Annotated in this window: 93 protein-coding genes and 1 pseudogene; 27 read left to right on the forward strand and 67 right to left on the reverse strand. The window is 57.5% G+C overall.

The genetic code is table 11. The features are described from left to right. Positions 1–100: 100 nt before the first annotated feature. The gene (locus tag ACR0DX_RS17545) at positions 101–802 is read right to left on the reverse strand and encodes a response regulator (RefSeq protein ID WP_480846885.1); all 702 of its coding nucleotides are present in this window, start codon (positions 800–802) and stop codon (positions 101–103) included. Between the two features lie 118 nt (positions 803–920). On the opposite strand from ACR0DX_RS17545, the gene ACR0DX_RS17550 reads away from it, so the two are divergent. The 4 genes from ACR0DX_RS17550 to ACR0DX_RS17565 all read left to right on the forward strand — a co-directional run bounded on the left by ACR0DX_RS17550 (position 921) and on the right by ACR0DX_RS17565 (position 5996). Next, entirely contained in the window at positions 921–2099 is a 1179-nt protein-coding gene (locus ACR0DX_RS17550; protein WP_170724929.1) for a NapC/NirT family cytochrome c, read from the forward strand. Beyond that, positions 2092–2721: a molecular chaperone TorD family protein gene (locus tag ACR0DX_RS17555; RefSeq protein ID WP_170724931.1), complete on the forward strand. Its 630-nt coding sequence runs from the start codon at positions 2092–2094 to the stop codon at positions 2719–2721. The genes ACR0DX_RS17550 and ACR0DX_RS17555 overlap by 8 nt, the downstream gene beginning before the upstream one ends. Positions 2722–2844: 123 nt before the next feature. Continuing rightward, a complete protein-coding gene (gene torA, locus ACR0DX_RS17560; protein ID WP_170724933.1) occupies positions 2845–5304 on the forward strand; it encodes a trimethylamine-N-oxide reductase TorA in 2460 nt (819 codons plus the stop codon). A 167-nt stretch (positions 5305–5471) separates the two neighbouring features. Continuing rightward, a complete protein-coding gene (locus ACR0DX_RS17565; RefSeq protein WP_170356907.1) occupies positions 5472–5996 on the forward strand; it encodes a hypothetical protein in 525 nt (174 codons plus the stop codon). 5 nt (positions 5997–6001) lie between these two features. Here ACR0DX_RS17565 and ACR0DX_RS17570 read toward each other — a convergent pair whose 3' ends face one another. The 5 genes from ACR0DX_RS17570 to ACR0DX_RS17590 form a co-directional block, all read right to left on the reverse strand. Further along, the gene (locus ACR0DX_RS17570; protein WP_480846888.1) at positions 6002–8341 is read right to left on the reverse strand and encodes an ATP-binding protein; all 2340 of its coding nucleotides are present in this window, start codon (positions 8339–8341) and stop codon (positions 6002–6004) included. A gap of 442 nt (positions 8342–8783) precedes the next feature. After that, a complete protein-coding gene (locus ACR0DX_RS17575) occupies positions 8784–9767 on the reverse strand; it encodes an enoyl-CoA hydratase/isomerase family protein (RefSeq protein WP_480846890.1) in 984 nt (327 codons plus the stop codon). 3 nt (positions 9768–9770) lie between these two features. Further along, positions 9771–10544 (reverse strand): enoyl-CoA hydratase-related protein, encoded by a 774-nt coding sequence (locus tag ACR0DX_RS17580; protein WP_209197823.1) that lies wholly within the window; start codon positions 10542–10544, stop codon positions 9771–9773. A 97-nt stretch (positions 10545–10641) separates the two neighbouring features. Next, complete coding sequence (locus tag ACR0DX_RS17585) at positions 10642–11919, reverse strand: CoA transferase (RefSeq protein ID WP_170356903.1); 1278 nt, start codon at positions 11917–11919, stop codon at positions 10642–10644. 23 nt (positions 11920–11942) lie between these two features. Continuing rightward, positions 11943–13442 (reverse strand): CoA-acylating methylmalonate-semialdehyde dehydrogenase, encoded by a 1500-nt coding sequence (locus ACR0DX_RS17590; RefSeq protein ID WP_170356407.1) that lies wholly within the window; start codon positions 13440–13442, stop codon positions 11943–11945. Positions 13443–13535: 93 nt separating this feature from the next. Here ACR0DX_RS17590 and ACR0DX_RS17595 point away from each other — a divergent pair, with 93 nt between their 5' ends. Further along, positions 13536–14453: a LysR family transcriptional regulator gene (locus tag ACR0DX_RS17595; RefSeq protein WP_170356418.1), complete on the forward strand. Its 918-nt coding sequence runs from the start codon at positions 13536–13538 to the stop codon at positions 14451–14453. 115 nt (positions 14454–14568) lie between these two features. Here ACR0DX_RS17595 and ACR0DX_RS17600 read toward each other — a convergent pair whose 3' ends face one another. The 6 genes from ACR0DX_RS17600 to ACR0DX_RS17625 form a co-directional block, all read right to left on the reverse strand. Next, positions 14569–15345, reverse strand: coding sequence for an enoyl-CoA hydratase (locus ACR0DX_RS17600; RefSeq protein WP_170356417.1), 777 nt, complete (start codon positions 15343–15345; stop codon positions 14569–14571). Between the two features lie 41 nt (positions 15346–15386). After that, the gene (locus ACR0DX_RS17605) at positions 15387–16364 is read right to left on the reverse strand and encodes an NAD(P)H-dependent flavin oxidoreductase (RefSeq protein ID WP_170356416.1); all 978 of its coding nucleotides are present in this window, start codon (positions 16362–16364) and stop codon (positions 15387–15389) included. Positions 16365–16578: 214 nt separating this feature from the next. Beyond that, positions 16579–18441 carry an AMP-binding protein gene (locus ACR0DX_RS17610; RefSeq protein WP_170724802.1) on the reverse strand — a complete coding sequence of 621 codons (1863 nt, stop codon included), beginning with the start codon at positions 18439–18441 and terminating at the stop codon, positions 16579–16581. A 163-nt stretch (positions 18442–18604) separates the two neighbouring features. Then, positions 18605–20056: a coniferyl aldehyde dehydrogenase gene (locus ACR0DX_RS17615; RefSeq protein ID WP_170356414.1), complete on the reverse strand. Its 1452-nt coding sequence runs from the start codon at positions 20054–20056 to the stop codon at positions 18605–18607. A 314-nt stretch (positions 20057–20370) separates the two neighbouring features. Next, the gene (locus ACR0DX_RS17620) at positions 20371–21579 is read right to left on the reverse strand and encodes a Hint domain-containing protein (RefSeq protein WP_480846895.1); all 1209 of its coding nucleotides are present in this window, start codon (positions 21577–21579) and stop codon (positions 20371–20373) included. Positions 21580–21928: 349 nt separating this feature from the next. After that, positions 21929–22606 (reverse strand): type 1 glutamine amidotransferase domain-containing protein, encoded by a 678-nt coding sequence (locus ACR0DX_RS17625; RefSeq protein ID WP_170356412.1) that lies wholly within the window; start codon positions 22604–22606, stop codon positions 21929–21931. A gap of 255 nt (positions 22607–22861) precedes the next feature. Between ACR0DX_RS17625 and ACR0DX_RS17630 the strand changes: the two genes are divergently transcribed. Beyond that, positions 22862–23443 carry a TetR/AcrR family transcriptional regulator gene (locus ACR0DX_RS17630; RefSeq protein ID WP_170356411.1) on the forward strand — a complete coding sequence of 194 codons (582 nt, stop codon included), beginning with the start codon at positions 22862–22864 and terminating at the stop codon, positions 23441–23443. An 8-nt stretch (positions 23444–23451) separates the two neighbouring features. On the opposite strand, the gene ACR0DX_RS17635 is transcribed toward ACR0DX_RS17630, so the two are convergent. The 7 genes from ACR0DX_RS17635 to ACR0DX_RS17665 all read right to left on the reverse strand — a co-directional run bounded on the left by ACR0DX_RS17635 (position 23452) and on the right by ACR0DX_RS17665 (position 34646). Next, positions 23452–24123, reverse strand: coding sequence for an NAD-dependent epimerase/dehydratase family protein (locus ACR0DX_RS17635; RefSeq protein ID WP_480846898.1), 672 nt, complete (start codon positions 24121–24123; stop codon positions 23452–23454). Between the two features lie 139 nt (positions 24124–24262). Continuing rightward, positions 24263–26776 (reverse strand): CoA transferase, encoded by a 2514-nt coding sequence (locus tag ACR0DX_RS17640; RefSeq protein ID WP_170724803.1) that lies wholly within the window; start codon positions 26774–26776, stop codon positions 24263–24265. 100 nt (positions 26777–26876) lie between these two features. After that, positions 26877–28532 (reverse strand): GMC family oxidoreductase N-terminal domain-containing protein, encoded by a 1656-nt coding sequence (locus ACR0DX_RS17645; protein ID WP_170356408.1) that lies wholly within the window; start codon positions 28530–28532, stop codon positions 26877–26879. Between the two features lie 16 nt (positions 28533–28548). Continuing rightward, on the reverse strand, positions 28549–30048 hold the full coding sequence (locus tag ACR0DX_RS17650; RefSeq protein ID WP_170356407.1) for a CoA-acylating methylmalonate-semialdehyde dehydrogenase: 1500 nt from the start codon (positions 30046–30048) through the stop codon (positions 28549–28551). 198 nt (positions 30049–30246) lie between these two features. Next, positions 30247–31053 (reverse strand): crotonase/enoyl-CoA hydratase family protein, encoded by an 807-nt coding sequence (locus ACR0DX_RS17655; protein ID WP_170356406.1) that lies wholly within the window; start codon positions 31051–31053, stop codon positions 30247–30249. Positions 31054–31169: 116 nt separating this feature from the next. Next, the gene (locus tag ACR0DX_RS17660; protein WP_170356405.1) at positions 31170–32825 is read right to left on the reverse strand and encodes a BCCT family transporter; all 1656 of its coding nucleotides are present in this window, start codon (positions 32823–32825) and stop codon (positions 31170–31172) included. Between the two features lie 195 nt (positions 32826–33020). Next, a complete protein-coding gene (locus ACR0DX_RS17665) occupies positions 33021–34646 on the reverse strand; it encodes an AMP-binding protein (protein ID WP_170356404.1) in 1626 nt (541 codons plus the stop codon). 286 nt (positions 34647–34932) lie between these two features. Between ACR0DX_RS17665 and ACR0DX_RS17670 the strand changes: the two genes are divergently transcribed. From ACR0DX_RS17670 to ACR0DX_RS17685, 4 genes and pseudogenes are all read left to right on the forward strand, one after another. After that, positions 34933–35823, forward strand: coding sequence for a LysR family transcriptional regulator (locus ACR0DX_RS17670; protein WP_170356403.1), 891 nt, complete (start codon positions 34933–34935; stop codon positions 35821–35823). Between the two features lie 308 nt (positions 35824–36131). Beyond that, positions 36132–37676 (forward strand): annotated as a pseudogene (locus tag ACR0DX_RS17675) (caspase family protein). After that, positions 37646–38347, forward strand: a complete 702-nt coding sequence (locus ACR0DX_RS17680; protein ID WP_170356401.1) for a hypothetical protein — start codon at positions 37646–37648, stop codon at positions 38345–38347. The pseudogene ACR0DX_RS17675 and the gene ACR0DX_RS17680 overlap by 31 nt, the downstream one beginning before the upstream one ends. Before the next feature lie 11 nt (positions 38348–38358). Beyond that, positions 38359–38808, forward strand: a complete 450-nt coding sequence (locus ACR0DX_RS17685) for a hypothetical protein (RefSeq protein ID WP_480846903.1) — start codon at positions 38359–38361, stop codon at positions 38806–38808. On the opposite strand, the gene ACR0DX_RS17690 is transcribed toward ACR0DX_RS17685, so the two are convergent. Then, on the reverse strand, positions 38768–40231 hold the full coding sequence (locus ACR0DX_RS17690; RefSeq protein WP_170356399.1) for a caspase family protein: 1464 nt from the start codon (positions 40229–40231) through the stop codon (positions 38768–38770). The genes ACR0DX_RS17685 and ACR0DX_RS17690 overlap by 41 nt on opposite strands. 150 nt (positions 40232–40381) lie before the next feature. On the opposite strand from ACR0DX_RS17690, the gene ACR0DX_RS17695 reads away from it, so the two are divergent. Beyond that, positions 40382–41437, forward strand: a complete 1056-nt coding sequence (locus tag ACR0DX_RS17695) for an OmpA family protein (protein ID WP_170527726.1) — start codon at positions 40382–40384, stop codon at positions 41435–41437. Between the two features lie 2 nt (positions 41438–41439). On the opposite strand, the gene ACR0DX_RS17700 is transcribed toward ACR0DX_RS17695, so the two are convergent. The 4 genes from ACR0DX_RS17700 to ACR0DX_RS17715 form a co-directional block, all read right to left on the reverse strand. Continuing rightward, a complete protein-coding gene (locus ACR0DX_RS17700) occupies positions 41440–43374 on the reverse strand; it encodes a caspase family protein (RefSeq protein ID WP_170356397.1) in 1935 nt (644 codons plus the stop codon). A gap of 19 nt (positions 43375–43393) precedes the next feature. Then, on the reverse strand, positions 43394–46957 hold the full coding sequence (locus ACR0DX_RS17705) for a two-partner secretion domain-containing protein (RefSeq protein ID WP_480846906.1): 3564 nt from the start codon (positions 46955–46957) through the stop codon (positions 43394–43396). A gap of 13 nt (positions 46958–46970) precedes the next feature. Further along, a complete protein-coding gene (locus ACR0DX_RS17710) occupies positions 46971–48710 on the reverse strand; it encodes a ShlB/FhaC/HecB family hemolysin secretion/activation protein (protein WP_170356395.1) in 1740 nt (579 codons plus the stop codon). A gap of 174 nt (positions 48711–48884) precedes the next feature. Next, complete coding sequence (locus ACR0DX_RS17715) at positions 48885–49640, reverse strand: M15 family metallopeptidase (protein WP_480846908.1); 756 nt, start codon at positions 49638–49640, stop codon at positions 48885–48887. 292 nt (positions 49641–49932) lie between these two features. On the opposite strand from ACR0DX_RS17715, the gene ACR0DX_RS17720 reads away from it, so the two are divergent. Next, on the forward strand, positions 49933–50466 hold the full coding sequence (locus tag ACR0DX_RS17720) for an OmpA family protein (RefSeq protein ID WP_480846910.1): 534 nt from the start codon (positions 49933–49935) through the stop codon (positions 50464–50466). Between the two features lie 36 nt (positions 50467–50502). Then, a complete protein-coding gene (locus ACR0DX_RS17725; RefSeq protein WP_170356392.1) occupies positions 50503–52686 on the forward strand; it encodes a serine/threonine protein kinase in 2184 nt (727 codons plus the stop codon). An 8-nt stretch (positions 52687–52694) separates the two neighbouring features. Here ACR0DX_RS17725 and ACR0DX_RS17730 read toward each other — a convergent pair whose 3' ends face one another. From ACR0DX_RS17730 to tssA, 21 genes are all read right to left on the reverse strand, one after another. Then, positions 52695–53417, reverse strand: a complete 723-nt coding sequence (locus ACR0DX_RS17730; RefSeq protein ID WP_170356391.1) for a PP2C family protein-serine/threonine phosphatase — start codon at positions 53415–53417, stop codon at positions 52695–52697. Next, positions 53414–54100, reverse strand: a complete 687-nt coding sequence (tagF, locus tag ACR0DX_RS17735) for a type VI secretion system-associated protein TagF (protein WP_170356390.1) — start codon at positions 54098–54100, stop codon at positions 53414–53416. The genes ACR0DX_RS17730 and tagF overlap by 4 nt, the downstream gene beginning before the upstream one ends. Then, positions 54100–57672, reverse strand: a complete 3573-nt coding sequence (gene tssM, locus ACR0DX_RS17740) for a type VI secretion system membrane subunit TssM (RefSeq protein WP_170356389.1) — start codon at positions 57670–57672, stop codon at positions 54100–54102. Before tssM ends, tagF begins: the two co-directional genes overlap by 1 nt. Beyond that, positions 57669–59102: a type VI secretion system protein TssL, long form gene (gene icmH, locus ACR0DX_RS17745; RefSeq protein WP_170356388.1), complete on the reverse strand. Its 1434-nt coding sequence runs from the start codon at positions 59100–59102 to the stop codon at positions 57669–57671. The genes tssM and icmH overlap by 4 nt, the downstream gene beginning before the upstream one ends. A gap of 93 nt (positions 59103–59195) precedes the next feature. Further along, positions 59196–60536 (reverse strand): type VI secretion system baseplate subunit TssK, encoded by a 1341-nt coding sequence (gene tssK, locus ACR0DX_RS17750; RefSeq protein WP_170356387.1) that lies wholly within the window; start codon positions 60534–60536, stop codon positions 59196–59198. Between the two features lie 36 nt (positions 60537–60572). Next, entirely contained in the window at positions 60573–62036 is a 1464-nt protein-coding gene (tagH, locus tag ACR0DX_RS17755; RefSeq protein WP_480846914.1) for a type VI secretion system-associated FHA domain protein TagH, read from the reverse strand. A gap of 10 nt (positions 62037–62046) precedes the next feature. Beyond that, positions 62047–62352 (reverse strand): PAAR domain-containing protein, encoded by a 306-nt coding sequence (locus tag ACR0DX_RS17760; RefSeq protein ID WP_170356385.1) that lies wholly within the window; start codon positions 62350–62352, stop codon positions 62047–62049. Positions 62353–62354: 2 nt separating this feature from the next. Next, the gene (locus ACR0DX_RS17765) at positions 62355–62945 is read right to left on the reverse strand and encodes a DUF6931 family protein (RefSeq protein WP_170356384.1); all 591 of its coding nucleotides are present in this window, start codon (positions 62943–62945) and stop codon (positions 62355–62357) included. Positions 62946–62956: 11 nt separating this feature from the next. Next, positions 62957–65086, reverse strand: a complete 2130-nt coding sequence (locus ACR0DX_RS17770) for a type VI secretion system tip protein TssI/VgrG (RefSeq protein WP_170356383.1) — start codon at positions 65084–65086, stop codon at positions 62957–62959. Positions 65087–65120: 34 nt separating this feature from the next. Next, complete coding sequence (gene tssB / locus ACR0DX_RS17775) at positions 65121–68753, reverse strand: type VI secretion system contractile sheath small subunit (protein WP_480846917.1); 3633 nt, start codon at positions 68751–68753, stop codon at positions 65121–65123. Further along, positions 68746–69600 carry an ion transporter gene (locus tag ACR0DX_RS17780; protein WP_170356381.1) on the reverse strand — a complete coding sequence of 285 codons (855 nt, stop codon included), beginning with the start codon at positions 69598–69600 and terminating at the stop codon, positions 68746–68748. The genes tssB (ACR0DX_RS17775) and ACR0DX_RS17780 overlap by 8 nt, the downstream gene beginning before the upstream one ends. Before the next feature lie 67 nt (positions 69601–69667). Then, entirely contained in the window at positions 69668–70903 is a 1236-nt protein-coding gene (locus tag ACR0DX_RS17785; RefSeq protein WP_170356380.1) for a hypothetical protein, read from the reverse strand. A 62-nt stretch (positions 70904–70965) separates the two neighbouring features. Next, positions 70966–73683 carry a type VI secretion system ATPase TssH gene (gene tssH / locus ACR0DX_RS17790; RefSeq protein ID WP_170356422.1) on the reverse strand — a complete coding sequence of 906 codons (2718 nt, stop codon included), beginning with the start codon at positions 73681–73683 and terminating at the stop codon, positions 70966–70968. 5 nt (positions 73684–73688) lie between these two features. Next, positions 73689–74756, reverse strand: coding sequence for a type VI secretion system baseplate subunit TssG (gene tssG, locus ACR0DX_RS17795; RefSeq protein WP_170356379.1), 1068 nt, complete (start codon positions 74754–74756; stop codon positions 73689–73691). Continuing rightward, positions 74720–76597: a type VI secretion system baseplate subunit TssF gene (tssF, locus tag ACR0DX_RS17800; RefSeq protein WP_170724808.1), complete on the reverse strand. Its 1878-nt coding sequence runs from the start codon at positions 76595–76597 to the stop codon at positions 74720–74722. The genes tssG and tssF overlap by 37 nt, the downstream gene beginning before the upstream one ends. Before the next feature lie 4 nt (positions 76598–76601). Beyond that, positions 76602–77096 (reverse strand): type VI secretion system baseplate subunit TssE, encoded by a 495-nt coding sequence (gene tssE / locus ACR0DX_RS17805; protein ID WP_170356377.1) that lies wholly within the window; start codon positions 77094–77096, stop codon positions 76602–76604. Beyond that, complete coding sequence (locus ACR0DX_RS17810) at positions 77089–77910, reverse strand: type VI secretion system accessory protein TagJ (RefSeq protein ID WP_170356376.1); 822 nt, start codon at positions 77908–77910, stop codon at positions 77089–77091. The genes tssE and ACR0DX_RS17810 overlap by 8 nt, the downstream gene beginning before the upstream one ends. A gap of 79 nt (positions 77911–77989) precedes the next feature. After that, positions 77990–78484, reverse strand: a complete 495-nt coding sequence (locus ACR0DX_RS17815; RefSeq protein ID WP_170356375.1) for an Hcp family type VI secretion system effector — start codon at positions 78482–78484, stop codon at positions 77990–77992. A gap of 94 nt (positions 78485–78578) precedes the next feature. Then, on the reverse strand, positions 78579–80075 hold the full coding sequence (tssC, locus tag ACR0DX_RS17820; protein WP_170356374.1) for a type VI secretion system contractile sheath large subunit: 1497 nt from the start codon (positions 80073–80075) through the stop codon (positions 78579–78581). A 3-nt stretch (positions 80076–80078) separates the two neighbouring features. After that, a complete protein-coding gene (tssB, locus tag ACR0DX_RS17825) occupies positions 80079–80594 on the reverse strand; it encodes a type VI secretion system contractile sheath small subunit (protein ID WP_170356373.1) in 516 nt (171 codons plus the stop codon). Positions 80595–80661: 67 nt separating this feature from the next. After that, a complete protein-coding gene (gene tssA / locus ACR0DX_RS17830; protein WP_170356372.1) occupies positions 80662–81708 on the reverse strand; it encodes a type VI secretion system protein TssA in 1047 nt (348 codons plus the stop codon). A 97-nt stretch (positions 81709–81805) separates the two neighbouring features. Here tssA and ACR0DX_RS17835 point away from each other — a divergent pair, with 97 nt between their 5' ends. The 5 genes from ACR0DX_RS17835 to ACR0DX_RS17855 are packed head-to-tail and all read left to right on the forward strand — an operon-like array spanning position 81806 to position 85350. Next, positions 81806–82507, forward strand: coding sequence for a hypothetical protein (locus ACR0DX_RS17835; protein ID WP_480846925.1), 702 nt, complete (start codon positions 81806–81808; stop codon positions 82505–82507). 3 nt (positions 82508–82510) lie between these two features. Then, the gene (locus ACR0DX_RS17840; RefSeq protein WP_170356371.1) at positions 82511–83131 is read left to right on the forward strand and encodes a MotA/TolQ/ExbB proton channel family protein; all 621 of its coding nucleotides are present in this window, start codon (positions 82511–82513) and stop codon (positions 83129–83131) included. 10 nt (positions 83132–83141) lie between these two features. Then, entirely contained in the window at positions 83142–83570 is a 429-nt protein-coding gene (locus tag ACR0DX_RS17845; protein WP_170356370.1) for an ExbD/TolR family protein, read from the forward strand. Further along, positions 83567–83977 (forward strand): ExbD/TolR family protein, encoded by a 411-nt coding sequence (locus ACR0DX_RS17850; protein ID WP_170356369.1) that lies wholly within the window; start codon positions 83567–83569, stop codon positions 83975–83977. The genes ACR0DX_RS17845 and ACR0DX_RS17850 overlap by 4 nt, the downstream gene beginning before the upstream one ends. Further along, positions 83974–85350, forward strand: coding sequence for a DUF4384 domain-containing protein (locus ACR0DX_RS17855; protein ID WP_170356368.1), 1377 nt, complete (start codon positions 83974–83976; stop codon positions 85348–85350). Before ACR0DX_RS17850 ends, ACR0DX_RS17855 begins: the two co-directional genes overlap by 4 nt. 81 nt (positions 85351–85431) lie before the next feature. On the opposite strand, the gene ACR0DX_RS17860 is transcribed toward ACR0DX_RS17855, so the two are convergent. The 9 genes from ACR0DX_RS17860 to ACR0DX_RS17900 all read right to left on the reverse strand — a co-directional run bounded on the left by ACR0DX_RS17860 (position 85432) and on the right by ACR0DX_RS17900 (position 92885). Continuing rightward, complete coding sequence (locus ACR0DX_RS17860) at positions 85432–85800, reverse strand: nitrile hydratase accessory protein (RefSeq protein WP_170356367.1); 369 nt, start codon at positions 85798–85800, stop codon at positions 85432–85434. Continuing rightward, entirely contained in the window at positions 85793–86455 is a 663-nt protein-coding gene (gene nthB / locus ACR0DX_RS17865) for a nitrile hydratase subunit beta (RefSeq protein WP_170356366.1), read from the reverse strand. The genes ACR0DX_RS17860 and nthB overlap by 8 nt, the downstream gene beginning before the upstream one ends. 9 nt (positions 86456–86464) lie before the next feature. After that, entirely contained in the window at positions 86465–87052 is a 588-nt protein-coding gene (gene nthA, locus ACR0DX_RS17870) for a nitrile hydratase subunit alpha (protein WP_170356365.1), read from the reverse strand. 7 nt (positions 87053–87059) lie between these two features. Next, on the reverse strand, positions 87060–87845 hold the full coding sequence (locus ACR0DX_RS17875; protein ID WP_170356364.1) for an ABC transporter permease: 786 nt from the start codon (positions 87843–87845) through the stop codon (positions 87060–87062). Beyond that, the gene (locus ACR0DX_RS17880) at positions 87842–88681 is read right to left on the reverse strand and encodes an ABC transporter permease (protein ID WP_170724812.1); all 840 of its coding nucleotides are present in this window, start codon (positions 88679–88681) and stop codon (positions 87842–87844) included. Before ACR0DX_RS17880 ends, ACR0DX_RS17875 begins: the two co-directional genes overlap by 4 nt. Before the next feature lie 9 nt (positions 88682–88690). Then, positions 88691–89749, reverse strand: a complete 1059-nt coding sequence (locus ACR0DX_RS17885; RefSeq protein WP_170356362.1) for an ABC transporter ATP-binding protein — start codon at positions 89747–89749, stop codon at positions 88691–88693. Between the two features lie 72 nt (positions 89750–89821). Continuing rightward, positions 89822–90898, reverse strand: coding sequence for an extracellular solute-binding protein (locus ACR0DX_RS17890; protein ID WP_170724813.1), 1077 nt, complete (start codon positions 90896–90898; stop codon positions 89822–89824). 22 nt (positions 90899–90920) lie between these two features. Next, a complete protein-coding gene (gene speB / locus ACR0DX_RS17895; protein WP_170356360.1) occupies positions 90921–91883 on the reverse strand; it encodes an agmatinase in 963 nt (320 codons plus the stop codon). Between the two features lie 93 nt (positions 91884–91976). Continuing rightward, a complete protein-coding gene (locus ACR0DX_RS17900; protein WP_170356359.1) occupies positions 91977–92885 on the reverse strand; it encodes a LysR family transcriptional regulator in 909 nt (302 codons plus the stop codon). Positions 92886–93015: 130 nt separating this feature from the next. Here ACR0DX_RS17900 and ACR0DX_RS17905 point away from each other — a divergent pair, with 130 nt between their 5' ends. Together ACR0DX_RS17905 and ACR0DX_RS17910 are read left to right on the forward strand one after the other, a co-directional pair. Then, on the forward strand, positions 93016–93798 hold the full coding sequence (locus ACR0DX_RS17905) for a carbon-nitrogen hydrolase family protein (protein WP_170356358.1): 783 nt from the start codon (positions 93016–93018) through the stop codon (positions 93796–93798). A 15-nt stretch (positions 93799–93813) separates the two neighbouring features. Further along, positions 93814–95472, forward strand: coding sequence for an amidohydrolase (locus ACR0DX_RS17910; RefSeq protein ID WP_170356357.1), 1659 nt, complete (start codon positions 93814–93816; stop codon positions 95470–95472). Positions 95473–95477: 5 nt separating this feature from the next. Here the strand turns inward: ACR0DX_RS17910 and ACR0DX_RS17915 are convergent, their stop codons facing one another. The 5 genes from ACR0DX_RS17915 to ACR0DX_RS17935 are packed head-to-tail and all read right to left on the reverse strand — an operon-like array spanning position 95478 to position 99931. Beyond that, positions 95478–96215, reverse strand: coding sequence for an MBL fold metallo-hydrolase (locus tag ACR0DX_RS17915; protein ID WP_170356356.1), 738 nt, complete (start codon positions 96213–96215; stop codon positions 95478–95480). After that, entirely contained in the window at positions 96215–97264 is a 1050-nt protein-coding gene (locus ACR0DX_RS17920; protein WP_170356355.1) for an ABC transporter ATP-binding protein, read from the reverse strand. The genes ACR0DX_RS17915 and ACR0DX_RS17920 overlap by 1 nt, the downstream gene beginning before the upstream one ends. Continuing rightward, positions 97261–98034: an ABC transporter permease gene (locus ACR0DX_RS17925; RefSeq protein ID WP_170356354.1), complete on the reverse strand. Its 774-nt coding sequence runs from the start codon at positions 98032–98034 to the stop codon at positions 97261–97263. Before ACR0DX_RS17925 ends, ACR0DX_RS17920 begins: the two co-directional genes overlap by 4 nt. Continuing rightward, positions 98031–98876 (reverse strand): ABC transporter permease, encoded by an 846-nt coding sequence (locus ACR0DX_RS17930; protein WP_170356353.1) that lies wholly within the window; start codon positions 98874–98876, stop codon positions 98031–98033. The genes ACR0DX_RS17925 and ACR0DX_RS17930 overlap by 4 nt, the downstream gene beginning before the upstream one ends. A 2-nt stretch (positions 98877–98878) precedes the next feature. Further along, positions 98879–99931: an extracellular solute-binding protein gene (locus tag ACR0DX_RS17935; protein WP_170356352.1), complete on the reverse strand. Its 1053-nt coding sequence runs from the start codon at positions 99929–99931 to the stop codon at positions 98879–98881. 128 nt (positions 99932–100059) lie between these two features. Between ACR0DX_RS17935 and ACR0DX_RS17940 the strand changes: the two genes are divergently transcribed. Both ACR0DX_RS17940 and ACR0DX_RS17945 read left to right on the forward strand, forming a co-directional pair. Beyond that, positions 100060–100683, forward strand: coding sequence for a TetR/AcrR family transcriptional regulator (locus ACR0DX_RS17940; RefSeq protein ID WP_170356351.1), 624 nt, complete (start codon positions 100060–100062; stop codon positions 100681–100683). 144 nt (positions 100684–100827) lie between these two features. Then, positions 100828–101160 carry a YegP family protein gene (locus ACR0DX_RS17945; RefSeq protein ID WP_170356350.1) on the forward strand — a complete coding sequence of 111 codons (333 nt, stop codon included), beginning with the start codon at positions 100828–100830 and terminating at the stop codon, positions 101158–101160. A 155-nt stretch (positions 101161–101315) separates the two neighbouring features. Here ACR0DX_RS17945 and ACR0DX_RS17950 read toward each other — a convergent pair whose 3' ends face one another. After that, a complete protein-coding gene (locus tag ACR0DX_RS17950) occupies positions 101316–102725 on the reverse strand; it encodes an RtcB family protein (protein ID WP_480846934.1) in 1410 nt (469 codons plus the stop codon). Between the two features lie 480 nt (positions 102726–103205). Next, positions 103206–104762 carry an RNA-binding protein gene (locus tag ACR0DX_RS17955; RefSeq protein WP_170356349.1) on the reverse strand — a complete coding sequence of 519 codons (1557 nt, stop codon included), beginning with the start codon at positions 104760–104762 and terminating at the stop codon, positions 103206–103208. A gap of 173 nt (positions 104763–104935) precedes the next feature. On the opposite strand from ACR0DX_RS17955, the gene rtcR reads away from it, so the two are divergent. Continuing rightward, positions 104936–106504: an RNA repair transcriptional activator RtcR gene (gene rtcR / locus ACR0DX_RS17960; protein WP_170356348.1), complete on the forward strand. Its 1569-nt coding sequence runs from the start codon at positions 104936–104938 to the stop codon at positions 106502–106504. 60 nt (positions 106505–106564) lie between these two features. Here rtcR and ACR0DX_RS17965 read toward each other — a convergent pair whose 3' ends face one another. Genes ACR0DX_RS17965 through ACR0DX_RS17975 form a run of 3 tightly spaced genes read right to left on the reverse strand, consistent with a single transcriptional unit; the run spans position 106565 to position 108461 of the window. After that, a complete protein-coding gene (locus ACR0DX_RS17965) occupies positions 106565–106948 on the reverse strand; it encodes a GlcG/HbpS family heme-binding protein (RefSeq protein WP_170356347.1) in 384 nt (127 codons plus the stop codon). A 47-nt stretch (positions 106949–106995) separates the two neighbouring features. Continuing rightward, positions 106996–107448 (reverse strand): MaoC family dehydratase, encoded by a 453-nt coding sequence (locus ACR0DX_RS17970; protein ID WP_170356346.1) that lies wholly within the window; start codon positions 107446–107448, stop codon positions 106996–106998. Then, positions 107445–108461 (reverse strand): aldo/keto reductase, encoded by a 1017-nt coding sequence (locus ACR0DX_RS17975; protein ID WP_170356345.1) that lies wholly within the window; start codon positions 108459–108461, stop codon positions 107445–107447. Before ACR0DX_RS17975 ends, ACR0DX_RS17970 begins: the two co-directional genes overlap by 4 nt. A 158-nt stretch (positions 108462–108619) precedes the next feature. Between ACR0DX_RS17975 and ACR0DX_RS17980 the strand changes: the two genes are divergently transcribed. Genes ACR0DX_RS17980 through ACR0DX_RS17995 form a run of 4 tightly spaced genes read left to right on the forward strand, consistent with a single transcriptional unit; the run spans position 108620 to position 112556 of the window. Beyond that, entirely contained in the window at positions 108620–109765 is a 1146-nt protein-coding gene (locus ACR0DX_RS17980; protein WP_170356344.1) for an acyl-CoA dehydrogenase family protein, read from the forward strand. Continuing rightward, positions 109762–110532, forward strand: coding sequence for a 3-ketoacyl-ACP reductase (locus tag ACR0DX_RS17985; RefSeq protein WP_170356343.1), 771 nt, complete (start codon positions 109762–109764; stop codon positions 110530–110532). The genes ACR0DX_RS17980 and ACR0DX_RS17985 overlap by 4 nt, the downstream gene beginning before the upstream one ends. A gap of 9 nt (positions 110533–110541) precedes the next feature. After that, positions 110542–111690, forward strand: a complete 1149-nt coding sequence (locus ACR0DX_RS17990; protein ID WP_170356342.1) for a dihydrodipicolinate synthase family protein — start codon at positions 110542–110544, stop codon at positions 111688–111690. A gap of 5 nt (positions 111691–111695) precedes the next feature. Continuing rightward, positions 111696–112556 carry a sugar phosphate isomerase/epimerase family protein gene (locus ACR0DX_RS17995; RefSeq protein WP_170356341.1) on the forward strand — a complete coding sequence of 287 codons (861 nt, stop codon included), beginning with the start codon at positions 111696–111698 and terminating at the stop codon, positions 112554–112556. 20 nt (positions 112557–112576) lie between these two features. On the opposite strand, the gene ACR0DX_RS18000 is transcribed toward ACR0DX_RS17995, so the two are convergent. The 3 genes from ACR0DX_RS18000 to ACR0DX_RS18010 are packed head-to-tail and all read right to left on the reverse strand — an operon-like array spanning position 112577 to position 115257. After that, positions 112577–112888 (reverse strand): Dabb family protein, encoded by a 312-nt coding sequence (locus ACR0DX_RS18000; RefSeq protein WP_170356340.1) that lies wholly within the window; start codon positions 112886–112888, stop codon positions 112577–112579. A gap of 24 nt (positions 112889–112912) precedes the next feature. Continuing rightward, complete coding sequence (locus tag ACR0DX_RS18005) at positions 112913–113677, reverse strand: enoyl-CoA hydratase/isomerase family protein (protein ID WP_170356339.1); 765 nt, start codon at positions 113675–113677, stop codon at positions 112913–112915. Beyond that, positions 113677–115257: an acyl CoA:acetate/3-ketoacid CoA transferase gene (locus ACR0DX_RS18010; protein WP_170356338.1), complete on the reverse strand. Its 1581-nt coding sequence runs from the start codon at positions 115255–115257 to the stop codon at positions 113677–113679. The genes ACR0DX_RS18005 and ACR0DX_RS18010 overlap by 1 nt, the downstream gene beginning before the upstream one ends. Between the last annotated feature and the right edge of the window lie 86 nt (positions 115258–115343).

Genomic DNA, 115343 nt, shown 5'->3' on the forward strand with positions numbered 1-115343 from the left:
GCTGGACAAGCTCCTGCCCATGATCGACTGATCCAAAACACATAAAACACAAAAAGGCGCCCAAACGGGCGCCTTTCCGCGTTTCGCGGTAAGCTAATGGCTAAGCCCCCATGAACACGTAACCTACCCCGTGAACGGTCACCAGAATTTCGGGCGCTTTTGAATTCACTTCAATTTTGTTCCGAAGCCGTCCAATTATCACATCTACGGTGCGATCAAAGGGTTGCCAGTCGCGACCTGATAGACAGTCCAGCAACTGATCTCGTTGCAGCACGCGCTTGGGGCGTTGGGCGAGATAGCTGAGCAATTCAAACTCGCCTCGCGTGAGGTGAACGTCTTCTCCATTTGCTGCTGTCAATGTGCGTGCGCCGCGGTCAAGAGTAAGCCCGTTGAACTCGAGCACCTCATCCTGTTCCGAATGAGGCACGGCCGGCATTGCGACCCTATGTAGTATGTTCTTTGTCCGCACCAACAATTCGCGCAGGTTGACGGGTTTGTGCAAATTGTCATCAGCACCAATCTCCAACGCGACGATCCTGTCCACGTCTTCGCCGCGCGCGCTGGCGACAATTACAGGTACATCCGATTCTGCCCGCAATTCACGCAAAAGGGTCAGCCCGTCCTTTCCGGGCAGGCGAATATCCAGGACAACCAGATCAACCACGTGCCGCTTAAGTTCGCGCTCCATTTCGTCGCTGTCGTGGGCACGGACGACTCGGTAGCCTTCGACTTCATAATATCCTGCCATCGCCTCAAGGCTGGTTGGATCATCCTCGACGATCAGGATTTGCTTGGCTTGCATGTTGTCTGGCTCCGCTCGTTTACAAGACGTTTACAAACTTTTACCAACCGTTCAAAGACCCAAAAAACCGTGTTTACAGCCCCCGCCTATGCTGACCGCATTATCGGAGGCGAAACAGATGATTGGACGAATCTGGCGAAAATTCTGGGGCCCTGCAGGTGCCCTGTCTTTTGGCTTCATCATGATCGGCGGCTTTATTGCTGGGGTCATTTTCTGGGGCGGTTTCAACACCGCGATGGAAGCCACAAACGAAATGGAGTTCTGCATCTCGTGTCACGAAATGCGGGACAATGTGTATAAGGAATACAAGGAATCTCCTCACTTTATGAACGCATCCGGCGTGGGTGCGGTCTGTTCTGACTGCCATGTGCCGAAAAAGTGGTTCCCCAAGGTGATCCGCAAAATTCAGGCATCGCAAGAACTTTACGGCCACTTTGTAACGGGCGTTATCGACACACCTGAAAAATTCGAAGCCCACCGGGCCGAGATGGCGCAAAGCGTCTGGGCCACGATGGAGGCCAACGACTCGCTGGAATGTCGCAACTGTCACGCGGTCGAGCATATGGACTTCAAACTGCAAAGCCCCAAAGCGGCCGATCTGATGCAGGCAGGGTTCGAACGGGGTGACACCTGTATCGACTGTCACAAAGGTATCGCACACAAACTGCCCGACCTGTCGCAAGGGTATAAGAAGAAATTCGAAGACCTGACAGCCGAAGCTGCACACGGCGCATCCGGTGACGATCTGTACCCGATCAAAACTGTACCGCTCTATGAAACCGCTGCTGATGCGGCCGCAGGTGAAAACGTCATCGGTCAGGTTCTGGCTGCAACGCATATGCATGTGAAAGATCGCAGCAAGGGCTCACTGAATGTTCAGGTCGAAGGCTGGCAACAGGATGGCGTCGGACAGGTTGTCTATGCTCTGCGCGGTCAGCGGATCTTTGAGGCGACGGTGAAGAAGGCCAAGGTTGACCTGGTTCAGAACCATGGCACCGAAACCGACCCGGATACAGATCTGGTCTGGCACAAGGTCAGCCTGGACGGCTGGGTGGCTGACAAGGATCTGATTTCGGACGTGGACCAGCTGTGGACATATACATCCGAGATGTATTCCGCCAGCTGCGGCACCTGCCACTCGAAACCTGATCCGGGACACTCGTTGGCGAACCAGTGGATTGGCTCTTTGAAAGCGATGAAACGGTTCATCACGCTGGACAAGGAAGAATACCGTATTCTTCAGAAGTACCTCCAGCTGAACGCCAAGGACACAGGCGGAGCGGGTAGCCATGGCTGATCGGTCCGAACCCCTGCCCCGCTGCGCAACCTATCGGTGGTTGGCACAGCTTCTGCTGTGCCCCCTGACCCAGCCCGAACTGCTGGCTTATCGCAGCGACGATGGTCTGAGGTTCCTGGCAGAATGCGCCACCTCTCCCGCGCTGAAGCCTCTGGTGCAGTGGATCACTGACGAGATGGCCGAAGGACAAGACCTGGACGCCCTGCACGATCGGATCGTCCGTGCCTACAGCCGGATCTTCGACATGGGCGGCAAGCACGGGGCTCTGCCTTATGCCTCGATTTACCTCAGTGACAGCGGGCGGCTGTTTCAACAACCCGCCCGCGACATGGCCACCCTTCTGCAAGAGCTGGACATGCGTCTGCCCACCGATCTGAAGGAACCCCCCGACCATCTGGCCGTTCAGCTTCAGGTCATGGCCGAGTTGCTGGACCGCGCCGATCAGGGGGACGACCTGCCACTGACACCGTCAGAGTTCCTGGACCGATACGTCCTGACCTGGCTGCCCCAATTCGCGCATCGCTGTGAGCAGCAGCGCGACCCCGCCCTGATCGCGGAAACCGCCCGCGCCGCTCTGGCGCTTGGTCGGGACGACGCACAGGCGGCCCAAACCGCAGCGTGACCCGACCTGAAGGTCGGATCAGCCACACCGCACAGCGATCCCCTACACCCAAGACGGGGGGCCGCATCAGAAACCCGAAAGGCCAGTCCTTTCGACCCGTTTGACGAAGTAATGGAGGGAAGAATGTCCATTAATACATCCACCAAACTGTCACGTCGCAGTCTGCTGAAAGGGGCCACATCGCTGGGTGTCTTCAGCGCGTTTGCTCCGGCATTGCTGCGTGCAGGTGCTGCCCATGCCGCAACCTCGGGCGAGGTTCTGTCGGGCTCGCACTGGGGTGCGTTCTACGGCACCGTTGAAGACGGCGTCTGGACCAAAATCCGCCCCTGGGAACAAGACCCCCATCCCAGTGAAATGCTCGAAGGCGTCATGGACAGCGTCTATTCGCCTTCGCGCATCAAATACCCGATGGTCCGCAAAGCCTATCTGGAAGGTGGCGCAGGTGCGAACCCCGAAGGCCGCGGCAACGAAGAATTCGTGCGCGTCAGTTGGGATCAGGCGCTGGAACTGGTCACCAATGAACTCAAACGCGTCAGCGACACCTATGGTCCGACCGGCGTTTATGCGGGCTCGTATGGCTGGAAAAGCTCGGGCAAGCTGCATAACTGTCAGAACCTGCTGCGCCGTGCGCTGAACGTGGGCCTGGAAGGCAAGTTCGTAAACAGCTCGGGCGACTATTCGACCGGCGCCAGCCAGATCATCATGCCGCACGTGATGGGCACGCTGGAAGTGTACGAACAGCAGACCGTCTGGCCTGTGCTGATCGAAAGCACCGACGTGTTGGTCTTCTGGGCCGCCGACCCGGTCAAAACCAACCAGATCGGCTGGACCGTGGCCGACCACGACACCTATCCCTACTACGAAGAGTTCCGCAAAACCGGCAAGAAGGTCATCGTCATCGACCCGATCCGCACGGAAACAGCCAAGTTCTTCGATGCCGAGTGGATTCCGATCCGTCCGCATACCGACGTCGCCATGATGCTGGGTATCGCGCATGAGCTGTATGCGCAGGGCCTGCATGACGCCGACTTCCTGGACGAATACACCGCAGGCTTTGAAGACTTCCTGCCCTATCTGACCGGCGAAAGCGACGGCGTTGCCAAGACACCGGAATGGGCTGCGGAAATCTGCGAAGTCCCTGCCGAGCAGATCAAGGAACTGGCTGCCCTCTTCGCCAGCAACCGCACCATGCTGGGTTCGGGCTGGTCGATCCAGCGTCAGCACCACGGCGAACAGTCGCACTGGATGCTGGTCACTCTGGCCTCGATGCTGGGTCAGATTGGTCTGCCGGGCGGCGGCTTTGGCCTCAGCTACCACTATGCCAACGGTGGCGCACCGTCGGCGGACTCGGTTGTTCTGCCGGGTATCTCGGATGGCGGCGCAGCGGTCGAAGGCGCAGCATGGCTGACACAGGCCGGCGCGGCCTCGATCCCGGTCAGCCGGATTGTCGAGATGCTGGAACGTCCGGGCGAAGAGTTCGACTTTAACGGCACCCGCACCACCTTCCCCGAAGTGAAGATGGTCTACTGGACCGGCGGCAACCCGTTCTCGCACCAGCAGGACCGGAACCGTATGGTCGAAGCCTGGCAGAAACTGGAAACGGTTGTTGTGCAGGACTTCCAGTGGACCGCAACCGCGCGCTTTGCCGACATCGTTCTGCCCGCCACCACATCCTACGAGCGCAACGATATCGAGCATATAGGGGACTACTCGCTCAAGGCGATCCTGGGCATGAAGAAGATCGTCGATCCGGTGTTCGAATCCCGCACCGACTTTGACATCTTCACCGAGATTGCCACCCGTCTGGGCGCTGGTGACGCCTTTACCGAAGGCAAGGACGAGATGGGCTGGATCCAAGGCTTCTATGAAGACGCCGCCAAACAAGGTCCGGGGAAAGGCATTGACGTTCCCAGCTTTGACGAGTTCTGGGACGCCGGTGTCGTGGTCTTTGACATCCCCGAAAGCGCCAAACAGTTCGTCCGCTATGCTGACTATCGCGACGACCCACTGCTGGAGCCGTTGGGCACGCCGACCGGTAAGATCGAAATCTTCTCACGCAATATCGAGAAGATGGGTTATGACGACTGTGGTCCGCACCCGACATGGTACGAACCCGAAGAGCGTCTGGGTGGCAACGCGCCTTACCCACTGCATATCGACTCGGCCCACCCGCAATTCCGTCTGCACTCGCAGCTGTGCGGCACGGTCACCCGCGAGAAATACGTGGTTGGCGGACGTGAGCCCTGCATGATCAACACGCAGGACGCCGCCGCCCGTGGCATCGCGGATGGGGATATAGTGCGCGTCTTCAACGATCGCGGTCAGGTTCTGGTGGGGGCCATCGTCTCGGACGATATCCGCCCCGATGTGATCCGCATCTTCGAAGGCGGCTGGTACGATCCGGTCAATGGCGGTGAGCTGGACTCGCTGGATGCATATGGCGACGTCAACTGTCTGACTGTTGGTCGCGGTACATCCAGCCTGGCGCAGGGTAACTGCGGTCACACAGGCATGGCAGAAGTCGAGAAATACACCGGCGAACTGCCCGAGGTGAACGTCTTTACCGCCCCGGCAGAGGGCTGATCCTAGCCTCCCTACTGGCGCGCGCTTTTGGGCGCGCGCCTTTTTCCTTTCAGGTGCCGAAATGTTTAATCTGTACCGACTCCTTATTCTTTCTCCTTATTCTTTGCGCGGCTCTTGGTTTAGCCAAAGCAGCAAAGGCCGACCCCGATCTGCAGTATCTGGATCAGATGGGCGCCATCCACCTAACCCCTTCAACCGATAGCAAGCCCGGCCGGGCTTTTGTTGCGACACTGCTGCAGGTACTGAGCCGTCAGGAAGATTGGGTGCAGGTCCGTATCACCGGCTGGACCCAGGCCGGGGCCGAACGCGTGATCTATGCGGCCCCCGGCATTCGTGTGCTGTCGGCCACCGTACCAAAATCGGCGGTGGGCGATCTGATCCTGACTGACACGCAGGATGACCCCGAAACTGGCCTGACATGGACCCGGACCGAGTTACGCGGGTGGCTACACGACCCCGCGCTGCAATCCGATCTGAACCAGATCTGGGCGCGCGCCGAGCCGCTGTTCGCCAAGCGCTGCACCGCCTGTCATCAACGCCGCATTCCCGATCACTACACCGCGAACCAGTGGACCAGCCACCTTAAGGTGATGGGGCCCCGAACCGGGTTGCCGAAAGAGGACCAGTTTCTGATCCGCACCTATCTGCAGCATCATGCGAAGGACAGCGCTCGACTGACGCAAAACCCATAATCCAGTCAGGCCCCTGCTTTCGGGGCGTTTGACAATTCCTGCACCAGCTCATGCAACGCCTTGGTTGCGCGCAGACTTTCGGTCTCGACCTCATTCAGCTTTTGCTTGATGGACGTTGCATTGTCGGTTTGTTTGCTGCGCTGGTTCAGTTCTTTGGCCAATGCAACCAAGCGAGTGGCACCAACAAACCCTGCGGCTCCGGTCAATAGGTGGGTTAACTCAGCTATGCCTGAGTAGTCGTCCGCAATCAGTGCAGCATTCATTTTGGAAACCAAATCGGGACAGCTTTCAAAAAACCTGTCCGCAACCGCGCACCCCCTCTGCACACCGAGATCGGCAAAGAGCTGCCTTAGATTTGCATCTGCAATCGCGTTTTGAATCGACGCAGTTTCTGATTGTGTGTCGTCAGCAGGAATAGCGCCGGATAAAGCAGCCCCAAGTTCAGCCTTGGTAAATGGTTTCTCCAAAAAACGGCTGATACCCGATTTACGCAGCATATTCAGCCCATCTTGCGGCAAAGCTGCAGTTGCGACGATTACTGGAATGCTATGACCGTAATTCGCACCGACAGACTTGACATGCTGCGCCACATCCAGCCCCGTATGAGAGCCCAATTGAAAATCGGTGATTACAACATCAAAATTCGGATCCTTCAGAACGTCTCTGGCCTGAGCGAAACTGTTGGCTGTAACTACGTGATTTCCTAAGTCGCTCAGATAGCCCTCTATCACAGTGACATTCAACGGGTCGTCTTCGACAACAAGGACTCTACGGCCACTGGGTTTGCTGGAAATCTTTCCCGGTAGCACCCGCATTTCAATCGCAAATGCAAAGATACTGCCGCCTGTGGGATTCGGCAGATATTCCAACCGTCCGCCCAGAAAACTCACCAATCGGTGGCTGATCGCCAGCCCCAACCCGGTCCCAGTATTCAGCCCCAAATTGTCGCACTGCGCGATCTGCGTAAACGGCTCAAAAAGATCGGATACGGCGCTTTCCGGAACTCCGGGACCGGAATCTACAATTTTGAATATCAGGCGTGTTCTATCAGGTGCTCCGCAACCTTCAGCCGTGACGTCGAGAACCACCTCCCCCTCGCCCGCGTATTTGCGCGCATTGGACAACAGATTCAACAAAACCTGCCGCAACTTTTGCATATCCCCGTTCAAGTGTCGCGATACTTCGGGCGCGATCCGCAGCTTGAACTGTGACTGCTCCGAAGGCTGATGCAACCAAACAATCTGCGCAATAGAACTGCAAAGTTCATCAAGATCGAAATCCTGATCCACGCGTTGCAATGCGCCGTTTTCTGCCTTGGACAGACCCAGCACATTTTCTATCAGTGAGGCCAGAACCGTACCCGACGCCCGGATACTGAGTAGCTTGTCGTTGGTAGCCGGAGCCAAGTCTTCTTCCAACAGGCGGGTCAAGCCCAGAATACTGTTGATCGGAGTTCGGATTTCATGGCTGATCGTATTCAGAAACACGGTCTTCGCGCGATCTGCCTCGCGCGCGGCATCTATGGCTTTCAGGTAGTCCGTGATGTCTTGCAGAATAATAACGCGCCCTGCAAATTTCTCGCTGACATCAAGCATTTCCTGAATAGCAACATCGAAAGAGCGGGCGCCGTGTGGGGTATCAAGCACAACAGGTTCCAGCGACGGACCACGGGCGCTCAACAATTTCGCAACGATCTGCGACAAAGCCGCCGACTGAATTTCGGTGTAGTATCCGGCACCGGATTGCATCTGACCTAATAGAAGACGATTGGCCGCGACATTGACATGTGTGGGTTTGTTCTCACTGTCCAACAAGATCGCAGGCTCAGCTATACTCTCGAACACGGTTAGGTATTTGTTCTTTTCGTTACTCAACGATCGGTTAAGCGTCTGAAGTTCTTCTAGCCGATCAGAACTGTTCGTAGCTTGCCATGTCTTGATCAGACCGGTTTCCATTGCATCAAAAAGTTCCAAAATCAGGTTGCGCAGTTCCTCACGCTGATTGTCCGGGTTGGATTTTTCGACCACCAAGTCCAAATAGGCGTTTCGGTACAGCTTCATCAGCCCGACGAAGTCCACTATGTTTATCCCGCGCGCCCGATGTTTGAGCCCCTGTTGCACCCCAAACTCAGAAGCGTGATCCAGCATAGCTTCATGAGGTAGCGTTTTAGAATGAGCGGTTTCAATCAAATCGACCAGAGGTTCACTTAGCCCGATGACCGAAATCCTCCAGGCTTCACGCAGGGTGGATGAGAACTGAGTATAGTCCCTTTTATGCGCATTGTGGATCACCCGATCGGTCAGCCACTCGGTATGGGAATTTATCAGGTTTGAGACTTGCAGCATCACTTATTCCGGCTGTTCTTAGGCTCTGGCCTCATTGTAAATTCAGACACTGCCACGGGTCCATGCGCAGGATAGTCACAGCCCATGAACTCAATCACGCGCCGTGTTTCATATCCAACAAGTAGCCGGCTCGGTGCACATCGTCCGAACCGTGCTGCGGTTCGTTCAGCGCAAGCGCGATCAACCCATCCTGTCCCGGGCCCTGACGCCACAATCGGTCGGGGGATTACTCATGTAACACAAGTAACCGACGAGGATTTACATTCAGATACAGGCATTCTTGCCCGACCTTGACCAGCTCACCTTATTCTGAACGTTTTCCGAAAATCGATCAGCCAAAGCACATCCGGCCAAGCCGTCCGTCACGATCATGTAGTTTAATTCTTTCGAACCTTGGGTCATCACAGCCCTTCGTGTCGTCAGAAGGGCGGTGCCTGTACTTTTAGTTACTCTGTGAATACCAGTTCGGGCTGTGATCCTTGTCGACCAGCACTGCGCGGACACCTTCGATCAGATCAGGGTGGCGTATGGCCATCCGCATAGCTTCGAATTCCTGTTCCAAACATTCGGATAAAGTCAGATGCTTTCCATTGCGCAACAGGTTCAGGGATTCCAGCAAGCTACGCGGAGACGCCTTTCGCAGCGCCTTCAGAGCCGCCTCTTTGCGTTTGCTGGGGCGTTTTTGAAGGCATTCGGCAATGGTGCTCAGCGATGGGGGACTGAAACAGCCGGTCGTATCGGACAACATCAATATACTTGGCTGATTTACGTTCATGACGCACAAATCAGTCAGGATATCGTCGATCGAGTGGTCTGAATGACACAGGGCCTTCATCAGTGCAGGCATAGATTCTGTCGCCGTCATATGGGTCGAAATCCCAAGACCATGCGCATCAAACCCACGAACCGAGGCCCCGGTAAGGCCCATCCAGACACCGCAATGATGCGGCATACGTGACAGGAAATAGCTGCCGCCCACATCGGGAATGAACCCGATTGCGGTTTCCGGCATGGCAAACAGTGCACGCTCGGTCGCGATACGGTAGGCTCCGTGCACCGACAAGCCCATACCGCCGCCCATGCAAATCCCGTCAATCACCGAGATATAAGGTTTGGGAAACCCGGCGATCCGTTCGATCAGGGCGTACTCCTCCCGAAAGAACTGCTCGGCCTTGTCCAGCTGCTCGGCGAGAACCAGCTCGCGCACCCGGCGCATGTCGCCCCCGGCACAAAAGGCCCGGTCGCTGGAGGATGTCAGAACCACGCAGAACACGGCCGGGTCGTCCTGAAACTGGTCCAGGGCCGCGTCTATCTGATGGATCATCTCAAGATTCAGGGCGTTCATCGCCTCGGGGCGGTCCAGGCAGATGATGCCTGAACGCCCTTGTTTTTCAACATTGACCAGTGACATGGCTAGTTCCGCCATGCCTCAGCGGTTGCGGAATACGGGTGCCCGCTTGGCGATAAACGCCGCCATGCCTTCTTTCTGGCCATCGGTCGCGAACGCGGCCTGGAACAGGCGGCGTTCATGCAGCACGCCCGGGGTCAGCCCGGTCTCCAGCGCGTTGTTCACTGCTTCTTTGGCCATAGCCACGGCGGGAGCGTTCAGACCGGCGATCTGATGTGCAGCCTCCAGTGCAGTTTGCAGCAGATCTTCGGTAGGAACCACGCGGGCGACGATACCCGATTCCTTGGCTTCGGCTGCGCCAATTGTCCGCCCGGTCAGGATCAGGTCCATCGCAAAGGCTTTGCCAATCGATTTGGTCAGGCGCTGAGACCCCCCGATTCCCGGCAAAATGCCCAGTTTGATCTCGGGCAGACCAAATTGCGCGTCTTCGCTGGCGATGATGAAATCGCACATCAGCGCCAGTTCGAACCCACCACCCAGCGCAAAGCCGCTGACCGCTGCAATCACCGGTTTCTTGATGAACCGCATCTGATCCCAATCGGCAAAGATGTCGTTTGCCAGCAGGTCCACCAGGTGCTTTTCCGCCATTTCCTCGATATCGGCACCCGCAGCAAAGGCACGGGGGCTGCCGGTGATGACCACGGCACCGATGCGGTCATCGGCGTCAAATTCCTTGAGGGTCTGCATCACCTCGGCGGCCAGTTGCAGGTTCAGCGCGTTCAGGCTTTTGGGCCGGTTCAGCGTGATCAGGCCAACACTTTCGCGACGCTCGACAATGATCTCCTCCAGCGCGATGCGTTCGGATTTGGCTGCGGGTGCGGCTTTCTTGGCGGTGTCGGCGGCTTTGGCCTTGGTCTTGTTGGTCGTCATGAGTTTTCTCCCGGAATCTGATTCAGTTCTTGAGACCAAAATCGGTCCAGTTGGTGCCCTCGGCGGGCGCTTCATCGCTGTGCTTGACCTTGGCCGAGCGGTTCTGATCGTAAGATTCGAAATCCGCCATCTTTTCGGCCAGAATTGCCTCGCGGTGCTGGTTCAGCCCCGGCGCGACCTGCGGCTGGTCAGGGTCCATATCCTTGTAGGCCGACAGCTTGATCGGATTGCCAGCGGTGCGGAACGGCTTTTTGCCCTTACCCTCGACCTGCACGATCATGTTGCGCGACAGCAGTTGCGGATGGTCCAGCAGCTTGTCGATGGTGTTGACCGGGCCGCAGGGCACACCGGCGTCGTTCAGCGCGTCCAGCCAGTGTTCCATCGGCATTTTGGTGGTAACGGCCTCGATCGCCTCAACCATCTTGGGACGGTTGCGCACCCGCAGATCGTTGGATGCAAAATCCGGGTCCATCGCCAGATCAGGCGCGTTCAGCGCATCGGCCATCAGCAGGAACAACTGGTCGTTCCCGGCGGCAATGACAAAGCGTTCGTCCTTGGCCTGAAACGTCTCGAACGGGGCCAGCGAGGGGTGGCAGTCGCCGGTGCGCGTGGGCACGACGCCTTCTACATCATACCGCGCCAGCGCGGTTTCCATCAGCGCTGCCTGACAGTCCAGCATACCGATATCGACCCGCTCGCCCTGTGCGTTCTTGGTACGCTTATACAGCGCCGACAGAATGCCGATCACGCCGAACAAGGCCGCGCCCAGATCGCCAAAGCTGGTGCCGACGCGCGCCGGGCGCTCGCCGGGCCAGCCGGTCAGGCTCATGACGCCGCCCATAGCCTGCACAACCATGTCATAGCCGGGCAAATCGGTCATCGGGCCGGAATGGCCAAAGCCCGAGATTGAGGCATAGATCAGATGCGGATGCGTCTTGGCCAGCCGCTCCGCGCCATAGCCGAGGCGGTCCATCACGCCGGGACGGAAGTTTTCGACCAGAACATCGGATGTATCCAGCAGGCGTTCCAGCAATTCACGGTCGCGGGGCGATTTCACATCCAGAACGATGCTTTCCTTACCCCGGTTGAAGCACATGAAATAGGCGCTTTCGGCGTCGATAAAGGGGGGAAAGGCGCGGGTGTCGTCGCCTGTCCCGAATTTTTCAACCTTGATCACCCGCGCCCCCAGATCGGCCAGCACCATGGTGCAATAAGGCCCCGCCAGCACGCGCGAGAAGTCAAGAACGGTGATCCCCGACAGGGGACCACCTTTCAGTTTTTCGTCTTCGGGTTTTTGCATGGTTCCTCCTCCCAACCAGACAATCAGCGCGCGACGGGCATAGTGAACTCAGCGCCTTTTGAGATGCTTTCAGGCCAGCGCTGCATGATGGACTTCTGCTTGGTGTAGAAGCGGACGCCCTCTTCGCCGTAGGCGTGGGTGTCGCCGAACAGGCTCTTCTTCCAGCCGCCAAAGCCGTGCCAGGCCATCGGCACCGGGATCGGCACGTTCACACCAACCATGCCCACCTGAATCTGACGCCCGAACTCGCGCGCGGCGTTGCCGTCGCGGGTAAAGATGCTGACGCCGTTGCCGAACTCGTGGTCGTTGATCAGCTGCACACCTTCGGCGAAGCTTTCGACGCGGATGCAGGACAGAACCGGGCCAAAGATTTCCTCTTTGTAGATCGTCATGTCCTTGGTCACATTGTCGAACAGCGTGCCGCCCATCCAATAGCCATCCTCGTGACCCTCAACCGTGTAGCCACGGCCATCGACCACCAGATCAGCGCCTTCTTCGACACCTTTGGCAATGTAGCCGGTGATCCGCTCATGCGCCGCTTTGGTGACGATCGGGCCCATCTCGGCGTCCATCTCGACCCCGTTCTTGACCTTCAGCGAGGCCAGACGTTCCGCAATCATCGGCACGATCTTGTCGGCCACGTCGCCCACCAGCGTGGCCACCGAGATCGCCATGCAGCGCTCGCCGGCCGAGCCATAGGCCGCGCCCATCAGCGCATCGACGGCCTTGTCCAGATCGGCGTCGGGCATCACCAGCATGTGGTTCTTGGCCCCACCCAGAGCCTGCACGCGCTTGCCGTGACGGGCGCCGGTCTCGTAGATGTAATTCGCAATCGGGGTCGAGCCGACGAAGGAAATCGCCTGCACGTCGGGGTGCTCCAGCAGCGCGTCCACGGCCACCTTGTCGCCCTGCACCACGTTGAAGACACCATCGGGGAAGCCGGCCTCTTTCATCAGTTCGGCATACATCAGCGACGGCGTCGGATCGGTCGGCGAAGGCTTCAGGACAAACGTGTTGCCCGCCGCAATCGCCACCGGGAACATCCACATCGGCACCATCACCGGGAAGTTGAACGGGGTCACGCCCGCCACCACACCCAACGGCTGGCGCAGGGTCCAGTTGTCGATGCCGGTCGAAACCTGATCAGTGAAATCGCCTTTGAGCAGCTGCGGGATGCCGCAGGCGAACTCGACGATATCGATGCCGCGCTCAACCTCGCCGCGGGCGTCGGTGAAGACCTTGCCATGCTCGGCGGTGATGGCGCGGGCCAGCTCGTCCTTGTGCTCGTTCAGCAGGTTCAGGAACTTGTTCATCAACCGCGCGCGGCGGATCGGAGGCATGTTCGACCACGCCGGAAACGCCGACTTGGCCGCCGCAACCGCCTTGTCCACATCCCCAACCGAGGCCAGATCAACCTGCCCCGTCAGAGCCCCCGTCGCCGGGTTGAACACGTCCTGAGTGTTGGTGCGCGCACCACCATAAACCTCGCCATTGATATAGTGGCCGATTGCAGTCGTCGTCATGGATGCCTCCTCCTTGGGTTGACCTCAATCTGCCAAATCCAAACAAAACAAATCCAATGACTAATCATACCAAGTGATATAAGCAGCGTTAATATGAGACCAATTACCGACATCCGCATTTTGAACGCCTTCGTCGCTGTTGCGCAGGAAGGCAACATATCGCGCGCGGCAAAGCGCCTGCACCTGACCCAACCAGCCGTCAGCCTTCAGCTTAAAAGACTGGCCGAAGACACCGGGTTGGAATTATTTCACCGAACCTCCAAGGGTGTTGAACTGACACGCGACGGTGAAGCGCTTGTGGCCAAGGCCGAGAAGGTTCAGAATGCGATATCCGAATTTGGCCAGACAGCGCGGCGGATCAATGGCAACGTACGTGGGTCCTTGCGCCTGGGAACAATCGTCGACCCCGATTTCATTCGCTTGGGTACGTTTCTGGCTGCGCTGGTGGATGGGTATCCTGATCTGCAGACCAAACTGGTTCACGGGATAAGCGGTGACGTGATCAATCGGCTAATCAACGATCAACTGGATGTCGGCTTTTTTCTTGGGGAATTGGAAGAATTTGAGCCCAAGACCGAAGACCAGACCGGCTCGCTTTTTTATCAGCGAGAACTGACCAAGTTCACTTATCGCGTCATCGCGCCCGCTGGATGGCGAAACCGTATTCAGGGAAAGGACTGGTCCGAATTGGCCACAATGCCTTGGATTGGGACACCCCAAAATTCCGTACATCAACGGCTGCTTACCAGAATTTACGGTGATCTCGACACTCAACCCGAACCGGTTTGCCTTGTCGATCAGGAGCCTTCGATGCTAGCAATGGTTCGGTCCGGCATTGGCCTCAGCCTGTGCCGAGAATCCATTGCACTGGAAGAAATGCAAAACCGAGGGCTGGCCGTCTCAGATCGCGTAAGAATCGAAACCTGTCTGCGGTTTGTGACATTGTCCGCCAAGAAAAAGGACCCGAATGTCGAGGCGGCTTTCGACGCCCTTGACTCGACCTGGAGCTGACCGCTGCATCTTCACGATTACGCGACGACATGTGCAGCCAAAGATAAAGATATCCATGCGGCCGCACACGCCCGAATTGCGGGGATACGTTGCCCGTTCCCCGGCAACGCTTGGCTTATTTGAAGACCGGTTTGCGCTTTTCTACGAACGCCGAGAAAGCTTCACTGAATTCATCGTTTTGCAGCGCTTCTCCAAAGTCTACCAACTCTTCCGTCACCCGGCTCCAAAGGTCGCCGGTCAGAGGGCGACGCAACAGTGCTTTGGTTTTCATAACCGCATTGGGTGGCAGCTCGCCGAGTTCAGCAACAGCCGCGGCCACGGTTGTTTCCAGATCTTCCGGGCTGACGACCCGGCTAACCAGTCCTGTTTCCAACGCTTCCTGCGCCGAGAACATCCGGCCCAGCAAAAGCAACTCGGCAGCTTTAGCCTGCCCCATCAATCGCGGCACGATATAGCTGGAACCAGCTTCGGGCACCAACCCAAGGTTGACGAAGGGCATACGAAACAGAGTTTCTTCGGCCACGTAGATTAGGTCACAATGCATCAACATGGTGGTCCCGACACCAATGGCAACACCCTCGACCTGAGCAACGATCGGCTTGGGAAACTTAATCAGCGCTTCCAGAAAAGCGACGACCGGAGGATGATCGCCGGACGCCGAATTGTGGAAATCGCTCACCATGTTGCCGCTGGTAAAGTCCCCATCCGCGCCCCGCAGCCAGACCACCCGGATGTCCGGATCATTCGCCGCGTTGGTCAGCCCGTCGGCCAAGCCAAGATACATCGCACGGTCGATCGCGTTTTTCTTACCCGGATTCGACATGGTCACACGAAGGGCTGATCCCAGTTTTTCCGTGATCACACCTGGTTGGGTTGCGTTTTCGTCGGTCATTCTGCGCTCCTACCACTGGTTGGTTTCTTATGCCGAGTCTATTAGGCGTTGTTATACCCGGCGAGGCGATTAGCGATGATCTGATCAGCCTCGGACATAATCCGATCCAGCAACTCCTGACAGGATGGGATGTCATTGATCAGGCCCACAACCATGCCGCAGGACCAGGCGCCGATATCCATGTCCCCGTCCTGCATGACACGCGGGTAGACACCCGCCACTTCATCAATGATGTCCTCAAACTGGATGGCATCGCCCTTTGCCTTTTCAGTGGCCAGAATACGTTCGACCGCCGGGTTGGTCAGAACCCGTTCCGTGTTGCGCAGCGGACGCATAACCAGGCGTGTGTCCAACTCGGTCGCGGCGACGATGGCATCTTTGACGTTCTGGTGCACGGGGGCTTCTTTAGTGGCCACAAAGCGGGTGCCCAGATTGATACCCGACGCGCCCATCGCCAGCGAGGCCACCAGCGAACGACCATCCGCCTGACCGCCGGACGCGACAAATGGGATTTCCAGCTCATCTGCAGCGCGAGGCAGCAGGATCATGTTGGGCACGTCATCCTCACCCGGATGTCCGCCGCATTCGAACCCGTCAACCGAGACGGCATCGCAGCCGATTTCCTGCGCTTTCAGCGCATGGCGGACCGAGGTGCATTTGTGGATCACCTTGATCCCGGCATCCTTGAGATACGGCATCACCTGCGACGGGTTGCGCCCTGCAGTTTCAACCACGGTGACGCCACCTTCGATGATCGTCTTGATGATGGCCGGATAGTCCGGCGCATTGACGGTGGGCAAAAAGGTCACGTTCACCGCGATGGGCTTGTCGGTCATGTCCTTGCAGCGCGCGATCTCATTGGCCAGATCGGCGGGTGTTTTCTGTGTCAGCCCAGTGATCGTGCCCAGCCCGCCCGCATTCGAGACAGCGGCAGCCAGTTCGGCAAAGCCCACATAATGCATCCCGCCCTGAAGGATCGGGCGTTCGATGCCAAAGAGTTCGGTGATTTCGGTTTTCATGGCCGCAGCCTCCGTGATGATTCTGGCGCTGGTTTCGGTTTGAGTGCGAGAGAACATGTCGCTGCACACAATAAAAGCGCCTGACAGATGAACGTTGCGTCGAGAATAGGATCGACGAGGGTTTGGGGGGATTTCGGCATCTGTTGCGATCTGGAACAGGCCGAGTTTTGAAAAGGAAAAGGCACCCTGGGATGCCTTTCGCCATAGACTTGGATTATTCGATTTCGACCGTCGCCGAGAACAGATACTCGGCCAACGCATCCCGTACCGTTGTGACATCCGAGCGGTTTTCTTCAGGCAACGTTACAGTCACATGCATACCGCGTGCGCCACCATCAGCGACTTCGATCTGCGCCTCTGGCACCTTGTGTTCATTCTGAATCAGATCGGACACGGCGCGTTTTGCCGCCTCAAGGCGCAGGCTTGGCTTGTAGATTTTGCCCACCGTCGTCAGCGGGACCTCATCCACGATGAAAATCTGTTTCGGCCAGGCCGGGCGTTCGTCAATATGCGCGTGCGCGTGTTCTTGCAGCTCATCCATTGTGACCTCGGCCCCGTCGATCAGCTGCACGAAACACACCGGCAGCTCTCCGGCATAGGCGTCGGGTTTGCCCACGGCGGCGGCGATGGCCACGGCGGGGTGGTCAGTCAGGACGTTTTCGATCATGGCCGGGTCGATATTGTGGCCGCTACGGATGATCAGATCCTTAGACCGGCCCGCGATGTAAATCCGCCCATCCGCGTCTTTGTATCCCAGATCGCCCGAGTTCAGGTATCCGCCCTCGAATACGCCCGCATTCTGGCTCGCGTCGCGATAGCCGGGCGAGACATGCGCGCCCTCGATGGCGATCACGCCGATCTCGTCCACATCGCAGGGATCGCCCAACGCGCCCTCTGCCGTCAGGCGCAGGATATCAACCTGAGAATACGGCAGCGGCCAGCCGACCGAACTGACGGCACCGGCGCCCGACAGCGGATCAATACTGACCAGCCCCGAAGCCTCGGTCATGCCTAGAAGTTCAAACAGGGTCGCGCCTGTCAACTCGCGGAAATGCGCCCCGACCGCAGGGGGCAGCAAGGCCGCCCCGGTCAGACCCGCGCGCACGCGGCTCAGATCGTAATCGTCGGCCGGAACCTGCAGCACCGCACCCAGCGCCGTCGGAACACCGCCGACCAGTGTTACTTTGTGCTGCTCCACCAAACGCCAGAACCCGGACACAATCGCCGGAGTGCGCAAGCCACCGGGCGACATAACGACCAGCTCGACCCCGCGCATGAACGCGCTGAGCCCTGCGGCAATTGTTCCGGCCACGTGGAACAGCGGCAATGTCGCGGTCAACACGTCGTCGGGGCGGTATCCGCACATGGTTGCGCCGCCAAACGCCGCCACCAATTGCCCGCGATGGGTATGGGCCACCAGCTTGGGCACGCCCGTCGTGCCACCCGTATGGAAATAGGCCGCCACATCATCGCCCGAGCGCGCCCCGCCAAAGGTCAGGTGACCCATGGGCTGGCCTTGGATGGCTTCGGCGAAGTCCACCACACCTTCGACCGGCGGCGTCCCCGGAGGCGCGATGCGCACCAGGATCAGGCCGGGAATCTGATCCCGAATTTCCAGCGACTTTTCCCAGATATCCAGCTGCGGATGCGGTCCGAGCGTCACAAGAATTTTCGCCTCGGAGGCGCGCAGCAGGTCAACGATGCTCTCGACCTGCAGCAAAAAATTGATCGGCACCGCGTAACCGGCCGTTTCGGCGCCCCACAGGGTCACGTAGGTCTCGATCAGCGAGGGCAGCATATAGGCAACGCCGGGCGCGGGGCCGCCAAGATCGGCAAACATATTGGCCGCGCCCCGGATCAACCCCAGCAACTGACCATAGGTGACCCGGCGCGCCTGTTCGTCTTCGGCGCCGGTCATCAGCATAGTCAGGGCGGTCTTGTCGGGATAGGCGGCGGCGCTGGCCTCGAACACCTCAAGAATACTGCGTTCGGGCAGGCGTTGATCCAGGGTCAGATCGGTTTCCAGCCGTTTGATATCATCAAGGGTTCGAACGGGTTGATCGCTGAATACAGCCATGTTGTGTGCTCCTCCAAAACACTGCGTTTTGTCAAAAGCGCGGCGGAGCGCCGCTGCCATGTCGCTGGGGCCCGGTTCCCGCCGTTACCAGACAACTCGAACCATCTGCACCTTTGGCTGCGGGAGAAAACCAGTGCAGATGGTCCGGTTCTGAGCGGCGCGTTCAGGGTTTTCTGAAGCGGCGCAGTTGGAAATTGACCAGCAGTTTGAACATCTTGTTGTCCCATGGCGCGCCGACGAACTGGTTGCCGTCCAGCTTACCCTTGCGCACAACGCCTTTGGCTTTCGAGAAGTTGAGGAATCCTTCCTTGCCGTGGTAATGCCCCATCCCCGAAGGGCCAACGCCGCCAAAGGGCATGTCATCAACGGCCACATGGGTGACAACCTCGTTGATGCATACACCGCCCGAGTGGGTTTCATTCAGAATCTTCTCGCCGCGGGCTTTGTCCCAATCGAAGTAGTAAAGCGCCAGCGGGCGATCACGGTCATTCACATAGGCAATCGCGTCGTCCAACGTGTCATAGGGAATGACCGGCAGGATCGGACCAAATATCTCTTCCTGCATCACGCGCATGTCTTCAGTCACATCTGTTACCAGATGCATCGGCAGTTTGCGCGTACCTTCAAAGCTGTCATTCGACGGATTGATCGCTGTGACTGTGGCCCCTTTGGCCTTGGCGTCCTCAATATTCTCTACCAGCCGGTCGCGCTGACGCTCGGTGATGATCGAGGTATAGTCCTTGTTCGCCGCAAGCGTCGGATAACGGTGTGAAAACGCTTTGACGAACGCTGCAACAAAGGCGTCCACCTTGCCACGCGGGACCATCACATAGTCGGGTGACACACAGATCTGACCTGCGTTCAAACCCTTGCCAAACACGACCCGCTTGGCGGCTTCTTCGATTTCAAAGTCATCATGAATGATGACCGGAGACTTGCCCCCCAACTCCAGAGTAACCGGCGTCAAGTTCTCGGCTGCGGCGCGCATTACGATGCGCCCAACTGGGGTCGATCCGGTAAAAACCAAATGGTCGAAAGGCAGTTTGGCAAATTCCGTGGCAACGCTGACATCGCCATTGATCACCACGACCTCTTCTTCGGTAAAATGCTTAGAAATCATCTCGGTCAGTAAGTCAGCGGTATTGGGCGCAAATTCCGACGTCTTGATCATCGCCCGGTTGCCCGCGGCCAGCGCACCCACCAGCGGCGAGAGTCCGAGGAAAACGGGGAAATTCCACGGCACCACGATGCCAACCACTCCCAACGGTTGATAGTGGACCTTGGCATGCGCCCCCATCAGCATCAGCGGCAGATGGCGCTTGGACTGACCCATCAGCTTGCGCAGGTTCTTGCGGTAATATCTGATGCCTTCCAGAATTGGCAGGATTTCAGCCAGCATCGTCTCGGCATGGGCGCGGCCATCGAAGTCCTGATCGACCGCGTCGATGATCTTGTCTTTGAATTCCATCAAACCGGCGTGCAGCCGGCTCAGTCGGTCTACCCGCTGCTCGTAGCTTGGTGCAGGATCGGCTCGGTAAGCTGCCTGCAGCTTGCCGAGTACCGCAGAAAGAGCAGGTCCGACCGGTTCGATTTCAACGACGTTTTGAACAGACATGAGCTTCGTCCTCCGTTAGCATTGCCGAGATCATTTATTGAGTTTGGCCCCGCAAATATTGGGCAAACATCGTAAATCGTTAAGAGTTCGGCAGGACAGATTGTTGTCCGCTCGGGACAAAGTCACCATTAAGACCCGCGCCAGACGATTGTGGGAAATAAGGCATCCACGTCTTCCGCGGCCTCAGTACACGGTGTGCCACACCTCGACTATTTTCGTTTAACAGCCCCTTAGTCGCATCTTTGCGCGGTTCAGGCCTGAGACACTGGCAAGACAATCGGATCGCACCGACGGACGGCCAAAATCCCTAGGTATCAGAGCGTCAAAATAGGTTTTTCGTTCCTACCATGCCGCTCGACAATGCGCTTTTGATGCTGAGCCGATGGAATAGGAAACGCAGGCTGCCAATGACCAATCTCGAGGGACAGTTCCGGAAAGATCGTCAAGATTTCCTCACGTTGAGCAGCGGTCAGTGAAAGCATTGCTTGTGCGCCCGGCAACATCGTCTCGGTCGGTGCGCTTTCGGCAAATATCACCTCATGCCGATCGCAAAGGATATGGAAATAGCTGACCTCTTTTAGGTCGTCGGCCACTTCGATACCGGGCAATTCTGTCAGTCGGAACGCCGGAATCAAGACATCCTGACTCTCAGTTACCCGCTGTGCAATCTTCGATGAGACCTTCATCCGATGCTGTCGCGATACCAAAAGGTCTTTTGCGGGCAAGGCTCGCCCAAGAGCACCAGCCTGGATACGGACCGGCAACAGCTTGGGATTGGCCAAAAGCTCTTCCAGTTTCACGACACGTGAACCTATCCACCGGATCGCTTCGTATTCACCCGAGTCGGTCAGGACCCGATCCCCTACTGAAAGGTCCTTTATCGCTACCTGGCCTTGGTCCGTCGCAATCATCGCGTCGCCTTGAATGCAGACAAAAGTAGCCGTGAGCGTCGCATCCGAAATCTGAGTATCGCCATCAAGAAAATTACCGGAAGTCAGCCCGATGAAAACCGAACGGTCATCAGTAAGGAAGCTGTCTAGCTCCGCCTCAGTGAATGTTCGTGAACCGACCTGTGTCCCGTCAATTGACCAATTCATTGTCCGCGAACTGGCATCCCAGCTGATAAAGTATGAGTGTTCGTTGCCATCATTCAGATCGACCGGCAGCGCATTGTTCGGCGCCGAAATATCACTGGTAGATTGAAAAATGTTTCCGTCTGTGTCGACGATATGGCTATGGTTGTCCGAAGTTTCGTCACCCCCGGTTGCGGCGTTATTTAAAAAGGTGTCGAATTCGATCCCAATACCATCGTCAATTCCCCCAGTGCCGATTTGCCGACCAACCCCACCCAATGCGTTCGCACCGTCAGCGTCGTTGTGAAGCACAACAGCAAACCCGTCTGCACCCGTTAAAGTAGCATTCAATGTGAACGTAAAATCTTCGTTCAAGGAAATCTGCTGATTGTAAAACGCGGAACCAATAGACGGATCACCACCAGGCTCTTCAACAGAACCATCCAGCAAATCCAGATCATCACCCGCGCCCGTGGCGTCCCCGTTCAAGGTACCATTTTCAGTGTTCAAAATGATCGTCGAGGGCATGTGTTTCTCCTCACTGCAGAGCGCTGCGAAAGGCGGCTCTGAGTTTTTAAAACGCAGTTTCTATCGATTACTGCGGCTTGGATAAAATACAAGTTTGAAAAGACACTTACGCTTTACGGTAAGTGAATCGGCGAACCCATGCAACTGACGAAAACGAGATTGGTCAACAGGTGACAAATTGGCGAAAGTCCGGGCGTCATAGAATGACTTAAGAAACAGTCAGACGGAACAAAAGTATCAGGGCCGTCCGAAGGCGGCCCTGAAGAAATGGTCAGCTTACAGCAGCCAACAAAATTGCTGCCGCATCTTCCGATGACGCAGGATTTTGGCCAGTGATCAACAACCCATCTTCGACGACGTGCGGCATCCAATCCTCCCCAGAAGAAAATTTAGCGCCGTTTTCCTTGAGCATATCTTCAACTAAAAAGGGTACGATTTCAGTCAATTCCACAGCAGCTTCTTCAGAATTTGTGAAGCCCGTCACAGTCTTGCCCGCCACCAGCGACAGGCCATCAGGGCCTTTGACGTTTTTCAAGACGCCGGGGGCATGGCAAACCAACGACACAGGTTTACCAGCGCCATGGAAGGCTTCGATCAGGGCAATCGACTTCGCGTCTTCGGCGAGATCCCACAATGGGCCGTGGCCGCCGGGATAGAAGAGCGCGTCATAGTCTTCTGCATTGACGTCCGCCAGCTTTTCAGTCGTCGCCAATTGAACCATTGCCTCTGCATCTGCCTCAAATGCCCGTGTGGCATCTGTCTGGAAACCTTCATCTGCGCTTTTGGGGTCAAGAGGCGGCAATCCGCCCTTGGGAGACGCCAATGTGATCTGAGCTCCTGCGTTTTTGAAAACGTAATAAGGAGCCGCCAGCTCTTCGAGCCAAAACCCGGTTTTCATCCCGGTATCACCGAGTTTGTCATGCGAAGTGAGAACCATCAGGATTTTCATGATTATGATCCATAAATGTTGCTTATATGTGTGTCCGCCCTTCCTTGGCCTGCAGCAACGAGAGGAGTGAGTCGCAACAGGGTAAGGTCGGTGAGCACTTCCACTATCCTTTATTAGACCGGTCGTCTAGTGATAACTTTCTGGCCCCCACCATACTGGCATAGAATATGTTGTAGCCAACTGAGATATTGCGAACAGAGAAGATTGTTATTAGACTGTTCGTCTAGTGAAATCAAATTCGCCTGAAGTAAACACATGAACACACGGTCTAATATCGTTACAGCGGGCCAGACCTTGATCGGCCAAAAAGGTTTCAGCGCCGTAGGGCTTGCCGAAATCCTGAAGTCAGCCGGCGTTCCCAAGGGGTCATTCTATCATTTCTTTGCGTCTAAGGACGCATTCGGCGCCGCCGTATTAGACGATTACTTTGATGCCTATCATGCCGAAATGGACGAGATGTTTGGCATGCAAGGGCTCACACCGGGCGAAAAACTCATGCTGTATTTTGCCAACTGGCGCGAACACCAGAGGCTTAACGACTGTCAGGGCAGATGCCTGGCCGTCAAATTGGGAGCAGAGGTTTCAGACTTCTCAGAGACCATGCGTCATGCGTTAAAGCAAGGAACGGACGGCATTATCTCGCGCCTTGCAAATGTAATCGAAACTGGAAGGGAAGACGGTTCGCTGCGGCCTCCTTCTTCCAGTGAAGAAGCTGCCGCCAATCTGTACGCTCTTTGGGTCGGCGCGAGCATCATGGTCAAAATCTCACGTGAGCAAGACGCCTTCGACGCGGCGCTGATAAACACGCGGCGGATGTTGAAAATGGCTGCGAGCTGACACAGGCCTCATATACTTTCTAGCTTGTCACTGGTGTACACGGTGACTCCGTTCGCGGCGGTATGGGCGATTGTGCCAACTGCCCGCGCGACCTGGCTGGCCTTGATGGGTCGATATTTTTTGAGTGGACCACATAGAAGAAAATTAAAGTGAGGCATAATGCGACCGGCCCATTTTTCTTTGAATCGATGGTCCAAGCGATCACCCAGCAACAAAGATGGTCTAAGTATATCGACAGAAGGATACCCAATCCTGGCGAGGTCACGTTCTGTCTCGCCTTTGACATGTACATAGTAACTGGTAGACCCGATCCTTGCTCCCATTGAAGACACTAAAAGAAACCGCGTGGCCCCCCGTTCGATACGCAATTTGGGCGCAATGCAGTACATAGTCATGGTCGATCTCGCGGAATGCCTCACGACCCCGGCCACTTTCTGAGTTGTTCCAAGGCAAGAAAACACTGTGTCCGCACAAAGGCGCGCGGCGACCGCTTCGATAGAACCCTTGTCCGCCAGAACCTGGACAACCTTGTGTCCTTCGTACCTAATTGGTTTGCGATCGACACAAACAACGCGTTCCCAGCGTTCGTCACGTATTAGCAAGTCGACCAGTGCTCTGCCGACAAGTCCGGTTCCTCCAAAAACAAGAGCAGTCCCAGACATGAACGGAACCTCCAGCATCCATGGTTTGGGTTATGGTTTTCGTTCGATAGACGATCACCGGTCAACCCAAGGAATTTGTGACGCTAAGGAATAACCGAACATAGGCGCGCGAAAGTAAGCGGCACCTTGGGATCAAGATACCGCTTAGGTCTTTTTATTAACTGGGCAGGTATTCCCTGCTCCAGCTCTCGCTGACCGTGCCATCGTTTAACATTCCGTCAATGGCTGCGTCGTCATAGCCCAGCTCCTGCAGAACCGCCCGCGTGGACGCGCCGAATTTCTCGGCCGGGTCCAGCGCATAGACCGTTCCGCGCACAGGGCGGATGGCAAAGGGGTCCAGCTGCGTGACCGTGTGGCCGCTGGGGTGATCTTCGCGCACCGAGAAGGAATAGCTGCCCCGGTCGATCCCCGGCGTGCCATCCGCAGGCCGCGCGTTGTAATAGCGCAGCGACTCGATGTTTTCGCAGATCGTTCCACCCACATCCGCCGCCTGCAGACGTTCCGCCCAGTCGCTGGCGCGAGCCTGATAAAAGGCGTTGGCCAGAAAGGCGTCGCGGTCCTCGGGGGCGACCTCTTCGAACCCTTCCAGACCCTCGACCGAAGCCAGACGGGGCACATCGTGTTCGTAGGCGCTCAGCAGGATGAAACGGTCGGACGAGGTATAGTAAAAGCGGGTCAGCGCGTCATAGCCGTTGAACTCACGGCCCGCCGGTTCGTCAAACAGCCCCCGGCGTTCATGGTCATAGCAATAGGGGATCTGCGCCAGACCGCTGAGCGCCGCCAGCGAGGTGCGCGGACGCCCGACCTGACCGGTTTTAAGCTTTTGGTACAGCGCCGTCGCCACACCAAGCGAGCCGCCAAAGCCGCACATGACGTCAATGGTGCCCACATGCGCGTGTTCCTCGGGCGTCTCCATCGAGCCGCCAAAGCGCAGCATGATGCCTGTGGTGGCCTGCACCAGATCGTCATAGCCCAGATAGTTCGACCGCGGCCCCCGGCGGACGCCGCCAAAGCAATCCATCTTGCAGAAGATCGCATCGGGGTTCATTCTGGCCAGGTTTTCGCGGTCCAGACCCATCGACTGCACCTGCGCGTCGGTCGCATTCCAAACGATGACATCGACGGATTTCACCAGTTTCTCAAAGATCGCGCGACCTTCGGGCGATTTCATATCCGCCAGAACCGAGCGTTTGCCCGAACCATGTGTCAGGCTGAAAATCACCGTGTTCCAGCAGTCATAAAACGGCTTGGCCGGGTCCAGCTTGATCACCTCGGCCCCGAAACGGGCCAGATAGGACACGGAATGCGGCCCGGCAATCACGTTGCACAGGTCCAAAATGCGGACGCCGTCCAGCCAGCCGGTTTTCTCTTCTTCGGGCACCGGGTCGGGCACCGCGGTTTCATGCGCGCGCAGCGAGGCCAGAGCCGTGTCGAAATCCACCCATTCCCGGCCGCGCGGTTCGAGCATTTCTTCGCCGCTTTCCTCAAGCCAGACCATCGGGCCGGGCTGGATCATGGTGCCAAACTCGGGGTCTTCGACCTCGACCATCAGACCGGCGGTTTCGGCGTGGTCATCGTGAATCCATTCCTGCAACCAGCGCTGGGGCGCGCCGGGGAATTTGCCGCGGCCGAAAATCCGCTCCCATTCCTTTGAGGTCCGTGTCAGGAACACCTCTTTCATCCGCTCGGCGATCTTGTCGGCCCATTCCTTTGGCAGCGGATAGACGCCCAGCGACACGTCGTTCTTCCACTCAGACATGGGCAGATAGGTGTCTTCTTCCTCGGTCAGCCCTTCCTCGACCAGCTCATCATAGATGCCAAGCTTCTTGAGGCAGCGCTTGGCGTGGTCCTTGTGGCTAGGGCAGACCACATAGAACATCCGCCCGTCTTTACACTTGTAGGACCGGTAGAACGGGTCCAGCAATTCCTGCAGGTCTTCGTAGCTGACATTCATAGGCAGACCTTCGACTCGGCGCCGCTCGATCTCAAGCTCGCGCTGGGTCTTATAGCGGTCGGGATAGTCCTCGATCTTGATCGAGTTATAGCTGAGCCCTTCCATCACGGCCGAGGCCAGCGGCACCTCGATCTGGTCGCCATACCCGGTACGCTCGCGCGATTGCAGCGCCAGCACGACCGAAGAGGCGGCCAGCATCGTGCCGTAGGCCGAGGCCAGCGGCAGCGGCGAAAAGGACGGATTGATCCCCATCAGCACCCGGTTCAGACCCATATCCGTGAACACGCCCGAGGACGCAGCGATGACGCTTTCATAGGCCCGCCATTCGCGGCGCAGCTCGTCATTCGAGGCAAAACCGGGGATCGACAGAGTGATCAGTTCAGGGCGGGCTTTACGCATCTCGGCGAAATCCAGACCCATGCGGGTCATGGTGCCTGGACGGAAGCTTTCGACCAGAATATCAGCCTCGGCGATCAACTGGCGGACCTGATCCATACCTTCGTCGGTTTTCAGGTCCAGCGTCACAATCTGTTTGTTGCGATTCAGCGTCGCATTGGCCGGGCTCTCCCACAGCGGACCACCGGGGATTTCCACCCGGATCACGGTCGCGCCGAAATCGGCCAGCACCATGGCAACGGCCGGGCCAGCGATATATTGACCAAAATCGATCACCTTGACACCGGCAAGCGGCAGCTCCGTGGACGTGTGACGTGTCATGTGCATTATCCCTGCAAAATGTCGGACCCGCAGCCCGATATGACGTGAAAAGCCCCGGGTCCGCCCATGAACCCGAGGCCAGATTTTTATGAGCGCCGCGTTAGCGGCCCGCCTGAATCCACCGCGCCGCCTTTTCCGCAATCATCAGGGTCGGAGCGTTGGTATTGCCGCTGGTGATCTCGGGCATGATCGAGGCATCGACCACGCGCAATCCCTTGATCCCCTTGACCTTGAGCTGAGGGTCAACCACGGCCGTCGGATCATCCGCGCTGCCCATCTTGGCGGTGCCGACGGGGTGAAAGATCGTGTTGGCGATATCGCCCGCCAGCTTGGCCAGCTCCTCATCGGACTGGTACTGGGTCCCCGGTTTCCATTCCTGCGGGTTATAGCGCTTCATGGCCGGTTTCGCCATAATTTCACGCACCTGACGCAGGCTGTCAGCGGCGACCTTGCGGTCATCCTCGGTGTCCAGATAATTTGGCGCGATCATCGGTGCGTCGGTATATTTGCCCGACCGGATGCGCACATGGCCACGGCTGGTGGGGTTCAGGTTGCACACGCTGACCGTGATCGCCGAGAAATCATGCAGGTCTTCGCCAAAGGCCTCAAGGCTCAGCGGCTGGACGTGATATTCCAGATTGGCATGCGTGCGGCTGGGGTCCGACCGGGTGAAGGCACCCAGCTGGCTGGGCGACATGCTCATCGGGCCCGAGCGTTGCAGCGCATATTGCAGGCCGATCTTGGCCTTGCCCACCACGCTGTTGGCCAGCGTGTTCAGGGTCTTGGCCCCGTCCACCTTGAACACGGCACGGATCTGCAGGTGATCCTGCAGGTTCTCACCCACGGCGGGCGCGTCCAACACAACGTCGATGCCCTGCGATTTCAGGAACTCACCATCCCCGATGCCCGACAGCTGCAGAATCTGCGGCGAGTTGATGGCCCCGGCGGACAGAATGACCTCGGCCTGCGCCTTGACGGTCACCGGCTGGCCCGCGCGGCGAACAACCGCACCGGAGCAGCGGGTTGCGCCGTCATCGGTGGTTTCAAAGGTCAGACGCTCGACCTGCGCTTCGGTCCAGATGGTCAGGTTCTGACGGTCTTTTGCCGGACGCAGAAACCCTTTGGAGGTGTTCCAGCGCCAGCCCGATTTCTGGTTGACGTCAAAGTAACCGACCCCGGCATTGTCGCCCGAGTTGAAATCGTCGGTCGATTCAATGCCTGCCTCGTTCGCGGCCTTGGCAAAGGAATCCAGCACGTCCCATTGCAGGCGCTGCTTTTCAACGCGCCACTCGCCGCCATGGCCATGCAGGTCAGAAAAGCGGCTGTTGTCGCCGGTCGCCGGATCCGCCCCGCCATCCAGCTTGTAGTGGTTCTCATGCGCCTTGAAGTCGGGCAAAGAGTTCTGCCAGCTCCAATCTTCTTCGCCGCTCAACTTTGCCCAATTGTCAAAGTCACGCGCCTGCCCACGCATGTAGATCATGCCGTTGATCGACGAGCAGCCTCCCAGCGTCTTGCCACGTGGATAGCGCAGCGTTCGGCCGTTCAGGCCCTTGTCGGGCTCGGTCTGGTACAACCAGTCGGTGCGGGGGTTGCCAATGCAGTACAGATACCCGACGGGAATGTGAATCCACGGGTAATTGTCTTTCTTACCAGCTTCCAGCAGCAGGACACGTTTCGACGGATCCTTGCTGAGACGATTGGCCAGCAGGCAGCCAGCGGTGCCGGCTCCCACGACGATATAGTCAAAGGTTTCCATGGTCAGTGCTCCAATCTCAGCGCGCGACGGGCATAGTGAACTCAGCGCCTTTTGAGATGCTTTCAGGCCAGCGCTGCATGATGGACTTCTGCTTGGTGTAGAAGCGGACGCCCTCTTCGCCGTAGGCGTGGGTGTCGCCGAACAGGCTCTTCTTCCAGCCGCCAAAGCCGTGCCAGGCCATCGGCACCGGGATCGGCACGTTCACACCAACCATGCCCACCTGAATCTGACGCCCGAACTCGCGCGCGGCGTTGCCGTCGCGGGTAAAGATGCTGACGCCGTTGCCGAACTCGTGGTCGTTGATCAGCTGCACACCTTCGGCGAAGCTTTCGACGCGGATGCAGGACAGAACCGGGCCAAAGATTTCCTCTTTGTAGATCGTCATGTCCTTGGTCACATTGTCGAACAGCGTGCCGCCCATCCAATAGCCATCCTCGTGACCCTCAACCGTGTAGCCACGGCCATCGACCACCAGATCAGCGCCTTCTTCGACACCTTTGGCAATGTAGCCGGTGATCCGCTCATGCGCCGCTTTGGTGACGATCGGGCCCATCTCGGCGTCCATCTCGACCCCGTTCTTGACCTTCAGCGAGGCCAGACGTTCCGCAATCATCGGCACGATCTTGTCGGCCACGTCGCCCACCAGCGTGGCCACCGAGATCGCCATGCAGCGCTCGCCGGCCGAGCCATAGGCCGCGCCCATCAGCGCATCGACGGCCTTGTCCAGATCGGCGTCGGGCATCACCAGCATGTGGTTCTTGGCCCCACCCAGAGCCTGCACGCGCTTGCCGTGACGGGCGCCGGTCTCGTAGATGTAATTCGCAATCGGGGTCGAGCCGACGAAGGAAATCGCCTGCACGTCGGGGTGCTCCAGCAGCGCGTCCACGGCCACCTTGTCGCCCTGCACCACGTTGAAGACACCATCGGGGAAGCCGGCCTCTTTCATCAGTTCGGCATACATCAGCGACGGCGTCGGATCGGTCGGCGAAGGCTTCAGGACAAACGTGTTGCCCGCCGCAATCGCCACCGGGAACATCCACATCGGCACCATCACCGGGAAGTTGAACGGGGTCACGCCCGCCACCACACCCAACGGCTGGCGCAGGGTCCAGTTGTCGATGCCGGTCGAAACCTGATCAGTGAAATCGCCTTTGAGCAGCTGCGGGATGCCGCAGGCGAACTCGACGATATCGATGCCGCGCTCAACCTCGCCGCGGGCGTCGGTGAAGACCTTGCCATGCTCGGCGGTGATGGCGCGGGCCAGCTCGTCCTTGTGCTCGTTCAGCAGGTTCAGGAACTTGTTCATCAACCGCGCGCGGCGGATCGGAGGCATGTTCGACCACGCCGGAAACGCCGACTTGGCCGCCGCAACCGCCTTGTCCACATCCCCAACCGAGGCCAGATCAACCTGCCCCGTCAGAGCCCCCGTCGCCGGGTTGAACACGTCCTGAGTGTTGGTGCGCGCACCACCATAAACCTCGCCATTGATATAGTGGCCGATTGCAGTCGTCGTCATGGATGCCTCCTCCTTGGGTTGACCTCAATCTGCCAAATCCAAACAAAACAAATCCAATGACTAATCATACCAAGTGATATAAGCAGCGTTAATATAGCACCGGCCGAAAACGTATAATAAATTGTTTTTATTAAATTAATTTTCGGGAAAACGAGTAGATTACGACTCCGTCAGCGCCCAAAGGTGACGCTCGATGCACTAACTGTCGGGTCGAATACGCGCTGCCGTCTTGTTGGCAAACGCCTCAAGTCGCGCGCGGGCATCAGTTTGAGTATTCACCACACCGGCAACGACCGATTCGGCATAGGCCGCGTCCAAAGGAGACATGTTCTGCATGTGGCTGATCGCAGAGCAGATAGCAAAGTTGGTCAACGGCAGGTTCTCAGCCGCGCGGCGAGCAAGGTCCAACGCTTTGTCAAAGCTGGACCCCTCGACACGGTATTGCGCTAGGCCGATTTCAACTGCCTCCTGCCCCTGATAAACGCGGCCCGTCAGCATCATGTCGACCATGCGGGCCTTGCCAACAAGATCAGCCACCCGAATAGTGGCCCCTCCGCCGGTGAACAGCCCACGCTGGCCCTCGGGTAGAGCGAAATAGGTGCTGGCGTCGGCGACACGGATATGCGCCGCACTGGCCAGTTCCAATCCGCCGCCCACAACAGCGCCAGTAAGGGCGGCGATCACGGGAACGCCGCCATATTCCATTTTATTGAACGCTTCATGCCAACGCAGGCAAACATGCATGAAATCAGCAGGACTGCGATCGGCCTGATGGTGCTCGACCAGATCGAGGCCAGCGCAAAAGTGATCGCCTTCACCCGTCAGAACAATCGCCGCGGCGCCAAGTCGAGGCGCGCTGCTGAACAGGTCAACCAGTTCATCAATCGTGGCAATATCCAACGCGTTGCGTTTGTTCGGGCGGTTCAGTCGCACAATCCAGACGCCATCTTCGTGTCGCTCAACGACCAGATTCTTCAGTTCACTCAGTTGGTCGAGGGTCAGCATCGTCTATCCTATGGCTTTTTGTCTGGGTCAAACATCTAACGAATTCTGGGGCCCGCGAAAGGGCGGACACAAAAAAAGGGCGGGCGTTTTTAGGCGCCCGCCCCGATTTTCAAACCTTACTCGGCCGGTTCAGCGGCGTGAACGCTGGTCACGCCCAGCTTTTCACGGCGACTGTCACGGATGATGCCCTTGATCAGTGCAACACCCATCAGCGCCATCACCAGGCTGAACGGCAGCGCTCCGATCACCATTGCGGTCTGGATCGCGCCCAGTCCACCGATGATCAACAAGGCACCAACAACCAACGCCAGAGCCGTGCCCCAGAAGATGATGTGCGGACGGCCTTTGGGGCCTTCGTCACCACCCGAGTTGATGGTGTTCACGATCAGAACAGCCGAGTCTGCCGAAGTGACCAGATAGGTCAGCAGCAGGATCACAACAATTACCGCCATTACCCAGGCAAAGCCAGACGACAGGATCACGTCCAGCATCGCAAACAGCTGTGCCTGCTGACCGGCACCCGAAATCGCGTCACCAGCGGTGCCGTTCAGGGTCAGGTCGATGGCGGTGCCACCAACGATGGTGAACCAGACGAAGCACATCATCGAGGGGATGATGATCGCACCCAGCACGTATTCACGAACGGTCCGCCCGCGCGAGATACGCGCCAGGAACACACCCACGAATGGTGCAAATGCGATCCACCAGGCCCAGTAGAAGACGGACCATCCGCCCTGCCAGCTGGCCAGCGCATCGCCGGTTTCGGTACCATCAGCTTTCCAGACGTTGAACAGCATACCCGGCAACGCCACGATATAGTCGAACAAGCCGACAAACAGTGCTTGCAGGCCGAACAAAGCCGAGCCGAAGATCAAGAAGAACGCCAGCAGGAAGAAGCTGAGGCCCATGTTGATGTTCGACAGCCATTTGATGCCTTTGCCGACGCCCGACAGAGCAGACAAGGTGGACGCACCCATGATGACCAGCAGAGCAACAACGATGGCAGCAGTGGTGGCTTTGCCATCTTCATTCAACAACCAATCGCCAACACCAATCCGGTGCAGACCGGCGACGAACTGTTCAACGCCAAAGCCCAGCGTCTGCGCGACGCCCAGAATGGTGGCAACAACGGCAACGATGTCGATCGCGTGACCCAGCTTACCCGACAGCGCACTGCCGAACAGCGGTGCCAGACCCGAGCGGATGGTCAGCGGCAGGTTGCGGCGGTACGAGAAATACCCCAGCGACAAGCCAACCAGCGCATAGCACGCCCAAGCCGAGAAGCCCCAATGCAGGAACGACCACTTATAGGCATTGCGAACGTTATCAGCCGACGACCCTTCTGCCAGACCCTGAATAACCTCGGGGTTATTGGCAAAGTGGTACATAGGCTCTGCGGTTGCAAACGTCAGCATTCCGATGCCAATCCCCGCCCCGAACATCATCGAGAACCAGGAAAAGCTTGAAAACTCAGGTTTGTCACCGGGCAGGCCCATTTTCAGACGGCCAGTCGACGGGATCAGCGCCAGCACCACACAGACGATGATGAAGAACGCCACGACCCACGTGTACCAGGCCGCAAAGTTAGACAGCAGGAAGCTGTTCATTGCGCCCAAAACACTCGATGCGTTCTCTGGGAAGGCAATCGCCCAGAAGATCAGCGCACCGACTAGGATTTTTGACGCGATGGTGACGTCTTTGCTGAAGCCATCATAAAAGCCGCCTTCGCTGACTTCGATGGGCAACTCCATCAGTGGTGGTTCTTTTGCCATTTATGTTTCTCCTCCGTGATTTCGTAAAACTCGCACTTAAAATAGATGGTCATTAAGCACGATCCGCCCGGCACCTAGGTCTCCGTCTTGTGTATCGAGCGGTGTTTTGTGTTCGAGTGTCTCTCAACCTAAACCCGTTTTTCGCGTCTCAGAGCGTTGATCGCGCAAACGTGCTGCTGGTGTGATTGTATCCATCTACTCCTTTGCGGCTTTGGCGGTTTCCCGCAGCTGGAATTTCTGGATCTTTCCGGTCGATGTCTTGGGCAACTCAGCGAAGATCACCGATTTAGGGGTCTTGAACCCAGCCAGATTTGCGCGACAAAAGCTGATGATTTCTGCTTCGTCAGCCTCATGACCCGGGCGCAGTTCAACAAATGCACATGGCACTTCCCCCCATTTCGGGTCAGCCTTCGCAACAACCGCCGCTGCTTGAACTGCCGGGTGGCGGAATAACACGGCCTCAACCTCGACCGACGAGATGTTTTCGCCCCCCGAAATAATCACATCCTTTAACCGGTCGCGGATTTGGATATAGCCGTCCGGTTGAATAACGGCGGCATCACCAGACCAGAACCATCCATCCTTGAACGCCTTGGCCGTGGCTTCGGGATCTTTGTAATACCCCTTCATCACCGTGTTGCCCCGAATGGCAATCTCGCCTTGCGTTTCGCCGTCGCGCGGAACTTCTTGCCCGGTCTCGCTATCCAGAACCGTCACATCTTCGACCATTGGGAAAGCGATACCCTGCTGGGCTTGCAACTGGGCTTGCTCCTCGGGGTGCTTGTGATCCCATTCATCCTGCCACAAGCACTGCGAGATATGGCCATATGTTTCGGTCAGGCCGTAAACCTGCATGACGTCCAGACCCATCGCCTTGGTCTTTTCCAAGACAGAAGGCGGCGGCGGCGCACCAGCGGTAAGGACACGAATTGCGGGATCAAACGGCGCGGCATCGGTATCTACGTGCTCCGCGATCATCTGAAGTACGATAGGCGCCGCTCCCAAATGGGTGACACCATGGGTCCGGATCGCGTCCAGAACTTTGTCTGCTGCGGGCGTCCGCGTGAAAACCTTGGTTCCGCCCAGAATAGCCATCATCCACGGATGGCCCCAGCCATTACAATGGAACATCGGGACCACAGACAGATAGATCGGATAGTGCGGCATTTCCCAAGCGGCGACAGTACCTAAAGCCATCAGATACGCACCGCGGTGGTGATACACGACGCCCTTCGGGCGCCCCGATGTGCCCGACGTGTAATTCAGAGCGATCGCATCCCATTCACTGGCTGGCGAGACCAACAGATCAGGATCGACAGGAGCAGCGGCGAGGTCCTCGTAGTTTCTGCCACCCAACGTGTCGGACCTTGGCGCATTCACATCGTTGATCTCGACCACTGGGACCGTGCGGCCAAGCCGCTCGAAAGCCTGCGACAGGAGGGGAACGAACTCACGATCAACAATCACCAGTTTGGTATCTGCATGATCCAGAATGTAAGCGATCGTTTCGGCTTCCAACCGTGTATTGAGCGTGTTGAGAACCGCGCCCATCAGCGGGATGGCGAAATGAAGCTCGAACAATTCCGGGATGTTCGGGCTTAGGATAGAAATTGTGTCGCCCTTGGACAAACCCAACGCCTTCAGGCCGCTTGCAACAGCACTCGCCCGAGCGGCTATATCGCTCCAATTGCGGCGAACATCCCCATAGATAACCGCGACACGGTCTCGATGGACCGAGTTTGCCCGCGACAAAAACGAAAGCGGTGAAAGCGGTACAAAGTTCGCTGCATTTTGCGCCAATGCGTCATAGTTGTGCTGCATGGCCTTTCCTCCCAAACGACCAGATCAGTTTTTTAGCTTGCCACCAACTGTTGGCGGCTCAGAACGTTCAGGAAGAAAGCTCAGTGGCACTGTCAGCGCCGAAACAGGAACCCGTCAAGCCACCACACGCCACGAGAAGACGTAGTTAACTTTTTGGAAACCAACCCGGATCACTTCTGGCGCATTGTGTCTTTTTCTGTCTGACTAATTTCTGGTCCGCGTTGTTTAATTAGAATGCGGATTCTGTAAAATATGGAAAAATTTTTAAGGGGTATCGAATTTTTCAATGTCACGACGTACACCGACACTCAAAGGCCTGCGCGCCTTCGAAGAAGTCTACATTCTGGGTAACTTTACTAGGGCCGCCGATGCCCTGAACGTCCAACAGCCAGCAATAAGTTATCAAATCAAACAGTTAGAAGAAGACTTGGGGACTCGCCTTTTCCTGCGAAAAAACGGAAAGCTTGAGCCCACACCGCCAGCGCATGATTTGTTTCACTCGGTTTCACGAGCTTTTGATGGAATCCGCGAGACATCGGCCCGGATTCGACGTGCCGATCAAAAGCAGGTCTGGACGATCGCAACATATGCCGGTGTCGCCGCGCATTGGGTGTCACCCCGCCTACCGGCACTTTCCAAACACCTAAACGTGCGCACCAAAGTCGTAACGCTAGTAACGGATGCTGACTTGTTTCGAGAAGAGGCAAATTGCTGGATTGCATTCGGGGACGGATACTGGCCCGGGTTCGAGTCCCGCCTGTTGATCCGGGAACGTGTTTTCCCGGTCGCGTCGCCCAGCGTCGCCCGGCAGATTCTTAAATTGAAGGACCGGGTTGAAACCGGAGGCGTTCCCTTCATCGAGCTGGAAGACACCGAGCACCGCTGGTTGGACTGGCAATCCTGGCTTGGAGCCAGTTCCGAGAACTGGAACTTCTTGGACAACCGGATCATCGTAAACGATCATGGTATGGCGCTACATCTGGCGCTGGCAGGATCAGGGATCGCACTGGGATGGCACGGCGTTTTACAAGGCCACCTGAACGCCGGCAGTCTTGTTCAACTTTCCCAGTACGAGGCTACCTCCTCCAGTGGATATTGGCTTTTGGGTCGCAAAGGTTTTTTTCAATCCGAAGAAGGTCAGAAAATCTACGATGCCCTCGCTCCAGAAACCGACTAAGGACTGGATAGTGGTTCCCAACACTACTATTGAAAAAGTAACTTTTCTGCAGGATCAATGTCTGTACAAGTCGACATAGTCTATGTTCTGCAAATCTGCCGCTACAGCCCTAAATGCCGGCCAATAAAATGATGCAACAGGACGCGCGCATATTATTGACGCACGGCTTTCAGCGAACCCTCTCGGCTGCTCTCAACAAACACTGCCCGAACAAAAACGCCTAACCGAACCCCGGTGACTGAGCGTCCCAAATCAGATTGTTATCTGTTCATCTGTTGGGCTATCGTGAAATCATGTGCCAGACCCGCATGACCATCGGAATACCCATCATTCTACTGTGTTTGGCTTTGAGTGCGGCACAATCCTACGCAGCCGATCGCGTCGCATTATTGATTGGCAATTCGGACTATGCCACGCAGGAAATGTCGCTGCGCAATTCCGGCAACGATGTCGAAGCTTTGGGCAACACGTTGCAAGAGCTTGGTTTCACAGTCATTTAGGCCACAAACCAAAACGCACGAACCATGCAAGAGGCGGTAGACAAGTTTGGTGCTATCTCAAAAGGCGCTAAGATGGCCGTGTTCTTCTATGCCGGGCATGGGGTACAGATCGGCGGGGCAAATTACCTGATCGGCACCGATTTCAACGGAAATAGCCTGCAGGCACTTAAACGCAGTTCGATCACCTTGGACCGAGTGCGAGACGTTATGACCAAGGCCGGGCCCGATGTCGGCGTCCTGCTTTTGGATGCCTGCCGTAACAATCCGTTTTCCGACAAGGGCCTCGTCGAACATGGCCTTGTCAGAATGCGGGGCGGGGCGGGTTTATTGATAGCCTACGCGACAGACCCAGGAAACGTGGCGTATGACGGGCAAGGAAAGAACAGCGTTTTCACCAATGGGCTACTGGACCATATTGCGACGCCGGACCTGGACGTTCGACTGATGTTGGGTCGTGTCCGCCAGCAAGTGGTTTTGGAAACCGATGGGCGCCAGATCCCTTGGGTCGAGGAATCTGTGCTGGACGAACACAGCTTTGCACCCGGCCTGCCCAACAGTTCGCCCAAAGACGAAATCACTGCCGATCTGGAACATTGGAGACGTATCTCCTCCAGTTCGGACAGCCGGGAATTCGAGACTTACCTGAAAACCTATCCCGATGGGTTGTTTGCCTCATTCGCCCGTGAACAGCTGGCATCCCTTGAAACACCGGCGGCGACTCCGCTGACACCGGTCAGTGCCACATTCACACAGGCCGATCCTCAGAAGCTTGCGACCGCCTTGATGGCATTGGGGCATCTCAAGGAACCGCAGTCACCTGACCTTGGCCCTGCACTGGACAGCTACAGGAGGGGTTTGCCAGCTGCCGAAACAGCCACGCCGGAGCGGCTATTTGAAGACGCGGCTCAGGTTTCGGTGTATCTGGCGGTCACAACGATGCAAAGGCTGCGCACCGACATTATAGCCCTTCGCAGCGTCGAGCGCACGCTGACCATTGCCGAAGATGCTTTGAAGCAAATAGAAGACATCGCCCGTTCAAATGCAGACGCATTGCCGGTTTTGCAACAGGCACGCAGTGATATCTACGACATCTACCGGTCGCGCGGGATCATCCTGCGCCGTCTGGACCAGAGCCGCAGTTATTATGGTGAGGTACTGGCCCGCGCTGTTATTTTTTTTCCACCCGACATTGATGCTTCGATTGTCAATGCTGCATCAGGGTCACGTGATCTCGATTTTGCCAATGCGCAACTGACGCAGGACGCGGGCTTGTTCCTACGGCATGTATCGCAAGCAGATGATAGCAGAAAAGGAAGTTACCAATGGCTGGCCGATCTTATCCCTCCCGAATAGGTGCAAGCCTTGTTGTTGCGACCTTAGTCCTGGCGGCCTGTGGCGACAGCACTCAGACGTCGGCTCCAGCAACCACCCCCTCGGGCATGACACAAGCCGAGGCCAATTTGGTTAAACAGGCCGCAGCCATGCAAAAAACGATCCTGCAGGGCGCAGTCGCCGGTAGCGCGGTAGGCGGAGGGATCGGCTTTGGTCTGGGTGGCAGTGATGATGTGGGCACAGGCATCTCAATCGGTTTTGGCGCCGGGGCTTTAGCAGGGACTTACGTCGCCTTCGTCCAGCGCAGTTATGCAGGGCGCGAGGCGCGTTTGCGACAGATCAAGAAAGACCTGGATCGCAACACAACTGAAATGCAGACGACACTAACCGTTATGAACCAGGTTCTGGCTGCACAGAAAGCCGAACTGGATGCACTGAACGCTAGCATCGCCGCAGGCACGGCCGACCCATCGCAGATCGAAAGAGAACTGGCCGAAGCCAACGGAAACTTGACCCAGATGGAACTGGCCATTGACGGTGCCGCCAAACGACAGGCCGAATTCACCGAGGCCCGCTCTCTTACAATTGCCCGCGGACAGACAACTTCACCAATAGATGCGGATCTTACGGCTTTGTCGAACCAGATCACTCAGATGCGCGGGATCGCCAGTGATCTGGCATCGTCGTTGTGAAGGGTGCACGAATGATCCGCTTTGCCGCCATAGCCTGCCTGTTTCTTACTGCGTGCCAAACCACGACTGATCCTGCAGACGGTGGGTTCTTCGCCGGTGTTTCTGGAATTACTACCGGTGCCTACGACGATCGTATTACCGCAGCCGAAGGGGATTTGGCCACGGCGCAGGCACGAAATGATGCGCTTGCTGCGCAAATTCGATCGTCGGAATCTGAACTGGCCAAGCTCAAGCTCAAAATTCTACAACAACGTTACGCGACCAGCGGAGGCGACGCAGCAACGGCGGCTCGCATCGACCGTATTTTGAACGACACGCCTGGAGGTGCTACGCCGGAAGCCAGACTGACGGCCCTGCAAAAAAGCATCTCGGACGCGCGCGCACTCAGCGCCGATTTAGCAAAACTGTCGGGCCAAACGTTTAGCCCTGACATCCGCCCAATGCCCAACGGCGCAGGTTGACTTTCAAACCGCCGCCAAAGGGGTGTTGCTTGGCGACATTCCCGGCCTCGGGGCGGTTGACATAGGTCTGGGCCTGATTGCACAGGTCCTCGGGCGTCCACTGGTGGCAATTCGAACAGGACTGGTCTTTCCACAACTCATCCGGCAAACCTTCGATCGGAGGGAACAGTGGCGCGCCTGCTACCAGTTGGTTAATCGTTTGCCCGCGTACATGGTCGTTGCCGAAATCCAATACAGAATCGAGCGTCATCGGGGTGTTGCCCTGTGGTCCTGTTTCTGACAAATCACCATCCGCCTCGGTCTTACGGGTCACGGTTTCCTCACCGTATTTCAAGGCAGCCAAACGTTCGGCTGCTTTGCCCGAGAACACCCCTTCAGGGAAACTTTGCAGATAGACCTCATATGCGTGGACTGTGTCATCAGCCAACGCCAGTTCGTACATCAGGCGTTCGGTTTCATTTGCTTCGATCACCGTTTGCTCCGGCACTTTGGGTTGCGGCGCGGTTCCAAAGGATTCGGCTAGAACGGTCTGCAAAAGATCGCTTGCTTCGGTAGCATAAGCGCTGTCTGGAAAGGCGCGCATAAACAGCATGATCTGAACCGGATCACGCGAAGTCGTTGCCTCCTGCCAAAGCTCCTCTTCGCTTCGGGTCTGGACGGTGGGCGTCTGAACCTGCGATGAGAAGGCAAAATCCTGTGTCAGGGACGAGGTATCCCAAGGCGTTTGCAACCCTCGGGTCTGATCCAAAACATCCACGCGGACTTTCTTGAACAAGTGCTCGATAGCCATTCCCGGCGTTTCAATGTGTTCGGCCAAGCTCAACGTAAACGGGCTGTTGCCCTTCTCACCATCCAGTGCGACGCCGCCGGGATCCGTGGCGTAGGCTAGAAATGTACCTGTGGGGGCTTTCATCTCGGCCAGGCCGTTGTCATCCATATCGGCCAGATTTTCGAACGGGTTGTTCCGGCAGGCATCCAGAATGACGATATTGGTCTTGTTATGCGCCGAGGCCATCTGGTGCAGGACCGAACGCGCCTCGACCGCCATTAAATCAAGATCAGCGGGGTCGCTCAGCGAGATATCGACAGGTAGCAAATAGTTCGACCCAAAGGACTGCACTCCGTGGCCCGCATAGTAGAACAACCCAACCGCATCCTCGCCACCCTGCCGCAGATCGCGGCCAAACTGGGCAATGGCGCGCTTCATCTCGATCTGGGTGCTGTCAGTCAAATTGCGAACATCGAACCCAAGGCCCTTAAGTTTCCCCGAGATCAGCGTGGCGTCATTGACCGGATTATCCAATGGCGACACCGACGCATAAGCAGAATTGCCAATAACCAATGCGATCCGCGGCTCGGCCATCGCCGGCGCCGCCCACGAGATCGAAATCATCGCAATCAGAAAGTAAAAAATGCGAAGCACGTCGGGTCCTTTGTTTCGGGTCCTTTATCACGCCCGTGACGCCATGGCATCACGTAAGCCTGATTATATTTAAATATGTCATTTGACTTTATTGTGGCCATCGCCTGACATATCCCGAATTGACCAGCAAGCATAGGAAGAGGTTCACACATGCCAGGCTCAAACTTGATGCGAAGCATTTGTGCTATAGCCATCATTTTTCTGTCTAACGCAGCATGGGCGCAAAGCGCGGATCCGTTTGAACACGGCTGGACGTTGGATGCAGGCGCCTCGGAATTGCAATTTCTATCCGTCAAGAAAAGCTCGGTTGCAGAGAACAGCGGTTTCGCCAGCCTGTCGGGCGTGATCGGCCCCGATGGTGCCGCCGAGATACGGGTGCAGATGGACAGCGTGGACACCAAGATCGACCTGCGCAACGTGCGGATGCGGTTTTTGTTCTTTGAAACCTTCAAATACCCCGAGGCCATCATCACCGCCCAAATTCCCCCCGAAAAACTGGTCGACCTGCATCAGGCGCGACATAAGATCATCGACCTTCCCTATTCTCTGTCGCTACACGGTGTGACCAAGGACGGCGTTGCGCAGGTTGCGATCACTCTGGTCAACAACGACCGCGTGGCCGTGGCCAACACCACACCGATTGCCATCGCCCTGCCTGATTTCAACTTGGAAGAAGGCCGCGGCAAACTGCAAGAGGCCGCGGGCGTTGATATCCTGCCCTTCGGTTTTGTCAGCTTTGGCTTCGTGTTCGACCGCGCGCAGGCGGGCACGCCCCCGCAACTGGTCGCGGCCGCGGCCACCCCCGGCGCTGCGGCGCTTGAGACCAAGGGCAATCTGGACCGCGAAGCCTGTGAAGGTCGGATGGAGATCCTGTCCCGCACCGGAAACATTTATTTCACATCGGGCAGCGCGCGCCTGTCCGAAGACTCTATCCCACTGCTGACGAACCTGCATGACATCGTAAACCGCTGCCCAGAACTGACAATCGAGATCGGCGGGCATACTGACAGTGATGGCTCAGACACCGCCAACCGTGTGCTCAGCGAACGGCGGGCGCAGGCGGTGAACGCCTATCTGGTGAATCAGGGGATCGCGCCGGAACGTCTTGTGACCGTGGGCTATGGTGAAAGCCGACCCGTGACCTCGAACGACACGACCGAGGGTAAACGCCGTAACCGCCGGATCGAATTTGTGCCGATTAATTAGGGTCAGTTCGCGGCCAGAATGATCGGATCAAACCCACCGCTGCGCCATTGTTGCAGGGCCGAGATGAAATTCGGCCCCGGCACCCCGTCGATGGTGCTGTTGTAGTAGCCGGCCTTTTGCAGCAGTTTCTGCACTTCCATCAACGTCTCGCGCGTCCACTGGTCCGAGGCCAACGACAATTGGTTCACGATTGCCCCGTCATCCTCGGCTGCGCCACGCAGAAGCATACGCGCGGCTTCGAGCGGATCGCGGGGCACGCCGCGCCCTTCGTCCAGCAAGATCGCCGCCGCCAGATAGCCCTGATATTCGCCTTCACGTGCGGCGCGCTGGAAGTAGCCAAGCGCCTGATCGGGCGAGCCTGTAATTCCATCCTGTGCCAGAACGCCTAAATTGAAAGTCGCCTTGGCTGACCCCCCATCCGCCGCCTGTTGCAGCAGCGCGATTGCGCGCGCTTCGTCCTTGGGAACGATCTGTCCTTCAAACAGAGTTACGGCAAGATTGATCATCGCATCAAAGCTGCCCCCTTGGGCGGCTTGTTCATACAGAGATAGCGCAGCGGCCAGATCTTGCGGAACACCGGTGCCGCCCTCGTGCAATTGCGCCAGAGAAACCATGGCCCGCAAGTCCCCCGCTTCGGCTGCCTGCTTGTAAAGCGTCACCGCCCGGTCCACATCCCCTGCCGCAATCGTAGCCCGCGCCAGCAGAGCCACGTAGTGGGACAGGTCTGGCGTCTGCGCCGCTGCAGCACTGCACGCCTGAATGGCGGTCAGGGCGTTTTCCTGAAGACGACTGAAGGGCACGCCGGGGATGCTGGCCGTGCGGTCGCGCGGGTGGGTAGCCAAACGTTCACATATGCCGCCGGGCGTGCTGTCCTCTGGGCGCGGGATGGATGCGATCAGACGCTGCGCCTGTGCCGCATGGGCGCCGTCGGGATATTGTTCAAGGTAGAACTCCAGCAGCGGGCGCATCCGGCTGCGCTGTGCCAGTTTCCACAGACGTTCGGCCTGTTCGTCTGCGTCCTCAACCGTTACCGCGCGGGTCAGTGTCTGCCCCTGCCCGGCCCGATCCAGAAAGGCCACGACCTCATTCACATGCGCGCCTTGCGGGTAGCGGTCCATATAAAGCTGCATCAGGGACGCATCCTGCGCATTCGCTGCCACCTGCCACAGCAGCGTCTCCTCAGACGCCGTGACAGGGCTGTTGTCGAACCGGAACTGCCGCGTCAGGGACGAGTTGTCCCACGGAATCTGACGTCCCCCTGTCGAGGCCAGCACGTCCTTGCGCACCGAGATCATCAGGTCCGAAATGTCCTGACCCGGCGTATAGATATGGCTCAGCAGCGCCTCGGTGAAAAAGCTGTTCCGGCCGGTGCCGTCATAGGCCACGTTGTCCGGCTGAGTCGCATAGGCAAACATGAAATCCGCCGCGCTGCCAACCCGTGCCAACCCCTCGCCACCAACCTCAAGACCCGTTCCTTCGAACGGGTTGTCGCGACAGGCATCCAGAAACACCAGACGGATACCGTCCGAGCGTTCCATCCGGTTGACGAATTCCTCCATCTGGATTGTCTGCTCGGGGATGTCTTCGGGCTTGGTGATCTGCGCATCGACAGGAACCAAATAGTTGCGCCCGTTCACCTGAAACCCGTGCCCGGCATAAAACAGCAGCGATACGTCGGAATCCGCAGCAGTCGTGCCATAGGATTCCGCCAGCGACAGCATCTCGTCCCGTGTCAGGTCGGTGCCCAGAAACACCTCGAACCCCAACCCCTCCAAAGCGATGGCGAGATCAGAGGCATCGTTGATCGGGTTGTCCAGCGGGCTGACCGACACGTAGTCGGAATTGCCGATAATCAGCGCAACCCGCTTGTCCGCCAGCGCGATGGTCGCGCTGAACAGCATCAGGATAAGCGCTGCGAAGCACCGTTTCAGAGCCAATGGTCTACTCTCCGACGTATCAAAGGCCGATGGCGCGGGTCAGTCCGATATCCGCCTGACCGACCGCTGCCACAATCGTTTCTACCTGTTGGTTCTGAACGATGGCAAGCTCGGGATCGGTTGCTCTTATCAACGTGATGGCCTTGCGGATCTCACGCTGGGCCTGACGGATTTGCCGCCGCGCCTGCTGTACCGCCTCGCGGCGGATCGCGTTGCGCTCTTCTGCGGTAGTGGCCAGCGACAAGCGGCGATTGGCTTCGTCACCTGCTTCGCGGATACCCGCGCTGGCGCCGCGAATGATGTCACCGACGGATTCGAGCCCCGGTGGCAAACCCTTCACGATACCGTCAAGTTCGGACGCATAGTCATCCATCGCTTCGGCAAGACAGGCCAGGTATTCACTGACATTCTCACCACTGCTGGCACAGGATGCGATCTCGCCTCCGAATTCCTCGGATACGTTTTCAACAGTCCCAAGTGTTGCTTCAGCCTCGGCGACTGTTGTCACGGCAGTGCCACCACCTCCGCCGCCTCCGGTTATAGTGGTATCAACGGTCGGAGTAACTTCTACCTCGGGTGTGGGCGGAACGGGTATCGGCTCCACTACTACCTCGGGTGTGGGCGGAACGGGTATCGGCTCCACTACTGTCACAACCGAACCGGGCAAAGACACAACTTGATATCCTATTTCGGCTGAGCTGAGCAAAAACGAGGTCGACAGCGTAAATGTCGTGGTGCCATCGTCGTTTTCGATGAAGTTCAACCCCTCAAAGACTGTGGACGTATCCAAAGAATCAGATGGGGGACCAAACAGGTAAACGGAAGGCCCACCAAAAATCGTGCCCGTCGTCGCATTGGGCGGCTGTTCGCCCTCAACAACCGCGATATCGTCTGGAATAGCAAACACTACCGGCGAGGTCGTGTAATTTGCCGGGCCTGTCCCACCCGATCCCGGAGCCCAGGTGTTTTCAAAGTCCCAGCCTTGTGCCGAAGCAAGGTTGAAGAACGTCACTGTGTCGTTCAGTTGAAACGTGGACAGTCCCGTGCCACCGGCGCTGGTATTCTGCCCGGAACTCTGCGTGTCCCAGAAAGATGCGGTGACGGTCCCGGAATTACTGCCGATCAATCCGCCTAACATCGGAGTGTCGCTGCCGGAGAAATCCACACTGCCGTTCGAATAGCTGCGTGTGACCGAACCACCGTTGTTTATTCCGACCAAGCCACCGACGGCTACGGTATCCATCGGGCTGGAAAACTGGCTTACACCCCGGACGTCCGAGTTAGAATACGAGTCAACGATCGAACCGAAGTTCTCGCCGACCAATCCGCCCATGATAAACTCGCCAAAGCCAATTCCGGTCACCGAACCACTACTGAACGAACGCTGAATGACCCCAGAATTCTCTCCAACCAAGCCACCGACCAAAACGAAATCAGCCTCGATCGGATCAACCGTCACACTGGCAGTCGAGAAACTGTCACTGATTGTACCGCCATCGTTAATGCCAACCAGCCCGCCGGTCACGTCGTCACTGCCGGTGAAGCTGCCCGACACACTAACGCCCGAGATTGTCCCAAGGTTTTCACCGGCAAGTATGCCACCACCCTGAGCGGTAATATCCGCATTCCTGATACTCAGGTTACGCACTGTACCGTCCAGAGTGCCGAAAAGGCCGCCGAAGGTGAAGTCGTTGTCTATGAACAGATTGTTGATCGAAAACCTGTTACCTTCAAGCGTGCCTGAAAAATCTGCAGGGACAAAACCAAATGACCAGCTGGACGTGGGCGAGGCATCGATGTCGTTGACCAGCGCAAAGGATTGGCTAGAGCCGTTGAGACCCTGCAAACCATAGATATCGGTTAACTGGAACGGGTTCGCGCCCGACCCGTTGCCGCCCGTGGCGCGCAGGAATGTGGCGTTTGGCGAGACGATGAAATCGCCCGCGAAAAAGCTGGGCAGCGTGGCCGAAACCTGATCCCAGAACCCTGCAACCAAGTTGAACGTGGCCACACTTATGCTACCGCCGGGGCCGGTGGTGATCCGGCCTACTCCGTCGACCGCCCCCATTGCATTCAGCAACAACCCACCGTTGACAGCGTTGATCGCACCGTTGATCGTGATCATGTTATCCGCGATCAGGAACAACGTATTTGCCGCCATCCAGTCGATATCAGCGTTGATCGTGATATTGCCGTCATCTGTGCCGGTCACAGACGTAGTCAGAAACACATCCGCAGATTCAAGCTGGGCTTCCAGACCCGCTTCGGTAAACGTGCCCGGAATCGTTATGTTCACCGGATCGATCAACAGATCTCCGGTTTCCCCATTCGGAGCGCGCAGGTCGGTAAAACCGCGATACACCAGATCGATCTGCCCCGAGACCTCGACAAAGCCGCCATCGCCCGCAGTATCCCCGCCACGGGCCGATATCTGGCCGTGGAACTCGGTCAGGTCATCGGACCAGATAATAACGCGACCGCCATTGCCTTCGTCTCCGCCGTCGGCTGAGATACTGGTGCTCGCATCTACGAAGGTTTTCTGCGCCGTAGGCAGCGTGCCACCACCCTGAAAATCGCCGCCGACCAGAATGGCTCCACCATCTCCACCACCCGCCCCGTCGGATGTCAGCGTGGCCCCTGCCAGCGTGATCGCCTCACCAGTTATGGTAATAGACCCACCGTTCTGAGTACGCACCTTTGGCCTCAGCGACGTTTCGACAAGTGTTTCCTGAGCCGACGTATCGATCGTGCCACTGACCCGAACGCCGCCGCCGCTGCCACCCAAAACGACAGCTCCGGATACTCCGCCAACCGATTGGGCCTCGATCACGCCAGACATGTTGATTACCTGTCGCGCCGCATTCCGAGCACTGGCCGCTTTGAGGTGAACAGAACCGCCATTGGCTTCGATCCGCCCTGAATTGGTAATCAACGCCTCCATCATGGCGTCATCGCTATCCGAAGGAACAGCGACCTGCAAAAAGCCATCGCCAGAAATGTCCAGTGTTACTTGTTCACCCGCACCAAGCCCCACCTTGCCAAGAGGCACACGGATCAAGCCCGAATTGGAAACTTGCCCACCAATTAGCGCTGCATACCCGCCCGGAACAATCGAGATTGTTCCCGCGTTTTCCACTGCGGCTGAACTACCATTTCCGGCAAAGCGATAGCGCCCGTTAAGGAAATCTTCATCCGTTACATCAAGGGTCGAGGCCACAAAGCCACCCGCATTGACTGCGCCGTTGGGGCCAATAAAGATACCGTTAGGGTTAACCAGAAACACCTGACCATTGGCATTCAACTGGCCGAGAATTGCGCTGGTAGTATCCCCTGTCACCCGGTTCAAAATCACGCTTTCTTGCCCGGGCTGGAAGAAATTAACTGTCGAGCCAGAACCGATCGAAAACCCGTTCCAATTCACTACGGCCGCGCCCGACCCCTGCGTAATGTCCAGCTGGTTGCCGCTGGGTTGCGCAATCGTAACAGTTCCCGCCGCCACGGTTCCGCCATTGGGCAGCGTTTGTGCCAGAGCTGTCGTGCCCCATAGCGTTGCCGTGGCTGTCAAAATTGCGCCGCGGATCACTGTGGCGCGAGCCCTAAAATCTGCGACTTGCAACAATAGTGAAGCGGTTTTCGTCTGCCCCCAGGTCATCGCGTTCACCCCTCCCATATTCAACTCGTAACGATCCCGACTTGTAGGTCGAGTCTTCAATTGCAATCAAATCAGCACCGATCCCATAGGCGTAGGCCGTAGTCGTGCTTTGCTCAAAAACTGTAGGTTGTTCTATTCCCAATTCGCCGTAAGCACCAAACACATAAGGCTTCAGGATCAGCGGCAACCCAGCCACTTCGACCCGCTGCGATCGACCCACTTCGGACCGCACGACCCATCCGTCATCGCCACGCAACGAACCCGCATCAAAGGTCGACAATTCGCTGGTGCTTGCGATACTGAATTGCTCGGACGTCACCAGAGCGTCCCCGAAGCTGGTTTGAATTCGGCCGTTCAAAGCCAACGACCAGTTGGCATTCAGAGGACGCTGATACTGGCCAGACAGAACGAGTTTCGTAAATTCCGGTTCAGCGCCCTGGCGCGAGAATGGAGTTTCTCCGGGGCCGACCGAGGTTCGCGCGCCGAGGATGTCCAAACCCCTTGAAAGCACAACACTCCCGCGCAGGAAGCCACCATTATCATAGGCGCGTGTGCCATCCAAAGTGGCGCGCAGCACGCTGATATCGTCGTCAAAGACCGGAATCTCAAAGGGACCGACCAACAGGTTCTGCGTATCGCTGATACGATCCAGGATCAGTTGCGATGAAAGATTAACCTTCCTGGATCTAATCCACGGATAATAGAGCCGCAGCGAAAACCGTTCGAACTCGCTTTCGTTAGGTAAAAAATCCGTGTCGGGGCGCGCTTCGCTAGAGGTCACCTCGGCGTTAATCGTAAAGCCATCATACCCGATCGGGAATACCGCACCTGCAGCCAAAATCCGATACTCAGGGTCACCCGAGAAAAATCGCGTCGGAGACCCACCTAGGTTAAAATAGAATGTCTCACCCAGATCCAGCAGGCCATTAAACTCAAGTCCAAGGCTCAGATTCAACGGACCAAGATCGTCTGACAGTGTATTGTCGAACCCATATGAGCCGGTAAATTCCTTGAACTCTCCGTCCAAAGTCAGAACGGTGCCGCCATTACTGTCACCTGCCGACAAGGTCGACGCCAAGCGAACTCCGAACGTATCACCTGCAAGCAGCAAGGCGCGCTCGATCTGCTGCAGTTTGATGCCACGCTTGCCGATTAACGGCTGGGTAATCTTGACCACGCGGTCCCGGACCTCTTCCGGAACTTTTGTTGCGTCAATACGCTCGACGAACCCGTCGACTACAACGATCCGTAACGTTCCACCATCTCGCAAAGTTTGCTGCGGCAGAACGACCCGACTCAGAACAAAACCGGCATTGCTATACGCGCTTTCAAGGCGATTTGTGGCCGCAAAAATTTCAGAGGCAGCAACGCGCTTTCCCGTCAGTCGTTCAATAAAGGCGGCATTGGCAGCCTCCATTTGCGGCAGAGCGCCTTCGATGTCCACGCGCCCGACTGTCACAAACAATCTGTCCGCACCTTCAGGAACCGGCGCGCCAGGGTCTCTGGCGACAGTAACAGGGCCCGTATTGCGTTGATTTTGCGGCTGAAATGTTGACGGTGCCAAATTCGACGCGCTTTGGGCTAGCACCGCGTCCGAAAGGACAAGACTGCCACCGGTTGCAAGAGCAAATATCATGCTGAGACGCGGAATCCGCATGATCGCCTGAGGTAGAGTCTTTGGCATTCGTAACCCTTAGTGAAACCTTAAAACAGAACCTAGCAAAGCCCAGCCCGCAGGCCAAAGCAAGATTGTATTTCCCAATACAGGATACCCGTCTGGATTGAGGTTATCCATATCACGATTGGTTCCGAGACTGTCCGTGTCCTAGTTCACAGAGCGTCGTATCATTCGACGATTTTACAAAAGTCCCTGCTCCAACCATTCTTCGATCTTGTTGCGGCTAACCTCGAAATGCATCGAGTCTTCTCGACCCCAGGCCGCACCCCATACCCAGCCCTCCTGCCGGAAGAAGTCGGCCAGAATAGTCAGGCCCAGCTGGGTTTTACCATCGCCCAGCGTGTCCAACACTCCGTCGATATTCAAGTCAACAGCCAGGCCATATGCATGGGCCGATGCGGATGAGGTCGCGCCACGAATCCGCCGCACACACAAGGACCCGGCCGTATTGATACGTGCAAAGAGGTCGGGGTCCGTGCGACGGATGTTTTCGAAAACAACGCGCAGAGAGTCTATTGCCGGTTTCAACATGCGTACCCGTACCGGGCCGACTTCTTCTAATACAAGGTTTTCTTCTAACCGCGGGTTGGTCATGGACTGACAATTGTCTGTTAAGTCTTCGCGCGGCAGCCCGAATTTCTCTTTCAGAAACGACGAACTCGCCAGTTTGAGTTCTTGATTAACGTCGTTGCGGTTGGCGATAAGGACAACCTGAGCGTAAGCATCAATGATCTCGTTTGGGCTGGTGCTGTCATATCCATAGTCGTCCGCCCCGTCTGCGCCTTGCAACACGGCCGAACCATCGCTTTGGGATCGCGATATCTCGAGCGACAGCCTCTCAATCTCGTTGCGCATATCTTCAACCTGCTGGCTCAGCATTTCGATTTCGATCCGCGCGCCTGAATCGATTGCCGGCCCCTCAAAATCACTTTCCATAGGAACGATTAGTGGGAAAACATACCAGATAACGGGGGCCAAAATTATCGAAACCCCAAGAATTACTGCCGGAACTATGCGCATCTGATGTGTTTACCTGTATCTCAATTCAATTGCGCCCAAATCTAAAAGTCGTCGCGCAAGATGTCACGTGCTCGGCTTTATTTCTTAATCACAAATGTGACTTTCTTCATTGTCGCACACCTGAGGCACGGATACTCTTTGTCCCAAACAGGGAAGGACTCCGGTAATGATTACTTTTTCTCGACTTAAATTTTTTGGGGCTTCGGCCATGGCCCTCGTTTGCACGACGCAATTCGCTTTGGCCCAATCCAATGAACTAACAGCCGACGAAATCACCGATGCATTCAACAAGCAAAAAACGCGCGGCTTGGTGATCGTCCCGTCAACAGCCGCGACTGAAGCAACCGACGACGCTGTGGAAACCACAGTTGCAGCCGCCCCGGCCGAATATCAACCGGTGGCCTCGGAAGATCAGGTTAATATTCAGGTTCGGTTCGACTTCGCCTCGGCCGCCTTGCGCGATGATCAAAAACCCAAGCTGTCCTCCTTGTGCCAAGCGATGAAAAACGTCGACGTTAACGTCTTTCAGATCATCGGCCACACTGACAGCGCAGGATCTGCGGACTACAACCAAAATCTGTCTCTGCTGCGCGCGAAAGAAGTCAAACGCTTTCTGGTCAGCGATTGCGGTATCGCCGAAGGGCGACTGGAAGTACTGGGCGTAGGTGAAGCCGAACCTCTGAACAAGGACGATCCGCGCGCCGACGAAAACCGCCGCGTTGAATTTCAGGCGCTCGGCTGATTTAGTCTCCTCATAAAACACAATTTCGAGGGCAGCATGACTGAATCCCGCGCAGGCGACCTGTTTCAGCCGGGCGATCTGGTGAACAATACATATCGGATCGAGGCAATCCTTGGGCGGGGTGGTACCTCTGACGTTTATCGCGCGCGCTCCGAGATATCGGGGCGTCTGGCCGCGCTTAAGGTTCTGAAGGCCGAATTTTCCAGCAACGACGATTACCTCGTTCTGTTAACCCGTGAGGAAGAGATCCGCGACATCCGCCATGACGCGGTGGTGCGCTATTCCGAAAACAACCGTACTGCCGACGGACATGTCTATCTGGTGATGGATTATGTGGACGGGCCGGGGTTGGACCGGAAACTGGCTGATGGTCCAATGTCGGCAGACGATATTCTGACCATCTGCAAGCGCGTCTGCGAGGGGCTCGAGGCCGCGCATGCGCGCAACATCGTCCACCGTGACCTGAGCCCCGACAACATCATCCTGCGTGACGGTGATCCTGCGCAGGCAGTAATCATCGACTTTGGCATCGCCAAGGATACCAACCCCGGCGCAGAAACCATCGTGGGCGGAGAGTTCGCTGGCAAATACGCCTATGCCGCACCCGAGCAGCTGTCGGGAAAGACCGACCAGCGTACCGACATCTATTCCCTGGGCGCGCTGCTGCTGGCGAACTTCCGGGGCGAAAAGGCCAATTCCGGGCGTAACTTGCTGGAGGTTGTGGAAAGTAAAAAACAACCGCTGGACACTGCAGATGTGCCCGAGCCTCTGAAAACCGTGCTGGACAAGATGACAGCGCCGGACCCCGATGACCGGTATCAGTCGACCAGCGACGTATTGAGGGCTTTGTCCTCGGCCCGGTTGGGACAGGCGGAATCCCCCCCTGCCGAAACCGATGACGACGCAACCATAATCGTACCCAAAAGCAAACCTGCGGCCCCTGCGCAGCCTACCCCGGCCGTCGCAGCACCCGCTGCACCTCCGGTCGAAACGCCCGAGAAATCACGCACCGGGCTGGTTGCCGCCCTTGGCGCGCTGGTCATTGTCGGCGGTGGTGCAGGTGCCTATTTCAGCGGCGCATTCGACAGCTTTACTGGGCCCCAATATCCCGTAGCCGCACCCTATACGTTGGTGGCGGACAAGCGCGAGGGCCTGCCACCACGCGCCGTCGGTTTTGTTCCTTCGGAAGACACACGGGACACGATGACACGCGAGATCACCGATCAGGGTGGGACGGTTGATCTGACGTTGGCGTCTGGGGAAATCTCGGAAAGCTGGGGCGCTGCGGTCAGTGACGTCATCGAAACAGTGATGGAGCTGGATGAATGGCGGCTGGTCGTGAACGGAAACGATGCTCAATTGACCGGACAAACCACGGATCAGGCGCTGCATGACAAGCTGGAACAGCTTTATTCAGCAGGACTGCCCGCCGGGTTGCAGGGCTCAGTCGAACTAGAGCTTGAGCCACTGTTCCTGCCCGCTGCCGATATCCGCCCGATCCTTGCCGGTCTAGCCGATTGCGGCGCACTGAAACTGGAAAACGCCCCCACCGCCGGGTACGGCCCTGAGACCCCTGTTCAGGTCAGTGGCACTCTGGCGTCTCAGGATAGTTTGGTTGGGCTGAATACCGCTTTGACCGCACTGGTCGGTGAGCGGCCGATTGATCTGGACGGTGTGAACGTGTTGAACCCGACATTATGCCTGATCGAGAACTACCTACCCAGTGCTCCGGCCAGCGACATCTCTATCGCGTTTTTCAACGGTGAACAAAACGACGCCCCGAACCCAACCGGAGATTTTGTCGTAGGACAGAACCCGGTGATTGACGTGGACTTACCGCAGGATGTGCAAGACGGGTTCCTGTCTGTCTCGGTTCTCGATGTGTCTGGTAACGTGTTCCACTTACTGCCAAACGTGACACGTCAAGAAAACGGGATTGCCGCGCTGCGGGATGGAGAAAGTGGGCCATTGTCGGTTCGTGTGGCGTATTCCATCCCCGAAAGTCAGGAAAACGGCGGCATTGCCTTTCAGGTTGATGACAGCACCTTGGGCAAAAGCAAGGTAATCGTGCTGCACACCGACAATCAACTGTTCGACACACTGCGCCCCACCACGGAATCCGCCGCCGGATATGCCGAGGCGCTGCGCGAACAGGATCGCAACGTGGAAACGCAGATTTTGTCGCTGGACAGCCGTATCCTGACCACCCTCGCGCAATAGCGCGGGGTTCAGGGAATATCGACCACGATCACCGAGATATTATCGGCCCCGCCCCCGTCCAGCGCGATCTGGATCAACTGATCGGCGACGGTTTCAATCGGCATCTCGGACAGCGCCTTTTCCAGCATCGGGAATGTCGCGTATTTGCTCAGCCCGTCCGAGCAGATCAGGAACCGGTCGCCCGGCTGAACCTCGCCCCGGATCTTGTCCAGTTCCAGCACATCCCCAACACCAACCGCACGATTGATCGCATTTGATTGGGGATGCTGTTCCGCTTCATCCCAGCTCATTTGGCCCGCCAACACCAGATCGGCCACAACCGAGTGATCGGTGGTCAGCATTTGAATCTGGTTGTCACGCAGCAAATAGATGCGGCTGTCGCCCGCCCACAAACCGACGAAATGGCCGTTGGCCAGCATCATACAGGCAACGGTCGTGCCCATGGTTTTACCGCCACGGGTCTCAGCCTCTTGACGGATTGCCGAATGCGCTTGCTGTAACACATCCCGCAACTTCACCAGTCGATCCGCTGGTGGCAGTCCCGGCGGGATTGCCGCGACCATATCAGCGACAAGACGGCTGGCGTAGTCGCCCCCTTCGTGGCCTCCCATACCGTCCGCGACCATCCAAAGGCTTTCCTCGGGCAGGGCCAAAACGGCATCTTCATTTAGCTTGCGCTTGAGGCCGACATGGCTGCGGGCGCTGTACCGAACGCGGTGACTTGAATTCATAGTGGCCTTGCCTCGGTCCAGACTGCAGCGTGAAGATTAAACAAACCTTGCATGTTTGATCCCTGCGGTAAACCTTCGCAGACCATCATCCGAGGGACGCCGCCGATGTCTGTGCTCCAGATTGTCGGAGACCGATAACGATGCGCGACCAACCCCGCCGCGAGGTCGGGCAACAGACTGTCAGCGACTTCCCCGCGCGTCAGAACCAGCGTGTTTCCCTCGGCCCGAACCGGAGAAGTCGGCTCTTGTAATGGAACCACCAGCGCCTCCAATCCCTCGGCCAGTTTGTCCCGCGTCATGTCATCCTCAAGCGCAGCCAAAGCCAAGTCTTCAAGCTGGCGGTATGTCGCCTCGGCCCGGAAGTGAGACAGAATTGCCGAACCTTCATTAGATACGCCCGATACCAAAGTCAGGGGAAACCGTCGTCCGACCCGATCCACTGATGGCATCAAAACGCCCAACATCTTTTGCGGGCCTGCCAATCCCGGCGCCAGACAAAACCGCCAAATGGGTGCGGACATGTAATGCGCGTCCCACACAGTTCCCAGAGCTTCAGCCGCGTTTAACATGCTGTGCTGAATCCAGGTATCCCAGGGCTGGACGAAATCCTGTGAAACCCCCAGCCGAAAAAAATCTCCGACCGAAGGCATCTTACCAAACGCGCCAAACCCAGTCCGCTGCATCAGAACGATTTAGGGCAGCTGAACTTTTGCAGCGCCGGAAGGGCAAAGGGATTGATGACCGAGCCAGATTGCAACTGGAAGATCGCAATGCGGCCACCGACGTTGAAGATCACCTTCTTGCGGTCCGATACATTGGTCCGCCGCACCTCTGCCGCGTCCAACAGACGGAACCACGCCCATGGGCCATCCTTGGACAACACACTTTCGATGTTGCGTTTGTCGGGCTGGAACGTGACCCGCGCCAATCCAACCTGCCCTGGCCACGCGACCGCCATGGGCGAAGGCAGCCCGCCGCGATGGCGGAATTCCAGCGATTGTCCGTCAATTTCAAGCGTGACGCCCTTTGCCTTGGGGTCCAGCGCCTCGGGCATGATCTGGAACTGAATCTGGGGTTGTGGGCCCGCGGCAAAGAAAGCCTCACGGATTTCGGCGGCGTTCTGGAATTGGGTCAGAACGGCCTGACTAATGCCCAGATCGGCCTCGTTTACGCTGCTTTTCCAACTCCACGGGCGCGTGCGCATGTCCACGTGTTTGGCGAGGTTGTCGGTGAAGAAGGTGTCGATCAGACCTTGCGGGCCGAACAACCGGCTGAAATCACCCATCGCCACATCTGCCCCGGATCTACGACTGAACGGATAGCGGTCAGTGACGACCTGCTCGCAGAACGGCAGCACATTGGCCTGCCAGCGTGCGTTCAGCGAGGCCCGTGTACTGTCAGACGTGATCCCCGACGATCCGTCGATGATCTGCACCGCCCAGCGTTCCATTGGGCCGGGAATGCGAGCCGCTTCCTGCTGAAACTGCTGCAGCGCCTGCCCGGACTCGCCGCCCGAGGTGCCGCTGAAGGACATCTTGTTCAGCTCTTGATAGACGCCCGTCAACGACCCCATCAACTGATCCAATTGCGAGGGCTGCCCCTCGGGCCGGTCAACAAGCTGGTGCAGCCAGGCAAACCGATCCTCGACATATTGGCCCGGCTCTTGCACCGGCTGTGACGCAGTCGCGCCGCTGGATTTGGCCAAGGCCTCAAGCAGGATTTGCGTCTGGACCGAGGTCGCCGACTGCAACTCGAGGCTGGCCGCGCTGGACAGCCCTTCACCCAGAGCATCCGAATTGGGCAGAACCGATCGGCTTTCGGTCAGCTTCGTCTCGTCCGAGATCGAGTTCAGGATGTTGACGATAGGCGAGGTCGGGCCGGACAGCACATTGGTCACTTCGACAGCGTGGCTGAGGCTTTCCATCGGCACGATGTCGATATCGCCCAGCATCGCGTCATAGCGCGCAATGTAGTCGTTGTAATACAGGTCCAGCACATCGCGGCTGAGCGCGGCCAGCGCCAGTTCGGTCTGTTCCGCCTCGCCGCGCGGGCCCAGAACCCAGCTTTCCTTTTGCACCCGTTTGGCTACGCCAACTGCTTCGCCGACAAATACGTCGTTGAAACCGCGGTAGGTAAAGATCCCCTCGATCCCGTCATTCAACGGTTTGCCCGAGGACCGCACCAAAACGCGCGCAACCGCTGGGCCGCCGACCTCGGTGATCCGCCATTCAGGCAGAGCCGTCGCGGACGGACTTGAGATGATCCCATTATACACGCGCTGCGCCAGCGGCAGTTCCGACAGCAGGCCCTGTATCTGCTCGACCATGGGCCCGTTCAACGCAACGGCCTGCATCGGCTGGCTCAGCAATGCCTCAAGATGGTCGTTCAGATCAGCGCGGAATTCCTCACGCGAGGGGCCTGGGAAGGACACCGTCCAGTCGATATTCATCCATTCCTTGACCAGATTCTGGTTCATCGGACCTTGAAGACCCAACATCAGATAAACCTTTAACGCCTCATACAGCACATCGGGGTTGTTGATATTGGCGCTCATCTGTTCTTCGAGACGCAACAGCAGCCGCGGTAGAAGGCGCTGGTTCAGCGCCGCGCGGTAGGTCTGCGCCGCCTGCGTGCCAATCACATCCCCCTGATACAGGCCATAAGTCAGGCGCGTTTCAGGGTCCGGGTCGGACAGGGTCGGGTTCGCGGGCAGATCGCGCAGCGTGTTCAGCGCCTGCACCACAGGCACCAGATCGGTATCGCCCACCGGACTGGGTGGCAGCGTCGCCGCTGCAGCCTGATAGGCGGATACGCCCTCTTGCGCCTCAGCGATCAGTTCTGAGTTGCCCGAAAAGCTGCGAACCAGCAGGGCACCCACTGCAACAGCGGCAATCAGCGTCGCCGCGACCGAGGCCCATTTGGTGATCTTATAGCGCCGCTCAACCTTGTCATCGGCGCTGACCAGACCGGCCTCGCGGAAGATCACCTGATCAAACAGGCGGGTCAGGAAATACGACCGGCCCGAGCCCTGACCCGAACCAATCGCCTGACGTCCGATCCCGAAGGTACGCGCCATGCCCAACATCAGCCGGTCAATCGGAGTGCCTTCTTGCGTGCCGGATGTGAAATAGACCCCGCGCAGCATGTGGCGGTGTTGATAGCGGCTGTCCTGAAACACCTCGGTCAGGAATTCATGCGCCACTTTTCGGAATGAGGCCACCTGCATCGGGAAGCCCGCAACCAAGGCGCGGCGCTGGGGGTCGGTCTCGGTCTGCATCCGCTCCAGTGATTGGGCGTTCAAACGGCCCAACAGCAATGCGAATTCCTCGTCAAAGGCCGCAACGGGGGATTGCTCTGACCGGGACTTGTCCAAAGGCAAGGTAAAACCCCAGACCTGTTCACGGTCTTCCTTGCCCAGATTATCGTAGAACTCGGCAAACCCGGCAATCAAGTCGGCCTTCGTGAACAGGATATAGACCGGAAAGCGCACGCCCAGTTTTTCGCGCAACTCTTCCAGACGACGACGCACGGCTTTTGCGTGTTCTTTCTGTGTGATCTCATCCTGCAAGGACAGGTCCGACAACGAGATCGCGATCATCGCCCCGTTGATCGGCTGACGCTTACGGTATTTCTTGAGCAGCCCAAGGAATCCAATCCACGCCGCGTTATCGACCTGCGCATCGCTTTCCTGCGTCGTGTAACGCCCGGCCGTGTCGATCAGTACGGCGTTTTCGGTGAACCACCAATCGCAGTTGCGCGTGCCGCCAACACCGCCAATCGCGGTTTTACCCATCTCATCGGCCAGCGGAAAGTTCAGGCCGGAATTCACAATGGCAGTGGTCTTGCCCGCGCCCGGCGGGCCGATCATCACGTACCACGGCAGCTCATTCAGATGCCGCCGTCCGTTCTTGGACTTGCGCAGCTCTGCCATAGCGGTTTTCAACTTGCCGCGCAGTTCCGAGATTTCGCTGTCGATCATGTCGCCGCCGTCGCTGACGGCTTCGGTGATTTCTTCGGTCAGCTTCTTTTCGCGACGACGACGAACAAAGAAGATGGTTAGCGCAATGATCAGGAAAAACGCATAAATCACACCGCACCAGATCAACCGCGCCGTCATCCCATCCAAAGGACGCCATTCATCCGACCCAATAAGTGGTCCAAAAAAATAAAGGCACAAGGACAACGCCGTCGCCGTAAAAAACAGCACGGTGTAAATCGACAAGAAGATGAATCTCAGGATTCTACGGGCGGTCATTGAGTATCCTCCTGCACCAACAGGACTTCGATCCGGCGGTTGGTGGCGCGGCCTTCACGGGTGGAATTGTCGGCAATCGGGTCACTGTCGGCCCGGCCCTCAGCGCTGAGGCGATTGGGGTCGGTCAATTCGGGTGACATCTTATTCATCACCGATTTTGCGCGCGCCAGCGACAAGGCGAGGTTGGACGGAAAGCGCGCCGACCGGATTGGTACATTGTCCGAATGCCCGGTCACGATCACCGTGCCCGGCTCGGCATTCAACGCCACGGCAACCCGGCGCACCGGCTCTTGGAATTTGTCTTGCAGACTGTCCGAGCCTGAACCGAACATGCCCGACCCCTTGATGCGGATGACCAGCGTATTGCCTTTCTCAAAAACCTCGACCAGCCCCTCATCAATCTCGGGCTGAAGGAATTCGACGACCTTCGCGATCTGAGGTTGCTGTTGCGGAGGTGGCGGCGGAGGCGGAGGCGCCCGGCGCTGCAACTCGGTCACGGGGCCCGCGTCGATCACCGACATCTGACCCACAAGATTTTCCGTCTTGTTAGACAGGACATAAGACAGACCACTGAATTCAATCACCAGCAAAAGCGCCGTCACGCCAAGCGCGATCCAGACCGGTTTCCACATGCTAAGCGCACGGTATGGCTTGTCCACACCTTCCCAATGCGGGGCCAGATCATGCTCAACGGGACCGCGCTGCGCCCGGATGACCCGAGCCAGACCCTGCCGGATTTGCAGATGCTTGTCCGGTCCGCCTTGTTCGACCCGCAAGCGGCCTTCAAAGCCCAGAGACAGGCACATGTAGACGAATTCCAACAGCTCGATATTGTTCGCAGGCTCCTGTTCCAGCCGCGCCAGAAGGTCGTAGAAACGGTCCCCGCCCACCGTCTCGCGGTGGAAGGTGCCAACAAGTGATTGCGTCGCCCAACTGGATTGGCCGCCCCACGGAGTGTTCAGCACGACGTCATCCAGCGTCGCACATAGGGCATAACGCGCCACTTTGACCGATTGCGCCGGGATGCCCGCCTGTAGGGCGGAATTTTCAAAGCTGCGCACCTCGGCGACCACGCTTTGGCGCAGCTTGTCCGGGTCCATGTGCTGCGCGCGGTTGCGGATGCGGCTGATCAGCGAAAACAAAGGCGCGGCGCAGGCGTTCAGCCGGTTCATCCCGGTTGCGGCCACGTGTTCTCCACCACCTTGGGGCGGGCGCGACTGTGGGGCCTGCGCCGGAGGTACGCCATATCCGTCCCCTGCCGCAGCGGGCTGCGGCTGAGGCGCTTCCATCGGCTCGGGGTAACCCGCCGGTTGCTGAGGCGCGGCGGGTTGTTGCGGCATGGTCCCGGCCTGACGTCGTCCACCCGGGTTGGGGCGAATGACCGTCTTATCTGTATCGTCCGGTTCGGCAAAAGGATCGTTGTCGGACATGATCTACCTGCTTCCTCACAGCGCCCGCATGGTCCAGTGGTCCACGCAGGCAGCCCCATCAATTTGTTTCGTACCAATCAACGGCCCGGACGGCTACTGATTGCGGATCGCCCAAAGCTCCATCTGCAATCCGGGATATTGCCCCGACACATGCACCGCGATCCCGCCCGAAGTGGTCATCTTGCTCCAATACGGGCTGGCTGCGTCCAGTTCGAAATAGACCACGCCCGAATGGTACGGGATCTGGCGCGGCGCGACCGGCAGCGGGCGCAAAGTGATGCCCGGCAGGGCCGAGTTCACCAATTGGCGGATTTCCTCAACCGGGCCGGTTTTGGCCTGACCCGCGAAGTGCCGCCGCACGTCTTCGGCGGGGATATCCGCATTAACTGCCAGCACAAATCCGGCCGAGCCGATCAGCTTGCGATCAGCAATCACACCGACGCTGATGCCGTATTTGCGCGGCTCCAACGGGATCGAGATCGCCGTCTGTTCCAGAACCGAGCTGAGATATTGGCGCAGCACTCGGATTACTGGGGCAAAGCTTTCGGTCAGGTTATCGTGCTGATAGGCGGGGAATTGCACGGCCTCTTTCTCGGCACTCATGAAGGTGGCCAACTCGCCAGCCAGTGCAACGCAAACGCGGTAGGCGTGTTCGGGGTGCACGTTTTCGATATTGGCGAAATGGCGCACCAGCGGCAGGTTGCGGTTGATCACCATCAACAGCAGGAAATCCGAAATCTCGGCAGCACCCTTGGCGGGTCCACCTTCGGACAACCGCCCGGCCAATGCCTGCATCCGGTGCGACAGCATCCCCTCAAGCTCGTTTATGAACCCCGCCAATGCCGGGGCTGCGCGCACATCCAAGACCGAGGGCACAAAGCCGCGATCCAGGACAATCTCTTTGTCCGGACGCACTTCGATGATGCGGGCAATCGGAATGGCCAGCTTGTCGGCCAGATCGTCTACCGCCAGCGCAAATTGCAGCCGTAGCTTGCCAACGCCCAGCGTCACCGGCTTTTTCTGCTGGCTCATCACGTCGGTGATTTCCTGTTCGGCGGGACGCAGGCGGCTGACGGATTGCTCCGCCCCGCTCAGATCTACCTCGGACGCGCCTTGCCGCCGCTGCGGCACGGTCAGGTAAACAACGCAATCCTTGATCGTTTCGGGCACTTCCAGCGCGGGCGGATGGTCTTCGGCCTGCGGTACGCGAAACACCTGCCCGTCCGGCGTCAGCCCTGAACAGGATTTCAGCGCAATCTGCCCGACCTTGAGTACCTCGTCATCCAGCTCAAGCGCACTCAGCCCCCAGGCATAGGGTGTCACCCGGCGCGCAAGCCCGGCCACCAGCGCCTCGGTATACCGGTCGGCCTGCTGGAAATGGTGGGGCTGCAAAAACAACCCTTCGGTCCAAAGCACCTTGCTGTCCCAGGACAATGGCTGCCCTCCCTTGTTATTGCGCCCGATGGGGCGTTACTTCAGCTTTTCCAGCTGTTCCTTATACGCACGCGCGAATTCCCGGCTGAAGAGATCGTGAAAATCATTCTCGGCCTGATCCGAAATTTCCGCATACATCTTTTCATACACTTCCCAATATTGGGCCTTCTTACCCTTGAAAAGTGACCCAAGTTTGCCGGAGCCTTCGATTTTCCCGGCCAGCACCTCGGGGTCGAGCCGCGACAACACGCCTTTGAGCGCGGCCTCCATCCCTGTGACCATGGCGACCTCATGGGCCTTGATATCGTTCAACGCCTCGGCGGTGGCCTCCTCAGAAGCGAGGTAGCCTTTGACCCGCGGTTTCACCAACGCCTCGATCGCCTGTTCGGCGCTGATCGAGAATTTCAGCGGGTTGTTTCCACCAGCGCTGATCATCGTCTGGTCAATGCGGAATTCAGACTTGATCGAGGTACGCGTCATCAGAATTTCGCGCAGACCCGTGATCATTGCCCGTAACACGCGCCCCATCCGGCCCATCGTGGCAGGCAGGTCCGCATCGTCGATGCGCAGATCGTCCACCTCAAGCGCCTCAAGCAGCGCGCGGGCGGCGGATTGATCGCCGCTTGAAGCAGCAGGCGCAGACGTTTCGACCACTGTGGGCTCATTCTCAGGCTCGGGCGCAGGGGCCGGAGCCACTGGTTCCGACGGCGGAGGTGGCGCCGCACGCCCGCCCGGTGTTGGCTTGGCCGGTGGAGCGGCCGGTTGCGGCGGTGGCGCAGCAAACGGGTCCGAAGAGGACGGCTCTTGCGGCGACAGGAAATCGTCATCCCAATCGTCGGGGATCAGGTTCGCGCCGCCGCCACTGGCGGGTGCTGAAAACGCATCCGTGGCCGAGGGATTGTGCATGGGGTCGCTCGCCCCCAAGCCCTGATGCGCATCGGCAGGTTTGGCAAAGAACGGGTCATCATCACCGAGCGGTGGCAGCAGTTCGTCCATGGGATCAGGTGTTGCGATCTGACCCGGTCCTTTGGGGGCTTCACCACCCAGCAGGTCGTCCAGAAAATCCCCGCCCGGCGAGGACGCGTCCAGCAAATCCAGGGGATCCGGCGCGTTTTGCGACTGTCCGGGCGAGACATTGCCCTGCTGCATCGGCTGCGGGATCATCTCTTCGAACGAGGGTAAATCGGCGCCGATCTCGACCACCATCTCATAACCGCCAGCCGTCAACACATCGCCATTGTTCAGCGGTGTCGGCGTTCGACCCAAAGCAATCTTTGAATAGTTCAGAAAGGTCCCGTTGGTCGACAGGTCCACGATCACCACGTTGCCATTGTGATCCTCGATCACGAAATGGTTCTTGCTGAGCGTCCGCTCGGGGTCGGGCAGTACAAGATCGTTGGCCGGACCACGCCCTACAGTCAGCGATCCCCCCTGCATCGATACAGGACGCCCGTCGCCCGGCACGACGCCGGTGGATTGGAATTTGAGCGTGACCGTCATTCTTCTGTCTTCATCCTCCGACCAGCACGGTAAATTCACCTTTGACGATAGGTCCGCCACAGGCGCAGGTATCCATCACCCGCGCAGCTGGCATCTTGCCAATCAGTACCGTCGCCGAGCCTTTGATGATCGGGTGCGGAAAGGCGGGTGTGGCCATGTCAAAAATGCGAGCGGCAGGCATCTTGCCCACCAACACTGTGGGGCAGCAGGGCGGCAGGATCGGCATCGGCGCAGGCACCGGCGCGGGGGGCGCAGGCGGCGGGGCCAGAAACGTACAGGTGTGTAGATCCGCGACGCGGGCTTGTGGAAATCCCATGTCTATTCCTTCGCCTCGAGATTGCCGTTTCCACCACGAGCGATATCAAGGCCACGGTCGATCAGCAATTGCACATAGGCGTCGAAATCGCCATCATGATAGCCCATCGCTGTGACATTCATCGCAAATGCCAGCGCTTCGGCTGCGCCATGCGGGGCCGGCATCGACGCAAGCTCGCCCGTGCCAAGCGTGCCGTCGGCATAGAGCACGCCCATGGCGCAATTTATGGTCTCATCATCGGGCTCGGCCAGATCAATCGTATGCTCGGCCTTTTCGCGATTTTCCTGCGTCGGGCGAAACACCCAAGCCTCAGACGCCGCCAGAGATGGCGTGTTGTGATCGGGCGCGGCTCCGATATAGTCGCGCGCAGCCAGACACGACCACCAGACCCGTTCGCGCGGCGGCAGAGCCACGCCCAGCAACCGCAACATGTCAATCGGTGCACCTTTTTCTTCAAGCTCGGCCAGAACAACGTCAAGAGGCGCACTGGCCGGTGCATCCAGCTTGGTGCCCAGCCGCGCATTGGCATCCGCCAGCATCCGGGCGGCAGGCATCTGGGGTGTCTTGGTCAAATTGGCAAATCGTTCGCTCATCCGTTCGCCCCTTAGTTAATCATCGTCACGCCACCCTTAAGGGTCAGCATAGCATCGCCACTGACCGTCGTCAGTGGGCTTTTTGCGTCCATCTTGGCGGTCGCCTGCACATTGATCATTGTGCTTTTGATCGTCACCGAGGTCGGATCCAGCTTAATTGACGAGGTCCCGACTTTCAGCTCGATTGACTGCATGGCTGTCATGGTGATCTTGCCCGCCTTGGCATCGACCTGAATGTTCCCCAGTTTCACAGTCGTCGTTTTGTTACCGGAATCGACCGAAGTGACCATGTTGCCTTGCTTGATCGTTTCGGTGTCGTTGCCGGTAACGGTGCGGGTGGATTTGCCCTCGATCGTTTCAGTCTGGTCAGTCTTGATGCTGACCTTCTGGCTGCCGGTTTCAATCGTGAAGGTATGATCCCCTTCCTTGATCGTTTCATTCACGTCTTTCTTCACCACCTGGCTCAGGCAACCGTCGCCGCCGTTGCCGCCCGTGTCCAGCTTGTCGTAGCCTATCGTGACCGTAGACTTGTTCTTGACGAGCTTCTCATGATCCTTTTGCGCCTGAAAGCGCACCAGTTCCGCATCCTTCTTGTCTTCGAACATCAGCTCGTTGAACGTGTCGGGTTTGCCCTTTTCAGACGACCGGGTCCTGATCCCGGACTGCGTCTGGTTTGCCGGCAGATCATAGGGCGGCATCGTTTCAGCATTATACAACATGCCGGTGCAGATGGGTCTGTCGGGATCGCCCTCTTCAAACTGGATGACGACCTCTTGCCCAATCCGGGGGATATGGATCATGCCCCAGTTCTTACCGGACCACGGGGTGACAACACGCACCCAGCAAGACGTCTTCTCGTCCTTCTTGCCCACACGATCCCAATGGAACTGAACTTTGATCCGGCCATATTTGTCAGTGTGAATTTCCTTGCCCGCAGGGCCGGTGACTATGGCCGTGTGAAGCCCTGCAATCTCGGGCCAGGGCGTAGTGCGGGCGTTACGATATTGAACCTTTTTGGGCTGAACGTCGAATTCAACCATATACATTTCGCTGTTGTCTTCGGGAAATTCCAACGCGCCTGTATCCAAGTCTTTGGAATTCTTTTCAAAACCGTAGCCTTCGGTCGTCTGTAGATAAAAGGTAGCCGCCGTGACCAGATATTCCTGGTTCTGATCTTTGTCGGGATGTTCCTTCAAGGTGAAGGTCTTGCCCACCTCCATCGCCCGGACCGAGGCACGGCCCCGGCGGCGGTCATATTCGGTTTCTTCAGCCTCCATCCGAACCTGCGCGCGGGGCTTGCCCTTGTTGGCGTCAATATAATGACCCGGCGTGTCATACAGCTCGTACTTGTTGTGCTTGTGATCGGGCGAAAGGATGGTTTTCGACACCGAGGCCATTTTGGCACTGGGTGTCTCAAAATTGAAATCTCCTAAAGCAACAACACCAGGAACGATTTGCTGCGCGCTGGCCCATTCGGTCACGCTGTCGGGCAGGCGCTGTTCATAATCGTCGCCCGCCCGGTAAAACAGGTCTGAACTCCCGGTCAGCGGCGTGTGTCCCGACAGCCCGTCACACAGGACCAACGTTTCATATTTGTTGTTCGCCTTCGCATAGTCGAAGAAGTAATAGATGCCCTCTTCCTGCATCAGGCGCGAGACAAAGTCGAAATCGGTTTCCCGGTACTGAACGCAATATTCCCTCTGTTCATAGGTTCCGCTCAGCTTCTTCTGGAAATCCGAGAATCCGTGCCCTTTGAAAACATCTTCGATGATCTTGTCGACCGTCATGTTCTGGAAGATGCGGCTGTTGGTGGTCTGTTGCAGCATCCAAAACCACGGGCGCAGGTCGGCCAGCAGATGCACGAACCCATCCCGCAGCGCCAGCCGTTCAACGCGCACAATCGTACCCGTGAACTTGCGTTCTTCCCCCTCAGCCGCAGCCATATGGATTGTAAGAATTTTACCCAGCAGCTCTTCCAGCTTGATGGTTTTGTCGGGCGACAGCATCTCGACCTGGATCTCAGTCAGTTCACCCATCTTCTCGGTGATGATCGCGCGACGAATGACAAGCTCGTCTTCCTTATATTTGTAACTGCCCGTGATCCGAAGCGGCCATTCCTTACTTTGCAGACTGTCAGACATTTCCTAATCCTTCCAAATCGCGTTGGATACGCCGTTACAGATCAGCCAATAATGCGGCCAATTCCGGGTCCATTTCGTCGTCATCCTCGTCTTCTTCCGCATCGTCATCGAAGGAAGCAAGGAAATCATCCAAATCGCCCGAGTCACCAGAACCGGTATCGTCCTCCAGCCCCAGATCATCCAGATCATCCAGATCAAAGTCATCCTCGGGCTGAGATTCTACCATCTCGATTTCGTCGACTTCGGGCTCATCAGGAACATCTGGCGAAGGCGCCGGGGCTGGAACACCCGACCATGGCCCCAGAAGCTCTTGCCCGGCGACCGAGTTGAACGAGCCCAGCCGGATCTCATCCCGTCCCTTGACGGACAGCACCGGCATATAGCCCCGCTGAACCGAGTGTTCGTGCTTGTCCATTGTCAGGTTGCGTTCGGTACAGGGCAGCGCCACCTGGTCACCGTATCGGTCGTTGACGAAATGATAGGGCACCCCACCAAGGCTCATGACGGACCCCAGATTCATCGCCTTGCCATTTTGCTTAAAGGACTGCGCCAACAGGATTGTCACCAACACCGCCGGATTGGCCCACAGCATCCCACGCAGACCTTCAGCTTCGGTGAATTCCTCAAAGTCGAACTCATATATCGGCTCGGACTTGGCCCCATAGGGCCGTCGCAGCATAAAGCGGGGTGAGGCAAGCCCGACATGCCCGGCCTCGGGCATCGCGCGGAACGTATCCCAGGCTTTAACCACCAGCGGGTGGCGATCCTCTTTCTTGATGTCCAGATAGGCGGGGGTGATCGCGCTAATGAAAGGCGCATCCACATGGGCCGCGACCCGGCCGATACGTCCCAGTAGCTCCGCATGAGGGGGGGTTTCCTCGAACGTATAAAGCCCGATCAGGGCGGAATAGCCGCCGCGCCCGTTTTCCTCGTCCAAGGGTTCCTCGGTCAGAAGACGAACCAACCCGGTCTGGGCCAAATCCTCTTCCGACGCCAGATCGGCCGCAATCTCCTCGGCCGAAACATCATAGAGGATCACGTCCAGCGTATCGTCATCCTCAACGCTGCGCGCGATCAGGTCCAGACTGCGCCACTGCGCCTCGATCGACTGGAATTCGGGATGATGCAGAACCATGCGCATCGCCGTACTCAGCGCCTCATCCACCGCTGTTTTCATCGCCGCAACGTCCGGGCTGGGCAATTTGCGAATATGCGGTCCGACCACCCGTTTCAGTAGATCATCCACCGGAGAAGGCTGCGCCAGCTCTCCGCTCGTATCTCCGATCAGCTTCTGAAAATCACTGAGTTTCAGATCAGCCCGCACGGTATTGCCACCCGACGTTTTGCGCGGCGGCACCACGGCCTGCCCGAATTCCTCTCCCCATGCCGTCAACTGTTTCGCCGCGTGATCGGCGGTAGCTCCGGCGCCGAGCTGGCCTTTCAGGCCCGACAGCCCTTCAAACAGCGCGACCTTTTCATACAGCTCGTCGGGGTGCAGATCGTCCAGTTCGGTCAGCTTGACCTCGATCCCCGCGCCGTCCTTACCGATGGGCAGAACCAAGTTGGTGGCAAAGCTTGAAATCACATCTTCGACTGTATCGGCGTCCAGCAGAATCGGCGCGCGCGCAGCCAGCGTATCGCCAGTTTCCATCTGCCCCCGCGCCGCACGGCCCGAGAAATCACCGAAGATTGCAATGCGGAACCGGCTGCGTTTCAACTGTTCCGGCTCGGGCCGGTCGGCGCTCATGCGGCCAAAGGCCAGCACCGGTTCGCCATCCGTCTTGACCTCTTGGGAAACGGATGCGTCATCCAATTCGTCATCGCCTGAAAGCAAGTCATCCAAATCGGCATCGCCCTGTTCTTCGGCTTCGGATACGTCATCCAAATCCCCCAACAGGTCGTCCAGATCCAGATCATCCAAGTCAACTTCGCTGCTTTCCTCGGTTTCAGTCTCGTCTTCTGCCAACAAGCTGTCCAAATCGAGGTCATCCAAGTCGGGCTCTTGCGCCTCGCCGTCGCTTTCGGTGTCATCAGCACTCAAATCGCCCAGAAGCTCATCCAAGTCTATGTCGTCCGAACTGTCCGGCTCAGTAGCGGTTTCAGCCAAATCGTTCAGCAGCGCGTCAAGATCATCGTCATCCTCCGCGTCCTCATCCGGGGCAGCTTCGGCAAGATCGCCGAGAACGTCATCTAAACTGTCTGCGTCCTCATCCTCGTTAATGTCAGGCAGGGACGCCAGGACGTCATCGGTGTCATCACTTGCGTCAACCTGCTCAGAGGGAGCCTCGGCAAGATCAGCCAAAAGGTCATCAAGATCAGAGTCCTCATCGTCAAACTCGGCCACATCGGGCAACGACGCCAGAGCCTCTGCCGCAGAGCTTTCGTCAGACGTGCCCTCATCGGGAGCCATGTCGGCAAGATCGCCCAGCAAATCATCTAGGCTGGTGTCTTCTGGGCCGTCATCAGGAACTGCATCGGCCAAATCGGACAGAACATTGTCGCTGTCATCGGTATCCTCTGCTTCGGCCGCATCGGGCAACGACGCCAGTGCCTCTGCCGCAGAACTTTCGTCGGCTGTGTCCTCATCAGGAGCCATGTCGGCCAGATCGCCCAGCAAATCATCCAAACTGGTGTCCAACGCCTCATCCTCTGGCGCCGCATCGGCGAGGTTTGACAAGACATCCGAGTGATCGGCCGCACTTGTGTCTTCGACCTCAGGCAACGACGATAATGCGTCCTCGAGAGCATCACGTTCTGTAACTTCTTCCGGTGCGCGATCCGCCAGATCAGACAAAACACCTGTGGTATCATCCTCGGCGTCTTCATGTGTCACCTCAGGAACCGAAGACAAGGCGTCTTCGACCGACCGGTCCTTTTGTGCGTCGTCAGGAGCGGATTCAGCCAAATCTGAAAGCACTTCGGCAAACTCATCCTGCGGATCGTCAGTTTCGACGGCGTCGGGCAAAGAAGCTAGGGCGTCATCCACAGACCTGTCTTCCGGTGCGTCTTGCGGCGCGGCTGCGGAAAGATTTGACAAGACATCTGACGTGTCATCTGTGGGCTCTTCAATTTCAGCGTCGGGCAGAGAGGCCAAAGCATCGGCGACCGAGCGATCATCACGAGCTTCCTCTGGGGCCATTTCGCGCAGGGCATCGAGTGTTGTCTGTGTATCTTGCTGATCAACCTGACTGCTGGCCAACGTTGCCAACAACGCAGGATCAGCCAAGATCTTCTCGATCAGCGCCTCTGCACCTGCCTTACCATCCATATACGCCATAAGAGTAGCCAACTGCGTTCGTGCATCCAGCAGCTTCTGCAATGGCTCGATCTTGGCGGCGATCTGGGCCGGGCTAAAATCGTCCATTTTCTCGAATGTCAGATCAACCGAAAGATTGCCCTCGCCGGTCAGCGTGTTCCGCACCGCGAATTCGACGCGCGGGGCCATCGCCTTCATGCGGTCATCGAAATTGTCGACGTCAATCTCAAGAAACTTGCGGTCGGAAATCGACGGGGTCTCGGCGTTGGATTTTCCTGACAGGTCGCTGAGCACGCCCATCACAAACGGAAGTTGGACCTTTTTTTCGGCCCCGTACAATTCCACGTCATATTCGATTTGAACGCGCGGCGCCCGGTTACGCGCAATGAACTTTTGCGAGTTGTCAGCCATTGCCTTGTCCTTTCAATTCCGCGACCTCGCGGCGGAGGGCTTTAACCTCGACCATAAGCTCCATCACGTGTTCGTCCACGATATCCGTTTCACTGCGAACAAGGTCCCGAAGGTGCGAAAACTCTTCCACTGACTCGTCTTCAACCGCCGACTGCATCGTGTTGACCAGAAGGCCAATGAACAGGTTCAATACCGAAAAGGCCGTTATGACGATGAAGGGGACAAAGAATATCCAGGCCGTCGGATGCACGTCCATCACCGGACGTACGATGCCCATCGACCAGCTTTCCAGCGTCATGACCTGGAACAGCGTGTAAAGCGACCGGCCCAGCGTACCGAACCAATCGGGGAAATCTGGGCCGTACATCAGCGTGGCCATGACGGCAAAGACATAGAACACGATCGAGATCATGATGATCACCGCGCCCATCCCCGGCAGCGCGTCCAGCAGCGCCTGCACCACCGACCGCATCTGCGGAATGACTGACAGCAATCGCATGGCGCGAATAACGCGCAACCCCCGAAGCGCCGACAACCCATCACGGTTAGGCAGCAGGCCGAGCGTTACAACCACAAGATCGAAAATATTCCAGGCGTTATTAAAGAAGCTCAGACGGTAAGCGTAGAATTTGAGCAGCAATTCAGCCACAAAAATTCCCAACACGACAGTATCGATAACCCGAAGGACATGACCAACATTGGCCTGAACCGAAGGTGAGGTGGACAGTCCCAACGTGATTGCGTTGAAAATGATCACACCCAGAATTGTGTTGGTTACCGCCTTGCGTTCGACGAACGCGCGCACGGTTTCGCGGAGCGTTTCGCTCTTCTCGATACCGTCTTCCACCCTTGCCTCCTGTCGTCTTGCTGGTGCCGAGCGCTCGTGTGATGCGCCCGGCCTTTTTAGATGTCGATCATCCTACAGCATCACTGATATTGTCGATCATACCTTTCACGGTCTTGATGTTGGTGAACATGTTCTTGGCTTCTGTCGCGATCGTTTTCTTGTCCAGCGCCTTAATCTTGTCGATGATCGCTGTGTCATCCACCTTTAGTCCGTTACCTTCCATCAGAGTGTTCATTTCGGTCAGGAAATTTTCCCGATCTTCCAGCTTTTTCGACAACTCACTGGCCGAGCGTTTAACATTCATACACTCTGCGCCCAGTTTGATACCCTCCTTCAGGGTTTTCGACCCTCGGGCAGCCTTCATAAGCTTGTCTGCAGATGCGCCCAGGTCATCAACTTTATGCCGCGTCTTCGTCGTGTGTTCGCGATATTTCTCTCTGGCTTTCTTGGCGTCATCCGCCTTGCCTTTGACTGCCTTGGCCGCAAAATCCAGCATGTTCTTTGCGATTGTCTTGGGGTCTTTGCCTTTGGTGACTTCCTCACCCATCGCCACCGCTTTGGCGGTGAACTTCTTAATCGCCTCCAGAGGCTTTTTCACAGAAATACCCGAAGTATCCGTAATGCCCTGACGCTCTGCCGCCTGCATGATGACGCTTTCGCGCAGCTTCATGTAGTTCTGGATAGCCTTGTACAGATCCTTACGCAGCTTTTCCTCGCCCTTCAGCTGTTGCTGAAGCTCTTTGCCCAGGGAATAGACCTGCTTGGCGATGGTCTTATACGCCATCGCATCCGCACCTGAAGTTGCCACCAAACGCGCGACGGCTCCGCTAATCTTGACCACACCCATGGTCACTTTAACCGTGGTTTTGACGCGCGCTTCTTTCAGCAGCTTGTCTTTGTTGGCCTCATCTTTCAGCTTTTTTTCAATAGCCACCTGGGCCGCGCTTTCGGCGGAAGCCATGGCATTCTTGATCGACTGATTGACGCCTTGAATTAGCTTTTCAGCTTCAGCCTGGGACTTTTTCCCAGGCGTCTTCATCAATTCGCCGACCTTCTTGTCCAGCTTGATAGCTTCTTGAGTGATGGTCTTTTCGTAATCATCCAGCACTTGCCGGCCGGCGTCTTCCAAACGTTTCAACGCCGTAGAGGGTACCGGATCGGGTTTCTTGAGCTTGCCCGATTTCGTGATTTCAAACGCCACATCGACCCGGTATTTCGGGATTTCGATGTATTCCAGCTTGGGCTTCGATCGGATCAGATCGACGACGTAAAACTTATGTTTGGTGACTGTTGTCTTTGCCATCTAGGGGGTCCTCCACTGGCGAAATTCTATTGGTTTGCGATCCGTCAAAAGCGCGGTCTCGCTCAGTCAAATCCATAAGTGAAGTCGCCGTCTGTGACATTGATCACGACTTTGCTAACTTCTTGGCCTTCCATCATTCTTTTCAGGAACTCAGCCGAGATATCGGGCAGCATCGTGTTGGTCACAATCGCGTCGATCATACGCCCTCCGCTGTCCAATTCCTGACAGCGGTTGACGATCTCTTCGACCACCGCATCCGTGTACTCGAACGGCACACCGTGCGCCTCTTGCACGCGTTTCTTAATGCGGCCCAGTTGCAGCTTGGTGATCTCGCCCAGCATATCGGGGCTGAGCGGATAATATGGGATCGTCACCAGACGTCCCAGCAGCGCAGGTGGGAACACTTTCAGCAGCGGGTCGCGCAGCGCCTTAGCCATGCCTTCGGGTTCCGGCATCAGGTCGGGATCAGCGCACATATCCATGATCATTTCGGTGCCGACGTTCGAGGTCAGCAGGATCAGCGTGTTCTTGAAGTCGATCACACGGCCTTCGCCATCCTCCATCACGCCCTTGTCGAAGACCTGAAAGAAGATCTCATGTACGTCGGGGTGGGCCTTTTCGACCTCATCCAACAGCACAACGGAATACGGTTTGCGCCGCACTGCCTCGGTCAAAACGCCGCCCTCGCCATAGCCGACATAACCCGGAGGCGCGCCTTTTAGGCTGCTGACCGTATGGGCCTCCTGATATTCGGACATGTTAATGGTAATGACGTTCTGTTCACCACCGTAAAGCACCTCGGCCAGCGCCAACGCGGTTTCGGTTTTACCGACGCCCGAGGTACCTGCGAGCATAAAGACACCGATGGGCTTGTTGGGATTGTCGAGCCCCGCGCGGCTGGTCTGCACCCGCTTAGCGATCATCTTCATCGCGTGGTCCTGACCGATGACGCGTTGGGCCAGACGGGTTTCAAGGTTCAGGATCGTCTCGATCTCATCCTTGACCATTCGACCCACGGGGATGCCGGTCCAATCGCCAACGACACTCGCCACCGCCTGATGATCAACGATGGGCAAGATCAGGGGGCTGTCGCCCTGCAGTTCTTCCAACTCGTTGTTCTTGGCTTTTAGCTCCGCCAGCAGCGCATCGCGGTCGATGGATTGTGCATCCGGCGCTTCTTCGGTCGCGGCTTCGCCCTCTGCGGTGCTGGTGCCTTCGACCTCCTGCCCGCCTGCGCGCAGCTTAGCTCGCAGGTCGAGGATTTCCTCGACCACTTTCTTCTCAGCCTCCCAACGCCCGTTGAGTTCGGCCAACCGCGCCTCTTCCGCCTCTTTCGCAACATTCACCGCCTCGCGCCGGTCGGCCACGTCATATCCGGCGGTTTCATCCCGTTCGATGATCTCCAACTCGGTGGTCAGGGCCTCAATCCGGCGTTGGCTATCATCCACCTCGGCGGGCACCGCGTGCTGAGACACCGCGACCCGCGCACAAGCCGTATCAAGCAGGCTGACCGATTTGTCCGGCAACTGCCGTGCGGGGATATAGCGGGCGGAAAGCGTGACAGCCGCCTCGATCCCTTCGTCCAGAACTTGTACGCGGTGGTGTTTTTCCAGCATCGAGGCAATTCCGCGCATCATCAGAACCGCCTTGGGGATATCGGGCTCTTCGACGTGTACAACTTGGAATCGCCGGGTCAGAGCCGGGTCTTTTTCGATGTATTTCTTGTATTCGGCCCATGTGGTCGCGCCAATGGTGCGCAACGTGCCCCGTGCAAGCGCCGGTTTCAGCAGGTTGGCCGCGTCGCCAGTTCCTGCAGCACCCCCTGCCCCGACCAATGTGTGGGTTTCATCGACAAACATCACGATGGGCGTCGGGCTGGCCTGAACCTCGTCAATCACCTGACGCAGACGATTTTCAAACTCGCCCTTCATGGAGGCACCGGCCTGTAATAGGCCCACATCCAGCACCAACAGGCGTACATCTTTCAAAGCGGGCGGAACGTCGCCGCGCGCGATGCGCAGGGCAAAGCCTTCGACCACGGCGGTCTTACCCACCCCGGCCTCACCGGTCAGGATCGGGTTGTTCTGGCGGCGGCGCATCAGCACATCGACGATCTGTCGAATTTCTTCGTCACGACCCACGATCGGATCAATCTCACCGTTGCGAGCCTGTTCTGTCAGGTCGGTGCAGAACTGCTCCAGCGCCTCACCCTTGCCCATGGCACCGGGGGCCATCGCGCCGCTGGCCTCGCCGGGCTCGGCCCCGCCACCGACGTTTGAACCATCCTGCGCGCCCAGCGTGTCCTCGGGCGAGCCATCGGTGGCTTCGGCAAACTTGTCGGCCAGATCATCGGCACCGATCTTGGCAAGTTCCGGTGACATGCTGGCCAGAATGTTGCGCAACGCAGGCGTCTTCAGCATACCAAGGATCAGATAGCCGGTGCGCACCTTGCTGTCGGAATACAGAAGCGAGCCCCAGACCCAGCCCCGCTCCATCGCATCCATCAGATGGTCCGACAGGTCCGAGATCGAGGACGCCCCACGCGGCAACATGTCCAGCGAACGGGTCAGTTCGGACGCGATCTTGCCGGGATCCAGATCATAGTGCTGGATGATGCGGTGAATATCACTGTCCTGACCGTTCAGAATCTGGTGCAGCCAGTGCTGGATTTCGACATAAGGGTTGCCCCGCATCTTGCAGAACACCGTGGCTCCTTCGATCGCTTGATACCCCAGCTTGTTCAGCTTGCCGAACAGCGACACGCGGCTGATTTCCGTCATCTTCATTACCTCTCGTTGTGGACCGGTTCAGCGGCCTCAAATTCTTGGTTCATGTATCCGGGGTAGAGGATCAGATCATCGACATCCGGACGCATTTCATCCGGGTCGTCGCGGGTTCTGATCCAGCTTGTATGGCCCAGCTGCGTTGTACCGCCTAGCGAGGCGCGTGGGACTTCGTCACCGGCCAACACCAGATTGACCTCCCAATCTAGTGTATCTCCGACATACGTGCGAAGAATGGACTCGAGCCGTTTTTGCGACAAACCTCCGGGCAGAAGTCGTTTGTAATCCTCGAAAGAGACCGGCCCCAGTCGGATGCGAAACTTGGCAGAGCGCGACCAGACCCGGTTGCCAATACTTGTGGACTGCCCCAAACGCGCGGGTCCACCCAACTGCCATGTATCGTCGGGTTCAAGTTCAAGCCAGCTGCCGACGAATTGCTGCACATGAGCCTCGACGCCGAAATAATCAGACAGAATCGCGATAAGCCCTTCGACGGTCTTGGTTCCTGATCCCAGATGCCCGGCGAAAAACCGACGCAACATGTCAGGCATTTCGTCCCGGTCATCGAACCCGTCTCCCTTGAACCCGGCCAAAGCGGCAACGCGTTGTTCGAAGGGATCATCCCCACGGTCAAAACTGGGGGCTGGTTCAGCGGCCGACCATGCCCGGTAAAGCAAACTCATCATTCGATGCGTCAGCATGTCGGTAAAGGCGACAAAGGTCGGATCTCGGTGGTTACGCAACCGGTCTCGAGCGAATTCCGTCAGATGCAGCGGTAAAGGCCCTTGCGGGCCGAAATAGCCAAAAAACAAATTGCTCAGCTTACCGGGTGCGCCGTCCGTTGCCGGTTCGAACCGGGTCAGCGTGGTGGGCGGAAAGGCCAACGACACGTCCTGACCCAGTCGCACCTTGTCTTCGTGCGGACGGCGGGATTCACCCAGACGCGGCGCGTCGGCGTAATGCGCCTCGATCACGCGAAGCGCCTGAAAGACGTGATGCCTTTCAGGATGTGCCGCCAGAGCGGCAAGCAGGTTCAAATGACCCTGCCCAGGCCCGCCGCTGGTCGCCATCTGGCAATCTCTCCTCGTCTTTCGGTCTTAAGAACAGTTTCCGTAAAGCTGTTGATGGTTGTGTACTTTCGAAAAAACCGTTCCAGTACCGCACCCAGAACATAAACACTGGTGCCCTCATAAAAGCTCTCATCAAAGCCCAATGTGATCTCAAGCCCGCGAACGGCGGTGCTGAGAACTTCGTCGCTCATGCGCCGTACAATCGGACGGCTGCTAACGGATACAACACCTTCTAGTTGCTTTTCCGTCACGCGGTTGCCCAGAGGGGCGTAAATTCCCAACAATTCGCGCAGCGCCCCAGCGCCGCCTTCCTTGCCATCGCCGGCGATGGACAGGTAGTTCAGGCTCAGATGGCTGATCAGTTTCCAGGCCGCATCGCCTTGTGCCAGCGTTGCATGAGGGCGTGTGGGCGTCACCGGAGTGCGCACGGATTTGACTGGGCCCCCTTCTGGCAAGTGGAAAACATCCGCGCCTCCTGCTGCCAGAAGCATAGGAAGATCGCGGTTCGAACACAAAGCCTCGACCGCCAACTGATCCAGCGTTCCCGGATAAGGTGCTTCGGCCCGGTCTACCAGAGACAGATACACCTCGGATCCAAGATACGAGGTGCGTACGCCGCGCAGACGTTCTTTTTCATTGCGCTGACGCATACGGCGTTTGATCGTGTAGTAGGCCGAATGATTATCGCCCGCAGCCGTCAAATCAGTTTCGCTGTAGAAGGCACGAAACGGGATGTCCCCTTCCTCGTCAGACTGAATTCCAGTTACCCGGTCTATCGCGAAAATCTCAAAGTCCAGCCCTGCTGTTCGGTTAGGAACGACGTGATGTTCGATATCCATTTGGGTAATGTGCACCCGGTCGCATCTGCGACGGAACAAGTTGACGGCAGGAACAGCATTCAACGCGAACGCTGCAGGTGCGACCGCCGGAGCAACATCACGCATCCCGTCGCGTAACAGAATGTAGATGTCGACATCGGTACCCGTGGATTGCCGCAACGCTGGCTGCAACTCTGTCAGCTCTACGAACAAAAACCGTTCAGGCATTGAAAAATATTCTTGAAGCAACCGGTAGCCATCAAAGGATTGGCGCGGCGTCGGCAAAAGGGCCTCTTCCCGTTCAAACCCTTTGGGAACCGCATCCGCTCCAGTCAAGCGAACGGTCCAGTCAGCACGTCGATCCGTCGACCGTCCTGTCAAACCGACACATTGTGTCGCCAGAAGTTCGTGCAGCGCCCAAGCTTTGCCGCTTTGAGTGTCCAGATGCAGTACAAGCCTGTCCAAGGCCAGCTCTGACATGGGCTCGCCATCGGTCCGATTGAGACGAAGCCTTATACCAGCCCGTGCGTCAGTTTCTTTTGCGACCCCTGCTGCGACCAGTTCACCTCGACCGTCGATATACTCGGCCTCGGTAATCTCGATGGGCCACAGCGTCATATCGGCTGAGGTCGTGAACTCACATGCTGTCTGTTCGCCTTCGGCCAAATGCGAACGCAGCGTCGTACCACGGGGAATTTCATAACCTTCTTTTAGCGCAGCGTTGCCAATGTCAGGCTCGAATTGGGCAATCATCATCGAGGGCGTAGGGGCCAGATAATGCGGATACACGATTTCGAGAAGGTTCGAGGTAAAGGCCGGGAACTGCATGTCCAGTTCCAACTGAACCCGGGCCGCCAGAAAGGCGCTGCCTTCCAGCAACCGTTCTACATAGGGATCGACGACCTCAATCCCCTCCATGCCCAGACGCGACGCGATCTTGGGGTAAGCGGCCGCAAACTCGGCCCCCATTTCGCGCAGAAAGGCCAGTTCGGTTTCGTAGTGCTTAAGCAAACGGGTGTCCATTACGTCAACTCCGCTCGATTGCGACTTCGCCGGTCGTTATATCTACACGGCTGCGCAAATAGAGTTCCAAGGGCATCGGTTGCGCCCACATGACGGCACGGATGTCATATTCAACATGCATTTCACCCGAGCCCTTTTCAGAACGCAAATCCACTGCAACTGAACCCTTAACGATCCGTGGCTCAAAAACCTCGATGGAATCGGAAATCGAACGCTGAATACGTTGCGCTTGCCGCAATGTGGAAAAGGCGCCCGACGTCTCGCGAATGCCATAGTTGAGGACAGATTTCGCCGCGTGCGGGTAAACGTCTTCATCGATCAGATCGGACTGATCAGTGGTGTTCAGAAGCAAAGACAAATCGCGCTGGATGATTTCCCTAAGCCTTCCGACGTCGATCACACGTGCGTCGCGACCCTCTTTTTGCTGGTCCGGCGCATCGTCCGTCAGCCGATCAAGAAGCGAAGGCTGCAGGCGTTCGGCAAGGGTCTTCTCAGCCATCTCCTGCCGTTTCCCCGGCCTCGGTGGCCACGTTCAGTACCAGTTCGCGCACATCCAACAGGGCGACATCGGATTGATCTGTTGTCAGCAGACGCTGACCCACGCCCACAAATGTATCAGAGCCCGCATCCATCCAACTTGTCGCCCGCGCCAAACGTGCTGCATCATCACCCTGCTGGGTTGTACCGGGATACCGTGTCGGGATCAGCGCAGCGACTTCTCCGCCGCTGGCGACAGTCAATGTGCACGCGGTCCAGACGGCATCGCGCAGATCACTGGGGGCTTCGATCTCTAACCGGGCAATCTGAGAAAACGGGAGCCAGAAATAACGACCGTTTACAATAACTTCCAGAACCGGACCCAGACGCATATCTGCATCAGCGATCCATTCAAATGCCTCACCGTTGACAGTTCCCGAAGTTGCAGGGGCTGCATCAAAGGCTTTCGCCCGCATTTCGGCAGCTTGCTCGAAATTACCTCCGGCAGTCAGTTTCTGCGCTTCGATCAGGTGGGCCAGCCACTCTTCGGGCTCGCCGAAAACCATGGGTGTCTTTTCGGCTGCAAAGACCTTTTCACGGTACACTTCGCAGATGATCGCCTCGCGGTAGGTCTTGGCCATCATCGTGGCCGCCTCATCCATTTCGGCGCTCAGTTTCAACTGCGTGATTGCGCGTTTCCAGTCGCCCATAACGCACAAAAGCTGAAACAGGAAAATCCGCAGTTTGGCATCTGCGGGATTGGCGCGGATTTTGTCTTGCAGCGCAGTAAGCGTGGCAGTCAGATCGCCTGTTCTTAGATGGTCTTCCGGCGTCATGCGGGCCTCGCGTCGTCTGGAAAATAATTAAAGAGGGCTTGGGCGACATGCGCCGCCAAAGCCCGGATCGTGGTGAAAATCAGCTGACGTCGCCGGTTTCCAGGTTCCACTTGAACTCGTTGCAATCGCTGAGCTTGCCGGTTTTGAAATCGGCGATACGGTATTTGATCGAGATACCGCGATACGCAACGGTCCAGTTTTCCGACGGAATCGATTCCTCGCCACCCGACACCGAATAGCTGTCGACGATCGCGTCACGCAGGGTGAAGATCAGATAAGGCTCCATGCCTTTCTTTTCGTCGTCGCCCGACCGGCACAAGTGGATTGTCATCTCACCATTGGCTTTGCCCGACGCAACATAAGTCATCAGCTTGGCCGATGCTTTGCTGAGTTCGGTTGTCAACGAAACCTTGCCGAAGTTCGCGTTCGCGTATCCACGCTGAGTGGTCCCCATGTCACCCATATCCAGGGTCCGCGCAACTTCCCAGCTGACTTCTTTACAAGCGATCCATTCAGAGTGCTGCTTTTCCCGGGCTTCACCAGGGAAGTCCATTTTGATGAATACGTTTTCCATTTTACCTTCCTTTAAGGACTAGAGATGACTCTGAGATATTCGAGGTTTGATTCGGCGGCAGTGAACCACTTCACTCGCCGCCGAAGTTTTTGATTTAACCTGCTTTTTCTGATGGCAACTTTGATACCAGTCGCAGAGATACGGACAGCCCCTCAAGCTGGTAATGCGGTCGTAGGAAGAACTTGGACGTGTAATATCCAGGGTTCCCTTCGACATCTTCAACCACAACCTCGGCCGAGGCCAGTGGCTTGCGCGCCTTCTCGGCTTCGGCGGAAATGTCGGCGTTGAAGTCAACATATTGGTTGATCCAGTCCTGCAACCAGCTTTCCATGTCCTGACGGCTTTTGAACGACCCGACTTTGTCGCGCACCATACATTTCAGGTAATGCGCAAAACGGCAGGTCGCGAACAGATACGGTAGGCGCGCGGCAAGGTTTGCGTTGGCGCTTGCATCCGGATCATCATATTCCGCAGGCTTGTGCAGCGATTGCGCGCCGATAAACGTCGCCGAGTCGCTGTTCTTACGGTGGATCAGGGGCATCATGCCGTTCTTGGCCAGTTCAGCCTCGCGACGGTCCGAGATTGCAATCTCGGTCGGGCACTTCATATCCACGCCGCCATCGTCGGTTGGGAAGGTATGCGCGGGTAGGCCTTCGACCGTACCGCCGCTTTCCACACCGCGAATCCGCGAGCACCAGCCATATTCCTTGAACGACCGGTTGATGTTGACCGCCATGCCATAGGCCGCGTTCACCCAGCTATAGCTGTCGCTGTTGGCACCGCTTGTGTCTTCCTCAAACGCAAATGCCTCAACCGGTTCGGTTTTGGAACCGTAAGGCAAACGCCCCAAGAAGCGCGGCATCGCCAGACCGACATATTTGGAATCCTCGCTTTCCCGCAAGGAGCGCCATGCGGCGTATTCCGGCGTCTGGAAGATCTTGGTCAGATCGCGCGGGTTGGCCAGTTCCGACCAGCTGTCCATCTGGAACAGGCTGGGCTTGGCCCCGGTGATCAGAGGGGCATGGGCCGCGGCGGCGATCTTGGACATCTCGCCCAGCAGCTCAATATCCTGCGGGCTGTGGTCGAAATGGTAATCCGCCACAAGTGAGCCATAGGGTTCGCCCCCGAACTGGCCGAATTCTTCTTCATAGAGTTTCTTGAAGATCGGCGACTGATCCCATGCGGTCCCTTTGAATTTGCGCAGGGTCTTGTGCATGTCTTTCTTCGAGATGTTCATCACGCGGATTTTCAGCATCTCGTCGGTTTCGGTGTTGTTCACCAGATAATGCAGGCCGCGCCACGCGCTTTCCATCTGTTGGAATTCTTCGTGGTGCAAGATCAAGTTGACCTGTTCGGTCAGTTTCTTGTCGATCTCGGCAATGATCCCTTCGATCGAGCGCAAAGCGTCGTCCGAAATCAGGCCGGTATTGGCCAGCGCCTGTTCGGCCAGCGTCTTAACCGCGCTTTCGACAGCGGTTTTCGCCTGATCCGATTTCGGACGGAATTCCTTGGTCAGCAGCGCTTCGAATTCTGAGGATCCAAACGCTGTGGCGCCTTCGGCGGCTTCTACATTGGCTTCTTGATCGGCCATCTTTTATTCCTCCTCGGCAGCGTCGCCGCCCGGTTTGGGCTGGGCTGCAAGTGTTTTCAGCAGGCTGGGGTCCTGCATGATTTTCGAAATCAGATCCTCGGCCCCGGTTTTGCCATCCATGTACGTCATCAGGTTGGACAGCTGCGTCCGCGCATCCAGCAGCTCTTTCAGCGGAGCAACCTTGGCGGCGATAGCAGCAGGGCTGAAATCGTCCATGCTTTCGAAAGTGATATCCACCGCCAAATTACCTTCACCGGTCAGCGTGTTCGGCACGGTAAACGCTGCACGCGGCGCCATCGACTTCATCCGGTCATCGAAATTGTCGACGTCGATCTCCAGGAATTTCCGGTCAGCGACGGCAGGCTGTTCCACCTCGGACTTACCGGCCAAATCGCTCATGACGCCCATAACGAAGGGCAGCTGCACCTTTTTCTCGGCTCCGTAAAGCTCCACATCATATTCGATCTGAACCCTCGGAGCCCTGTTCCGAGCTATGAATTTTTGTGAACTGTCAGCCATCTGTTGCTCCTCGATTCATCCGTCAGTTTTTTGTTTCGGTCCCCGCCCCGGCGCTGCCGGGTGCGGATTAAAATCCATCGTCATCATCATCTTTCAGGCCGCCAATCTGGCGTACTTCGTCCAGACCTTCCTTGGCCATGTCCTCGATGATCGTAAGAAAGTCGGCATTGACCAAGCGCTTGGCCCGCTCCAGCAAAATGGGAAGCGGGCTGGATGGCTCGCACCGCGCATAGTAGTCCATAATGCGATCCAGCATCCGGGTCACATCGTCGGGCGAATTGATCGCACCACCGCCCGCAGGTGCCGGCGCTGCCGCACCACCAGTCGGGGCCACAGAAGGCGCTGAAACGCTTGCATCTACCATGTCATCGGCAGAAATCTCACCAACATCGGCATATTGTGCCAGTGCTTGCTTGATGCTCTTGAGCGCTACAATCAAAGGATCCAGATCGGGGCCTTCGCCTGGCGTCTTGTCCGAGAACACAGCGTCAATCGCGCTGGCATCCTCTAGCGCTGACGAAACCGCATCGGCATTTGCAGACAGCACCTCATCATCGGTGTCTTTGAAAGCTGCAGCAACGCTGTTGGCGTCCGGGATGTCGTCCAGATCGGCGGGCATATTGATCCGACCATCCACAACGTCCAAGTGACGCAGAGTCATGCGCCCAAACATACGGCTGTCCGTCAGACCCGTGCGACGCAGCGCTTTTACCATGCGATCCGACGAAGCCAGACCACGCACCGCGTTGATCCGCATTGTCGCATCGCCATCATCTTCGTCCAGCTCGGGGTGACATGTCTCCCAGAAATCTTCGAGCAGGGATTTGATATAATTCAGAGAGGTCGCAAATGCAGGCAGGCCCTTGGTGTGCAATACGGCCTCGGCCAGATAAACTGCGGCACGCAGGTCGTGGCTTTGCTCCATGATCGCCAGCGCTTTGGACTCGACATCGCCCCAGTCCTGTTCTTCGGCAGCGACGACCTCGTCACCCATTTGCCGTTCTTCGCCGGGCTGCGCGGCTATTTCCAGATCGGTAAACGCCGGATCATATTCCAGGTTTTCGCCGCTCGGCTGGTCTTCGTTTCTGGGCTCCAGATAAGACGATAAATTCATACTCTCCCCAATAACGTGGCGGTTGAGAACCGCTTTTTCGTTTGTTGGCACCGCTTAACGTGATGTTCCCGACTACCAATATGAACTATTTCACAGAGTGACAAAACTTGCACACATTTCACGTTTTAAGCCCAGTCATTGTGTTGAATCAGCCGCACACCCGGCACAAAGTCAAACCTTAAAAATACGTTTTTTTTACGACATTGCTTGGCTGCTACGGTGGGCAACAGCGATTTTTCTTTTGGCTGACAGATTTAGATGTAGTTGCAATGTATTTTTTTCTTCTTGCCTGCGGTTCAATGCTGCAATGATTGCTCAAAGTCGGACGACGCGGTGTTTCGGAACTACGGCGCAAGGCCGCCAATCGGGAATGGGGAGAAGAATGAGAACAAGACTTATTGCAGCCATCGCGCTTTCATGTGCAGCTTTAATGGCGCAGGCGGACGAAAGCAGGCTTTCAATCGAGCTTAACAAATTCGAACCCGGCGAAGCAGGAGGCTGCCGCGCATTTTTTCTTTTTCGCAATCAGACAGACAATAGTTTCGAAGAATTTGAAATGTCGCTTGCGATCCTTGATAAAGATGGCGTGATAGACCGGCTTCTGTCGATTGACGCCGCCCCTCTGCCCGTTCAGCGGACCACTCTGAAACTGTTCGAAATCCCCGAAATTGAGTGCTCGGATATTTCTGAAATTCTGCTGCACGACCTGCCTGCATGCAAACCGCAGAATTCCGACCCTGTCGATTGCTTCCCGCTTCTGGCGCTGGACAGCAAGACCGCTGCCAATCTGGCGCAATAAGTCATGCCGGGCTTGGAAAACTTGGGCACCGGAGGCCCAATCATCGCCATTCTGGGGCTGCTATCCCTGCTGTCTCTGACCGTAATCGTCGTCAAAGTGATTAAACTGGCCCCTGTCAATTCGGGCGGACCAGTAAGGGACGCAGCTTTTGTTCAATGGTCCAAGGGCGAACGGCAAGCAGCGCATCAGGCTGTCGCTGCGGGCAAATCCCCAGCGGACAGGGTGTGTGCCTACGCGATGCAGGGGCTTATCGACGGCTTCAAAGGCCCCGCCTTAATGGCCGAGCTGACACGGCGCGGAAATTTGGAATTTGCCACAATGAACAGCTGGATTCGCGTGCTGGAATTGATTGCAATGATCTCACCCCTGCTGGGTTTGCTAGGTACAGTGACCGGCATGATCCAGTCTTTTCAAGAGCTTGAGCTGGCACAGGGCGCTGCCAACGCCTCGGTTCTGGCAGGTGGTATCTGGCAAGCACTTTTGACGACTGCAGCAGGGTTAGTGGTCGCCATTCCAGCCGCGATTGGGGCTTCGTTACTGTCAGGGCGGGCCGAAGCCGGCGCGCAATCCATCGAAAACGCAGTCGGCCAACTCATGGTATTGGAGGAGCGCGGCGCGCATTAGGAAGGTGTCGATGGACAGCGATCTCAGCCTGAACAGACGCAAGCCAACCCGGCCATTGATCTCGCTGGTGCCGATGATCGACGTCATGTTGATCTTGCTGGTGTTCTTCATGGTTACGTCGACGTATTTGAACCTCGACATGATCCCGGCGCTGGCGCAACGCGACAGCCCCGCACAAGGGACGACCGGAGAGGGCACAGCTGAAACGTTACTGATCCGCATAGGCACGGACGGAGCCCCGTTTCATCAGGGCCAAGCGGTATCGCATGATGACTTGTCCGACCTATTGACCCGACGACTAAGCCGAGACCCCGGTCTTCAGGTCATCGTGCTGCCTACCGGAGGGGCCAGGCTACAATCTCTTGTATCGGTCATGGATACAGTCACCCAGGCCGGGACCGTGAACATGCGCGTGGTTCGACTGGAGGCTAGTCCGTGAAAATCACCCGCCCTGCCCCACGCCACCACCCCGAAACGATCATTGCCTTGATCGACGTTGTGTTCTTTTTGCTGGTCTTCTTCATGCTGATCGGTCGTATGGATGCCACGGCACCCTTTGACGTGGCTCCGCCTGTCGCGGTGACCGGCGCGGACATGCCCGCAGGCGGCATCACAATCTCGGTGGCAGCAGATGGCACAATCGCATTGGACGGTGAGACCGTAGCGCAGGAAGACATCGAGCGTCGCGTTCAGTCGTTGCTGTTGGCCCAACCAGACATTCTGATCCGCATCAATGCGCATCGCGAAGCAACGTTGCGATCAATCCTGCCCCGTATTGCTCAGTTTGAGGCTATGGGCGCCCGCGATGTGGTGTTGGTCGTAACCCCTCCGGGACCGGCGCAATGATCCGGGGGGCCGTCTTATGGGGTATCGGGCTGATCGTTTCACTCGCCCTGCATGTCGGAGGCGCCATCGCCCTGATTTGGAGCGTCGAACCCGAACCGGTTGTTGAACAGCCGGTTCCCGAAACACAAATGCAGCTTTCGGCCCACCAAGTAAAAAAAAGCGAGGCCGTTGAATCCCAACCAGACTCAGAAACCGCTCAAACCGAGGACGCCTCGGGCGCTCAGCTGGGCCAAAGCACGATCCGACAGTCAACAGCGACTGCCGCTCAGCTTCCCCAGCAGCTAGTTGCAGTGACTATTCCGAACACCGATACATTGTCGGCGTCTGAGGCAACGCTCGACCCCGCGCAGCCCGTTTCCGCCACATCTCAGCCACTGCAGGCGACGGCATTACCCGCATCGCAGTTGGTCTCTGCTGCGGTACAGGCCAATCCGGTCTCATTGAAACAACCGCTGGCGCAAACCGTGCCTCCGGCGCAACCCACTGCGGACGTCTCGCAATCCGTGCAACTCCAACCCGTCGTCCTGACACAAACGGTTCCCGACATCCCGCAAACTGCCGCATCCGAGGTGTTTTCAACCTCTGGCGAAGGACCGATAGACCCGGTCTCATTGGCCGCGATCCAAAGCTTTATGCAGCCGGAAGATGCCGGAAAATCGGCCGAAAATCTGCGCGACGGGATCGATGGGCTTTTGGCTCAAGTACCCTGCGCACGGCTGCAGGTTCAGTTTCAGCCAGACACAAACACTTTGCAGCTTATTGGACATATCCCCGAGGATGGATTGCGTAACCCGGTTCTGGCCGCCCTTCAGACGCAGATGGGTACCAACATTCAGGTCGAGGACAAGTTGCGCATCCTGCCCCGCCCGCAATGCGGCGCACTCAGCGGAATAGCCGATATTGGCTTGCCGCAATCAACGGACCAGATCACCAATCCACTATTGATCGGGGAAGACATTCATGCGCGCGCGTTTCGCTATGTGAACGGTCAACAACTGGTTCTTGACCTGACCGGAGCAGACTACGACGCATACGTCTATGTCGACTACTTTGATGCCCAAGGGCAAGTCATCCATTTGCGACCGAATGCATCGACCCCGATGCAGCCGACACTGGCAAAGTCCGCATTTCGCGTGGGCGCGGCCGCGCCGGGTCATCCCGGCCTTTTCATCACGATAGGTCCACCTTACGGACAGGAAATCGCCGTCGCCTTTGCTGCGTCAGATCCGCTATACCAAGAGGATCGCCCACTAATCGAACCGGCCGATGCTTACCTTAAGTTCCTCAAATCTCGCGTCGCCGAAGCTCGGGACGTGAACCCCGACTTCAAAGGAGAGTGGGTCTATTTCTTTATCACCACAGCCGAGCGTTAGAGACGCATCAAATCCGTGATCTAAGCAGAAGGAGCTGCTGCCTTTACCCCGATGCTAATCCCGAACGTTGGACCTTTGGATCTACGCAGACTGTGCCGCTCTGATCTTGGCCACTGTTTGCTGAATATCCAAAATTCTGTTTTCCAATTCCGGTGCATTCAGAGAACCCTCACTGGTCAAGGTATCTTCTACAGCGCGCAGCCAGCAATCGAAGTAAGCCGTTTCCACGGCCCGTGCCGTACCCGCGCTGTTGCGCCTTTCCATTTCAGTGATCAGGGCCGCAAGGCGGGATTGAAACGTCGTCCAAGGGAAATGCCCTTGTTGGACCATGGCCACGACAAGAGCAAATATCCGAGTCTGCCATGGAGCAAGGAACAAAGGGCCGCTTTCATCCAGCCCGGGGATCGAGCGACGGACGTTTTGCAACGCCACGTCATGGGCGTCACACATCGTCAAGATAACTCTCCCAAAGATCAAGACAGACGTAACCATTGGCGTCTGCAGCACTGCCCCACAAATCCTTGGACGAAAATTCGACCGTATAGCAATGCTGAGGATCAGGGCCTTGCCCGCTTGCCATCGAGTCGGCGAACTGAAACACCCCCATATCGGCGATGACCTTCCCGACGTGGTTGCGCACATAACGAGGCACCCGCGTGTGACCAACGGGATTGTTGGCCAGAACGCGCACTGACTGACCGATGGCAAAGCGTGGCGTGGCGGTGGTTGGGGGGAATGTCATCTCGGCCCCTGCCTTGGTGGCCGCCAGTATGTCAGCCGGACTGACCGCCGGATGATCACCCTGCGGGATATCGAACCGTTTCAGACCCGACGCGACTTCCTGGGGGTCAACCAGACCCGCAGCTTGTACCAGCGCAGTCGCGGCCACGGTCCATTTTTCAAAGTAATCCAGCCGCAGGTAATCCGCGGGGGCAATCCGTTCGATTGCCGCGCGGTGTTCATCGGCGCAGAAAGGCACAGACCACGCCAAAGCCTCGGTCAGGGCAAAAGCGCGCTTTTGCCAATCGTGATCAAAGGCCCGATCCTGATCGCAGGGAACCGGTCCAAACCCGTGCATCCCGCCCATATCATGAATGCCGTCCATACCCTGCCCCTAAACCAAAGCCGTGCCGATCATGCCGTTGCGGGTGACACGATCAGCCAGTTCTGCCGTGGAAAGCCCCTCGGTCCCGTCGGGGCGGCGTGGCAGAACCAGATAGCGGATCTCGGCCGTGCTGTCCCAAACCTTGATCTGCACCTCTTCGGGCAGGCTGACACCAAACTCCGCCAGAACCGCACGAGGTTCACGCACCACACGCGACCGGTAGGCGGGGCTTTTGTACCATGTGGGCGGCAGGCCTAAAACCGGCCACGGATAGCAGGAACACAAGGTGCAAACGATGACGTTGTGAACCGCGTCCGTGTTTTCGACCACCCGGATATGTTCGCCCTGGAACCCGCTGAACCCCATCGCATTGATCGCCGCGGACCCGTCGCGCAGTAGCCAGTCTTTATATTCCGAATCCGTCCACGCACGCGCCACTACAGCCGCGCCGTTGCGCGGGCCGGTTTCGCGCTCATAATATTGAACGATGCTGTCCAGCGTTTCGGGTTTGACCAACCCCTTGGCCACCATCAGCTCCTCCAGCGCGCGCACGCGCAGGGCGGGGCCTTCTTCCAGTGGATCGTGATCATGGGGCATGGGTCGGTTACTCCATCGCGCCGAGAATACGAGCCAAGTTTGAAAGCCGCGCGATCAGGGCGAAAATCACGATATTTATCACCATGAAGATCACCGCAATCGACGCAATAACCGGCGTGTAGCCATAGCGCAGGGCGTTGAAAATCTTGATCGGCAGTGTCTCGACCGAGAAGCCCACGGTCATAAGCGCGATGATGTATTCATTCAGGCTGAGGACAAAGCAGAACGCAAACCCCGCAAAGGCAAAGGGGGCGGCAATCGGCAGGATCACCGTGCGGAAGACAACGGCGTTTGAGGCGCCCATGGTCTGGCTGGCCTCGATCAGCGCATGATCGACGCTTTCCAAACCCAGCGAGATCGTCACCAAAGGCAGGGCCAGCAGGAAAACCGCATGGGCAATGATGACGTTGATCATCAGCCCGTTCAGCCCAATCCCGGTGAAGAACAACAGGAAGGCCAGCGCCATGATGACGGGCGGCAGGATAAACGGTGCTACCCCAAGCGCCAGCAGCGCCTTGGCATAGCGCAGTCCATAGCGCCACGCGAAATAGGCCACCGGCATCGCGATCAGAACCGAAAGGCTGGCCGAGGCGAAGGCGATGAACAAAGAGTTTTTCAGCGCAGTAAACCAATCATTCGCCACAAAAACCTCGGCATACCAGCGGAAGGAAAAGCCGCGCGGCGGGAAGGCCAGAAACTTTTTGGCGTTGAAGGAAACGGCTGCAATCACAAGGATCGGCCCGATCAGATACAGCGCGAACAGCGCCAGATAGATACTGCGCAGCGCTCTCATGCCTTTTTCCCCGAGAATTTCGTGACCAGCCAGATCACCGTCGCGCTGAGGGTCAGCAACACCACCGCCAGCGCTGAGGCAAAGGGCATATTGAAATTGAATATCGCCTGATCCGTAATCAGCACTGACAGCGTCCAGTGTTCGGGCTTGCCCAGAACCTGCGGCACGATAATGGCCCCCAGCGTCAGCACAAATACCGTGACCCCGCCCGAGATGATCGCAGGCCGCGTAACGGGAATGATCACCGTGAAAAACGTCCGCAAAGGCGAGGCCCCAAGCGTTCGCGATGCCTCGATCAAGCTTTTGTCCAACCGGCTGAGCGCGGGAAACAGCAGCAGTACTGAAAACGGCACGGTCAGATAGACCAGCGCGGCGACTACTGCGCCTGCCGAGGGGGTCATGGCAAAGCTTTTCTCAATCAACCCGATCCAGACAAGTATGTTGGCCACCCCTGCGGTGCGGGACAAAAGGATTTGCCAGCTGAAGGCGATCAGCACTTCGGACAGGGACAGCTGCGCCAGAATGTAGATCAACCAAAAAGTCTGCGAGCGCGGAGGGAAAGTGGTCAGGAAATAGGTGAAGGGATACGCGATCAACAGGCTCAGCACTGCGATCAGCGCGCACAGACCCGCCGAAAACAGCGCCCGTTCGATATAGAACCAGGTCAGAAATCGTTCAAAATGCTGGAGGTCAAAGCTGGTGGCATAACCTCCGTCATCGGTAGGCGTGGACACGCTGGTCAGCAGGATCAGGACAAAGGGGATCACAAAAAACGCCCCGATCATCACCGAGGACGGGATCAGCCCGATATAGCGGGAAAGCGCGCTTGTCTGCATTTCGCCCTCCTATACCGCCAACACGCTGCAGGCCGCAGCAGGCATTTCAACATGGACCTGATCACCCACTTTCACATTGGGCCAGTCCTTTGGTGTAAGGACCGAGATCACCTCATGCCCGGCGCAATCCACCAAAATCTCGATCGTGGCGCCGATATCGCGCACGAATGTCACCGTACCGGTGATTGAGTTGGCCACATCCACGTCCGAGGGATGATGCACGAACACCTCTTCGGGGCGGGTCATCAGCAGAACGTCATCGCCCTTGGTGAAGGTTCCAGTGTTGCCGTCCACCGTCAGATCGACCCCGTTCACATGTACACGGTCAGGCCCTGACATCTTGGCAGTCAGCAGGTTGCTGGTGCCGATGAAACCGGCCACGAATTTGTCGACCGGGGTCTTGTAGATCTCCATCGGGGTGCCGGTCTGCAGCACCTGCGCCTTGCCCATGACCACGATCTGATCGGCCATCGTCATCGCCTCGGTCTGGTCATGAGTGACGACGACAGTGGTGATCCCAAGCTCTTGTTGAAGCTTGCGCAGCTCAATCTGCATGACCTCGCGCAGATTGGCATCCAGCGCCGACATCGGCTCGTCCAACAAGAAAACCTGCGGGTTCAGCGCCAAGGCCCGCGCGATCGCCACGCGCTGACGTTGACCGCCCGACAATTGCGAGATCTTGCGATCCTCTAGCCCCGGAAGGTGAACCATATCCAGCAACTGCCGCGCGCGGTCTTCGCATTCCGACCGGGAATGGCCCCGAATGCGCATCGCATAGCTGATGTTTTCACCCACATTCAGATGCGGAAACAGCGCAAAGGACTGAAACACCATGCCGATGTTGCGCTGATGGACAGGCAGGCCGGTCAGGTCCTGATCCTCGAACCGTATCGTGCCTTGCGTGGGTTCGTCCAGCCCGGCGATCATCCGCAGCAGAGTGGTCTTGCCACAGCCAGACGGACCCAGAAAACAGATCATCTCGCCGGTATTGAACTGAAGGTTCACATCTTTAACGGCCGTCACAGTGCCGAATTTCTTGGTGACGTTTTCGATGCTTAAACCTGGCATAAGGGTCTTTTCTTTCAACAAGGGAAGCGGCCCACCCCACCTGCGCGGGACGGGCCAGTGTCGTGAGTGGTGTTAGCCCGCGATCATCTGGTTCCAGGTGTCGGAAATCCAGTTGGCATGCTCTTTGTAGACATCATACCGCGGAACGATCGGAGCCTCGGGGCTGCTCACCGCGGCGAGTTCTTCGGCTGTCAGATCGGTCAGGCTCGGATCGATCACAGGAGCGGTGCCGACATTGCGCGACAACAACGCCTGCGTTTCGGGCGCCGCGATGAAGTCGATAAATGCGTGGATCTCATCCAACGGTTTGGCGTGTTCAGGCACGATCCAATAGCCCGAGTCCACGATCCCACCCTCTTTCGGGAAAGTCGAGACAACCGGGAAGCCTTCGGCAGCGGCCAGACCGGCCACGTCGTGATAATACTGGCCCATCGGAATCTCACCGTCCTGCAGCGCTTGCTGGAATGCGCCTTCGTCCTTGTACCAAAGCCGCACGTTGGGCACTACTTCGGACAGCTTGTCGAACACTTGTTGGATGCCATCTTTGGTATCAAGTATGTCCGTTCCACCAAAGAAAGTCGTCGCCGTTACCTCAAGCATGTACGAGTTCGAGGCCAGACCCAGAAGACCAATCTGATCCTTGTATGTCTCATCCCATAGCGCGGCCCAGCTGTCAGGAGCCTGCGGGATTTCGTCCGAATTGGTACACAGCGTGATATACCAAGACACCGCGCCAACACCGAACAGGTTTCCGTCGTCATATCTGTCCTGGAACGTGTCGGTCATGTTGGCAAGGTTCGGGATTTTGGAATCGTCCAATGCCTTGAACACTTTCTGATCCGCCCCTTGACTACGCGGAATACCCGCCATCAGCGACACATCTGCCGGGGCAGTCTTCGCGCGGGCAGCGTTCTTGATCTGCACCAGCCATGTCTCGCCGGTAGGAACGGCGACCGAGTTCACTTCGATCCCGGTGGCCTTGGTGAATTCGGGGAAGATGAACTGCTTGAAGCTGTCTTCAAAGAACCCACCATAGGTTCCAACCTTGAGCGGCTGCGCTGCCTGAACGATGGCTGGCGCGGCTAGTGTGGCAGCCCCAGTTGCGGCGGCGGTACCTAGAAATCGGCGACGTGAAAGGGTGGTTGGCATTGTGATCTCCTGTTGGTTTTGTTCAGTTGGCCCGGTTTTTGGGCAGGACGCAAAGCATTTCATAGGCCAGATTAGCCCCGATCAGCGCGGTACAGCCGCTGACATCATATTGCGGCGAGACCTCGACCAGATCGGTGCCAACAAGGTTCAGCCCGGCACAACCGCGCACGATTTCGAGCGCCTGAATATTGGTCAGCCCGCCCATTTCGACCGTCCCGGTTCCGGGCGCGTAGGCCGGGTCCAGACTGTCGATATCAAAGGTCAGGTAGGTCGGCACATCCCCGATCCGCGCGCGGATATCTTGCATCAGGGGGGTCAGGGATTTGTGCCAGCACTCCTCGGCCTGAATGACAGTAAAGCCTTGATTACGGCCCCAGTCAAAATCATCGGGCGCGTATCCCGTCCCCCGCAGACCGATCTGGAACACCTTGTCATTCTGCAACAGCCCATCTTCGACCGCACGGCGGAACGGAGTGCCATGGGCGATCTTTTCGCCAAACATTTCGTCATTCGTGTCCGAATGCGCATCCACATGGATCAAGGCCACCGGACCGTGTTTGCGGGCGATCGCGCGCAGCACCGGATAGGTCAGCGTGTGATCACCGCCCAGTGTGATCGGAACTACATCGTGGCTGAGTATCTCATCATAGGCCTCGGTGATGATGTCCATGGTTTTCTTCAGATCAAACGTGTTGATCGCCACATCACCAATATCGGCAACCTGCATCTTGGCAAAAGGTGCCGCGCCCGTGGCCATGTTGAAGGGCCGCAACATGCAGCTTTCGGCGCGGATCGCACGTGGCCCGTGACGCGTTCCCGTCCGGTTCGAGGTGCCGATATCCATCGGAATGCCCACGAAACAAGCGTCCAGCCCGGCGGCGGTTTCCTGCGCTGGCAGGCGCATCATTGTCGTGCCGCCTCCGAAACGGGGCATGTCGTTGCCACCCAAAGGCTGGTTGTAACGCGGCGCGGTCGTGTCTGGCATTATGGTTCCTGCGGCTGAGGTCATACGAAAGTCCTTCTGACCCTAATTGGCTCGGTTGGGCCAAAAAATAGCGATGCGCAAACCCTTACATTGTCATTTAACAATGTATTCCCCCTCATACATTTGTTGAAGGGTCTGGATGAACAGTCCATTTACCTTAGGTACCGCTCCGGACCGTGTGACGATCTGCATGGGACAAGAATAATCACGGCTGCTGTTGGGCAAGCGCCGCAACCGCCCCTGCTTTTCCCAACCCGAGGCCAGATGCAGCGGCAACAACCCGATATATGCCCCACTGAGGATCAGGATCAGCTGCGCTTCGATTTCTTGCGCAAAAAGGTCTCGGTCCGAGGAATGCTGGGTCTTTTGCCTTTGCTGGTTCCAGTACCCGCGGTGGACCCAAGCCTGCTGGGCAATGGCATCATCACCAAGGGCGTGTTCCGGAACCCCAAACAACGGATGAGTGTCCGAACAATAGAGTGCGTGATGTTCGCGATACAGGTCGGTCAGACTTAAGCCATTGCTTACATTGTCAAAACTACCAAACCCGATATGGTAGGTACCGTCCAGTACACCTTGCTGAATATCTTGCGGTTCGGAAATCACAAGGTCGATACGCACGGCCGGAGCAGCCTCGGTGAACTGTTTGATCGCCTGCGGCAGCTTGAATGCCTCATCGGTTGTGGTGGCGTCCACAACGGCCAGTTTTAGACGCCCAACCAGATTGCCCTTTAACTCGGCCAGATGGGTCGAATGCTGATCCAGCGAGTCCATCAGTGCCAGACCGATCTGATGCACCATCCGCCCTTTTTCAGTCAGCAGAAACCCGCGCCGCCCGCGCTGGCACAGACGCACGCCCAGACGTTCTTCAAGCGCCGTTATGTGGTTCGAGATCGTGGGCTGGCTGAGGCCCAGCTCGACCTGCGCCGCCGAGAAGCCCCGGTTCCGAACAACACTGTCGAAAACGGTCAAAAGATGGATATCTGAACCCGTGATTTTCATCCTTGCATTGAGCCAGAGAAATGTATCGTTTTGCAACGCACTATTTGCAAAATCGGGCGCGCTGAATACGGTCGCGACCGCGGGCGCTGAAAATTTGATCGAACTGCGCCGGAACATAGGGACGAGTGCCATGAAGATCGCCGCATTTCAGATGCAAGCCGGAGGCAGCACCGAGGATCGGTTAGCCCAAATCGAACAGGCCTTGCACGATTCGGATGCCGATCTGCTGGTTGCGCCCGAACTGGCCATCACCGGATACGGGCGCGGTGCAGTTCTGCGCGATCTGGCGCAACCAAAAGATGGGCCATGGGTTCAACAGTTGACGCAGGCGGTGCGTGACAGCGGCATCAGCCTTGTCGCGGGTTTCCCCGAGGCCGATGGCGACGCCCGCTATATCAGCGCCTTGATCATCAACCGTGATGACCCTGATAGTCCGCTGATCTATCGCAAGAACTGTCTGTATGGCCCCTATGAAAAAGGTATCTTCCAGACGCCCGAGCGGTCCTTGGTGATGACCACAATGGCCGGTCTGACCCTTGGTTTTCTGATCTGCTACGATATCGAATTTCCTGAAAACGTGCGTCGGTTGGCGCATGCCGGGGCGCAGGTGATCATTGTGCCAACAGCGATGGCCGAAGGCCCAGCTGGAGCGTTCATCACGCAACAGGTTGTGCCGGTGCGCGCCTTTGAAAATCAGGTCTTTGTCGTGTACGCCAACCACGCAGGCTCTGACGAAAGCTATGCCTATCAGGGTATGTCCTCGATCGTGGCCCCGGACGGTCAGCAGCTGGGTTTTGCGGGGGAAGGCGGACAGGTGATCTCGGCTTCGATTGATCCAGGTGCCTATGCCCAATCGCGCGACGAGAACCCCTATTTGTCAGACACCGTGGCGCTGAACCTAACCCACCCCTAGTTGAAAGCCGCGCGCATGACCTCTTCGCTTGCGATCGTGAATGCAGATCTGCGCACGATGGAGCCCGGTGGCCCTCGGCAGCAGGCGATATTCGTGTCGGGGGATCGGGTCGCAGCGGTTGGATCAACGGAAGAGGTCAAGGCATTATGTACCGTCGACACTCGGGTCCTCGACGCCGAGGGTGCAACGGTTCTGCCGGGCTTTGTCGAAAGCCATATGCATCTGTTTTTCGGTGCCTATTCCCTGAAGGTATTGCGGCTTGAGGCGATCACGGGCACTGCAGCACTGACCCGCGCCATTCAGGAATTTGCCGCACAAAACCCTGATGACAACCTGCTTGTGGCACAGGGTCTGGCCTATGCGAGTTTTGACGGTGGCCAAAATCCGGACCGGCATATTCTTGACGCGATATGCCCCGATCGCCCGCTGTTGCTGCAAAGCGCGGATTTTCACAACGGCTGGGCAAATACCGCGGCGCTACAGGCTGCAGATGTGTTGCGGGCGCGCGATCTGGGACCGGGTTCGCATATTGAATTGGACCCGGACGGGATCGCCACTGGCACGCTGATTGAGCCTCCGGCCGTTGCCACGATACAGGCGCTTGGCCGCCATGGTGGGCGTGAGGTTCTGGGGCTGGAGGGGATCGAACCGGCCCAAGAAGTGACGCAAGCTCAGCGCGAGGCCGACAAGGTATTGATGCGCGAAGGGCTGCAATACTGCGCCCAGCACGGTATCACGACAATCATCAATATGGACGGCAACCTGTACCAGGCCAGTCTTCTGCAAGAGATCGAAGCCGAAGGCGATCTGTGTTGCCGGCTTGAGCTACCCTATCACTTCACGCCCGGCGAACCCGTCGAAAACATCGAGATTGCCGAGCAGATGCGGCGTAAGCTGGACAGCCCGATGCTGTGGTGCAACCGGGTCAAATTTTTCATGGACGGCACGCTGGATGCGCACACCGGATACCGGGTGCGGGGTTACCCCGATACACTTGGCCACAAAAGCGCGCCGCTGCATGACCCGGCCCGATTTGCCGATCTGGCGGTGGAACTGGACAAGCGCGGGTTCCAGATCGCGGTTCATGCCATTGGGGATGGAGCCGTGCGCGTGGTGTTGGACGGTTATGAGGCCGCCCACTCTGCCAACGGCCCACAGGGTAATCGGCACCGGGTGGAACATATCGAATTGCTCGACCCTGCAGACCGGCCCCGCTTTGCCGCGCTTGATGTGGTCGCCTCGTTCATGCCGCCGCATCCGCCGGGATGCGGGGATTTCCCGCTAGAGCCTCTGGCCTCGATCATCGGCAGGGACCAATGGCCTGACGCCTATGTGTGGCGGACGCTCAAAGAGGCGGGTGCGCGTATCTGTTTCTCAAGCGATTGGCCGATTGCCGCCCTGCCACCTTTGACCGGGATCGACATCGCCTTGACCCGGCAGGTCTGGGACGCCGATCAAAAGGACGAGCGACTGAGTTTTGAAGATACCCTAGCCGCCTATACCAGCGAAGGGGCATATGCCTGCCGCCGCGATGATCAGTTCGGGCGTCTGGCCCCCGGCATGCTAGCTGATATCGTAGTTCTGGACCGGGTGCTGACGGATAGAAACGCAGGCGACACCGCCGTTGAGGCTACGATCTGCAACGGGGTCGTGACCTACATGGCGAAAAACTGAAAGCCTTACGCCGTCGACGCGTTCTTTCCATCCAACCACGCGCGAATGATTTCGCGGTGGCGGTCTCGGCCATAGCTGGGAAAGTGACCCCCATGCACGGTTTCCACCGGCAAATCATACAAGCGCACCATCGAGCGGTAGTAGTCCTGGGCATTGCTGTGATAGGTGTCTTCGATCAACTCGCCATCATAGACAATATCGCCCGAGAACAGGATGCCTGTCGCGGCCTCCCACAAGGCAATTCCGCCCGGCGAATGACCCGGCGTGTGGATCACCTCGAAATGCCTGTCCCCAAGATCGACGATATCGCCATCGTCCAGCAATCGCGTCGCCTGCGCACCGCTGACCGCATATGTGTCGGATCGGTAGGGCAAGGGCGGCAGGCAGTCGAAAATCTCGTCCGTCACATAAGGATCAGCCAGCGTCGCCACGCGCGTCGGGTTGGCCAGAATATCGGCCTCGGCCCTGTGGACCGCGCGATCCTCAAACTCATGATGACAGCCGATATGGTCGAAATGGGTGTGGCTTGCGACCGCCGTCAACGCACGTTCGGTCACCAGAGGCACCCATGTCCGCAGTGACACAACGCCCATGCCGCTGTCGACCAGCATATCGCGGTCGCGCCCACGCACATGCCACATGTTGCAACGATAGAAAGGCGTGATGAAAGGCTCATCGATCAAGGTGACGTCTTCACCTTTGCGGGTGGTGCGGTACCAATCCTGCGGTTGCGCGCGTTGCATCAGGGGGTCTCCGGTTCGAACAGGCGAAAATTCTCGACATCTGCGGATAACAATACCACATCGCCCTGCGCCCAAGAGCGGTCAGGGGCCAGATAGGCCGTTAGGCTCAGGTCCGGGGCACAGGCCGGCGACAGGTGCGCCCGGCAATAGGTTCCGAAAAACGCCGCCGCAGTCACCGTGGCCTGCCCCATCGGGAATGATCCTTGATCGTCGGCGCGGATATCCTCGGGGCGTAGGCAGATTGCGGCTTTGGTCGAGGCCGGGGCGTTCAGGGTTGGCAAAAGTCCAAACGGCGTTTCAACACCCGCCCCGGATTTCACACCTGAAATGTGGTTATTTTCGCCCATGAAATCCGCCGTGAACAGGGTTGCCGGATAGCGGTAGACCCGGTCCGGGGTACCGTGATCTTCGATCCGGCCCCGGCTCATAACCACGATCCGGTCGGCAATCGCCATGGCTTCCTCCTGATCGTGGGTAACATGGACAAAAGTTGTGCCGATCTGTTGCTGAATGCTTTTCAACTCATCCTGCATGGATCGCCGCAGCTTAAGGTCCAGCGCGCCCAGCGGTTCGTCAAGCAGCAGAACGTCCGGGTTGACGGCCAGCGCCCGCGCTAGGGCGACGCGCTGTCGTTGCCCACCGGACAGGGCATGCGGACGTTTGAGCGCCGCATCCTTCAGGCCAACCAGGTCCAGCATCTGTTCGGCGCGTGCGTGGCGGTCTTTCCGACCCATACCGCTCATACGCAGGCCAAAGCCAACATTGTCGCGCAAGGACATGTGCGGAAACAGGGCATAATCCTGAAACACCGTGGTCGTGGGACGTTTGACCGGCGCTACACGGGTCATATCCTGACCGCCGATCAGGACGCGGCCCTGTGTAGGCTCAAGAAACCCCCCTAAGATCGACAAAAGAGTGGTCTTACCGCAGCCGGACGGGCCCAGCAGAGTCACGTATTCACCGGCCTCGATCTGCAAGTCGATCCCGGACAGCGCCTGAAACTGACCGAACCAGTGATTGAGACCCGAAAACGTGACAGACGCGGTCATTGGCGGCCTTTCCGAAAGATGGTGAGTTCCAGCAGCAGCACAACCGCAACTGAAATCAGGAAGACAAAGCTGCCGATTGCGTTCAGTTGCGGCGACAGGCCCGACCTGAGCAGCGACCAGATTTCAACCGGCAAGGTGACGTCGAAGCGGGTAAGCAGGAAGGAGATAATAAACTCATCCCAGCTGAGCGTGACCGACAAGAAAAAGGCTGCCGCAATCGAGGGCAGTAACATCGGTATTGTCACCAACGCGATCACCTTGGGCTCGGACGCGCCCAGATCACGGGCGGCGCGTTCGGCGTTTTGCTGTTGTGCTCCCATCGAGGCATAGATGATGGCGAAGGCCAGCGGCAAGTTGATGACCACATGCCCGATCGCTGCGGTCCAAAGCGAAACGCCAAAGCCCGAGCGCGTCAGAACGATCAGCAGGCCCAGCCCGACGATCAGGTAGCTGACCGTCAGGGGGGCGATCAGCAGTCCTCGGATCAGGGCCGATCCCGGCAGAACGTGCCGCGCAAGCCCGTATGCCGCCAGAAACCCAAGCGCCACGGCAACCGCAGACGACCCGAACGCGACAAGGATCGAATTGCGCAGCGCTGCCATCAAATCCTCGTCCCGAAGAATGGTCTGGTACCATTGCAGGGACGGCCCGTTGAACGGTGGCACAGGCAACGATCCTTCCTGAAACGAGAACAGGACCAGCACGCCCACCGGAAGGTAGATAAAGACAAAAGCGGCGATCAGGTACGCCCAGGGCAGAAAGCGCATCATAACCGGTCAAGCCTTAACCAGCGGGCGGACAGCAAATAGGCCAGCGCGACGATGCTCATCAAGACAATGGCCAGCGCCGAAGCCAGCGGGAAATCCGCACGCCGTCCCAGTTGCACCATGATGACCTGTGGCACGGTCAGTTCGGTGTTGCCGCCCAGAATCTGCGGCGTGACGTAGTCACCGATACATAGGACAAAGGTCAAGAATGCTCCGGTGACGATACCGGGCAGAGTCAGCGGCAAGATCACGTGCCGGAAGGTCTGAAACGCGTTGGCGCCAAGGTCCATTGCGGCCCGGCGATAGTTCGGGGACAGCTGGATCAGGTTGGCATAGATCGTCAGGGTCAGAAGCATCACAAAGAAATGCACAAAGCCAGTCACCGTAGCAAAGCGCGTATTGGCCAGCGTGATCGGCTCGGCGATGGCTCCGATCCACATCAGGGTCTCGTTCACTACGCCCTCACGCGCCAGAACCAGCAACCATGCATAGGAGCGCACCACATAGGAGGTCCAGAACGGAAGGATTGCCAGTAGCAGGGCCAGGCGCTGCCAGCGCGGTGACACACGAAAGGCAATGATCCAGGCCAGCGGATATGCCAGCACGACCGAGATCACCGTCACCGTCAGTGTGATTTCCAGCGAAACCAGGATCGCCCGCCATAGATATTTCTTTTCAAGCAGCTTGGCGTAGTTGGCCAGTGACAGATCCCAAACAAGCGTTCGCCCTTCAAGCGAAGCAAGGCTCATCGCGCCCATCACAACGAAAGGCACGATGAAAAAGGCGATGGTCCACAGCAGGGCCGGGGTTACAAAGCCCCAGCCGCGGACCTGGTCCTTGGACATGTTCACTGCTGCAGAGTTTCCAGCCACAGATCCTGCATTTCGATGTCCAGATCTGCATCCGGTGCAGGGTAAAGCTGTGTCAACGCCAGATAGTCAGGCTGTTGATCCCAGCGCAGGATGTCTTTTTGTGCGTCGGTCAGAACGTCTCCGGCCTTGGCATTTGCAGGCATTCCCCAAAAGCACGAAGACGTCGCCAGACGGGCCTGCCCTTCGGGGCTGGTGACGTACTTGATGAACTCAACCGCCAGATCGGGGTTACTGGCCCCCTCGACCACGCCGATGGATTGCGCCCAGCGAACCGCGCCCTCCTTGGGGATGGTCCATGTCAGTTCCGGCTGTTCTGAGGCGAGCACGGCCGTCAGCCACTCACCCCCACCCACAACGATATCTACTTCGCCTGTCGCCAGTGCCGTTTGCGCCGCAACCACCCCCGCGACTGAGGCAGCTCGGCTTCGCATGGTTGAAAGGACACCATCGATCTTTGCCAAATCTCCCGCGCCAATTGCGTCCGTCGCAATGCCTTCGGCAATGGCGGCCAGCCCCATCACGGGCAGGTAGTAGTCATAGATCGAAATCCGCCCGTCATATTTCTCGGACCAGACAGTGCTCAGGCTTTCCATGTCTGCGGGATCGACCTTGGCCGAGTTGTAAGAGATCGTGTTGTAGCCAAATTTCTCGGTCACGGCATAGGTCACGCCGTCAACTGTGTTGTTTTCGGCCATGACGACTTCGGGGAAGTAATCCGCAGTCGAGACCGCGCCCTCGGGCAGTGGGGCCAGAACACCGGCCTCGACTGCGCGGAACACATCGATCCCGTCGACCACAAGCACGTCCCAGTCGCCGGGCCTGGATTGCTCCAGCAGCGCAAGTGCCGCGCCCGTTCCCTCGTATTCCCGCAGATTGACCTTGACGTTGTGCTTCGCCTCAAACGGAGCGATCAGTTCGGGATCGGTATGGTCGCACCACACCAGAGCATTCAGTTCGCCTTCGGCCCAGGCCGTACCAGCCATCAGGGCCAGCGCCGACGCACCAAGGATTTTACGTCCAATTTGCATTCGTTTCATCTCCTGTTGATTTCGGTTTGCCCTGTTTTTTTCCGGGTCTGTCACAAAAAACTTGAACAGCCTCACCTTTGTAGTCAACTCTAAACTTAGATTTATGCCAAACGAGGTCGTTTTTCCAAATGGCAGGATTAAGAGAGCGGCAAAAGGCGGCGCGCGAGCGGCGCATCCTGGAAGCTGCGTCTGCGAAATTCCGGTCACACGGGTATCGGTCCGTGAAAATCGAAGATCTGGCTGAGATGGCCGAGGTCTCGGTCGGCACTGTTTACAACTACTATGAAACCAAAGGGGACATCCTGATCGCCACGGTCGCCATGGAGGTCGAAGAGGTCATCACAGCGGGCGCGCCGATCCTGGCGAATCCGCCTTTACGCGTCGAGGACGCGATCCTGGGTCTGATTTACCAGTATTACGACCACTCCCTCGAATATCTCTCGAAAGAGATGTGGCGTACGGCGATCGCGCACTCAATCGAGCACCCCAATACGCCAAGCGGTCGGCGCTACGCCGAGCAGGATCGCCGCCTCGCGGCACAAGTGACCGAGTTGATCGCCGCCCTGCAAGACCGGGGCCAAGTGCGCCAAAGCCTTGTTGCGTCGGACTTGGGTGCGCTGATCTTCAATGCCCTGAATCAGGCTTTCGTCGAATTCGTCAAGAATGACGATATGACACTCGCGCAACTCAGAGATCAAATCGCGGCGCAAATCCTACCAATCGCTCATTTGATTGCGGTAAATTCTGATTAGACGGGCAATGCAATCGCGGCTCGTCTTTGATGAATCTCGGCTCTAGTCACGTGCAAACCCTGAATATCCTGAAAACTCTTGTTGCCGCGTTGCAAACGTAGCAACATCGCAAGCAAGGATTGCAATAGTATTGAGGGATATCACATGGCTGGCAAATTTGAGATTTACAAAGACAAGGCTGGAGAGTTCAGGTTTCGGCTGAAAGCCGGAAACGGTGAGATCATTCTGGCCAGCGAAGGCTATGTCCAGAAAGCAAGCGCCGAGAACGGTATTTCATCCGTCAAGACAAACGCACCAAGCGACGAAAGATTCGAACGAAAGGAAACCAAATCCGGTGGCCATATGTTCAATCTGAAAGCCAGCAATGGTCAGGTAATCGGCACAAGCGAAAGCTACACAACCACCTCTGCACGCGACAACGGGATCGAATCCGTTAAACGAAATGCACCTGACGCACGGGTTGAGGATTTAACCTAAATCAACTGCGACCCGCAGACGTTGGCCGGGCTGGTTATTACCCCAACCAGCTGGCGAAGCATAGCTGACTAGAGCTTTCGGGAACGACCGAGCTAGATACAAATGAGGGCTTCATCAAAATCCCGACCAACGCGTACAAATGACGAAGGCCGCAGCTACCTGCGGCCTTTCTTCTTGTTTTTCCAGAACGGCGGCACATCACCGGCCATGATGCAGCCGTAGGGGTCGATATAATCCTCGATCTCGGCCAGATCATAGGATTTGATCTGTGCCACGACGCTGTCCGCGCTTTTATAGCTGGACGGCAGTTCCGAGGCATCCACACCGCCGGCATGGAAGCGAATATCCAGACCTTCGGTTTCCGCCTTCAACATCTCATCCGGCGTGACGGACCCCATCCGGCGCTTATGTTCGGAACGCGAGAAATTCCGCCCCGCCCCATGTGGGCTGAAGCCCAGACCGTGAGCTGCATCCTTGCCGCGCACGACCAGCACCGGCTCGGACATGTTCAGCGGGATCAGTGTCAGCCCGGTCGCATCGGCGGCATAATCACCCCACGCTGGGGTTGCGCCCTTGCCGTGATAGAACAGATCGCCCCGTTTGAAGACGAAGTTGTGTTCGTTCCAATACCGGTCCCCGACATCGCCCACACGCGCGACCTCAACCGTTGCTTGATGGATCGCGTTGTGGTTGGCTTTGGTCCATTTGCGGATCAGTTGCAGGGCATCCCAATAGTCGCGCCCCTCCTGCGTGTCAGCCGGAATCCAGGCGTTTTGCTTCGGCGTACCCGGCGACAGCTCCTTGCGGAAGCGATGCGCGACGGCCATGCCGTTCTTATACAGAACTGCCCCCGGCCCGCGCGAGCCGTGATGGGTCACAATCGCCGTCCGCCCGGTTTTGCGCGACCGGCCGACAAACAGGAAATGGTTCCCGTCGCCTTGCGTCCCCATATGCTCCTGCGCCATGCGCAGCGATTTCGGGTTGTCCAGAAACGGATTTTCACGGAACGCATCCAGCAGCTTCAGCGAGGTTGTGAAGCGCTTGCCCTGCGGTCGACCGCCTGGTCCGAAATGCGTCACTGACTGCGCCGCATCCAGCACGGCCTTTGGGTCAGCATTCCCCAGATCGGTGATCATGACCGAGCAGCAAATGTCGGCCGAATGCATCCCGGGATGGATCGCATTGCGTGCCGCCGCGACGCCGCCAACCGGGATCGTGCCGATCGGACCGGCCGGACAGGCATCGGGCATAATCGCCCCGGCCTCAATCGTCGGGGTCCGCATCAGCGCGGTCATCGTTTCGCGGACTTTGTCGACATTGTCTTCCTCATCCGGGTCACTGGCGTCGATATTCTCGTGAAACTGCACCTCACCGGGCGCGCGCAGGTCCATAGTTGGCGGGATCGGAGGGATCTCGCCCTCCAGCTCCTGCCGGATGCGCACCAGACCGAAGCCTTCGGCCCGCATCTCATTCGCGCGCGCCAGCAGGGCGGGGAATTGCTTGCTCGGGCGATGTCCCCAGTCTTTCAGGTGTTCGCCCGTTACGGGATCAAATGTGTTTTCCATCATCATATTCACTCAAATTCAGGCCCCGGCGACAAGTGGGGAAGAAACAGTTCGGGAGGCCCGCCCCGCATCTTAATTGGCAGATGCGTTTGCCGTCTGGGCGCCGGCACGGAGGGGAGTTGAACCCGCTCGACCTGTCCCTGTTGAGCCATGTAGTTCCTTCGGCATTCGCCGGGGGTGTCCTTTCGTTTTGGGTCTCGACGACAAGAGTTTGGTGAAACGCCCTGCTCTACCCGACTGAGCTACCGTCCGTCCCCCGTGGGGCTCGGACGAGCGGGATTCGAACCCGCGACCTGGAGAGTCGAAATCTGTAGTTCCACCGGCATTCGCCGAGATACGTCCTTTTGTTCGGGTCAGGCAGACAAGGGGTGGTGAGACAGCGCCCGCAACGGGCGCGGATCGGTAACAGCGATGTAGTCCCACCGGCATTCTGCCTGATGTTGTTCTGATGGCCGAGGCGGCGCACCGCCCGAGCCTTGTTTATACGTCGATCTTTTCGATCTCAGCGACCCAATGATCCGGGCCGGTTTGACCGCTGGCAAAAGCCGCGATCTGGTCAAAGACCGCATCCGAGAACCCGCCGACATTCAACACATCGGCACGCGTCTGCGCCTGCGTAGTCCCGTATGGGGCGATGTCGATGCAGACCAGCTTGGCCTTCGGGTTGCGACGCTTGATCACCTCCCATTCCTTCAACATCGCTGTGGCCTGACCATCAGCGCGGGCATCCACCCACGACTGGTTGTCAGACACGAACACCACCAGATCCGGCGCGCGACCGCGCTTGTTCAACCAAGCCAGCGGCGCGGAACAGTTCGTCCCACCTCCGGCCAGTGCGGCCAGACGCTCGGCATTGGTCAGGATCGTGTCGCGCGGCTCCAGACGCACATCACGCACGTCGAAATCGAACGGCAACACCTGACACCCGCGGTTCACCCGTTGGAAGGACGCCGCCACCAGCGCCGCCACATCCACGTGTCGCACGGCCGAGGTCGCCCCCGGACGATACCCGGTCACGGACCACGTCATCGAGCCCGACACGTCCGGGCACACAACCACCTGTCCCGCAACCTGCGGCACATTCTGCGCGGCGACCTCCATCGCGTCGTGCAGCGCGTCCGCGATCAGGCGCGGCATTTCCGGCACCACGTTTTGCGAGGCCACCATCAATTGGTACGGAAAGGCCCGTGCCTTGGCGATGGCTTTTGGGTCGCGCAACAAAGCAGCCACGTGATCCACGTTGCGGGCCACGTCGAAAACGCCGTGACGCTGGAACGTGTTCAGGTTCTGCCGCACCATCTGCCACGAGCCCTTGCGCGCAATCCGCGCCCATTGGGCCTGCGTCAGCTCCAGTTGCGTCAACATCTGAAACGGCACATCCGGCAACGGACCCTTGCCGGTTTCCCGAAACGCGATCCAATCCCTCAGGGCCTGCGGCAGCCGTGCCAGATTGCACGGCCGCCCGACGATCCAGGCAAACAGCGCCTCCCGCTCGGCCGAGGCCGGTTTCGGGTGCACCATTTTGATCACGTCCGCCAAAGACGGGTCATTCCCGATATTGGCATTCAGCAGCGCTCGGTCAGACGCTGTGTTCAACCAGGTCTGCACCATCGCTTTCGGTGCCGACCCCAGAGATTTACGCCCCGTTTGACCCGACCGGATAACTTGCACGAACGTTCGCAGCATCTTGCCGTTATCGACCACACGAGCGAAAGCCGCCCGAAACAGAACCGGATCACGCCGGGCCAGAACAGCCAGCAAGACAGCGGGCATGTCCTTCATATATCCCGACTGACGGGCATAGATCGCAGCCTGCGCTAGGTACTTTGGCTCAACGGTTTCAGCCACATCCAGAACGTATTCCAGTTCTTCCTGCGGCGACTGATAGAACATGCCCCCGAAGGTCCCGGTCACGGCGACCTGTGCCAGAGCATGGGCATCGGAATACGCATAAGCCGGAGCGCCACGAGCGTTCACTGCAGTTGCCTTTGACAGCAACCGGCCCTTCAACGATGCAAACACGGATTTGTTCGCCATTTCCTTATCCTCATTGGTTTGTGAGGATGTTTTGGCACGGAACGCCTCACGATAAGAAAAGAAAAGAAAAACGTCGTATCTTATTGTTTTTAATTAATTTTTCTGACTATTGATGAAAATCATAACCAGCGTTACGATACAATGAGATCGTAAAATATAAATTTAGATAGACTATGAAAAACGTTGTCATTGGATTCCTAGGAACGCAGCTGGACATGGGCAAGAAGCGGCGCTGGAAACCGACGCCCAGCTTGACCATCCATGACCACTTCAACGTCGATCGGCTTGAGTTGCTGCACGACCACAAGTTCAATCGCCTCGCCCATCAGGTAAAACGCGAGATCGAAGAGCTGTCACCCCAAACCGAAGTTCTGTTGCATCGTATGGACCTGGCCGATCCTTGGGATTTTCAGGAGGTCTACGGCAAGCTTTTCGACTTTGCCCGCGCCTATGGGTTCGACGAAGATCGCGAGCAGTATCATGTCCATCTGACCACCGGCACCCACGTGGCACAAATCTGTTGGTTTTTGCTTACTGAAAGTCGCCACATCCCCGCGCGACTGATCCAGACCGGGCCACCCGGACCGGATGACGCCATCCCTAAGTTCGACATCATTGACCTTGACCTCAGCAGGTACAACGCCCTGCAGCAGCGCTTCGACCAATTGTCCCGCGAATACAGCGACCAATTGAAGGGCGGAATTGAAACGTGCAATCCGCGATATAACGCGCTGATTGACCGGATAGAGCTGATCGCCAGCAACTCGAACGAACCCATCCTGTTGCTAGGAGAAACCGGCACCGGAAAGACAGAACTGGCCCAGCGGATCTATAACCTCAAATTGGATCGGCGGCGGGTCAAGGGCCGGATGGTTCACGTCAATTGCGCCACATTGAATGGCCCCGATGCCATGGCAACACTGTTTGGGCAGCGGCGCAGTTTTACGGGTCAGGCAGGAACAGAACGCAGCGGGCTATTGCGTGAAGCGGATGGGGGTGTTCTGTTTCTGGATGAGATTGACGAACTTGGATGGAACGAACAATCAATCCTGTTGCATGCAATTGAAACGGGGCGGTTCTATCCTTTGGGCTCGGATCACGAGGTGTCCACCCGGTTTCAGGTCATAGCAGGCGCAAGCCGAGATCTGCGAGGGTTGTCCGCCGAAGGCGCTTTTCGCTCTGACTTGCTGGCTCGTCTGAATATGTGGAGCTTCACGTTGCCTGCGTTGCGCGACCGCCGCGAAGATGTCGAGGCCAATCTTGCTTTCGAACTGGGGCGGGCTGAACGGTCAATGGGTACTCAGGTCGGCTTCAATGTCGACGCACGCGACGCTTTCGTCCGGTTCGCCACCAACCCCGCGACTCCGTGGCCGGGAAACTTCCGCGATTTTAGCAGTTCAGTGAAACGGTTGTGCACCCTAGCGCCTAGAGGGCGCATAACGCGTTCCATGGTGACCGAGGAAATCCGGACCCTGCAATCTGACTGGCGCGCCTCGGCGCAGGATGCCGAGTTTGCATTGGTCAGGGATCTTCTGGGACCGGCGGTCGACGATATCGATCCGTTCGATCTGGCCCAACTGGCCAAGGTAATTCAAACATGCCGCAATTCGCCTAGCCTCAGCGCGGCAGGCCGCACACTATTTGCCGTATCCCGTCAAAAGAGGACAACCCAAAACGACGCAGATCGTTTACGCAAATACCTGCAAAAGTTCGGTTTGGAATGGGACGCATTATCGGCGTGAAAGACAGACGTGCCCGTGACTCTTTTGTTCGTGAATGTCCTGCGTGCAAACACTGCCGAATTATAGCCCAATAGACGCCAAGCCTGCTGTGGCGCATTTAACATCGTCAGGTCCGGCCGCCCCCGACACACCGATTGCACCTATCAACTCGCCATCCTCGCGGATCGGCAAGCCACCGTCCCAAGCACATAGACCCGGACGGTTGACCATGCCAAGGTTCAATTCGGCGCTGGACAACATACGCTTGGCGAATTCGGTTGTGGGTTTGCCCAACACAGCTGTTCGGGCCTTATCCATTGCGAACGCCATAACGGCTGCGGGGGTTTTGTCCATGCGGCCCGCCGCGATCATATCCCCGTTCAGGTCGACCACGATCGCAGCGACATTCCACCCGTTTTCATCAGCAAACGCCAAGGCCGTTTGGACAGCCTTATTTGCCGCCATCTGGGAAATTACGCGCCTAGGGATCGAAACAACCATATCGCCTCCACCTACAGGTCAAAAATCAGATCATTGGTGCCCGATTGCACTATTTGATCGTGTTGATTGAGCACATTGAACTGAAACGTGATGATGCCGCGGCTTTGCGATGACGTCAGGCGTTTCGCGGTTACAGTCAACTCTGCTCTGATCTCATCTCCGACAAAGACAGGCTGTTCAAAACGCCAGTTCCACCCAAGCGATGCCAGACCTGCCGGCTTCGCATCCGATTGAAACTTGAGCCCATCGACAACCGACAGCACCAACAGCCCATGAGCAACGCGGGCCTTATACCCCAGCCCGCGCGCCGCGTCGTCGTCGATGTGCAAGGCGTATTTGTCTCCGGTCAGGTCAGCAAAGGACGATATCAAGTCCGTCGTGATAGTCGCAGAACCGGTTTTCATCACGTCGCCGACCTTTAGGTCGTTATACCCGTATTGCCCCGCCGAAAGCCCTTTGGTCATTGTGGAACAGGCGCGTCCTCGCGCAACAACCCTTTGGCTTTCAGATCCGCCCAGAAGGCAGCCGGAATGTCGTGGCTGAACCAGTTGAGATTCTGGTCCAGTTGTTCGACCGTGCGGGTGCCTGCCATAAAGGTGGGAACTGCCGGGTGCGCTACAACAAATTGCAATGCAGCAGCGGGCAATGGTACGTCGTAGTCTGCACAGACCGCCTCGATCTTACGAACTTTTTCCATAATCTCGGCCGGGGCTGGAGCGTAGTTATATTTGGCCCCGTCTTTGGCGCCCGTTGCCAGAATGCCCGAGTTGAAACCACCGCCTACAACCACGGCAGCGCCACGTTCTTCACACAAAGGCAAGAACTTATCCAATGCATCCTGTTCTAGCAGCGTGTAGCGCCCGGCCAACAGAAAACAGTCAAAGTCTCGCTGCTCGAGTGCGGCGTGGCAGACCTCCCATTCATTCACCCCAACGCCAATGGCTTTGACGACACCCTGATCGCGCAAAGATTCCAGTGCTTTCCAAGCCCCATCTATCGCCTGTCTGAACACTTCAGGCTGTTCGTCGCCTCGGGTAAAAACGTCGATATCGTGGATGAAGCAAATATCCATCCGCTCCAGCGCCATGCGCTGCAGGCTGTCCTCGAAGGATCGCATAACACCGTCATAAGTATAATCGAAATGCATCGTGAATGGGGCCGCATTGGTCCACGGTTCAAAATTGATATCACTGCGTTTGGCCGGTTTCAGTACGCGGCCAACTTTAGATGACAACACATAATCGTCCCGGTTCTTCCAGCGCAGGCTTTGGCCTGTTCGCAATTCCGAAAGCCCGTGGCCATACATCGGCGCGGTGTCGAAATACCGAACGCCTTTGTCCCACGAATGCTGGATCATCGCATCCGAAGTCTCTTCGTCGATCTCACGAAAAATGTTCCCGATGGGCGCGGTACCAAAGCCAAATGCGGTAACCTCCAGATCGACGCGGCCAAATTTGTTTTTTGTGTTCGGATTCATGCAAGCCTCCCTAAAGCAAGCCTACGCCCGCCCAACTGCACTTCAAATAAGTAACTGTTTGGTTATTTATCGCAATCGACTGACGCGATCAACCCACTTGACGCAGCAAGGGTGCAACGCATATTAGTAACTGATTAGTTACATTATGGGGCGCAACTATGTTTCTCACGGAAACCCACATTCAGGTCCGGGACATGACCCGCCAGTTTGCCGACAATGTGATCCGACCACTGGCCGAAGAGCTGGATCGGGATTCCCGCTTTCCAGCCGAAATCTACGACCAAATGGCCGAACTGGGTCTGTTTGGAATCTGCGTTCCAGAAGAAATGGGCGGACCCGGCTTTGACACGATCACCTACGCGCTGGTGATGGAAGAGCTTTCGCGCGGCTATGCGTCCATTGCGGATCAGTGTGGATTGCTGGAGCTGGTCACCACCTTGCTGGTGCGCCACGGCACCGCGGACCAACAAGGTAAGTGGTTGGCTGACCTGCTGGCTGCCAAATTGCGCCCCGCTTACTGTATCACGGAACCCGAGGCTGGCACGGATGTGTCCGGCATCCGAACAACCGCCGTGCGCGATGGGGACAGTTGGGTTCTGAACGGCGGTAAAATCTGGATTCACAACGCGCCCGTGGCTGATATGGGCTTTGTCCTTGCGAGAACGGATCCCGAAGCCGGTCATCGCGGCATGTCGATCTTTGTCGTCGACCTTCAAGCAGCAGGTGTGACGCGCGGACCGAAAGAGATCAAGATGGGCCAGCGCGCCAGTCAGGTTGGCCCCCTGTCCTTTGACGATGTCCGACTACCCGCCGACGCATTGCTGGGCACTGAGGGGCGCGGGTTCCACATGATGATGAGCGTGCTGGACAAGGGTCGCGTCGGCATAGCTGCGTTGGCCGTTGGGATTGGTCAGGCCGGCTTGGAGGCCGCCACTGATTATGCCCAACAGCGCAAGCAATTCGGCAAGCAAATTGCGGACTTCCAGGGCGTTCAATGGCTGTTGGCCGATATTGCCAAAGACGTCGAAGCGGCCCGGCTGCTGGTACATTCAGCCGCTTACAAGATCGACGCCGGGCTGGATGCGACCAAGGCGTGCTCGATGGCCAAGTGTTTTGCTGGGGATATGGCCGTGCAGCGATCCTCGGACGCGGTGCAGGTGTTTGGCGGATCAGGTTATATCCGGGGGTTCGAAGTCGAGCGCCTTTACCGGGACGCCAAGATCACGCAGATTTACGAAGGCACAAATCAAATTCAGCGTATGATCATCGCACGAGAGCTATTGGCGAAAGGGGCCGCAGCATGACACCTCAGGCCGCACTTGTGACCGGGTCGTCCCGTGGGATCGGTTTGGCAGCTGCGGTTGCACTGGCGCAAGAGGGGTTCTCGATCGCCCTGAACGGCCCCGTTGCGGATGACGAACTTGCAGCTGCCGCAGAAACCATTCGCGCCATGGGCGTACCGGTCGTCACGGCACCTTTCGACGTGTCCGATATCGCCGTACACGATAGCAAGCTGGCGGAAATCGAGGCAGAAATCGGCCCGCTTACGACCTTGGTGAACAATGCAGGCGTTGGCGTTATGCAACGCGGTGATCTTCTTGAAGTGACCGAAGAAAGCTATGATCGCTGCATGGCTGTGAATACCAAAGCGATGTTCTTTCTGTCGCAAGCCTTCACCAAGCGGCTGCTAAGCCGCACGCGCGACGCCAACGCGTTCCACAGCATCGTTAATGTCACCTCATCCAACGCCGTGGCGGTGGCGGCGCCGCGTGCGGAATACTGCGCCTCGAAAGCAGCCGCTGCGATGATCTCAAAAACCTTTGCAGTGCGGTTGGGCCAAGAGAATATCGCCGTCTATGACGTGCAGCCCGGACTGATCTCGACCGACATGACCGCACCGGTGATCGAGATGTATGATCAGCGCGCCAAAGATGGCCTGACCCTGTTTCCCCGCGTCGGCCAGCCCGAAGATATGGGGCGCATCATAGCCTCGTTGGCCAGCGGCAAGCTTCCCTACACAACCGGACAGGCGATCTCGGCGGATGCCGGTATGCTGGTCCCTCGGTTCTAAGGTGTTTCGATGAAAATTCAGCTTCCCGATACAACCGGCGCTTTGCAGGACTATCACCTGACAGGCACACCGGTTGCGCCCTCGAAACTGACGCCGAATTCCGCACGGGTGCTGTATTCTGCGGCGCATGTGGTCGCAGACCCGTTCGGCGACCACGACCCCACGGGTCCAGCCCATGTGGACTGGGAAAAGACGTTGGAGTTCAGACGCTATCTTGCAGATATGGGGATGGGCATTGCCGAAGCGATGGATACCGCCCAACGCGGCATGGGTCTGGACTGGACAGGCGCATTGGAACTGATCCGGCGCACCAAAGAGGAACTGCCGGATGCCTTGGTTGGGAATGGGTGCGGCACCGACCACCTTGATCCTGCAGATGCCAAGACGTTGGACGACGTGCGCCGCGCCTACCTGCAGCAGGTCGAAGCTATCCAAAAGATTGGCGGTCGCATTATCCTGATGGCATCGCGTGCGCTGGCCAGGGTTGCCAGGGGTGCAGAGGACTATATCTCGGTCTACAGCGATGTTCTGGCCGCCTGTGACGAACCGGTCATCCTGCACTGGTTGGGAGAGATGTTTGATCCACAACTGACGGGGTACTGGGGTTCCGACGCGTTTGAAGATGCGATGAACACCACTTTGACCGTTATCAGCGCAAATGCAGACAAGGTGGACGGGATCAAAATCTCGCTGCTAGACGCTGAAAAAGAGGTCATCTTGCGTCGCCGCCTTCCCGCTGGCGTTCGGATGTATACCGGCGACGATTTCAATTACCCCGAACTGATCGAAGGTGATGATCAGGGATATTCTCATGCCTTGCTTGGAATCTTCGATCCACTTGCCCCAGCGGCCGCCTATGCGGTCAGCAAACTGAGCGAAGGTGACGCGGCAACCTTTCGCGCCACGCTGGACCCCACTGTGCCGCTAGCGCGTCATATCTTTCGGGCACCCACACAATATTATAAAACGGGCGTAGTATTCCTGGCCTGGCTGAACGGGTTTCAGGATCACTTCATCATGCTGAATGGGGCGCAGGCAACGCGGTCTCTGCCCTATTTTACTGACTGTTTTAAAATGGCTGACGAATGCGGTTTGCTGCGCGATCCCGATCTGGCAGTCGAACGGATGCGCCACATGCTGAAACTCTACGGGGTCTGATCCAGATGCGCGATTTCTCGCAGGATCATTCTGCACTCGCGCTGAATACCGCGACGCTGGGCCATAATCTGGACGGGTTTGGTGCGGGATGGTCACCCGAGCAGATCATCGACGCCTGTGCCGCGCGTGGGTATGGAGGCATCACCTTCTGGCGGCGAGAACTGGGCGGACGCGAGGCCGAGATCGGCGACAGGGTCCGCGCTGCCGGGCTGCAAGTGGTTGGCCTATGCCGGACTCCATTCCTGACCGGACCACTGGCGCTGCCCTCGGACCAGCAGATCATGGATGACTTTTACCTCTCCATCGATCAGGCCGCAGGGCTTGGCACGGATGTCCTAACCATTGTCACGGGCGGACCAGAGCCTGGCACCAAGGGCGTTCTGGACAGCCAGAAAATCCTGGCGGACCGCGTCGCACGGGCCGCAGTTTATGCGGCCGACCGCGGCGTAAACCTGGCGCTTGAGCCGCTGAACCCCGCCACCGCGGGCAACCGCACTTGCCTGATGACAGCAGCAGATGCTTTGAATGTCTGCGATACGACAGGCGCGCCGAATGTGGGCGTTGCCGTCGACGTTTATCATGTCTGGTGGGACACCACGCTGGCCGATACATTGGCGCGACGCGCGAACGGGCGCATTCTGGGCTATCACCTGTGTGACTGGCTGGCCGATACCACGGATATCCTGCTGGATCGCGGCATGATGGGCGACGGTGTCGCGGATCTTCGGGCCCTACGCTCCGCTGTAGAACAAGCAGGCTACACAGGGCTGTGCGAAGTCGAGATCTTCTCGGCCGGCAACTGGTGGAAACGCGACCCAAACGAGGTATTGGACGTGATCGTGGACCGGTTCCGCACCTGTTGCTGACCTTGGTTTAGCCGCGTCTTCTACACCTCGATATCACACACGAATACACCGTCCGGGCCATTGACCGTTTTGGCCACGATCCGGCTTCCGACCTCCTGATGCGCAGGGTCGACCAAATAAACATCGCGCACGGACTCGTCGCGGAAGTCAAACCAGAACATGTCATTGAAGCCCCGCACCAGATCGGTCTCGACCGACACATTGCTTCGGCTTTGGAAATCCAGAATGCCCTCGATATGACCAGAAAGACCGGCCAGATCCCGATAGAGCGTGGCCTTTTCTTCGTCGGACACGTCGTCCTTAAAGCGCAGGTGAACAAGGTGACGTATCATATTTAGGCCCTCATGATTTGATGCTTACCAGAAATCAGGTTTTTTGCGATCCTTGAACGCGGCCAAACCGGTTTTCAACTCGGGTTGGACGGCGGCGATCCGACCTGCCAGCGCTTCGAAAACACGCTCACGTTCCTCGCCCTCAGCGGCGTTGATCAGCATTTTTACAAGCTCTGTCGCCACCGGCCCTCGATGGCGCATCCGGTTGGCCAGCTCATCCGCAGCGGAAAGGCCCTGCCCTTTTTCGACGACCTGATCCACAATCCCCGCAGTCAACGCATCATGGGCCGAGAGCTGCTCGCCGAACAGCGCCATGCGCCGGACAAGCTGGGCACCGAACCGCCGGACCGCGCGCTGAGTGCCGGACCAGCCGGGAATGATCCCCAGCCCCGGTTCAGGCTGTCCGATCCGAATGTGATCCTCGGCAATGCGGTAATCGGCGCACGCCGCAAGTTCCAGACCACCGCCCAAAACATGCCCGTTCAACACCGCAATCACAGGCTGTCGCAGCCGCGTCAGGGCATCCAGCGCCTGATGCCCATCGCGGAGCCAATGGCGGCCGAAGGTGTCCGCCGACTGGCTGGACCACGCGTCGATATCGCCCCCTGCGCAAAACGCCTTTCCCGCACCGGTCAGGATCACAACATGCGCGTCCTGGGTGTGTTCGATCTGACGGCACAGCGCCATGAGCGCATCCATCATCGCCTCATCCATGGCGTTCAGGCGCTCGGGGCGGTTAAGGGTCAACCGCGCGATGCCGTCCCGAATATCCAGAAGGAAATGCTCCATTAGCCCGCCGCGAGTTGCAGCCCCAACAGGGCTGGGTCAAACAGGGCCGCGTCCATCCGGACAAGGTCATCTGAAACTAACAAGGGTGTCGCCGCCTGATCCAGAATATCGCGTTGCAGGTCCAGCCCGGGCGCGATCTCGGTCACCATAAGGCCCTTTTCGGTCAGCTTGATCACGCAGCGCTCGGTCACGTATGTCACGTCCTGCCCCTGCATCTGTGCCCGCTTACCTGAAAATGAGATTTGATCGACCTCATCCACAAACTTGGCCACTTTCCCCTCTTTCAGAATTTTCAGCTGACCATCCTCAATGGTCATCTTGGCTCCTGCGTTGAAGTTGCCAGAAAAAACGATCTTGCGCGCCCGCGCTGTGATATCCACGAACCCTCCTGCTCCGGCGGTCCGGTGCGGAATGGCTGACAGACGCGAGACGTTGACCGAGCCGTGTTTGTCCACCTCGAGGAAAGACAGCAGCGAGGCATCAAACCCGCCCGCCTGGAAATAACAGAACTGATGTGGCGACGGCACGAAGGCCTCGGCATTGGCGGAACAGCCAAATTTGAAATCCAACAATGGAACCCCGCCAACCGCGCCTTGCTCGATCATCCACGTGACCGAGCCATGCAAACCCTCTTCGACCAGAATACGCGGAACGTTGGCCGAGATGCCGAACCCGATATTTACGGCCCAACCATCCTTCAACTCATTCGCAACACGGCGCGCTATGACTTTCCCGACGTTGAAGTCGGCCGTTCGAAAGCTTTCGATCGGGCGGGTCAATTCGCCCGAAATTGCCGGGTCATATTCCGTAGCCGTGGTCTGTAACTGGTCGGGCGCTTCGACAATCGCGTCGATCAAAATACCGGGTACGTGCACGTCATGTGGTCGGATACTTCCTGCCGCCGCGATGCGTTTGGCCTGAGCAATCACCACGCCACCGTTGTTGCGCGCTGCCAGGGCCATCTCCATCGCGCCCAGATAGGCCCCCTCGTGTTCGAAACTCAGGTTACCTTTTTCATCGGCTGTGGTTGCTCGAATAATCGCCACATTCGGCGCCATTGATTTGAAATACAGCCAATCTTCGCCTTCGAACTCCATCCGTTTCACGATGGGCTCGGCACGGGCAGCGGCGTTCATTGCGCAGCCTTCGATCTCGGGGTCGACAAAGGTTTCCATACCAACTTTGGTCAGGACACCCGGACGTTTGGCGGCAGCCTCGCGCAGCATGTCAAAGATAATACCCGACGGTACGTTATACGCGCGCACCTGTTCGCCCGTGATCATCTGCCAGACAAGCGGCGGTTCCGCATTGCTCGGCCCCGATGGGTAAGAACCGCCAATGATCCGACTTAGCAGACCCGGTTTGGCGATATGATCTACCCCCTTCGTGCCAAAAAAGTCACCTGCAGCTATGGGATGAATGGTCGTCAGATTTGTTGGCGCACTCTCTTCATCAAAGCGCTCGCCAAGACCTTTCAGAACTGCATCCGGACAACACAAACCACTTGAAGAATTCACCGCGACCGTCGCACCATCGGGTACAAGATTTGCCGCTTCGCGTGCCGTCATCTGCTTGCTCATGCGATCCTCACGAAAGTAACTAATTGGTTATAAGTTATGCCTTCAGGTGCACCGAAAAGCAACAAAAATAACCAAAACAAGGGAAT

This window comes from Ruegeria sp. D3 (assembly GCF_056534465.1).

Bases quoted from the DNA above. Each gene is read 5' to 3' on its own strand.
- nthB (WP_170356366.1), bottom strand. From the start codon at position 86,455: ATGGACGGCATTCATGATATGGGCGGGATGCACGGGTTTGGACCGGTT.
- ACR0DX_RS17815 (WP_170356375.1), bottom strand. From the start codon at position 78,484: ATGGAAAACGTATTCATCAAAATGGACTTCCCTGGTGAAGCCCGGGAA.
- ACR0DX_RS17550 (WP_170724929.1), top strand. From the start codon at position 921: ATGATTGGACGAATCTGGCGAAAATTCTGGGGCCCTGCAGGTGCCCTG.
- ACR0DX_RS17955 (WP_170356349.1), bottom strand. From the start codon at position 104,762: ATGGCGAACAAATCCGTGTTTGCATCGTTGAAGGGCCGGTTGCTGTCA.
- ACR0DX_RS17725 (WP_170356392.1), top strand. From the start codon at position 50,503: ATGACTGAATCCCGCGCAGGCGACCTGTTTCAGCCGGGCGATCTGGTG.
- ACR0DX_RS17605 (WP_170356416.1), bottom strand. From the start codon at position 16,364: ATGAAAACCGAAATCACCGAACTCTTTGGCATCGAACGCCCGATCCTT.
- ACR0DX_RS17945 (WP_170356350.1), top strand. From the start codon at position 100,828: ATGGCTGGCAAATTTGAGATTTACAAAGACAAGGCTGGAGAGTTCAGG.
- tssB (WP_480846917.1), bottom strand. From the start codon at position 68,753: ATGGCTGACAACTCGCAAAAGTTCATTGCGCGTAACCGGGCGCCGCGC.
- tssC (WP_170356374.1), bottom strand. From the start codon at position 80,075: ATGGCCGATCAAGAAGCCAATGTAGAAGCCGCCGAAGGCGCCACAGCG.
- ACR0DX_RS17595 (WP_170356418.1), top strand. From the start codon at position 13,536: ATGAGACCAATTACCGACATCCGCATTTTGAACGCCTTCGTCGCTGTT.
- ACR0DX_RS17710 (WP_170356395.1), bottom strand. From the start codon at position 48,710: ATGCCAAAGACTCTACCTCAGGCGATCATGCGGATTCCGCGTCTCAGC.
- ACR0DX_RS17940 (WP_170356351.1), top strand. From the start codon at position 100,060: ATGGCAGGATTAAGAGAGCGGCAAAAGGCGGCGCGCGAGCGGCGCATC.
- tssF (WP_170724808.1), bottom strand. From the start codon at position 76,597: ATGGACACCCGTTTGCTTAAGCACTACGAAACCGAACTGGCCTTTCTG.
- ACR0DX_RS17910 (WP_170356357.1), top strand. From the start codon at position 93,814: ATGACCTCTTCGCTTGCGATCGTGAATGCAGATCTGCGCACGATGGAG.
- tssA (WP_170356372.1), bottom strand. From the start codon at position 81,708: ATGAATTTATCGTCTTATCTGGAGCCCAGAAACGAAGACCAGCCGAGC.
- ACR0DX_RS18010 (WP_170356338.1), bottom strand. From the start codon at position 115,257: ATGAGCAAGCAGATGACGGCACGCGAAGCGGCAAATCTTGTACCCGAT.
- ACR0DX_RS17770 (WP_170356383.1), bottom strand. From the start codon at position 65,086: ATGTCTGACAGTCTGCAAAGTAAGGAATGGCCGCTTCGGATCACGGGC.
- ACR0DX_RS17730 (WP_170356391.1), bottom strand. From the start codon at position 53,417: ATGAATTCAAGTCACCGCGTTCGGTACAGCGCCCGCAGCCATGTCGGC.
- ACR0DX_RS17905 (WP_170356358.1), top strand. From the start codon at position 93,016: ATGAAGATCGCCGCATTTCAGATGCAAGCCGGAGGCAGCACCGAGGAT.
- ACR0DX_RS17680 (WP_170356401.1), top strand. From the start codon at position 37,646: ATGGCTGGCCGATCTTATCCCTCCCGAATAGGTGCAAGCCTTGTTGTT.
- ACR0DX_RS17565 (WP_170356907.1), top strand. From the start codon at position 5,472: ATGGGCGCCATCCACCTAACCCCTTCAACCGATAGCAAGCCCGGCCGG.
- ACR0DX_RS17975 (WP_170356345.1), bottom strand. From the start codon at position 108,461: ATGAATCCGAACACAAAAAACAAATTTGGCCGCGTCGATCTGGAGGTT.
- ACR0DX_RS17935 (WP_170356352.1), bottom strand. From the start codon at position 99,931: ATGCAAATTGGACGTAAAATCCTTGGTGCGTCGGCGCTGGCCCTGATG.
- ACR0DX_RS17645 (WP_170356408.1), bottom strand. From the start codon at position 28,532: ATGGAAACCTTTGACTATATCGTCGTGGGAGCCGGCACCGCTGGCTGC.
- ACR0DX_RS17600 (WP_170356417.1), bottom strand. From the start codon at position 15,345: ATGACCGACGAAAACGCAACCCAACCAGGTGTGATCACGGAAAAACTG.
- torA (WP_170724933.1), top strand. From the start codon at position 2,845: ATGTCCATTAATACATCCACCAAACTGTCACGTCGCAGTCTGCTGAAA.
- ACR0DX_RS17665 (WP_170356404.1), bottom strand. From the start codon at position 34,646: ATGCAGCACAACTATGACGCATTGGCGCAAAATGCAGCGAACTTTGTA.
- ACR0DX_RS17810 (WP_170356376.1), bottom strand. From the start codon at position 77,910: ATGACGCCGGAAGACCATCTAAGAACAGGCGATCTGACTGCCACGCTT.
- ACR0DX_RS18000 (WP_170356340.1), bottom strand. From the start codon at position 112,888: ATGATACGTCACCTTGTTCACCTGCGCTTTAAGGACGACGTGTCCGAC.
- ACR0DX_RS17670 (WP_170356403.1), top strand. From the start codon at position 34,933: ATGTCACGACGTACACCGACACTCAAAGGCCTGCGCGCCTTCGAAGAA.
- tssE (WP_170356377.1), bottom strand. From the start codon at position 77,096: ATGGCTGAGAAGACCCTTGCCGAACGCCTGCAGCCTTCGCTTCTTGAT.
- ACR0DX_RS17920 (WP_170356355.1), bottom strand. From the start codon at position 97,264: ATGACCGCGTCTGTCACGTTTTCGGGTCTCAATCACTGGTTCGGTCAG.
- ACR0DX_RS17950 (WP_480846934.1), bottom strand. From the start codon at position 102,725: ATGGAAAACACATTTGATCCCGTAACGGGCGAACACCTGAAAGACTGG.
- ACR0DX_RS17845 (WP_170356370.1), top strand. From the start codon at position 83,142: ATGGACAGCGATCTCAGCCTGAACAGACGCAAGCCAACCCGGCCATTG.
- nthA (WP_170356365.1), bottom strand. From the start codon at position 87,052: ATGCCCCATGATCACGATCCACTGGAAGAAGGCCCCGCCCTGCGCGTG.
- ACR0DX_RS17715 (WP_480846908.1), bottom strand. From the start codon at position 49,640: ATGGAAAGTGATTTTGAGGGGCCGGCAATCGATTCAGGCGCGCGGATC.
- ACR0DX_RS17655 (WP_170356406.1), bottom strand. From the start codon at position 31,053: ATGCTGACCCTCGACCAACTGAGTGAACTGAAGAATCTGGTCGTTGAG.
- tssB (WP_170356373.1), bottom strand. From the start codon at position 80,594: ATGGCTGACAGTTCACAAAAATTCATAGCTCGGAACAGGGCTCCGAGG.
- ACR0DX_RS17685 (WP_480846903.1), top strand. From the start codon at position 38,359: ATGATCCGCTTTGCCGCCATAGCCTGCCTGTTTCTTACTGCGTGCCAA.
- tagH (WP_480846914.1), bottom strand. From the start codon at position 62,036: ATGACGGTCACGCTCAAATTCCAATCCACCGGCGTCGTGCCGGGCGAC.
- ACR0DX_RS17625 (WP_170356412.1), bottom strand. From the start codon at position 22,606: ATGAAAATCCTGATGGTTCTCACTTCGCATGACAAACTCGGTGATACC.
- speB (WP_170356360.1), bottom strand. From the start codon at position 91,883: ATGCCAGACACGACCGCGCCGCGTTACAACCAGCCTTTGGGTGGCAAC.
- ACR0DX_RS17765 (WP_170356384.1), bottom strand. From the start codon at position 62,945: ATGAGCGAACGATTTGCCAATTTGACCAAGACACCCCAGATGCCTGCC.
- icmH (WP_170356388.1), bottom strand. From the start codon at position 59,102: ATGTCCGACAACGATCCTTTTGCCGAACCGGACGATACAGATAAGACG.
- ACR0DX_RS17965 (WP_170356347.1), bottom strand. From the start codon at position 106,948: ATGGCGGCAAATAAGGCTGTCCAAACGGCCTTGGCGTTTGCTGATGAA.
- ACR0DX_RS17640 (WP_170724803.1), bottom strand. From the start codon at position 26,776: ATGACACGTCACACGTCCACGGAGCTGCCGCTTGCCGGTGTCAAGGTG.
- tagF (WP_170356390.1), bottom strand. From the start codon at position 54,100: ATGCAGCGGACTGGGTTTGGCGCGTTTGGTAAGATGCCTTCGGTCGGA.
- ACR0DX_RS17860 (WP_170356367.1), bottom strand. From the start codon at position 85,800: ATGTGTGACGCCCATGACGTGGCGTTGCAAAACGTCCGTCGCTCGATC.
- ACR0DX_RS17545 (WP_480846885.1), bottom strand. From the start codon at position 802: ATGCAAGCCAAGCAAATCCTGATCGTCGAGGATGATCCAACCAGCCTT.
- ACR0DX_RS17590 (WP_170356407.1), bottom strand. From the start codon at position 13,442: ATGACGACGACTGCAATCGGCCACTATATCAATGGCGAGGTTTATGGT.
- ACR0DX_RS17760 (WP_170356385.1), bottom strand. From the start codon at position 62,352: ATGGGATTTCCACAAGCCCGCGTCGCGGATCTACACACCTGTACGTTT.
- ACR0DX_RS17555 (WP_170724931.1), top strand. From the start codon at position 2,092: ATGGCTGATCGGTCCGAACCCCTGCCCCGCTGCGCAACCTATCGGTGG.
- ACR0DX_RS17990 (WP_170356342.1), top strand. From the start codon at position 110,542: ATGAAAATTCAGCTTCCCGATACAACCGGCGCTTTGCAGGACTATCAC.
- ACR0DX_RS17570 (WP_480846888.1), bottom strand. From the start codon at position 8,341: ATGCTGCAAGTCTCAAACCTGATAAATTCCCATACCGAGTGGCTGACC.
- ACR0DX_RS17875 (WP_170356364.1), bottom strand. From the start codon at position 87,845: ATGAGAGCGCTGCGCAGTATCTATCTGGCGCTGTTCGCGCTGTATCTG.
- tssM (WP_170356389.1), bottom strand. From the start codon at position 57,672: ATGACCGCCCGTAGAATCCTGAGATTCATCTTCTTGTCGATTTACACC.
- ACR0DX_RS17650 (WP_170356407.1), bottom strand. From the start codon at position 30,048: ATGACGACGACTGCAATCGGCCACTATATCAATGGCGAGGTTTATGGT.
- ACR0DX_RS17900 (WP_170356359.1), bottom strand. From the start codon at position 92,885: ATGAAAATCACGGGTTCAGATATCCATCTTTTGACCGTTTTCGACAGT.
- ACR0DX_RS17840 (WP_170356371.1), top strand. From the start codon at position 82,511: ATGCCGGGCTTGGAAAACTTGGGCACCGGAGGCCCAATCATCGCCATT.
- rtcR (WP_170356348.1), top strand. From the start codon at position 104,936: ATGAAAAACGTTGTCATTGGATTCCTAGGAACGCAGCTGGACATGGGC.
- ACR0DX_RS17890 (WP_170724813.1), bottom strand. From the start codon at position 90,898: ATGCCAACCACCCTTTCACGTCGCCGATTTCTAGGTACCGCCGCCGCA.
- ACR0DX_RS17585 (WP_170356903.1), bottom strand. From the start codon at position 11,919: ATGCAAAAACCCGAAGACGAAAAACTGAAAGGTGGTCCCCTGTCGGGG.
- ACR0DX_RS17695 (WP_170527726.1), top strand. From the start codon at position 40,382: ATGCCAGGCTCAAACTTGATGCGAAGCATTTGTGCTATAGCCATCATT.
- ACR0DX_RS17930 (WP_170356353.1), bottom strand. From the start codon at position 98,876: ATGTCCAAGGACCAGGTCCGCGGCTGGGGCTTTGTAACCCCGGCCCTG.
- ACR0DX_RS17885 (WP_170356362.1), bottom strand. From the start codon at position 89,749: ATGCCAGGTTTAAGCATCGAAAACGTCACCAAGAAATTCGGCACTGTG.
- ACR0DX_RS18005 (WP_170356339.1), bottom strand. From the start codon at position 113,677: ATGGAGCATTTCCTTCTGGATATTCGGGACGGCATCGCGCGGTTGACC.
- ACR0DX_RS17925 (WP_170356354.1), bottom strand. From the start codon at position 98,034: ATGATGCGCTTTCTGCCCTGGGCGTACCTGATCGCCGCTTTTGTCTTT.
- ACR0DX_RS17720 (WP_480846910.1), top strand. From the start codon at position 49,933: ATGGCCCTCGTTTGCACGACGCAATTCGCTTTGGCCCAATCCAATGAA.
- ACR0DX_RS17630 (WP_170356411.1), top strand. From the start codon at position 22,862: ATGAACACACGGTCTAATATCGTTACAGCGGGCCAGACCTTGATCGGC.
- tssH (WP_170356422.1), bottom strand. From the start codon at position 73,683: ATGACGGAAATCAGCCGCGTGTCGCTGTTCGGCAAGCTGAACAAGCTG.
- ACR0DX_RS17915 (WP_170356356.1), bottom strand. From the start codon at position 96,215: ATGCAACGCGCGCAACCGCAGGATTGGTACCGCACCACCCGCAAAGGT.
- ACR0DX_RS17635 (WP_480846898.1), bottom strand. From the start codon at position 24,123: ATGCTGGAGGTTCCGTTCATGTCTGGGACTGCTCTTGTTTTTGGAGGA.
- tssG (WP_170356379.1), bottom strand. From the start codon at position 74,756: ATGGCGACCAGCGGCGGGCCTGGGCAGGGTCATTTGAACCTGCTTGCC.
- ACR0DX_RS17880 (WP_170724812.1), bottom strand. From the start codon at position 88,681: ATGCAGACAAGCGCGCTTTCCCGCTATATCGGGCTGATCCCGTCCTCG.
- ACR0DX_RS17660 (WP_170356405.1), bottom strand. From the start codon at position 32,825: ATGGCAAAAGAACCACCACTGATGGAGTTGCCCATCGAAGTCAGCGAA.
- ACR0DX_RS17575 (WP_480846890.1), bottom strand. From the start codon at position 9,767: ATGGCGGAACTAGCCATGTCACTGGTCAATGTTGAAAAACAAGGGCGT.
- ACR0DX_RS17610 (WP_170724802.1), bottom strand. From the start codon at position 18,441: ATGGCTGTATTCAGCGATCAACCCGTTCGAACCCTTGATGATATCAAA.
- ACR0DX_RS17785 (WP_170356380.1), bottom strand. From the start codon at position 70,903: ATGGCAAAGACAACAGTCACCAAACATAAGTTTTACGTCGTCGATCTG.
- ACR0DX_RS17615 (WP_170356414.1), bottom strand. From the start codon at position 20,056: ATGTCTGTTCAAAACGTCGTTGAAATCGAACCGGTCGGACCTGCTCTT.
- ACR0DX_RS17980 (WP_170356344.1), top strand. From the start codon at position 108,620: ATGTTTCTCACGGAAACCCACATTCAGGTCCGGGACATGACCCGCCAG.
- ACR0DX_RS17970 (WP_170356346.1), bottom strand. From the start codon at position 107,448: ATGACCAAAGGGCTTTCGGCGGGGCAATACGGGTATAACGACCTAAAG.
- ACR0DX_RS17855 (WP_170356368.1), top strand. From the start codon at position 83,974: ATGATCCGGGGGGCCGTCTTATGGGGTATCGGGCTGATCGTTTCACTC.
- ACR0DX_RS17995 (WP_170356341.1), top strand. From the start codon at position 111,696: ATGCGCGATTTCTCGCAGGATCATTCTGCACTCGCGCTGAATACCGCG.
- ACR0DX_RS17985 (WP_170356343.1), top strand. From the start codon at position 109,762: ATGACACCTCAGGCCGCACTTGTGACCGGGTCGTCCCGTGGGATCGGT.